The organism is Streptomyces laurentii (assembly GCF_040635425.1).
In the GTDB taxonomy this organism is placed as follows: domain Bacteria; phylum Actinomycetota; class Actinomycetes; order Streptomycetales; family Streptomycetaceae; genus Streptomyces; species Streptomyces laurentii.
This window is the reverse complement of sequence record NZ_JBEYHT010000005.1, coordinates 111,952-205,118: the sequence shown is the minus strand read 5'-3', so window position 1 is coordinate 205,118 and position 93,167 is coordinate 111,952. Positions and strand designations below refer to the sequence as shown.

Below are 93,167 nucleotides of genomic sequence, written 5' to 3'. Positions count from 1 at the left end.
CCCTCGGTGCCGGGTGCGGCGTAACGGGTCATGAGCGTGGCCTCCCTCGGACCGCGCCGGCCGTCCCTGGCCGGCGGTCGGTATCGAGTCTGCGCGATGCCACGTTGCGAGACCGTTGCAACCCAGGTGGGTTCGCGGAGAGTTCGGCGTGGCGCCCGACCGACCAGGCGCGCACGGCCGGGGTTTCGGTAGCGGTGGTCTCGCCGCGGTGCGGATCGGCATGGACGGCGGTGAGGCGTGGCGGCGAAGAGCAAGACGCTGCTGGAGGTGCAACCGGGCGAGACGCTGAGCATCCCACCTCTTCGGGGATGCCGCGGGCGGCGCCGAACTCCCCGACCCAGGCGGTGAAGGCGGCGGCGCGGTCGGTGAGGGTGTCGTCCAGGTTCGGCCGGCGGTGGGCGACGGAGACGATCCGGCTGCCGGGCGGTGGAAACGGTCACGATTCCTTCAAGGGCCGTGTTCCGGAGGAGGAGAGACCGGGAGGGGCCGGTCAGACCACGTCCCGTTGCGCGGCGGGGTCGGGCAGCGCCTCCAGCGGGGCCAGGTCCTCGGTGATCGTCGTCAGCATCCTGGCCGCGGCCGAGTGCAGGAAGAAGTGCTCGCCGGGCAGGATCTCCAGGCGTCCGGCGGCGCTCGTCTGACGCAGCCATCGGTGCAACTGTCCGCTCTTCACCAGGGGGTCGCGGTCGCCTCCGAACACGGTCATGGGCACGGGCAGCGGAGACTGCGCGTGGTACCGGTACGTCTCCAGGAGTGAGAAATCGGCGCGCAGTGCGGGCAGCACCAGCTTCATCAGCGCGGGGTCCTCCAGAAGTTCGGCCGGCGTGCCGCCGAGGAAGCGCAACTCCTCCACCACCTCGGTGTCCGGCGCCGTGTGGATCGGCCGCCGGGTGCGGGGCAGGTCGGGCCCATTCGAGCCGGAGACGAACAGGTGCCTGGGCAGTGGCAGGCCCTTCGCCCGCAGGGTCCGGGTGAGTTCGAAGGCGATGAGCGCACCCATGCTGTGGCCGAACAACGCGTAGGGCCGGTCCAGACGCTTCGCGAGTGCTTCGGCCAGCGACTCGGTCATCAGCGGCATCCTGGCCACCGGGGTCTCGCCCCAGCGAGTGCCGCGGCCCGGCAGCTCCAGCGGATGCACCCGCACCCGGTCAGGGGCCAGGCCGGACCAGGCCCGGTAGGCCGAGGCACTGCCGCCCGCGTAAGGGAGGCAGAAGAGGCGTATCCCGCCCTCTTCCTCCCGCGGTTCCCGCTGGGCGAACCAGGGGTTCTGCATGAGGTGTTCCTCCTTCGTCAGGCCGGTGTGCGCGGCGGAGCTCCGCGCACCGGGAGACGTCAGGTCAGTCGGTCAGCGTGAGGGCGCCCGAGGGACAGCAGTGCACCGCGTGGCGTGCGGCTTCGGCCGCTTCCGGCCCGGTCACGTCCGGCCGTAGCAGGACGACGGTCCCGTCGTGTTCGGACTGGTCGAAGAGGTCGGGTGCGGTCAGCGCGCACATGCCCGCGCCGACGCACCGTCGGGTGTCAGCCTGGATCTGCAAGGTCGTGTCCCCGTCCCGGAGCCGTCATGGGTGCCGCTGTGGGGTGTGTGGGGCCGGATGTCAGACGGCCACCCCGCCGTCGATCTGGAAGGCCGAGCCGGTGATGTACGCGGCTTGGGGCGAGAGCAGGTACGCGACGAGGCCGGCGATCTCCTGGGGCGTGCCGAACCGCCCCAGCGGGATGCGCTCACGAAACCGTTCCCGCACCTCGTCCGGGAGCGCCGCGACGGGATCCGTCTCGACGAACCCGGGCACGACCACGTTGGCGCGTACCCCGTACCGGCCGACCTCGCGGGCCAGCGACTTGGTGAACCCGATGATCCCGGCCTTGGAGGCGGCGTAGTTGGTCTGGCCGGCGTTGCCGTGCAGTCCCGCGATGGACGACATCGTCACGATCGCGCCGCGCCGGCGCTCGATCATGCCGTTGATGACGGTCCGGCAGACGTAGTAGGTGCCGTCGAGGTTCACCCGCTGGACGGCGGCCCAGTCGTCGTCCTCCATCGCCGCCAACGGGCCGTCACGCAGCACGGCGGCCGAGGCCACGGCGATGTCCACCGCGCCGAGGGCCTCCTCGGCCCCGTCGACGAACTCCTCCACCGCCACGCTGTCGCCGACATCGGCCCGCCGCACGTACGACGCCCGGCCCAGCGCGTCGAGCTCCTTCTTCAGGCTCGTCGCGGCGGCGCTGTCGGAGGCGTAGCACACCGCCACGTCGTAGCCGTCCTCGGCGAGGCGCAGCGCGACCGCGCGGCCGATGCCGCGCGATCCACCCGCCACCAGGGCCACGCCGGCCCGGTCGGTCCCGCTCATTCCGTGTCCTCCTGGTCCTGGTGCGCGCCGTCGGACGCCAGCAGCCGGAGCAGTGCCGCTTCCACCTCGTCGTCGGACAGCTCCGAGAGTCGCTCCAGGTCCACGCCAGGCTCCGGCTCGTCACGGCTGAGCACCTCGATGACGCTCTCGGCCCGCGGCGGCGCGCCCGCGCCCGCCTCCAGCAGGCCGGCGGTGTACGCGACGGTGGGCTGCTCGAAGAAGGCCCTCAGGTCCAGCTCCACACCGAGGCGGGACGTGAGCCGGGTGCTGATCTGCACAGCGCCCAGGGAGTGGCCGCCGAGGGCGAAGAAGTCGTCGTCCACACCGACCCGGTCCAGACCGAGCACCTCCTGCCACACCTCGGCGATCTCTCGCTCCCGGGAGGTGCGGGGAGCGACGTACGGCGTGTCGAGATCCGGCCGCGGGTGGCTGCCGCCGGGCAGCGAGAGCTGTCCCATCTCCTGTTCGAGCAGCTCCGGCGTCAGGGACCGGGCCAGCTCGCGCAGTTCCGCGAGATCGCGCCGGGAGACGACGAGGTGGGCGGGCAGACCAGGCGTCGCGAGGAGCCGGGCGAAGACGTCCTGGCCCTGCTGCTCGCTGATGCCCTCGGCCAGGGTCCGCAGAACCCCGCCGTGCCCCTGGACACCGGCTTCGTCCGCCTCGGGCGCCACGACGGCGTCGAGGATCTGTCGCCCCAGGCCCTCCGGGTCGTTGATCCGCTTGATGGTGAAGTCGCCGATCCGGGCCAGCAGCAGACCGTCCGGCGCGAGGAGTTCGATGTCACAGGTGCTGGTCTCCCCTGCGGAGTCCGTCGCACCCTTCACCTCGACGTAGGCGTGCACGGTGCTGGTCAGGCCGTGGAAGGCCCGCAGACTGCGGTAGCTGAACGGCAGGTAGTACGTGTCCGGTGCGTGGACCCGTGCGGTGCCGCCGGCCGCGTCGAGCAGAGCCGGGTGCAGCAGGTAGTGGTCGAGGTCGCCGTGGAACTCCTCGTCGAGCCGCAGCGTGGCCATCACCCGGTCGGGGCCGACCAGGATCTCCTTCATACACCGCCAGCGCGGTCCGAAGGAGAACTCGATCGGGCCGCCCTTCTCGAACCGGTCGAGCCCGAGCCCGAGCTTGATCGACTCGTCCGTGTCGAGCACTTCGGTGGCCTGGCAGCGGTCGCGCAGCTCGGCCAGGTCGCGGACGACCCTCGGGGCGGGCTCGTGGAAGGTCACGCTGCCGCGCGCGTGATCGGTCCAGGTCACCGACTCGGGCGAGCCGGACTTGCTCCGCACGGCGAAGGACCAGTTCCCGTCACGCTCCTCCACGGTGGTGAACACCTCGCGGATCCGCCCGTCGGGGACGACCACCGGCACCATGTACTGCACGTCACCGATCTCGATGTCCCGCCCGCCGGCCTGCTCGGCGACCGCGGCCCGGACGAGTTCGAGATAGGCGGTGCCCGGTACGAGCCCGTGCCCCTGGATGCGGTGGTCGCCGACGATCCAGCTCTCCTCTGTGCTGAACACCGTCGCGTACGTGCGGGAGGTGGACGTGGACTGCACCAGACGCCTCAGAAGCGGGTGGCCCGTCAGCGGAGTGCCGGAGTCGAGGCCGAACCGGTTCTCCAGCCCGGCCGCCATGCCGACGTTCCGCCAGGTGTCCCAGCCGACCGAGGTGACGGGCAGCCCGGCACGGCGCTTGTGCTGCGCCCACGCGTCGAGGAACGCGTTGGCGGCGGCGTAGTCGCTCTGTCCGGGGCCGCCGAGGACAGCGCTCACGGACGAGCACAGCAGCAGGAAGTCCAGGTCCTCCGCGCCGCAGACCGTGTCGAGGACGATCAGCCCGTGGGTCTTGGCCGCCAGGACCTCGCCGGCGTCGGCCGGGGACTTGGTGACGATCAGGCCCTGGGAGGGCAGCCCGGCGGCGTGCACGACGCCGTTCAACGGACCCGCCGCGTCCCGCAGTTCCTCGACGGCGCGGCGCATCTGTTTCTCGTCGGTGACATCGGCCCGCAGCACCAGCACGCGGGCGCCGAGGGACTCCAGGTGCCGCAGCCGCCGGATCCGGATGCTGACGGCGTCGCCGTCGTCGTGTTCCCTCAGGTGGGCGTCCCAGTCGGCGGGCGCCGCGAAGTCGGAACGGCCCAGCAGGCCGAGGACCGGCCGGTCGGCGGTGGAGGCGATCTGCTCGGCGAGCGCCAGACCGAGGCCGCCGAGGCCGCCGGTGATGAGGTACACGCCGCCGTCGCGCAGTCCGGTGTGCTCGGTGCCGTCGGCGGGCGCCGGGGCGATCCAGCCGACCTGGTCGAAGCCGCGTGCCCACAGGTGCCGGCCGCGCAGGGCGAATTCGGTTCCGCCACCGTCTTGGGCCAGGGCGGCGAGCACGGCTCGGACGGCATCCTCACCCGGGGTGTCCAGGGCGGCACGGGTGAGGTCCAGGATCCGGCAGGCGGTGCCGGACGTCTCCTGAGGGATGACCGTGGCCGCGCCGAGCAGCAGGGCGTGCTCGGGCAGCAGCGGCTCGTCGCCGGTGACGTCGTACACGCCGTGGCACAGCACGTCGACCGTGACCGGGACGGCCGGCTTCTCGGCGCCGAGAGCCTGGGCCAGCGCGAGGAGGCTGTCGAACCCGGTGCGCCGCGCGGCGTCGAGCCGCTGCGCGTCGGGTGCCGACGGCTCCATGTCCCCGTCCGCCGTGCTCCACAGGTGGACGAAGCGAAGGCGCCGCCCGTCCCCGTCCGTGAGGGGAGGCAGGGCCAGGGAGCGGGTGAGCGCGGACAGGTGGTCGCGGTCGGCGGGGTCCAGGGTCCAGGAGTTCGTGCCGGTCTGTTCCCGCGCGGTGCCGGCGCCGACGCGGACGACGGGGTCGCCGTCGCGCTCCAGCCGGTCGGCGAGTGCGTCGCCGAGGGGGAGCCCGGCGCCGAGGACGACCCAGGTGTCCCCGGTGCCGGCGCTCGGGGCCGGCAGGGTGAGCCGCTGCCATCCGGGCGTCGAGAACCAGCCGTCCTGCGAGGTGACGGCGGGCCGGGAGCCGTGGGCGCGATCGGTGGCCTCGACCCAGTAGCGGCGCCGCTGGAACGGATATCCGGGCAGCCGTACTGGGCGGTGCCGAGCCGGGCCCTGGAGCGCCTCCCAGTCCACGGCGACGCCGACGGCCCAGGCGGCGCCGAGCTGCGCGAGCAGGTGGGCGTCGTCCGTGACGTCCTCGCCGGGGTGGCGAAGGGAGCCCACGACGGTCCGGCTCGTGGACCAGTCACCATGGGCCCGGGCGAAGTTGGCGAGGTTCTGGCCGGGACCGACTTCCAGGAGCACCAGCCCGGGGTCGGCCAGAAGCGCGCCGAGGGCGTCACGGAAGCGCACCGGCCGACGCAGATGCGTGCCCCAGTACTCGGGGTCCGTGGCCTGCTCGTCGGTGATCCAGGTGCCCGTGACGTTCGACAGGAACGGGACCTCGGGGACCGACAGAGTGACGGTACGGACCAGGTCGACGAACGGAACGACGGCCGCGTCCATGGCGGGCGAGTGGAAGGCATGCGAGGTGTGCAGCCGGCGGCAGCCCACGCCCTCGGCGCCGAGCCGCCGCTGCAGGGCGTCGATCGCTTCCACAGGCCCGGAGACCACGGTGAGCTCCGTGGAGTTCACGGCGGCGATCGTGAGGTCCTCGCCCTCGCCGAGCCGGGCGGAGGTCTCCTGCCCGGAGAGGAAGACGCTGAGCATGGCCCCGGGCGCCATCTCCTGGACAAGCCGGCCCCGCGCGGCGACCAGCCGGGCGGCGTCCCGCAGGGTGAACACGCCCGCCAGACAGGCGGCGACGTACTCGCCGATGCTGTGCCCGGCCATCGCGCGCGGCGTGGCGCCCCACGACTGCCACAGCCGGGCCAGGGCGAATTCCACCGAGAAGAGCGCGGGCTGGGCGAATCGGGTCCGGCGCAGCCGGTCGGCCGTGTTCGCGGAGTCATCCGCGAACACCAGGGCGCGCAGATCCTCGCCCAGATGTGGTGCGAACAGCTCCGCGCAGCGGTCGAACTCCTCGGCGAACACCCCGCCCCGCGCGTAGAGGTCCCGGGCCATGCCCGGGTACTGGGCGCCCTGGCCGGGGAAGAGGAACGCGACCGGAGCGTCGTCGGACGCGGTGGCGCGGGCGGCGGGAGCGGATCGGGCGAGTCGGCGCAGCGCGGTGACCGCCTCGCCGGTGGAACGGGCGACCACGGTGGCCCGGTGGGCGAACGGCGTCCGGCGCTGGGCCAGGGTGTGGGCGACGGCGTCCAGGTCCACCCCGGCGTCGCCCTCCAGACGGTCCGCCAGGAGCCCGGCCGCCTCGGCCAGCGCGGGGCCGGACTTCGCGGACAGCGGCAGCAGGCGCACTGGTGTGTCGCCGTCCTCCGGGGTCCGCGCGGGCCGGTCCGGCTGTTCGGGGGGTGCTTCCTCCAGGACGACGTGCACGTTGGTGCCGCCGATACCGAAGGAGCTGACTCCGGCCCGGCGCGGCCGGCCCGCGCGGGGCCAGGGGCGCAGCTCCGTGTTCACGAAGAACGGACTGCTGTCCAACTCCAGGGCAGGGTTGGGGCGTTCGCAGTGAAGCGTCGGAGGAATCGCCTCGTGCCGCAGCGCGAGGACCGCCTTGATCAGGCCGGTCACACCGGCCGCGGCGTCGAGATGGCCGATGTTGCTCTTCACCGAGCCGATCGCGCAGTAGCCCTGTGCGTCGGTGCCCGCGCGATGGGCACGGGTGAGGGCGGCGATTTCGATGGGGTCGCCCAGTGGCGTGCCGGTGCCGTGGGTCTCCACGTAGCCGACGGTCTCGGGGGAGACGGCGGCGAGGGCCAGGGCCTCGGCGATGACCTCGGCCTGTCCGTCGACGCTCGGCGCGGTGTAGCCGGCCTTGAGTGAGCCGTCGTTGTTGACCGCGCTGGCCAGGACGACCGCGTCGACGCGGTCCCCGTCGGCCCGCGCGTCATTCAGGCGGCGCAGCACCACGATGCCGACACCGTTGCCGGGCACCGTGCCCTGGGCGTCCGCGTCGAAGGCACGGCAGGTGCCGTCGGGGGAGAGGATGCCGCCGGGCTCGTACTGATAGCCGCCCCGCAGCGGCGAGCTGACCGAGACCCCGCCGGCCAGAGCGATGTCGCACTCTCCGTCGAGCAGGCTCTGCGAGGCGAGGTGGACCGCGGTCAGCGAGGTGGAGCAGGCCGTCTGCACGGTGATCGCGGGCCCCTTGAACCCGAGTTTGTAGGCGGCTCGCGTGGCCAGGAAGTCCTTGTCCGAGGCGAGCATCACCTGGTACATGCCGGACGCGTCCAGGACCTGCTGGTTGTTCATGAGGTTGGACAACAGGTACGTGTTCAGGCCCGCGCCCGCGAAGACGCCGATCCGGCCCTCGAACCGGCCCGGGTCGACCCCGGCCGACTCCAGGGCATGCCAGGCGCACTCGAGGAAGACGCGATGCTGGGGGTCCAGCAGCTCGGCCTCGCGCGGGCTGTACCCGAAGAACTTCTCGTCGAACAGGTCCGCGCCGGCCAGGGAACCCTTGGCACCGACATAGCCGTCGTGGCCCGCCGTCCCGGGGTCGACCCCGGACGCGACGAGCTCCTCCTCGGTCAGGACGGTGATGCCCTCACGCCCCTGCGTGAGCCCGTCCCAGAAGCCGTCCACGTCGTCGGCGCCCGGGAAGCGGCCCGCCATGCCGACGACGGCGATCCGGTCGAGGTCCTGGTCCTGCTCGCGCTGCTGGTCCGGTCCGTGATGCTGCTGTGACATGTGGATCACCTGTCTCCGCGAGAGGACGTCCGGCGTTCGGCCACCTGTTGCCGCCGCGTACGGGAATGACGTCGGTTCTGTGCGCGCTCCCGGGCGCCGCTCGCGGCGGCGCCGGGCTCGCTGCGGGCACCTTCGAGGAAGGCGGTGAGGGATTCGATCGTGGGGTGCTGGAAGAGCTCGACCATGGTCACGTCGCGACCGGTCGTGGTGGCCAGACGGGTCCGGAACTCGGCCATGAGCAGCGAGTGTCCGCCCAGGTCGAAGAAGTTGTCGCGGGATCCGACCCGCTCCACTTTGAGCAGGTCGCGCCACAGGCCCGCGAGCTCCTGCGCCAGGCCGGCCCCGGGGGCGACGTACCGGGCGCCCGGATCGCCGTGGCCGGGCCGCGGCGCGGGCAGGGCCTTGCGGTCGGTCTTCCCGCTCGGGGTCAGCGGAAGGGCGCCGAGGACGGTGAAGAAGGACGGGACCATGTACTCGGGGAGCTGCTCGCGCAGATGACCGGTGAGATCCCCGGCCGTGGGCGGCTTCGAGGCCGCCGCGGTCACGTATGCGGCCAGGCGGACATCGCCGGGGCCGGACTCGTGGGCGATCACGACCGCTTCGCGGACCGCCGGGTGCCGGGTCAGCACGGCCTCGATCTCGCCCGGCTCGAGGCGCTGGCCGCGGAGCTTGACCTGATGATCGAGGCGACCGAGGAACTCCAGAGCGCCGTCGCCGCGGTGCCGGGCGAGGTCGCCGGTGCGGTAGATCCGGGCCCCGGGCACGAACGGATCGTCCGTGAACCGCTCGGCGGTCAGCTCCGGGCGGTTGACGTACCCGCGGGCCAGCCCCCGTCCGCCGACGCACAGTTCACCGGGAACACCGGCCGGGACCGGGCGGTCGTGCCGGTCCAGGACGTACATGCGGGTGTTGGCGATGGGGCGGCCGATCGGCACCGGGCGCCGGTCGTCTTGCGGACGGCAGTGCCAGAAGGTGACGTCGATGGCGGCCTCGGTGGGCCCGTACAGGTTGTGCAGTTCGGCGCCGTGCGTGGCGAGGAACCGGTCGTGGAGATCACGCGAGAGCTCCTCGCCGCTGCAGAAGACACGGCGCAGGCCGGCCGAGTGCTCCGGTGGCTCGGTCAGGAAGAGCCGCAGCATCGAGGGTACGAAGTGGAGCGTGGTGATGCCCTCGGCGGCGATCGTGCGGGCGAGGTAGGAACTGTCCCGGTGCCCGTCGGGCCGCGCCATCACGAGCACGGCGCCGGTCATCAGCGGCCAGAAGAACTCCCACACCGACACGTCGAAGGAGAACGGAGTCTTCTGCAGCACGCGGTCGCCGGTGCCGAGGCCGTACTCGTCCCGCATCCACAGAAGCCGGTTGCGCAGGGCGGCGTGCACGTTCATCACACCCTTGGGCCGCCCTGTCGACCCGGAGGTGAAGATGACGTACGCCAGGTCCTCGCCGTCCACGGCCACGCCCGGGTCCCGCGCGGGCTGCGCGGCCAGTTCGTCGCTCAGATCCTCCAGCCGCACGACAGGACAGCCGAGTTCGGGCAGGGCGGCGGCGAGACGACGGTGCGTGAGGACGACGGACGGCCGGGCGTCCTCGGCGATGGCGGCCAGCCGGGCGGCCGGCAGACCGGTGTCGAGAGGAACGTACGCGCCGCCGGCCTTGAGTACGGCCAGGAGGGCGACCGGCAGGTCGAGGGAACGCTCCATGGCGACGCCGACCAGACGGTCACGCCCCACGTCGCGGGCGCGCAGGAGGTGCGCCAGACGGTTGGCCCGCTCGTTCAGCTCCGCGTACCCGAGTGAGACGCCCTCGAAGCGGACGGCTTCGCCGTCCGGGGTGCGGCGCGCCTGCTCCTCGATGATCTCGTGCACCAGACCGTCCGGCCACTGGCGCTCGGTGGCGTTCCACTCCTCGACGACGCGGTGGCGTTCCGCGGCATCCAGCGGGTTCAGCGCGGCGACGGGGGTCTCGGGGTGGGAGAGGATCTGCTCGACCAGGCGGCGGAAGCCGTCGGCGAGCCGGACGACGGTGTCCTCGTCGAACAGGTCGCGGTCGTACTCGAACCAGCCCGTGACGCCGCCGTCGGTGTCGAACGCCTGGAATTCCAGATCGAACCGGGCGCCCTCGCTGCGCACCGGGAGCCGGATGAGGCGGGACCCGCCGAGGGCGAGGTCCACCGCCGGCTCACGGCCGTAGCTGAAGCTGACCTGGTACACCGGAGGACGGCTCAGGTCACGGGCGGTGCCGAGGGCGGTGACGATCAGCTCGAAGGGGACCTCCTGGTGGGCGTACGCGCCCAGGCAGGCGTCCCGGACCCGGGTGAGGATCGTGGTGAAACCCGGATCGCCGGACAGGTCGGCCCTGATCGGGAGGGTGTTGACGAAGTAGCCGATGAGCGGCTCGACCTCGGACCTGCCGCGCAGCGCCGTGGGAACGCCGACGACGATGTCGTCCTGGCCCGTCCGGCGGTGCAGCAGGATGTCGAAGACCGCGAGCAGCGCCATGTACGTGGTGGCGCCGTGGCGGCCGGCCAGTGCCGCCAGTCGGCCGATCAGCTCCGGCGGCAGATCGATCGGGACGGAACCGCCGTTGAAGCCCTGGACGGCCGGTCGGGGCCGGTCGGTGGGCAGGTTCAGGCAGTCCGGCGCGCCGGCGAGATGCTCACGCCAGTACGCCAGGCCCTGCTTCCAGCCACCGTCGGTGTGCTGCTCGTGCTGCCAGGTGGCGAAGTCGCCGTACTGGATGGGGAGATCGGCCAGCGGGGACGGGCTGCCCGACCCGAACGCCTCGTACAGCTCGGACAGTTCGGACAGGAAGACACCGAGGGACCAGCGGTCGGACACGAGGTGGTGCATCGCGACCACGAGTACGGACCGCTCGGGGCCGGTGCGCAGCAGACGGATCCGCACCAGCGGTCCCGTGTCGATGTCGAACGGCTCGGCGAGTGCCGCGTCGATCCACTTCTGCCGGTCGGCGTCCGCGAATCCGGGGCCGCTGAGGTCGGTCTCCGGGATGTCGAGGTCCAGGCGCGGGTGGACGACCTGCACCGGGGCGCCGTCGCGGGTCTCGAAGGTCGTGCGCAGCGCCTCGTGCCGGCGGACGATCTCGTCGATGGCCGCGCGCAGCAGACCGGTGTCGACAGGGCCCTCGATACGGACCGCACCGGGCACGATGTAGCCGGGGTTGCGGGGTCTGAGCTGTTCGAGGAACCAGGTGCCTCGCTGCAGGACGGCCAGCGGGAAGGTGTCCCGCGCGTCCTGGGCGACGCGCTCGGCGAGCAGGGCGTCGAAGCGGGCGCGCTCCTCGGGTGAGAGGGCGGCCAGCCGGAGTTCGAGGTCGTCGGTCATGATTCGTCCCGCTGGGCCGGGGCACCGGCCAGCTCGTCGAGCAGTGCCCTCGCCGCATCGGCGGCACGGGGCACCCGCTGGATCGCAGCGGGTGCGCCGACACCGCCGAGCGTGGGGTCCGCGGGGGAGCCGCCGCCGGTCGCGGCGAGCTCCTCGACGATGGCCCTGGCGACGCCGGCGATGGTCGCGCCGCCCAGGAAGACGGTGATCTGCAGGGTCAGGCCGAGCCGGCTCTGGATCTCGTTGCGCAGTTCGGCCGCCATCAACGAGTCCAGGCCGAAGCTCGTCAGCGGGTCGTCCACGCCGACCGCGGTGGAGGCGGAGCCGAGCACGTCCTTGACGCTGAGTGCGAGCCGCTCGTACAGCGTCTCCAGGCGTGCCGACTCGTCCAGTTCGAGCAGCTCGGCCGCCGTCGGGATACGGCCGGTACGCCGCCGCCCGCGCGAGGAGCGGCGCGCCCCGCGGGAGCCGCGGGACGAACGGCCGCGCGCGGCGGCGGAACCGGTCTCCTCCTCCGTGTCGTCACAGGCGGGTGCGGCCGAGCCGTCCCACGGGCGGGCCGGCAGCCAGCAGTGGACCGGGTCGAAGGGATAGGTGGGCACGGGTACCCGGGCCCGGGTGTAGTCGCGGTCGAAGCCCGACCAGTCGACCGGGGCGCCGGCCGCGTACAGCTCGGCGACCGTCGGCAGGAGCACCGCCCAGTCGTCGTGCCCCGGGCGCAGGCTGGGCAGCAGCAGATCCTCGTGGCCGGGGGGCAGCGTGTCGCTGATGACGCCCAGGAGGGTGGGGGCGGGGCCGACCTCGACGAAGGTGCGGTGGCCCATGGACCGCAGGGTGGCGAGGCCGTCGGCGAACCGGACGGTGCCGCGCACGTGCCGGGACCAGTACTCGGGGTCCGGCGCCTGGTCCCACGGCCACAGTTCGCCCGTGACGTTGGAGACCAGGGGGATGCGCGGAGCGTGGAAGGTGATCTTCTGCGCGGCGCGGCGCAACGGCTCCATGACCGGGTCCATCAGCGGGGAGTGCCCGGCCGAGGCGATGTGGAGCTGCTTGGCCTTGACACCGCGGGCGCTGAACGCGGCACACACGGCCTCGACGAGCTCACGCCCACCGGAGATGGCGACGCTGGCGGGGCCATTGATCGCGGCGATGCCGATCCGTCCTTGGTGGGCGGCGAGTTCGGCGGCGACCTCCTCCTCGGAGGCGAAGATCGCGGCCATGGTTCCCGGCAGGCAGAACTCCTGGATGATCCGGGCCCGTTCCACCGCGAAGGCCAGCCCGTCGGCCAGGGACATCGCGCCCGCCACGGTCGCCGCGACGCATTCGCCGAAGCTGTGGCCGAGGACGGCCGCGGGCGTGATGCCCCACGACCGCCACAGCTCGGCCATGGCGTACTCGACGACGAACGTGGCCGGCTGGGCGTAGGCGGTGTCCTGGATCCGCCGGTCGTCGGGGTCGTCGGGGAACAGGACCTCGAGCAGCGGGCGGTCGAGCAGCGGGCGCAGGATCCCGGCGCACTCGTCCACCGCGCGGCGGAAGGTGGGCTGGGATTCGTACAGGCCGCGCGCCATGCCCGGACGCTGGGCGCCCTGGCCGGTGAAGAGGAACACGACTTCACCGTTGTCGGCCTCGCCCTGGACCAGGCCGGGAACGTCCTCGCCGCGTGCGAACGAGGCCAGCTGGCCGGCGATGTCCGCGCGGGTGGCTCCCACGGCGGCCAGCCGGTGACGGAAGTGCGAGCGGCCGGTACCCGCCGCGTGCGCCACGTCCGCCAGCGCGGTGTCGTCGGTGCGCAGACGCTCCGCGTAGCGCCCGGCGAGCGCGGCGAGCGCGCTCTCGCTGCGCGCCGACAGCGGCAGGACGGACACGGGCCTGCGGGTGTCCTCGGCGGGCGGTGTCGCCGGCGGGGCCTGTTCGAGGATCAGGTGGGCGTTGGTGCCGCTCAGACCGAAGCTGCTCACCGCGGCCGTCCGCCGGCCCTCGGTCCGCGGCCACGCGGTCGTGGCCGTGGGGATACCGAAGGTGGTGCCGGCGAAGGAGATGTTGGAGTTCAGCCGGGTGAAGTGCAGGTTCGGCGGGATCTCACCGTGCTCCAGGCACAGCGACGCCTTGATGAGACCGGCGATGCCCGCGGCGGCCTCCAGATGCCCCAGGTTGGTCTTCACGGCGCCCAGGTAGAGCGGCGAGCCGTGGTCGCGGCCGTACACGTCGGCAAGGGCCTCGGCCTCGATGGGGTCACCGAGCCTGGTCCCGGTGCCGTGGGTCTCTATGTAGCCGACCTGGTCGGCCGTCACCCCGGCGGAGGCCAGGGCACGCCGGAACACGTCGCGCTGCGCGGCACCGTTGGGGGCGGTGATTCCGGCGCTGCGGCCGTCCTGGTTCACGGCGCCGCCCCGGACGAGGGCGAGGATCCGGTCTCCGTCGCGCTGTGCGTCGGACAGCCGCTTGAGGACGACGACGCCGCCGCCCTCCCCGCGTACGTACCCGTCGGCGTCGTCGGAGAAGGTGCGGGCACGGCCCTGCCGGGAGACCGAGCCGAACTGCGACTGGGAGATCATCAGCAGGGGCGACAGCACCACGTTGACCCCGCCGGCCAGCGCCGTGTCGCACTCGCCGAGCCGCAGACTCTGGCAGGCCTGATGGACGGCCACCAGCGAGGAGGAGCAGGCGGTGTCGACGGCGACGTTCGGGCCACGCAGATCGAGGAGATAGGCGATACGGGCGGGGATGAAGGAGGCCGCCGAGCCGGAACTGGTGTACGCGCTGACCTCGTCGGGGTGGCGCAGCTGGGCGGTGATGTAGTCCCAGGAGGCCGCGCCCATGAACACGCCGGTACGGCTGCCCGCCAGGCTCGACGGGGCCAGCCCCGCGTCCTCCAGAGCCTCCCAGCACACCGTCAGACTGAGCCGCTGGGCCGGGTCCATCGCGATGGCCTCGCGCTGGGAGATCCCGAAGAAGTCGTGGTCGAAGTACTCCAGGTCGTCGAGGAACGCGCCGGCCCGGGTGTAGATCTTCCCCGGCGCACCGGCCTCCTCGTCGTAGAACGCGTCGTGGTCCCATCGGCCGGCGGGTATCTCACCCACCGCGTCGGTACCCTCGGCCAGCATCCGCCAGTACGAGTCCGTGTCCGTGACCCCGCCGGGGAAGCGGCAGCCGGTGCCCACGATGGCGATCGGCTCGGAGCGGGCCCGCTCGTACTCCTGGACCTGCCGCTGCAGGCGCTCCATCGTCAGATACGCGCGCTTGAGCGTCTCGGCCGAGGCCTGGGTCTGAGTCTGTCCTGGTGACGTCATCGCTGTGCCCCCTCGTCGATCTGGGTGGTCTTGGCCGTCAGAAGTGCTTCGAGCTCGGCGACGGACATCGCGTCGAGGTCCGGCGGGCTGTCACCGGCGTCGGTGCCCACACCGGTGGGCCGCACCGGCACCGGCGCGGCGGGTGCCTCCTTCGGACCCGGCGCGCTGCCGGCCTCCAGCGCGATTCCCATCCGGTCCGCCAGGTAGGGGACCAGGGCATCGAGCGTCGGGAAGCGCCAGGTCACCGTGGAGGGCAGCTGGATTCCCAGCGACGTCCCGAGCGCCTTGCGCAGCTCCAGGGAGAGCAGCGAGTCGAAACCCGTACTCGTGAGGGGAGCGCTGGTGTCGATCCGGGCGGAATCCGCGCCGAGCAGACGCGCGGCCACGGCCCGGCAGTGCTCGCTCAGTACCGCCGCGCGGCGGCGGCCGGGCTCGATCGCGAGCATCCGGCGGCGGATCTCGTCCTGCGGCCCTGCGGCTTGGCCGGCGTTCGTGTCCGTCCCGTCGACCAGGGTGCGCAGGAGGCCGCCACCGTGGTGGCCGGCGAGCCGCTCGCGGTTCAGCGGCAGTACGCACACCTGGGTGGCGGGGCCGCCGATGATCCGGTCGAGCGCGGCGATGCCGTCGTCGGGGGAGATGCTCTCGATGCCGCGGGCGGCCAGCGCGCCGCCGCGCTCCGGGCGGGCGGCGAGACCGATCCGCGCCCACGGACCCCAGTCGACGCTCAGCGCGGGCAGGCCGAGCGAGCGCCGGTGGTGCGCCAGGGTGTCGAGGAAGGCACTGGCGGCGGCGTAGTTGCCCTGGCTCGCCGAGCCCAGGATGCCAGCGGCTGACGAGTACATGACAAAGAAGTCCAGCTCGCGGTGCGTGGTGGCCTGGTGCAGGTACCAGGCCGCGGCCGACTTGGGACCGGCCACGGCCCGGAACCGCTCCGCGGTCAGGCCGGTCAGCAGGCCGTCGTCGAGCACACCCGCGGCATGCACGACGCCGGCCAGCGGCGGCAGGGTGGTGTCGATCCGGTCCAGCAGGCCGGTCACGGCGGCCTGGTCGGACAGGTCCGCGGCGACGACGGTCACGTCGGCCCGCTCCCGCAGGCCGGTCAGGGCCGCCCCGGCGTCCGGTCCCGGAGCGCCGCGGCCGACGAGGACCAGGTGGCGGGCGCCCCGCGCGACGAGGTAGCGGGCCGTCTCCAGGCCGAGCGCGCCGAGACCACCGGTGATCAGGTACGTGCCGAAGGGGCGCACCGGGGCGGCGTCCGGCGCGGTGGTGACGGTCTCATCGGCTGCCGGCACCAGTACGGTCTTGCCGGTGTGCCGGGCCTTGGCCATCGCGGTGAAGGCCGTGCGGGCGTCGGCGAACGGGTGTGTGGTGACGGGGAGCGCGGTGAACTCGCCGCGCTCGAAGCCCGTGAGGACCTCGCCGAGAAGCCGGGCGATCCGCTCCGGCTCCTCACGGATGGTCTGCTCCAGGTCCACGGCGAGGAAGGAGCGGTTGCCCTTGAAGAACTCCAGGCCGATGTGGCTGTTGTCGTGGATGTCGCGCTTGCCGATCTCCACGAACCGGCCACCGGGCGCCACGAGCCGGAGGGAGCGCACCAAGGCCTCACCCGAGGCGGAGTTCAGCACCACGTCGACCCCACGGCCCCCGGTCGCCTCACGGATGCCGTCGGCGAAGTCGAGTGTGCGGGAATCCCAGACCCGCTCGACGCCGAGCCGGAGCAGCAGATCACGCTTGGCCGGGGTGCCGGCGGTGGCGAAGACCCGGGCGCCGTGGCGTCGGGCGACCTGCAGGGCTGCGAGTCCGACGCCGCCGGTCGCGGAATGGACGAGCACGCTCTCGCCCGCGCCGAGCCGGGCCAGGTGCTCCAAGCCGTGCAGGGCGGTCAGGAACGCGATCGGCACGGCGGCGGCCTGCTCGTCGTCGAGGGACGCCGGGGCCGCGGCCACCAGACGGACGTCGAACGTGGCGAAGGCACTCATGCTGCCCGGCCCGGCGGCGACCACCCGGTCGCCGACCCGGTATGCGCCCACACCCTCGCCCACGGCACTGATCCGGCCGGCGCACTCGGCGCCGAGCGGAACGACGCCATCGGCCCCGGGGTAGGAGTCGAGAGCCTTGAGGACGTCACTGAAGTTCAGGCCCGCGGCCGTGACCTCGATCTCCACCTGGCCAGGGCCCGGCGGCGTGCGGTCCCGCCAGGTCGGGCGGAGGCTGGAGAGACTGCCGGGGCGGCTCGCGAGCAGCTGGTGGTTGCCGTCACGGGTGGCGTCGAAGGTCCAGGCGGGACGAGCGTCCGGACCCGGCCGGCCGACGGGGCGCCACGGCTGGAGCGAGGGCGTCAGGCGCACGCCGCCGCGCAGCGCGACCTGGTCGTCCTCGCCGGAGCGCAGCACCTCGGCGAGGAGCGGAGCGCTCTCGTCCGGGGCACCCGCCGGGTCCAGGTCGACGAGGGTGGTCCGCAGCTCGGCGTGCTCCAGTCCGATCACCCGGGCCAGACCCCACAGCGGTGCCTGCCCGACCGCGAGCGCGTCGCCTTCGGCGGCCCGCTGGGCACCGCGCGTGAGCAGCACCAGACGGGGCGCCGGATCCTGCCCCGCCCGGGCCAGTTCCTGCACCAGGTGGAGCACCGGCAGGCAGACCGCGTCGTACGCGGCGGCCGACCGCTCGGCACCGACGTCCTCGGGCAGGGTGACGTCCAGGGCCCCCGCGTGCACGATCCCGTCCGGGCGGATGTCCGAGGCCGCCAGGTCGGCCAGCAGCGCGGCCGCGTCCTCGCGACGCTCGGGGCCGACTTCATAGCGGTCCTTGTCCACCTTCCGGAAGGCCGTGCCCGCGGAGACGGTGAGGCACTCGGCGCCGCGCGCCCGCAGGCCTTCGGCGAGGCCGGCCGCGGTGCCACCGGCGTCGGTGAACAGCAGCCAGGTCCCCGGCGGCCGGGGCGCCGTCGCGGTGTCGGCCGGCGCGGGGCGCCAGGAGAGGTCCAGCAGGGACTCGCCGACCGGGTCCGTGTCCTCGGCCCGCTCCAGGCGCCGCAGCGTGATGTCGGTGACCTCGCCGACGGCCGTGCCCTTGGCGTCGTACAGGACGACGTGGGCGCCGGTGATCGCCACCGCCCCGGGCTCCGCCACGGTGACACGGGCGTGCGCCCAGAGCGGTTCGGCGTGTTCGGTGAAGAGACGGAAGCCGCCTGCCGCGACCGGCACGTACGTGGCGTCGAGCGGCGCTTCCTGGGCGGCGAGAGCGGCGCCGAGGACCTGCAGCGCGCTGTCGAGTACGGCCGGGTGGATGAGGTGGGCCCCCCGGTCGGACGTCAGGGCGGCGCGCTCGCGCAGCCGGGCGACGGCTTCGCGACGGCCCTGCCACAGCGCGTCGATCCCCTGGAACGCGGCTCCGTACTCGAGTCCGGCGCGGCGCAGGGCGGAGTAGTGCTCCCCGGCCGGGGCCGCGGCGGTGCAGCGCGCCCGGACGGCGTCCAGCGGTTCGGCCGCGCGGCCCGGGGCGGACCGGCGCAGGCCCGCCCGCGCCGCCTCGGTCCACTCCTCGTCCGCGCCGGCACGGGTGAACAGACGCACCGACGCGGTGTCGGCGGTGCCGGGGAGCAGGACGAGCTGCAGGGTGGCCTCGTCGGCCTGGTCGGGGACCACGGTGAGCCGCGTGAACGCGATGTCGTCGAGGGAGGCGTCGGCACCCAGGTGTGTCCGGGCCGCGGCGAGCGCGGCGTCGAGCACCAGCGCGGCCGGCAGCACCGGGCTGCCGCCTACCCGGTGATCCGTCAGGTACGGGAACTCGGTGAGGTCCACGGGCGCCGACCAGTGGACGGCGTGCGGCGGCAGTGCCGATACGGTCCGCTCCCGCAGGACCGGGTGCCCGCGGTGTGCGGTCCGGCGCCCCGGGCGTTCCTCGTACCAGGCACGTGTGCGCTGCCAGGGGTAGCCGGGCAGGTCGACCATGGGACCGGCCGGGCCGTGCACCCGGGTGAAGTCGATCTGGTGGCCCGCGGCGTAGAGGCGGCCGAGCTCGCCGAGGACCGTGGCGCGCCCCGACTGGTCCCGGCGCAGCGACGAGACGGCGACGAGGCCGGCGTCGTAGGTCGCGAGGCGCTCGGTGACGGCGTCGGTGAGCATCGGGTGCGGTGACACCTCGACGAACATCGTGTGCCCGGAGTCGACGAGGGCGGTGACGGCCGTGTCGAACAGTACGGGCCGGGTGAGGTTGGCCGCCCAGTAGGCGGCGTCCAGCCGGTGCCCCGGGACGATCTCGCCGGTGCCCGTGGAGATCATCGGGACGGTGGTCGCGACAGGGCGCAGGGCGGCGAGCGTCGTCCCCAGCGAGGCGGCGACGGGCTCCATCAGCGGGCAGTGCGAGGCGAACTCGACGGACTCCAGGACCTTGCAGTACAGGCCCCCGTTCGTGAGCGCCTTGGCGAAGGCCTCCACGGCGGCCTCGTCGCCGGAGAACACGGTGGTGTTCGGGCTGTTGGCGGCGGCGATCCATACCTGCCCCGGGTCGCGCTCGGCCAGCAGGGTGCGGGCCGTCTCCAGGGAGACGCCGGCGACCGCCATCCGGCCCTTGCCGGTCGCGGCGCGCAGGGCGGTGCCGCGGTACAGGGCGATCAGGAGGGCGTCCTCCAGCGAGATCGCGCCCGCGACCTGTGCGGCGGCGATCTCGCCGACGCTGTGACCGACGACGGCGGCGGGCTCGATGCCCCACGACCGCCACAGCGAGGCCAGCGCGATCTGGACGGCGGTGAGGGCCGGCTGGCCGACGGCGGTGTCGAACAGCCGGGACTCCGAGGGGTCGGCTGCCAGCTGGTCCAGCAGAGACCAGTCGGTGTGCCGGCGCAGCAGCGCGTCGGCCCGCTCCAGGATAGCGCGGAACGCCTGCTCACCGGCGAGGTCGCCGGACAGCAGATCGGCGGCCAGTGGCCACCAGCGAGGTCCCTGCCCGGCGAAGACGAACACCGGCTTGGAGCGCAGTCCGGCCTGACGCACCCCGGAGCTGAGGCCGGGAACGTCCTCGCCGCCCCGGAACGCGGCCAGTGCGGCGCGCAGTTCGGCTGCCGAGGCGCCGGTGCAGGCGAGCCGGTGCTCGTGATGGGTCCGGCGGACGGCGGCGGCCTGGGCGAGCGCGCGCACGGGGGCGTCGTCGGCGAGCCGGTCCTCGTAGCGTGCGGCCAGCTCGCGCAGGGCCTGTCCGTCCCGGGCCGAGACGGTCAGCAGGACGGTGCCTTCGGCGACGGCCTGGCCCGGTGCCGTGGCCGGCGGCGGCTCCTCCACCACGAGGTGGGCGTTGGTGCCGCCGAACCCGAAGGAACTGACGCCCGCGAGGGCCACGCCGGTGGTGGGCCAGGGCCCCAGCGCGTCGGCGACCCGCACGGGCAGCTCGGCGAAGGGGATGTGCGGGTTGGGCTCGCGGTAGTGCAGCGTCGGCACCACGGTGCGGTGCCGGACCATCAGGGCGGTCTTGATCAGGCCGCCGATGCCCGCCGCGGACTCCATGTGGCCGAGGTTGGACTTCACCGAGCCGATCAGGCACGGGGTGTTCGACGGGCGGTCGTCGCCGAGCACGGCACCCAGCGCCTTGGCCTCGATGGGGTCGCCGAGCATGGTGCCGGTGCCGTGGGCCTCGACGTAGCCGATGTCGCCGGCGCGCACCTTGGCCTTCGCGTAGGCGGACCGCAGCACGGCCTCTTGGGCCTTCGGGTTGGGCGCCAGCAGGCCGTTGCTCGCACCGTCCTGGTTCACGGCTCCACCCCGGATCACCGCGTGCACGGGATCGCCGTCGGCCAGCGCCCGGCTGAGCGGCTTGAGGATCACGACGCCGGCGCCTTCGGAGCGCACGTAGCCGTCGGCGCTTGCGTCGAAGGGCTTGCAGCGGCCGTCGGCGGACATCGCTCCGGCCTTGGTGAAGTTGATGGCGAAGGCGGGGGAGAGGACGAGGTTGACGCCGCCGGCCAGGGCGAGGTCACAGTCGCCGCGGGCCAGGCTCGCGCACGCCTGGAGCACCGCCACCAGCGAGGAGGAGCAGGCCGAGTCGACGGCCATGCTCGGACCGTGCAGGTCGAGGAGGTACGAGAGACGGTTCGCGGCGATGCTCAGCGCGCTGCCGCTTCCGGTGTACGCGTCGATGGTGTCGAGGTCGTTCAGCTGAGCGGTGCCGTAGTCGAAGCTGGAGATGCCGACGAACACGCCGGTCTGGGAGCCGGACAGTGAACCCGTGGGGACGCCGGCGTTCTCCAGAGCCTCGAAGGAGACCTCCGCCAGCAGACGCTGCTGCGGGTCCATGCGGGAGGCTTCCTGCGGGGAGATGCCGAAGAATCCGGCGTCGAAGCGGTCGGCGTTGTCCACGAACCCGCCCCAGCGGCTGACCGTGCGGCCCGGAACAGCCGCGTCCTCGTCGTAGAACTCCTCGGCGTTCCACCGGTCGGCAGGCACCTCGGTCACCGCGTCGCGGCCCTCGGTCAGCAACTGCCAGAAGCTGTCGGGCCCGTCGACGCCGCCGGGGAAGCGGCAGCCGATGCCGATGATGGCGATCGGCTCGTCGGCGTCGGAGGGCTGCGGCCGCGGCGGCGTGGAGGTCCCGGCCGCGGGCACCGGCCCGGTGAGCGTGGTGGCCGGCTCGTCGACCGCCGCGAGCGCGGCCGGCCTTGCGGGTCCTCCCGCCTCTCCCGCCAGATACAGGGCGAGCTTGGCGGCGGTGGGGTACTCCCAGACGATGCCGGGCTGCAGCTTTCTCCCCAGGCGAGCCTCCAACTCGCCGAGCATGGCGACGAGTTCGATCGACCGCAGTCCGTAGTCGGCGAACGGCATATCCGGGTCGACAGCCTCGACGGGCCGTTCGGCGGCGACGGCCAGCGCCTCGCGCAGCCACCGTTCGATGTCGCTGGAGCCAGGCGCCGGCTGCGCGGCCGTCTGCCGCTCGGTGGATGCCCGCTGCGTCTTGTGGGCCGTCGCGGACCCGTCCGCGCACCACAGCGCGATCGACTCGAAGGCGCCGCTCAGGAGGGCGTCCATGCAGGCCGCGCGCTGGAGCTTGCCGCTGGAGGTCTTCGGGACCGTCCCGGTACGGGCCAGGGCGACGATGTACGGCGGCAGTCCGTGCTCGCGGGTGACCTCGGCACGGATGGCCGCGATGACCTGGGCGCTGGTCTCGGGAGTGTGGCTGCCGCGGTATTCCTGGATGATGATCAGCCGTTCCTCGCCGTCGATCTCGCGGGCGCCGGCGATGCCGCATCCCTGGCGCAGGCCCGGGTCGACGCTCTCGACGGTGCGCTCGATGTCCTGCGGGTAGTGGTTGCGGCCGGCGACGATGACGAGGTCCTTGATGCGTCCGGTGACGTAAAGCTGCCCACCGTCGGCGAATCCGAGGTCACCGGTGCGCAGGAACGGTCCTTCGCCGGTGTCGAGGCGGGCCCCGAAGACCTCCTCGGTGACCTCGGGCCGGTGCCAGTAGCCGCGCGCGACGCTCGGCCCCGCCAACCAGATCTCCCCGACCCGGCCGTCGGGCCGCACGGAGTGCGTCTGCGGGTCCACGATCACGATCTTCTGGTCGTGCAGGGAGAAGCCGCAGCTGGGCAGGTTGCGCTTGGCATCGCCCGGCGCGGCGTCCTCGGCCACGCCTGTCAGGAGCGCCTCGGCATCCAGATCACGCAGGACGGGCGCGGCGGCCGGGATCCCGGTGGAGACCGCGAGGGTGGCCTCGGCCAGACCGTAGGACGGCGCATGCGTGGTGGGCCGGAAGCCGCAGCCGGCGAAGGCCGCGGAGAAGCGGTCCATGGTGACCTTGCGCACGGGCTCGGCGCCGTTGATGGCCATGCGCCAGCTGCTCAGGTCCAGGGACCGGCGGTCCTCCTCGGTCACCTTGGCGACGGCGAGGTCGAAGGCGAAGTTCGGGGCGGGACTCGCGGTGGCCCGGGTGTCGGAGATCGCGCGCAGCCAGCGCAGCGGCCGCTTCAGGAAGGAGTAGGGCGACATGAAGGTGACCGGGAACCCGCCGTAGGCAGGGGTGAGCAGGCCCATGATGAGGCCGAAGTCATGGAACGGCGGCAGCCAGCTGACCATGTGCTGACGGAGGTCGTCGCCGAAGAACTGCCGGTGGATCCCGGAGATGTTGTGCATCAGGTTGCCGTGGCTGACCATCACCCCCTTGGGGATGTTGGTCGACCCGGAGGTGTACTGGAGGAAGGCGAGGTCGTCACGGGTCGTGCCGGGGTGACGCCAGCTGTCGGCGGCTGTGGTGTCGATGTCGTCGACGGCCACCCAGGCGATCTCACGGAGCACCGGGGCGTGTTCGGCGAAGCGTTCGACGAGGGCCACCGTCTCGGCCGGCGCGAGCACCACCGAAGGCTTCGCGTCTTCCACGATGGCGACCAGACGCGGCAGCGTGCGCATCGGGAACGCCGGGTCCGGCGGGTAGACGGGCACGGCGATGATGTCGGCGTACAGACAGGCGAAGAACGAGGTGACGTAGTCGAGTCCGGCCGGGCACATGATCAGGGCGCGTTCCCCGACGGGGAAGCGTTCCTGCAGTGTCGCGGCTATCGAACGGGCCCGCAGATCGAGGTCGGCGTTGCCGAGGGTCTGGGGGTCTCCTGTGCCGTCCACCAGGAAGCGGAAGATCTGCTCCTGTGAATGCTCGCCCAAGACTGTGCGGAAATGATCGACAAGTGATCGTGCGTCCCGGCCCGGCATCCGACCGTCCTCTCAATCCGTGGACATGCGCGAGTGAATGCGTGAGGTGTTTCCACGAGCTCATCGTGGAGCTCGGAGTGGAGAGGCCGTTTTCCGGCCGGAAAGATCACCTGAAGCGATTTCGGAGAGGTTCTGGGGGATTTCTCACCGATACGCCGGTCAGGGTTTCCCGCCCTTTTCCGCTGCGCGCCCAGAAGCATCCAACGGGGTCTGTTGACCCGTCAAGAACCGTGATTCTCCGGATGCTGCGATTCCGCTTGTCAGGATTTCCGGAACCGGTTGATCGCCGACTCGTGGCGGGCCCGCGTCTCCGGGTCGTGCACGCCGAGCCCTTCCGCCGGGGCCAGACACAGCACCCCCACTTTGCCCTGGTGCCGGTTGTGGTGGACGTCGTGCACCGCCTGGGCAGTGTCCTTGAGCGGCACCACCTCGGACAGGGTGGGATGGATACGGCCCCTGGCGACCAGCCGGTTGGCCTCCCACGCCTCGCGGTAGTTCGCGAAGTGGGAGCCGACGATGCGCTTGAGGTGCATCCACAGATACCGGTTGTCGAAGGTGTGCTCGTACCCCGAAGTGGATGCGCAGGTCACGATGGTGCCGCCGCGGCGGGCCACGTACACGCTCGCGCCGAAGGTCTCCCGGCCCGGGTGCTCGAAGACGATGTCCGGGTCGTCTCCGCCGGTCAGCTCCCGGATCCGGGCGCCGAACCGCCGCCATTCCTTGGGGTCCTGCGTGTGCTCGTCCCGCCAGAACCGGTAGCCCTCGGCGCTCCGGTCGATCACCAGTTCGGCTCCCATCCGCCGGCATATCTCGGCCTTCCGCGGACTGGACACCACGCACACCGGGATCGCGCCGCCGTTCAGCGCCAGTTGGGTGGCGTACGAGCCGAGCCCGCCCGAGGCGCCCCAGATCAGCACGGTGTCACCCTGCTTCATCCGGGCCCCGGCCGGTGAGACCAGCTGCCGGTACGCGGTGGAGTGCACCAGGCCCGAGGCGGCCGACTCCTCCCAGCTGAGGTGGCGGGGCCGGGGCATCAGCTGGTTGGCCTTGACCAGGGCGAGCTCGGCCAGGCCGCCGAAGTTCGTCTCGAACCCCCAGATCCGCTGCTCCGGGTCCAGCATCGTGTCCGCATGGCCGTCGGGGTGGTCCAGCTCCACGGACAGGCAGTGCGCGACGACCTCGTCTCCGGGACGCCAGCCGGCCACGCCCGCGCCGCACCGCAGCACCACGCCGGCCAGGTCCGAACCCAGCACGTGGTAGGGGAGGTCGTGCCGGGACGCCTGCGGTGAGGTCCTTCCGTAGCGGGCGAGGAAGCCGAACGTCGGCATCGGCTCGAAGATCGACGACCACACCGTGTTGTGGTTGATGCCGCTCGCCATCACGGCGACGAGCACCTCCCCGGCGGCGGGCTCCGGTGTGGCCACCTCGTCCAGGTGCAGCGAGCGGCGGGGGTCCTTGTCGCGGCTTTCCATGCCCTCGAACATCGCCGTGTCGTCGGCGTGCAGGGTCACCCCTCGATAGGACTCGGGCACGGGAAGCCGGCCCACCTCTTCCCAAGCACCCGAAAGGATCGCGTCGAGGATCTTCTGCATGGCCTGAGGACCTCATTCCGGCTGGGCTGAGAACAATGAGAACAAGACAGGGCGCACCGGATTCGTGTGCCCGGCGGGGAGGAACGCGAAGGGGATTCACTGTCGCGTGCCGCGTCAGTGGGGGGCGCGGACTGCATGCTGACATCGGTTCTCTTGCCGGTCCAGTGGTGCACGGTTCGCACGGTGGGGTGGTCCGTTCAACTGACTATTTCAGCCAGTCGAACTGAGTGTCGAGGATGTGTGCGCCGGATGGCGCACAGGAGTTCGACTGGCTGATGTGACCAGTTGAACACCTCGCCGTTTCCCGAGTCCGTAGGGGACTTCCCTGAGTCACATGGGGGGCGCCCCTGATATCGGCGCGCTCTCTTCCTTCCTATGGTTGAGATGGGTTAACTGAACAGGACCCCTTCGAGTTGCCTCATAGCGAACGTCTCCGCGACACACAAGAAAGGGTGAACATGCATACGAAATCCGCGGGTTGGACCGGCGGGCGCGTCGCCTCGGTCATCGTCGGTGCGCTTCTGGCTCTCCTCGCGCTGACGCTCGTCGGTGCCGGCGGCACGGCCATGTACTACGCGTCGCAGGACGACGGCTACATCGACCTGGGTACCAGCAGGTACGAGCATCGCACCGACACCTATGCGATGGCCACCGAAGCCTGGCGCGCGGACAAGCAGATGGGCGGTCTGTACGACGACCTCCGGGTCACCTTCGAGCCGGACAAGGGTGCCGACCGGGTCTTCATCGGGCTGGCCGGGGCGGAGGAGCTGCGTCAGTATCTGGACGGCGTCGAGTACGTGACCATCCACGACTCCAGCGACAAGGGCGACACCCAGAGCACCCACAAGGGCGCCGCGCCCAGGACACTGCCGGGCACGGCCGAGAACCTGTGGAGCGCCCAGGCCGACGGGAAGGGCGTGCAGACCCTGAACTGGCCGGTGAAGCCGGGTGAGGTCGGCCTGGTCGCCATGAACGCCGACGGCAGCCGAGGCGTGGCCGGACATGTGACCGTGGCGGCGAAGATCGGCGTGCTGTCCGGGACGGGCATCGCGCTCCTCGTCGTGGGCGTGCTCGTCCTCGTGGGGTCGCTGCTCATGATCGTGCGACCGATCCGGCGGGCGCGGGGGCGCGCCTGACCTGAGCTCCCGTCACCATACGGCGCGGGCACGGAGTTTCGTGCCTGCGCCGCATACTGTCCGGACCCGGCTCGGGAGAGGCGACGTTCGCCGTGCACCGACCGGGGTTCCGGGTACCGGGTTGCCTATCGGGCGGCACAGGGCGATGCTTCCGGGCGGAAGGTTGTCCCAGGTCTCCGTTCCGGGTCAACTTCCTCTTCCTCACCTCAGACGCGCCGCCCGCGCGCCCCGACCACCTGCGCGCGGCCGGTACGGCTTTCGATCGGGCCACAGCACGGTGCAGGCACTCGCCGCCGTCCAGACCAACGATCAGGAGTGACTGGCGCATGACCGACATCGACCTGTCCAGTCTCACGCCGGAGCAGAAGCGCGCGCTGTTGGCAGAGCGGTTACGGCGGGGGAGCGGCGAGCGGCCGCCCGCGCGAGAGCGCCGGTTCGCCGCGTCGTTCCCCCAGCAGCGCATGTGGTTCCTGGACCAGCTCAACCCTGGTGGCGCCGCCTACAACATTCCCGCGGCCGTGCGGGTGCACGGCCCGCTCGACGTGGAGATCTGGCGCCGCTGCCTCGCCGAGATCGTCCGTCGGCACGAATCCCTGCGGACCACGCTCACGGAGGTGGACGGTGAGCCCGTGCAGGTCGTGCACGACAGCGGCGAGCTGGAGCTGACCGTCGAGGAGTGCCCGCACCTGCGCGGCCCCGCGGCGGAGGAGGGCATCAAGGAGCTGGCCCGCCAGGAGTTCGCCCGGCCTTTCGACCTGGGCACAGGACCGCTCATGCGCATGAGGTTCCTGCGCCTGGCACCGGACGAGCACATCCTGCTGCTGACCATGCACCACGTCGTCGCCGACCTGTGGTCGACGTCCGTGCTCTTCGGTGAGCTCGTCACCCTCTACCGGAGTCACCTGACCGGCACCGGGCCGGAACTGCCGAAACTCTCCGTCCAGTACGCCGACTACGCGGCCTGGCAGCGCAAGGAACTGGCCGGACCGGGCTTCGCGGCCGAACTCGACTACTGGAGGACCGCCCTCGAAGGCGCGGCGCCCATCCTCGAACTGCCCACCGACCGACCGCGGCCGGCGGTGCTCGGCTCGGCGGGCGCATCCCGGCCCTTTCGGCTGCCGGCCTCCGTGATGAGCGGCGTGCGCGAGCTGAGCCTGCGCACCGGGGCCACCCCGTTCATGACCCTGCTCGCCGCCTACGTCGCACTGCTGCACCGCTACAGCCGGCAGGAGGACATCGTCGTCGGAGTGCCCGTGGCCAACCGCGGACAGGCCCAGGTCGAGCGGCTGATCGGTTACTTCGTCAACACGCTGGCCCTGCGCCACGACGTGTCGGGCAACCCGACGTTCACCGAGCTGCTCGGCCGGGTGCGCGGCACCGCGCTCAGCGCCTTCGCGCACCAGGAGGTGCCGTTCGGCCGGCTCGTGGAGGAACTGCGCCCCGAGCGTAATCTGTCCCGTTCACCGATCTTCCAGGTGTCGTTCGTCTACCAGAACATCCCCGTGCCGGAGTTCGGCGTCGGCGGGCTGTCCCTGGAGCTGATGGACGTGGGCAGCTCCACCGCCCGGTTCGATCTCGAACTGCAGGTGTTCGAGCAGGGGGACGAGCTCAGCGGCTACTTCGAGTACAACACCGAGCTGTTCGACGACGGGACGATCGACCGTATGGGCAGCCACCTGAAGGTGCTGCTCGACAACGTGCTTGCCGACCCGGACCAGCCGATCCTGGAGATCGCGCTGCTGACCGAGACGGAGCGGCAGGCGCAGTCGCAGGAGCGCGCGGACACCCGTCACGACTGGCCCGACGAACTCCTCACCCACCAGCGCGTCGAGCGGCAGGCCGCACTGCGTCCCGGCAAGGAAGCGGTGCACTGCCAGGGCGAGACCCTCACCTACGCCGAACTCGACACCTCCGCCAACCAACTGGCCCGCCGCCTGCGGAGCCTTGGTGTGGGCCGCGACGTGATGGTCGGCGTCAGCCTGGAGCGGTCCCTCGACATGGTCGTCGCGGTGCTGGCCGTGCTGAAGGCCGGCGGCGCCTACGTGCCCATCGACCCCAAGCTGCCCGCGGACCGCCTGGCGTTCGTGATCGAGGACGCCGCCCTGCCGGTCCTGATCACCCAGAGCTCCGTGGCGCCCGGTCTGCCCCGGTGCTCCGCCACGACGCTGTGCGTGGACGAACTGCGCGCCGAACTGGCCACCGAGCCCGCCGGACCCCTCGCGGTGGACGTCGGCGGCGCGGACCTCGCGTACGCGGTATACACGTCGGGCTCGACCGGCCGCCCCAAGGGCGTCCAGGTGCCGCACCATGCGCTGCGCAACTTCCTCCACGCCATGAAGCAGTGGCCTGGCATCGACCCCGACGACAGCCTCGTCGCCGTCACCACACTCTCCTTCGACATCGCCGCTCTCGAACTGCTGCTGCCGCTCGTCGAGGGTGCCCGCGTCGTGCTCGCCACCCGTGACGTGGCCACCGACGGCAAACGTCTGGCGGACGAGATGGCCGCCACCGGCGCGACGATGATGCAGGCGACCCCGTCGACCTGGCGGATGCTGCTCGACGCCGGCTGGTCCGGCCGCCCCGGACTGCGCGGGCTGATCTGCGGCGAGGCCCTGCCGCCCGACCTGGCGCGGCGCCTGCTCGCCAAGGGTGTCGACCTGTGGAACCTGTACGGCCCCAGCGAGACCACCGTCCACTCGCTGGGCACCCGGATCACCGACGACACGATCACCATCGGCCGGCCGATCGCCAACACCGAGGTGTACATCCTCGACCCCGAGGGCCGCCCCGTCCCCTCCGGCGTTCCCGGCGAACTGTGCATCGGCGGCAGCGGCCTGGCCCGCGGCTACACCAACCGGCCGGACCTCACCGCGCAGCAGTTCGTCTCCAACCCCTTCCCGTCCGACTTCGCCGACCGCCTCTACCGCACGGGCGACCTGGTCCGGCGGCGCGTCGACGGCAGGATCGACTACCTCGGCCGCCTCGACCACCAGGTCAAACTGCGCGGCTACCGCATCGAACTCGGCGAGATCGAGTCCGTGCTCATGTGCCAGGAGCAGGTCAAGGGCGCAGTCGTCGTGGTCCGCGAGGACCAGCCCGGCGATCAGAGGCTCGTCGCCTACGTCGTACCGGGCAGCGACAGCCCCACCGCCGACGAACTGCGCCGCACCCTGCGCACCGCACTCGCCGAGAAGCTTCCCGACTACATGGTCCCGTCGGCGTTCGTCCTCCTCGACGCACTGCCGCTGACTCCCAGCGGCAAGATGGACCGCGGCGCGCTGCCCGCCCCCGAGGGGCAGGAGACCCGCACTGCCGCCGCGTACGTCGCGCCCCGCGACGCCGAGGAACAGGCCCTGTGCACCTTGTTCGCCGAGGTCCTGAACGTGCCCCGGGTGGGCGTCGACGACGGCTTCTTCGCCCTCGGCGGGCACTCGCTGCTCGCCACCCGTCTGGTGGCCCGGATCCGCGGCGTGCTCGGCGCCGAGCTGCCGGTGCGGGCCCTGTTCGAGAAGCAGACGGTGGCCGAGCTGGCCGCACTGCTGCGCCAGGGCGCTCAGGACACCCGGCCCGCGCTGACCCGCGCGCAGCGCCCTGACCCACTGCCGCTGTCGTTCGCCCAGCGGCGCCTGTGGTTCCTGCACCAGATGGAGGGCCCCTCGCCCACCTACAACCTCCCTGTGGTGCTGCGCCTGACCGGAGCCCTGAACGTGGCAGCCCTGCAGGCGGCGCTCGGCGACGTCGTCGCCCGGCACGAAGCACTGCGCACCGTCTTCCCGGACACCGGCGCGATGGCCTGCCAGCGGATCCTCGACGCGGAACAGGCGCGTCCGGACATGAACGTGACCGAAGTCGAGCCGAGCGGTCTGGACGAAGCGGTGGCGGGCGTCGTCCGTCATGCCTTCGACCTGACCCAGGAGATCCCGCTGCACGCGGAGCTGTTCTCCACCGGCGACGACACACACGTGCTCGCCGTCGTCGTGCACCACATCGCGGCGGACGGCTGGTCGCTCGAACCGCTGCGCCACGACCTGGCCGTCGCCTACCGGGCCCGGCAGGCCGGCCACGCACCCGACTGGGCGCCGCTGCCCGTCCAGTACGCGGACTACGCCTTGTGGCAGCGTGACCTCCTCGGCGAGCAGGACGATCCCGACAGCATCTGGTCACGTCAGCTCGACTACTGGCGCGGGGCGTTGGACGGGCTGCCCGAGCGGATCGCTCTGCCCGTCGACCGGCCGCACCCGGCCGAGGCATCCCATGAAGGGGACACTCTCACCTTCCAGTGGGACGCGGACCTGCACGAGGGGCTGGCCAAGCTCGCCCGCGGCTGTGGCGTCAGCATGTTCATGGTGCTCGACGCGGCCTTCGCGGTCCTGCTCAGCAGGCTCGGTGCCGGCCAGGACATCCCCATCGGTGTGGCCACGGCGGGCCGTGACGACCAGGCCACCGAGAACCTGATCGGCTTCTTCGCCAACACGCTCGTCCTGCGCACGGAGATCTCCCCGCGCCGGACCTTCCGCGAGCTTCTCGCCGCGGTCCGCGACCGCACCTTTGACGCGCTCGCCCACGGGGACATCCCCTTCGAGTCCCTGCTGGACCGCCTGCACCCGACCCGGTCGATGTCCCACCACCCGCTCGTCCAGGTCATGCTGTCCTGGCAGACCGTCACCGGCGCGGGCCCGGAACTTCCCGGCGTCACGGCACAGCCTCTGGTGCACAGCACCAAGACGGCGCGCATGGACCTGGTCCTGCTGCTGCACGAGCGGCTCGCGGCCGATGGCACCCCGGCCGGAATCGACGGCGGCTTCGAGTACAACGCCGATGTCTTCGACCCCGGCACCGTGCGCACGATGCTGCTCCGGCTGCGCCAGGTGGTTCTCGCGATGATCGCCGATCCGGACCAGCCGGTGGGCGACATCGACCTGCTCACGCCGGCCGAGCGGCACCGCGTGCTGGAGGAGTGGAACGGTACCGGCGCCCGGGAACCCCGCGCGGGTCTGCCGGAGTTGTTCGAGGCTCAGGTGGCCCGTACTCCCGATGCTCTCGCGGTGTCCTGTGGCGACGATCATCTGACCTACCGTGAGTTGTCCGAGGTCACCGACCGACTTGCCGTACGGCTGCGTGCTCTCGGCATCGGTGCCGACGGCTCCGAGGACGCGGTCTGTCTGCTCATGGAACGCTCGGTGCGGGTACCTGTCGTTCTCCTCGCGATCCTCAAGGCCGGCGGCGTGTACGTGCCACTCGACCCCCGCTACCCGGACACCCGGATGCGCCTGATCATCGAGGACACCGGCGCGGACCTGCTCCTCGTGGACGGCGCGGACCTGATCCACCCCACCGCCGACGGCCTGCGCGTGCTCGACGTGAGCGCCGAACTCGCCGCCCTGGACGGTGCCGCCGGCTCGGCCGAGCCCCTGACGCCCGCTCACCCGGGCGGCCCGGACCGCATGGCGTATGTCATGTTCACCTCCGGTTCCACCGGCCGTCCCAAGGGTGTCGCGGTCACCCACGGCAATGTGGCGAGTCTGGCCGCCGACCCGGGATGGCAGGGCGGGAACCACGCCCGCGTGCTGATGCACGCACCGACGGCCTTCGACGCTTCCACCTACGAGGTGTGGGTGCCGCTTCTTTCCGGGGCGCGGATCGTCGTGGCCCCGGCCGGAGATCTCGACCCGGACGTGCTGGCCGACACCATTCGTAGGCAGGACGTCACCTCGGCGTTCTTCACGGCCGCGCTGTTCAACCTGCTCGTCGAACGCGATCCCGCGGCCCTGGCCGGGATGCGCGAGGTGATAGCCGGAGGCGAGGCCCTGTCGCCCCCCGTCGTCGCCAAGGCCCTGTCCGCGTGGCCCGAGACCGTGGTGACCAACGGGTACGGGCCCACCGAGACCACCACGTTCGCCGTGCTGCACCGCACGCGCGAGACGCCTCAGGGCACCGTGCCGATCGGCACCCCCATGCACGACACCCGCGCCTACGTCCTCGACGAGCGCCTGCGGCCGGTGCCTGTGGGGGTCGCCGGTGAGCTGTATCTCGCGGGTGCGGGCCTGGCTCGTGGATATCTCGGCCGGCCGGGTTTGACGGCCGAGCGTTTCGTCGCTTGCCCTTACGGGGATCCCGGGTCGCGTATGTACCGCACCGGTGACCTTGCCCGCTGGCGCGCGGACGGACGGATCGAGTATCTCGGCCGGACCGATGACCAGGTCAAGATCCGTGGTTTCCGTATCGAGCCGGGGGAGATCGAGAACGTCCTCGCGACGCACCCGGCTGTGGCCGACGCCACTGTCCTCGTGTGCGACAGGCCGGCTGGTGGCAAGGATCTCGTGGGCTACGCCGTCTTGACCGAGGGTGTCGAGGTCGAGCCCGCGGAGCTGCGCGGGTTCGTGGCCGAACGCCTGCCGCAGTATTCGGTTCCCACGGTCGTGATGGTGCTCGATGCCTTCCCGATGACCGGTAACGGCAAGCTCGACCGTGGTGCCCTGCCCGCTCCCGCGCGGGGCGACGGCAGCGGCTCGCGGGCGGCCGAGACCCCGGCCGAGCGTACGGTGGCCGCCGTGTTCGCCCAGGTACTCGGGATGGCCGAGGTCGGTGCCGAGGCCGGCTTCTTCGACCTGGGCGGCGACAGTATCCAGGCGACCCAGCTCGTGGCTCAGGCCCGTACGGCCGGCCTTGTCTTCACCGTGCGTGACGTGTTCACTCACCAGACGGTGGCGGAAATCGCCCGGGTGGCCCGTCGCGGCGACGAGGACACCGCGGTGAGTGTCGCCGATGTCGGTACCGGTGTCATCCCGGCGCTTCCGGTGCTGGAACGCCAGCGCCGGCTGGGTGGCTCCGCGGTCGGTTTCGATCTTTCCGCCATGGTCGGCCTGCCCGTCGACGTGGACGAGGCCCGGCTCACCCGGACGCTCCAGGCGGTCGTCGATCACCACGATGCCTTGCGTACCCGTCTGGTGAACGGGCCGGATGACCGTTGGTCGCTGCACGCGGCCGAGCCGGGCGCGCTTCAGGTGGGTGGTGTGTTGCGGCGTGTGGACATCGCCGGCCTTGATGACACCGCGCTGCGGAGGGTGGTCGCGGAGGAGACGGCCCGGGCGAGGCGGGCGCTTGATCCCGCTACGGGTGTGATGGTGCGGCCGGTGTGGTTCGATGCCGGGCCCGGCCGGCCCGGCCGGTTGTTGCTCGCTGTGCATCACTTCGCTGTGGACGGCGTGTCCTGGCGGATCCTGCTCTCGGATATGTCCGTCGCCTGGGACGCGGTGGCGGCCGGCCGCGAGCCGCATCTGACGCCGGTGGCGACCTCGTTGCGCAGCTGGGCCGAGCGGGTGGCCACCGGTGACGCCCTTACTCGGCACCGCCGGGAACTGCCCGTGTGGCGCGAGGTACTCAAGGACGCCGAACCGCTGGTGGCGGGAACGCTCGACGCGCGGCGCGACGTCACCGGGAGCGAGGGACGGCTGACGATGGTGTTGTCCACCCAGGACACCGCCGCGCTGGTCGGGCGGGTGCCGGCGGTGTTCCGTCGCGGTATTCAGGACGTCCTTTTGACTGCTTTCGGTCAGGCTGCCGGCCGGCATCGCCGTGGCCCGATCACTGTGGACGTGGAGAGCCACGGCCGGCACGAGCACCTCGTGGACGGCGTCGACCTGTCCCGCACGGTCGGCTGGTTCACCAGTGTCCACCCGGTCCGTCTGGACGCGGCCCTGCCCTGGGACCTGGTGGCCGCGGCCGGCGCCAGGCTCGCTGACGCCGTCGTGCGTACGGGACAGCATGTGCGGGGTTTGCCGGAGCAGGGTCTCGGCTACGGTGTTCTGCGATATCTGGACGGGCGGCCGGGGGAGTCGTTCGCCGGACTTCCCGTCCCGCAGGTGTTGTTCAACTACCTCGGCCGGGTGCCTGTCGCGGAGGAGGGGCGCCCTTGGCTGCCTCTGCGTGACGCGATGGCGCCGGGCAGTGTGGGCGGGGTCCGTCCGTTGTCTCATCCACTGGAGGTCAACGCCGTCACCCAGGACGGTCCGGACGGTCCTCGGCTGGTGGCGAACTGGAGCTGGGCGTCCGCGCTGCTGAGCGAGGACGAGGTCCGTCGGCTGGCCGAGGACTGGTTCGAGGCGTTACGCGCGCTCACCCGGTGTGCGACCGCCGTCGAGGACGGCGTCATCACTCTGGACCGGGACCTTCCCCGTGCCGAGGCCCTGGGTGACGCCGATCTGCTGAACACCCCGATCCCCAGGGCGGATCATGCCGCCGGCACCGGGCTTTCCTTCGGCCAGCTGGAGTTCTTGCTGCAGCCGGTCGGCCCGGATCACGCGCACCACGCGGTCATCACCGCTTACCGGGTCCGTGGCCCGCTCGACACGGTCGCACTGCGGCGCAGCCTGGACGATCTCGTACAGCGCCACGACATCCTGCGTACCCGCTATGTCAAGCGGGGCTCGGCGACCCTGCAGTTCGCCGACGGCCGGCCGAAGTGGCCCGTCGAGACCGTCGACCTGAGCGCTCACCAGGCAGAGCAGCAGCACGAGCTCCTGCGTGACCTGCTCACCCAGGAGACCCGGAAGCCTTACCGCATCGAGGGCGGCAACCTGCTCCGCGGCCTGCTGGTCCGCCTCGCCGACGAGGACTACGCACTGGTCCTGGTCGCTCACCACATCCTGGTGGACCACTGGGGCTTCCTGGTGGTCTTCGACGAGCTGGCCGAGCTCTACGCGGCCCATTCCGCGGGCCGCCGCCCCCGGCTGCCCGCGGTGATGGCCCAGCACCTGGACTACGCCGCGTGGGAGCAGGGCCTGCTGGCCTCGGGCGCGCTCGACGAGCACATCGCGTACTGGCGCGAGGAACTCGACGGCGCCGCCCGCCGGCTGGACTTCGAGGCACCCGCGCACCAGCTCGACGACTGTGTCCAGGGGTTCAGCCACAGCGTCGTCGTCGATTCCGCGATCATGGACGAGGTCAAGGATGCGGCCCGCCGCGAGGGCGTGACTCTCTTCATGATGCTGATGGCGGCCTTCCACGTGCTGCTGCACAGCTACTCGGGTGAGACGGACATCGCCGTCAGCCACCCGCTGGCCGGCCGTGAACGGCCCGAGACGCAGTCGATGGTCGGCCCGTTCATCAACATCATCCTCAACCGTTCCCGTATGGCGGACGACCCGACCGTCCACGAACTGCTCCAGCGTGTTCTGCGGAGCGAGCTGAACGCCTACTCCCACCAGAACGTCCCGGTGCGCGCCCTCGTGCACGACGGCGTCGTCGGTGACGGCAACGCGCTGCCGATGCGCGTGATGCTCAACCTCCTGGGCGTGCCGAGCAAGACCCTGGCCCTGGACGGCCTTCAGGTGGGACCGCTCGATGTCCGGGTCGGTGACGAGACACCACTGCCCGAGCTGGTCGCCGCGATCGAGCCGCACAACCTCGATCTCTACCTCGTCGCCCGCGAGGTCGAGGGGGAACTGCGCGGCCTGTGGGTCTACAACCCGGACTACCTCACGCCGCAGGTCATGGGCGCGCTGGTCAACCAGTGGCCGCGAGTTCTCGAACTCGTCGCCGGCAACCCGCACATGACCGTCTCGCAGCTGCGCGACCGAGTCCGCGCCCACTGACCCCGGACCCCCGGGCCGGCGGCATCAGCCGCCGCCCGGACCACCGGCACCAGCCGCCGCCCGGACCACCGGCACCAGCTCCCGCCCCGGCCATCGGCCACGACTCAAGGAAGCCCGACCAGACGATGAACGCCATCACCAACGGACTGCCGACCCAACGCGAACACCCCTTCGACCCACCTGCGGCGCTACGCGAACAAGGCCCCATCGGCCGCATGACCTTCCCCGACGGACACGACGGCTGGATCGTCACCGGCTACCGCCAGGCCCGCTGGATCCTGTCCGACAAACGCTTCAGCTCGGCCCCCGGCCACAAGCACCTGGCCTTCCCCTCGGACCGCCCCTCCGACCTGGAATCCGAGATCCCGGGCCTGTTCGAACACATGGACCCGCCGGACCACACCCGCTTCCGCCGCTGCCTGGCCGGCCAGTTCACCGTGCGCCGCATGCGCCTGCTCGCCGAGCGGATCGAGGAGATCACCGCCCACTACGCCGACGAGATGCTGCGCAAAGGACCGACCGCCGACCTCGTCAGCGACTACGCCGTACCGGTGTCCTCACAGGTCATCTGCGAACTGCTCGGCGTCCCCGTAGCCGACCGGGAACGTTTTATCGGCGACTCGGAGGACCTGCTGCGCCTCGACGTCGACCCGCGGCAGGCCCAGGCATCACTCGACGACCTCATCGGCCTCACCAGCGAACTCCTCCTGCACAAGCAGGCCGCACCACAAGACGACGTACTCAGCGTCCTGGTCACCGCGGACGACATCTCCTTCGAGGAGGCCGTCGGAGCCTCCCTTCTCCTCCTGGTCGCCGGCCACGAGACCACGGCCAACATGCTCTCCCTGGGCACGTACGCCCTGCTGAACAACCCCGAGCAGCTGGCCCTCCTGCGCGCGGACCAGACACTGATGGAGAAAACGGTCGAAGAACTGCTGCGCTTCCTCACCATCGTCCACGTCGGTGTGCAGCGCAGCCCCACCGAAGACATCGAGATCGACGGCATCACCCTGCACAAGGGCGACACCGTTCTCATCCACCTGCCCAGAGCCAACCGCGACCCCGAGCAGTACCCCGACCCCGACCACCTCGACATCACCCGGGGCACCCACAACCACCTCACCTTCAGCCACGGCATCCACCAGTGCCTCGGCCAGCAACTCGCCCGCCTGGAACTGAAGATCGGCTACACCGCCCTGCTGCACCGCTTCCCCCACCTGCGACTCGCCGCGAGCGAGCATCAGATCCCGATGCGCTCCGACATGACCGTCTACGGCGTGCACGCACTCCCGGTGACCTGGTGACCCGGTGATCGCCACGCGGACACGGCGAGATCCCCCACCGCGCCGCGACGGTCAACGGAGCCCCACGGCTTCACACACCCGCGCAAGCCAAGCGGCACCAAGGCAGGGAGAGGAACGATGACGCACCCGTTCGACGACCCCAGCGGCTACCGGGTCCTCATCAACAGCCTGGAACAGCACAGCGTGTGGCCGAGCGGCATCCGTGTGCCCGCCGGATGGTCCCCGGTGTTCGGCCCGGACAGCCGACAGGCATGCCACCACTACGTCGAATCCCGCTGGAGCGACATGCGCCCCGCCACCGTGCGGACCGCCCGGTGACCACCACCGCACAACAGGGCCCCTCCCCCCTGCGGAGCCTGCCGTTCCACAGGGTGCTCGGCGCGGAGTTCATCTCCTCCATCGGCTCCCAGATGACCACCCTCGCCCTCCCCTGGTTCGTATTGATGACCAGTGGCTCACCGGCACGCATGGGACTGGTATTCCTCGTCCAGATCCTGCCGGTGCCACTGCTGAGCATGCCCGCCGGACTGGTCGTCGCCCGCTTCGGCGCCCGCCGCGTCACGATCATCGGCGACCTGTGCAGCGCGGCCCTGATCGCGACGGTACCGGCGCTGTACTCCATGGACATGCTGCCGTTGTGGGCACTGCTGATCATCGTGGCCCTGCTCGGCTGCGTCGCATCCAGCTACCTGCCCGCACAACGCATGCTCCTCACCGACACCATCGGCTCCGACGAAAGCCTCGTCACCGCGGGCAACGCCCTGTTCGAGACGGCGACCTCCACCGCCCGCCTCATCGGACCGGCGGTCGCCGGCCTCCTGATCGCCCGATTCGGCGCGCTCAACGTCCTGTGGGCGGACGCCGTGTCCTTCGTCGTCTCCGCCGCCCTGCTGACCGGCCTGCCCCGCACCGCTCCGGCCCCACACCCACCGGCCGCCCACAACATGACGGAGGGAGCCCGCTACCTGGTCCGCGACCCGGTGCTGCGCGTCATGGCCCTGGCCACCCTCGGCTACGGCGCCCTGATGCCGGTCGTCATGCTCGCACTGCCCGTCCTGGCCAAGAACCGCTACGACTCCGATCCCCACGTCGCCGGCTGGCTCCTGGCGGCCTGGGGCGGCGGCACCGCCCTGGGCACCATCCTGGTCGCCTGGCTGGCCCGCCGGATCTCCCCCCGGCGACTGGCCGCGGCGGGCGGAGCGGGCGCCGCGGTCGTGCTGTGGCTGCTGCCCTGGGACCAACCGGTCACCACGCTCGCCCTGACCGTCGCCACAAGCTGCATGTTCCTGCCCGCGGTCACCGCACCCGCCGTCACGATGATGATGCTGCGGCCACCAGAACACCTGCGACCCCACGTCGTTCCCGTGTTCGGCGGCGTCGTCTTCCTCGCGAGCCCCCTCGCCTACGGCACGGCCGGCCTGCTGTTCGAGCACCTGGCAGTCGGCACGGTACTCACCGCCGTGGCCGTGGGAGCGAGCCTGTGCGCGCTCCCGCTACTCAAACTCGGCCTGTCACCCGACCGCTCCTGACAGCGACGACCACCCACCACGACACCGGGCCCGCACGAGTCCGTCCGCCGCCGTCCGCGGACTGCTGTGTGGCCCGGGGGCTGGTTCCGGCCGGGCTCGGGTTCTCGAAGTACCGTCCACCCGCCGGAGCGACGTACTCGCCGCCGATCCAGTGGTCGTACCGGGTCGCGAACGACATCAGCGAACCCTCGGTACCGGGCGCGGCGTAACGGGTCATGACCGTGGCCCCCCTCGGACCGCGCCGTCCGCCCCTGGCCGGCGGTCGGTGCCGAGTGCGCGCGAGACCACGTTGCGGACCCGTCGCAGCCCGAGTGTGTCGGCGGTGAGTTCGGCGTCGAGCGCCGCCAGCCGGGCGCGTGCGGCCGGGGCCTCGGTGGCCGGTACGGTCGAGGCCAGCGCCCGCCACACCGTGATGTCGTCCTCGCCCCACGCGCTGTACGCCCAGTCCGCGAGCAGCGCCGGATCGGCCCGGTCCACCACGGCCGCGCGCAGCCGGCCGGTGAGCCGTTCCCGCAGGCGCACGACCCCCGGCGCGCGGGAGGACGGCAGCAGCGGACCCGGGTATCCGCCGAGCGCCGCCGAGACGGCTCCGGCGGCCAGCCGCCGGTCCACCGCGTCGAAGTCCGCGTCGACCGGCTGTGCCAGCCGGTACGGCCGGGAGGCCAGCAACTCCGGTCCGAGCAGGGCCCGGAGCCGGGACAACTCAGCCCGCAGCGTGACCGGGGTGACCGACTCGTCCTCGTACAGCAGCGTGAGGAGTTCTTCGCCCGCCACACCCTCCGGGCGCCGCGCGAGCACCACCAGGATCTCGCTGTGCCGACGGCTCAACCGCAGCCGCCGCCCCGGCACTTCGAGCAGGGCCTCGTCACGGCCGAGCGCGGTGAGCCGGAGCCGGTCGGCGGCCGGCGCGGGGGAGACCAGGGCGAGCTGTGATTCGGCGGCGCGCGCCACCGCCTGCACGAACGCCAGGCTGTGCGGATGCGCGAGACCGTCCCCGCCGGTGATGTCCACCGCCCCCAACACCCGTCCGCTGTACGGATCGTGGACCGGTGCCGCCGCGCACGTCCACGCCTGCACCGGCCGTCGGAAGTGCTCCGCGGCGCACACCTGTACGGGCCGGTCGACGGCGAGCGCCGTCCCCGGGGCGTTCGTCCCGGCCACCGCCTCCGACCAGCGCGCCCCGGCCACGAAGTTCATGCCGCGCGCCTTGCGCAGCGTCCCCGGATGACCCTCGACCCACAGCATCCGGCCCGTCGCGTCGCACACCGCGATCAGATGCTCGCCGTCCCGGGCGTACGCGCCCATCAGCTCGCGGATCACCGGCATCGCCGCCGCCAGCGGGTGCCCTGCCCGGAGCCCGGCCAGTTCCTCCTCGTCCAGCTCGATCCGGGCGGCGCCGTCCGGGCTGACCCGGGCCCGCGCCGAACGCCGCCAGGAGTCGGCGACCAGCGGCCGTACGGGGGGCGAGCCCGGCGGCGCTCCCAGGGCGCCGCCCGCCGAAGAGCCCCCACCGCCACGGGGGCCGGCGCCGGAACCGTCACCGGCGCCGCCCGTGCTCGTGAACGTCTCGTGCGCCCGCCGCACCCCTGTCCACGCGTCGCTCAACTCGTCCTCCCCGGTGGGGTCGTCCGTCGCGTCGAGGTCATCGTGCGGGCGCCCACGGCCCGTCGACAAGCGCCCGGACGGGTCGTCCTGCGCGCCCCGCGCCGGCTCCGGGGCCGCCCGGGCGGGCGAGGGCCGCGAGCCCGTCACGTAGAGTGGGGTCCGGGCCGTGACTGGCGCTTGAGGTGGATCACCACCGGGGAGCGGCCCGGCGAACGCGCGCACGCACCCCGTGCCGCCACCGCCCCGTTGCCGTGCGCCTGGGCCGACCACCGTTTCGCGACGACGCCCAGGAGTGGCCCATGTCCACCAGCACCGCACGCCTCATGGACGGCACCGCGCTCGCCCGCCGCACGGTCGAGGAGACCGCAGCGCGTGCCGCAGAGATCACCCGCCGTACCGGCGTCACGCCCTGCCTGGCCACCGTCCTCGTCGGTGCCGACCCGGCCTCCGTCACGTACGTGAAGATGAAGCAGAACCGCTGTGCGAAGGCCGGCATCCGGTCGAAGCACGTCGAACTGCCGGCCGAGACCACCACCGAGGAACTCGTCGCCGCGATCACCGCGCTCTCCGCGGACCCCGACGTGCACGGCATCCTGCTCCAGCACCCGGTCGGCCCGCACATCGACGAGCGCGCCGCCTTCGAGGCCATCGCCCCGGAGAAGGACGTCGACGGCGTCACCATGGCCTCCTTCGCCGCCATGGGCTTCGGCCTGCCCGGCTTCGTGTCCTGCACTCCCGGCGGCATCATGCGCCTGCTCGACGCCTACGACGTCGAGCTCAGCGGCAAGCGGGCCGTGGTCGTCGGCCGCAGCGCCATCCTCGGCAAGCCGGCCGGCCTGCTGCTCCTCGGCCGCGACGCCACCGTCACCTACTGCCACTCGCGCACCGTCGACCTGTCCGCCGCCGTCCGCGAGGCGGACATCCTGGTGGCCGCGGTGGGCAAGCCGCAGTTCATCAAGGGCGAGGACATCAAGCCGGGCGCCGTCGTCATCGACGCCGGCTACAACCCCGGCAACGTCGGCGACGTCGACTTCGACAGCGCCGCCGAACGTGCCTCCCTCATCACCCCCGTGCCCGGCGGCGTCGGCCCGATGACCATCGCCGTCCTGCTCGCGCAGACCGTCGACGCGGCCGAGCGTCAGCTCGCGGCGCGGTAGACGGCCGGCCGTGCGGCGCCCGCAGGGTACGCGGTCGGTCTTGGGACGGCCGACCCAAGCCCAGGGCCGGTCGCACCACGTTCGGGGCCGGCCGGTCCAAGCCCAGGGCCGGCCCGATCCAGGACCGCCGTGCGGGGCGCGTGAGTTCCCTGCGGGCCACGGGCCCCGGACGGATCGCGGATCCCCTGTGGATCTTGGGTCTCGTACGGGCCGCGACTTGGTCACGGTTGCGTACAGGCGGGCCCCAGGAGGCCGGGATCGCTCGCCATGCGGGCGTCGGCGGGCGAACCTGAATCCCATGCTCCACCCGCCGACGGACACCCCGTCCCGACATGCCCGGCCCTCAGGACGCCCGGGTGTCGTCGCTTTGCCGGTCGCCACCGCGCTGGCCGCCGTCCTGGTGCTGTTCGTGACCCTCACCGCGCGCGGGGGCACGGCCGACGACACGCGCCGCACCGCGCCGCCCGTACCGTCCGCGACACGCGATCCGTACGGCACCCCGAGCCCGGACGACGGGCGCGACACGCCCGGCGGGCACGGCACGGACGGAGGGCGCGGCGCGCTCGACCAGACTGCCGCGCCTCGCCCGGGAAGCACCTCGGCCGGCCCGTCCGCTCGGCGTTCCGCGGCGCGGGGGGAGAGCCCGTCGCCCCGCACGCCGCGCACCGGGCCGGGCCCCGGAGGCACGCCCCAAGCGCCCGCGAGCAAGGCCGCCCCCACCGCGCCGGCGAAGCCCCCCGGCGCCCGGTGGACGGCCGCCTCCGCGACCCGGCCGGCGCGCCCGAAGGGTCAGGCCCGCCCCGCGCCGTACGACGTGCTGCGGGTCGGCGACTGCTTCGACATCGACCGCGCCGCGCCCGGCACCGTCGTGCGCCGTGCCTGCGACACGCCGCACGACGCCCAGGCCGTGGCCCGGATGCCCCTCCGGGGCCGGTACGCCGACGACGCGGCGGTACGGGAGGCGGCGGCCGGCCTGTGCCGGGCACCGTTGCGTGCCGAGGCCGCCGAACAGCCCGTCGGCACTCGCTGGGCCACCTTCGTCCAGTACCCGTACCGCACCAGCTACTTGCTCGGCGCCGACCGGATCGTCTGCAGCCTCGCCGTCCCGTCCGGCTCGGGGCGCAAGATCACCGCGCCGCTGCGCTGACGGGGCGTCCGGTCAGGCAGGCGACGCGGCCGGGGCGTCCGGCTCGGCCACCCCGCCCCGCGTGACACCGGCCGCGTGCTCCGCCGTGGGCTCCGGCACGGATTCCGGCGGAGACCCCGGCATGGCCCCCGGCGGGGGTCCGACCAGCGCGGCCACCAGACGGCGCAGGGCGGGCCGGGGATCCGGCGCGTCCGGCCACGCCGTCATGAGGAGATGGTGGGCGGTGCCGACGACGGCGAGGGCGACGGTGGCCGGATCGACGCCGGCCGCGATCCGGCCGCGCTCCCGCTCGGCCTCCAGATAGCGGACGATCGCGTCCTGAACCGCGTCGAAGGCGGGTGCCCCGTCCGCCAGCGCCGCGCGGATCAGGGGCGTGACGGCGGGGCGGGTCAGCGCGAGCCCCGTCACGGCCGCGCCGCCGGACTCGAACAGCGCGAGGGCGACCGTGTCCAGGTTCCCCGCCACCGTGCCCTCCCCGACGCGCCCGGTCAGCGCCCGCGCCCGTGCCGCCGTCCGCGCGAACCGGTCCAGGCAGAGTTCGGCGATGAACGCGTCGAGGCCCGCGAAGTGCGCGTGCAGGAGCCCCTTGGCGCAGCCCGCCTCGGTGGTGACGGAGCGGCTGGTGAGCGCACCAGGGCCGTTCCGTTCCACGATGCGTTCGGCCGCCGCGAACAGTCGCTCGCGTACGTCCGGGGTCGCCACTCCGCGCGGTGCCATGGCCGCCTCTCCTTCTGCCGTTCCGGGCGGTCGCGTGCTCCGGGCGCGCGCGACCGGCCTCTCAGCTCTGCCGGGCGCCTCACCTGGGACGCGACTCCCCCCGATCGTAAGGGGATTGCAGGTATGGGCGCATGCCCATACTGTTTGGGCGTTCGCCCATTCTCTGTTGTCGTCCGTCAGGAGACACTCATGTCCGAGATCGTCAACAGCGCCCAGGCGCAGGCATGGAACGGCCCCGAGGGTGCTCACTGGGCCCGCCACCAGGACCGGTGGAACGCCGTGAACGGCGGATTCGACGAGCCGCTGCTCGACGCCGCCGGCGTCACCGCCGCGCACCGCACCCTCGACATCGGCTGCGGTTCCGGCCAGACCACCCTCCTCGCCGCCCGTCGCGCTCCACAGGGGCTCGCCCAGGGCCTCGACCTATCCGGCCCCATGCTGGCCGAGGCCCGCGCCCGTGCCGTACGCGAAGGCATCGCCAACGTCTCCTTCACCCAAGGCGACGCGCAGGCACATCCGTTCGAGCCCGGCGGATTCGACGCGGCCATCAGCCGCTACGGGGTGATGTTCTTCGCCGACCCCGCGGCGGCCTTCGGCAACATCGGCCGCGCCCTGCGCCCCGGCGGCCGGCTCGCCTTCGTCTGTCCGACCGAACCGGCGCTCAACGGCTGGGTGGTGGCCCTGGCTGCACTGCGCGGCATCCTCCCGCTCGGCGACTTCGACCGCCCGGGACGGCCCGGGATGTTCTCCCTGGCGGCACCCGACCACGTCCGTGCCGTCCTCGGCGCGGCCGGATACACCGATGTCGCCGTCGAGCGGGTGACGGCGGACGGGAACTGGGGCCAAGGCACCGAGGACGCTGCGGACTTCCTGCTGTCGTCCGGACCCGGCCGGCACCTCATGGGCCAGGTCGCGCCGGCCGAGCAGGCCCGGGCCCGGCGCGTGCTCGTCGACCACCTGCGGGACCACGAGGCGGCGGACGACGGCACGGTGCGGCTGCGCAGCACGTCCTGGCTGGTCACGGCGACCGCCGCCTGAACACGGCGTGGCCGCCGCCGGGGCGGTCGCCCCGGCGGCGGGACGGCTACCGCAGCGCCGTCGCCAGGGCCGCCGCCGGATCGTGCGCGGCCGGCCCGGCCGGAATCCAGCGGCCGTCCTCCTCGCGGTACGGCCACCAGCGGCCGTCCTCGCCGAGGCGGAGCTGTCCGTCCCCGCCCACGACCGTCCACCGGGCCGGGTCCGACCCGCGCAGGACGGGACGGTCGTCCGCGTCCCAGGCCGCCGCCAGCCGGACCTCGGCGCGGCGCAGCGCCTCGGTGTCCGGCGCCCACCGCCCCTCCAGGACCGCGAGAGCGGCCGCACCGCCGAACCCCCAGGCGTGTACGGCCAGTTCGAGCTCCTCGCGGGTGCGGCCCGAGCCGTCGGCGAGCCGCGCCGTGATCCAGGTGGCCGGGGCGCCGGCGGCCAGCCGTACCGCGTCCTGACCAACCGTCAGTTCCGGCTCGGTGAACGCCGACGAGGCCCCGGACAGCAACCGGTGCGCCCGCGCCGCCGCGTCCGTCACCAGGAACTCCAGAGCCGCCGGGTCGACGTCCGGACCCGGATCGGACTCCGTGTCGAGAGACGGCGGCTCGCCGGGCGCGGCGGCCGGAACCGGGGGAGCGGGCAGCGGTGGCAGGATGTCCCGCGCCGCGAACGCCTCCGCGGCCGAGACCCCGGCCGTACCCCGAGCCGCCCCGGATTCCGGCGCCTCGGCCGCACCGGCCCCGTCCGGCCGTACCCCCGCGGTCTCCCCGCCGGCCGCCTCCGCCGCCCGCGCCGTGCTCCGCTCCTGCAGCGCAGCGATCAGCGCCCGCTCCCCGCGCCCGCGCAACAGCAGCAGGACGAACGGGTCCTCGTCGAGCAGCCGCGCCACCTGGTAGCAGAGCGCCGCTGTGTGCGGGCAGTGATCCCAGGCTTCACAGGTGCACTGGGGCTCCAAGTCGCCGATGCCCGGCAGTAGTTCGAGCCCGGCCGCCGCCGCGTCCTCGACCAGGTGCGGTGGCAGTTCGCGATCGAGCAGCGCCGCGATGTGCCCGGCGCTGTCCACCGCGAGGTCGACCAGCCGGTCCCACGCCTCTCCGGAGAGTTCCTGGACCAGCACGTCACCGCGGTGCGCCGTGCCGTCCCGGTCCCGCACCACCGCCGTGATCCGTCCTGGTCGCACCGACACCGCGCCCACCACCCCGGCCCGGGCGTACCGCCGGCCGGCCTTCAGCTGCTGTCCGTCGAGCGCCGTGTCCTCCAGGGCCCGCAGCCAGGCCCGGCCCCACCAGGTGCGGGCGAAACCCGCGCCGTGTACGGGCGGCAGGGCGGCGAAGATCCGCTCGCTGTCGGCCTTGTCGGCCCTGTCACCCCTGTCGTTGCGGCCGCCGATCCCGCGGCCCCGCCCCTCGCCGTTCTCGTACGCGTCCTCGTCGGCCTCGCCGCCGGGACCTTCGTACGTGTCCCCGTACGCGTTCATCGTCCGTCCTCCCCGCGCAGCCGCACCAGCTCGGCCAGCTCCGCGTCCGTCAGCTCCGTCAGCGCCGCCTCCCCGCCGCCGAGCACCGAGTCGGCCAACGCGCGTTTGCGCTCCAGGAGTTCCGCGATCCGGTCCTCGACCGTGCCCTCGGCGATCAGCCGGTGCACCTGCACCGGACGGGTCTGCCCGATCCGGTACGCGCGGTCGGTGGCCTGCTCCTCGACGGCAGGGTTCCACCAGCGGTCGTAGTGCACGACATGGCCCGCCCGGGTGAGGTTCAGTCCGGTGCCCGCCGCCTTCAACGACAGGAGGAAGACCGGTACTTCGCCGCTCTGGAACCGGGCGACCATGGCCTCCCGCCGCGGGATCGGCGTCCCCCCGTGCAGGAACTCGGTGGCCACGCCGCGTGCCGCCAGATGCGTCTCCAGCAGACGTCCCATCGCCACGTATTGGGTGAAGACCAGCACGCTCCCGTCCTCGGTGAGGATGGTGTCCAGCAGCTCGTCGAACAGCTCCAGCTTGCCCGAGCGGCCGACGATCTCCGGCCGTTCCTCCTTCAGGTACTGCGCGGGGTGGTTGCAGATCTGCTTGAGGCCCGTCAGCAGCTTGACCACCAGGCCGCGCCGCTCCATCCCGTCGGCCTCGGCGATCGCCGCGAGCGTCTCGCGCACCACCGCCTCGTACAGCCCCGCCTGCTCCTTCGTGAGGGGCACGGTGCGGTCGGTCTCCGTCTTCGGCGGCAGTTCGGGCGCGATGCCCGGGTCCGACTTGCGCCGCCGCAGCAGGAACGGCCGTACCAGCGCGGCGAGTCGGGCCGCCGCGGCCGGATCGTTGCCGCTCTCGACGGGATCGGCGTACCGCGTACGGAACGCGCCGAGGCCGCCGAGCAGGCCCGGGGTCGTCCAGTCGAGGATCGCCCACAGCTCGGAGAGGTCGTTCTCGACCGGCGTGCCCGACAGCGCCACCCGAGCCGCGCCGCCGAGCGTGCGCAGCGCGCGAGCCGTCGCCGCGTACGGGTTCTTGACGTGCTGGGCCTCGTCCGCGACGACCAGACCCCAGCGGCACTTGGCGAGCCGGGCCGCGTCGAGCCGCATCGTGCCGTACGTCGTCAGGACGAACTCGCCGTCGGCGAGCCCCTCCAGGGAGCGCGACGTGCCGTGGAAGCGCCGCACCGGCGTGCCCGGCGCGAACTTCTCGATCTCGCGCTGCCAGTTGCCCATCAGCGAGGCCGGGCAGACCACCAGCGTCGGCCCGGCCGACTCGGGGTCGGTCTGCCGGTGCAGATGCAGCGCGATCAGGGTGATCGTCTTGCCGAGGCCCATGTCGTCGGCGAGACAGCAGCCGAGCCCGAGCGACGTCATCCGGTGCAACCAGGCGAGCCCGCGCAGCTGGTAGTCGCGCAGCGTCGCGGTGAGCGCGGCCGGCTGGGTGATCTCCCGCTCGTCGCGTTCGGGGTCGGCGAGGCGGGCCCGGAGCCGTTCCATCCAGCCGGAGGCCTGGACCTCGATCCGCCGGCCGTCGACCTCGACGCTGCCGGTGAGGACGGCGCCCAGCGCGTCGACCGGGGTGAGCTTGTCGTCGTGCCGGGCGCGGGCGCGCCGCAGCTCGTCGGGGTCGACGAGCACCCACTGGTCGCGCAGCCGGACGAGCGGGCGGCCGGTCTCGGCGAGCCGGTCCAGTTCGGCGCGGGAGAGTTCCGTGCCGCCGAGCGAGAACCGCCAGTCGAAGGCGAGCAGGGTGTCGGCGGAGAGCAGCGACGGCATGCCGTCGCCCCGGCCCTGGAAACCCGTGCCCGCCCCCGTCTTCCCGCTGGTGTCCTCGTCCGGCGGGCCGATCACGGCGCGGGTCGTGAGCCGCTGCGCGAGGTCGCGCGGCCAGTGGACGCGGACCCCGGCGGCCGCGAGCGCTCGGGCGGCCGGGCCGAGGAGTTCGGCGATCTCCTCGTCGGCCGGCTCCATCGCGTCCGGTACGGCCGCGGTCAGCAGCGGTGCGAGCGGCGGCCAGGCGCGCGCCGCCCGGCGCAGCGCGAGCAGCGCGTCCAGCCGGGCACGCGCCCCGAAGGCGGCGGCCGCGGGTGTAGTGCCCGACCACACGTCCCCGGCGTCGGCCACGAGCGTCGGGTCGGCGACGGAGTGCATCTGCAGCACGATACGGAAGGACGGAGTCCCGTCCCCGTCTCCGGAGCCTGCGGCCGGCTCGTCCCCGAGCACCTTGTCGGTGGTGAACTCGGGCCCCGTGCCCACCAGTTCGACGCGCAGCGACAGCCGAACGCCCGCGTCGTGTCCGGCGGCCACATCGGCGGCCCAGGCGCGCAGCCCGGGGCGGCGCTGATACCGCCCGCCGTCGTCGGAGGCGGCGAAGGCGGAACTTCCGGCGGCGAGTGCGGCGGCGGGAGTACGGGGGAGGGTGTCGGCGACCGCGTCGGTGAACGCCCGCAGCAGCCCTTCCGGTTCGGGCAGCAGCAGGTCGCCGTCCTCGCCCGGTTCGGGCAGCGGTACGGCGTGCGCCGACGGGGGCATGGCCGCGGCCAGATCGCGCAGCGCCGCCACGTCCTCCGCGGCGAGCGGGCCGGCCCGCCAGGCGTCGTGGTCGCCGGCGGTGAGCCCCGGCAGGACGAGGCCCCGGGCGACCAGATCCAGCGCGAACAGGGTGGCCGCTCCCCAGAACGCGGCCGACGGCGAGGCGTCCGGTGCGAAGCGCGCCCGGGCGAGGACGGGCAGCGCGGCCCGTACGGGGAGATGGACGGCGTCGACGGGGCGCGGCCGGACGTTGTCGCCGACGACGGTCAGCGTGGCCCGGGTCCCGTCGCCGTCCGGGACCGCCGTGTCGGCGGACCAGAAGGCGAACCGGCCCGCCCGGTACGGGTCGGCGGGCAGGAAGAGAGCGTGACAGCGGGCGAGCCCGGAGGCGGGCGCGGGAGTGGGTGAGGGCGCGGGCGGCGGGGTGGGCGCGGGGCGGGGCGAGGACGGGGGCGGCTGCGAAGGCGACTGCGACAACACATTCCTCAAGTTTGACTAGCGGGTCGGGCGGCCGAGGGTACCTCAACTTCTGCTCCTCGCGCCGACCTTGACCCGTGACGTGCGTCACGGGCGCCCCGTAAGGGTGCCCCTCCGGGTGGTTCTCGGGGTGGGGCAGACCCCACCCCGCGTCCCCGGGACGGCCCCCGACCCGGTCCGGGTGGTGCCGTCATGGCCCGGGACACCCCCCGATCCGTACGTTTTCGGACAGCCGACGCGAACCCTGTGACGGCCCGTCCCGAAGCCGCAGCGCGCACCTTCACCGTCCCCGGAGATCCCTATGCCCCAGGCCACCGCCGCGCCCCTCGCGCCGCCCGCCGCGTCACCCGCCCCGGACCGCGCCCGCCGCCCCCGCGCCGGCAGCGAGTTCGCGCCCCTCCTGCGTACCGTCAAGGAACAGGGACTCCTCGTCCACCGCCCCGGCTGGTACGCCCGGGACATCGCGGTCACCCTCCTCGGCATCGCCGCCGTGATCACCGCATTCACCCTCATCGGCCCCTCCTGGTGGACGCTGCCGCTCGCCCTCCCCCTCGCGCTGCTCTCCGCCCGCGCCGCCTTCGTCGGCCACGACGCGGGCCACGCCCAGATCACCGGAAACCGCCGCGTCAGCCGGTTCGTCCAGCTCGTCCACGCCAACCTGCTCCTCGGCATGAGCCGCGAATGGTGGAACGACAAGCACAACCGCCACCACGCCCACCCCAACCACCTCGACAAGGACCCCGACGTCGCCGCCGACATCCTGGTCTTCGCCGACCACCAGGCCGCCGGCCGCACCGGACTGCGCGGCTTCCTCACCCGCCACCAGGCCTGGCTCTTCTTCCCGCTGACCACCTTGGAGGGCATCGCCCTCAAGGTGTACGGGATCCAGTCCCTGCTCTCCCGCACCGGACCCTGCCGCACCCGCCGCGACCGCCTCGTCGAGGGAGCCCTGCTCCTCGCCCACGTCGCCGGCTACGCGGCCCTGCTCCTGACCCTGCTGACCCCGCTCCAGGCCCTCGTCTTCGCGCTCCTGCACCAGATGCTGTTCGGCCTCCACCTGGGCCTCGCCTTCGCCCCCAACCACAAGGGCATGGAGCGTCCCGACAACCACCCGGACGGCGATTCCTGGGGCCACCTGCGCCGCCAGGTCCTCACCTCCCGTAACATCCGCGGCGGCGCCGTCACCGACTGGTTCCTCGGCGGGCTCAACTACCAGATCGAGCACCACCTCTTCCCGAGCATGCCGCGGCCCCATCTGCGCCTCGCCCGGCCCGCCGTGCTCGCCCACTGCCGGGCGCTCGGGCTCCCGTACACCGAGACCGGCTTCGCCGACTCGTACCGGCAGGTCCTCGGGCATCTGCACGAGGTGGGCGCACCGCTGCGCGCCGAGGGGGTCGCATAGGGTCGGGACGTCCAATCGGGAGAATCGGGAGAAGGGCCCCCACACGATGAGCACGGACACGGACACAGGTGCGGACACGGAAGCGATGACGGGCGTCGTCGTCGCGGTCAGCAGCAACGGCGTCTACTCGTTCACCAAGCCCAACCAGGAGAGCATCACGCTCCTCGCCGGGCTCGGCGTCGAGGGCGACGTCCACGCCGGCGTCACCGTCAAGCACCGTTCCCGGGTCGCCAAGGACCCCACCGTGCCCAACCTGCGCCAGGTCCACCTCATCCACACCGAACTCTTCGAGGAGGTGGCGGGCGCCGGCTTCGAGGTCCGTCCCGGCGACCTCGGCGAGAACGTCACCACCCGGGGCATCGACCTGCTCGGCCTGCCGGTCGGCACCCGGCTGCACCTCGGCCCCGAGGCCGTCGTGGAGGTCACCGGACTGCGCAACCCCTGCGCCCAGATCGACGTCTTCCGGCACGGACTGCTCAAGCAGGTCCTGGGCCGCGACGAGGACGGTCGGATCGTCCGCAAGGCGGGCATCATGTCGGTCGTGCTGACCGGCGGGGAGATACGGCCGGGCGACACGATCCGCGTCGAGCTCCCGGCCGGCCCGCACCGCCGTCTGGGACGGGTCTGACCACCCGGCAGGACCGCTCCCGCCGGACCGTGAGCCGCGACGTCGGCCGCACCCGGGTCACGCTCCGCCACCACCCCCGCGGCACGGCGCTCCGCCCTACGATCGGGCGATGACCACGACATCCGGCACCACCGACTCACTCGCTGTCGCCCAGCGCTCGCTGGGCGACAGCGCCGTCCGCTACCCCTTATGGCCTCCGCTGACCAGCGGCTGCCCGAAGACCAGCACCGAGGACGTCGCGTACCCGGCCGAGGTCGACTACGCGTACGATCGCGTCCCCGCCGGCTTCTTCGACCAGCGGCTCCCGCACACCGGTCACGAGCGATGGGCCCCGCTTCTCCCGCCGCTCCTGGCACCCGGCCTCGGCGAGGGCGGCACCCCGCTGGTGGAACTCGAACCCGGCGTCTACGTCAAGGACGAGTCCCGCAACCCCACCTGGAGCCACAAGGACCGGCTGAACCGCTGCACGGTCAGCGCCGCCCTGGGCGCGGGGGCACCCGGCGTCGTCGTCGCCTCCTCCGGCAACCACGGTGCCTCCGCCGCCGCGTTCGCGGCCCGCGCCGGACTGCGCTGCGTCGTCCTCGCCGACCCCGGGGTGCCGCCGGCGATGGACGCCTTCCTGCGCGCGTACGCCGCCGTCGTCCTGCCCGTGCCGAAGGCGGCCCGCTGGCCGCTCACCCGGCGGATCGCGGAGCGATTCGGGCTCCACCCGGTCAGCAACATGACGCGCACCCACACCGGCCATGCCTTTGGGGCCGAGGGCTACAAGACCGTCGCGTACGAGATCCACGCCGAACTGGGCGTCCCCGCGGCCGTCTTCGTCCCCACCGGCTACGGGGAGCTGCTGTTCGGCATCGGGAAGGGGTTCGCCGAGCTGCGCCGCCTCGGGGTGACGGACCGGGTGCCCCCGCTGATCGCCTGCGAACCGGCGGCCGGCGGACCGCTCGCCGCAGCTTTGGACCGGGGTCTGCCCGCGACGCGGGTGGAGGTCGGCGCCACCGGCGCGGACGGCATCGCCTGCGCGGTGAGCGGGTATCGCGGGGTCCTCGCGGTACGGGACAGTGGCGGCCGCTCGATGCTGCTCACGGACGAGTGCCTGCGCGCCGCGCAGGCCGAGTTGGCCCGCGCCGGGATGTGGGCCGAGCTGTCGGCGGCGGCCGGCCTGGCCGGACTGCGGTCCTGCGCCGTCGGGGAGTTCGACGGGCCGGTGGTCTGCGTCTCCACGTCCAGCGGGTTCAAGGGCCGGGGCGTGGGCGAGGACCGCAGCGAGCCGGTGCCGCCCGAATGGGAGGCCGTACGGGCCCGGCTGCGGGCGGCCGGGCTCGACGACTGACGGGACGGGGCGAGCCGCCGGGCGGTCATATCCCGGCAGCTCCCCATTCACGACCTGTTCCACGACCTGCCCAGGCAGAAGTGGAAGCGCCGGTCCTGCGGCAACGGCTCGCACGGGCCCCGCGTGTTCGACCGGGCCAGGGTCGAGGTCCGGCCCTGGCACCAGGAGGACCGCCGGCACTGGGTGATCGCACGCCGCAGTGTCCGCAGGCCCGAGGAGATCTCCTACTACATTGCCTACTGCCCCGCAGACACCACACTCGACCGGCTCATTCATGTCGCCGGCAGCCGGTGGGCGGTCGAGGAGTGCTTCCAGACCGCGAAACAGGAATGCGGTCTGGACGACTACCAGGTCCGGCGTTGGCCCGGCTGGCACCGCCACATGACCCTGGCCATGGCCGCCCACGCCTGCCTGACCGTCGTGCGGGCCCGGGAGCTCGACACCGGGAAAGCAGAAACGGATCCTCCGGCCTGGACCTCCCCCACAGAAGTTGAGCCAGAACCGGAAGTCGTGAACAAAGCCATCAGCGCACCGCACAGGAGTTGACCACGTCACCGCTCGCGGGCCGCTCGATCACCCGGTCCGCGGGCGGGGCGACATCCGCCTCCACCCACTGCCGCAGCACCGTGAACGCCGAGCGGTAGCAGGGCAGGATCGGCCGCAGCCGGTCCGGGTACGTGTCGTAGAGGCCGTCGGCATGCGTCCCGTCCTGCACGGTGTAGTAGCGGTGCAGGGCGCCCCGGCCGCGGTCATCGATCATCCGCGCGTACACGTCCGAGTCGGTGGCGATCGGCAGCAGGGTGTCCAGATCGCCGTGCAATGTGATCAGCGGCTTGCCGATCCGCCCGGTCAGCGCCACCTTTGCCACCGCCTTCCCTACCGACGCGGGCCGCGCCGTGTAGTCGTACGCGGCGTCCGAGGCGCACGGAGCGAAGATCTGCTCCACCGTCGAACCGGCCGTCGTCCCCGGGCAGGCGGGGTCGTACGCGGGGTCGAACTCGGCGCGGAAGATCTTCTGAGTCAGCCCCCAGTAAGCCTGCTCGTGGTATGGCCACAGGAAGCGCGAGCCGGGCGCGAAGCCGGCCCGGATCAGGTCGTCGTCGGTGGCCTCGCCGAACTGACGGGCCACCGTGACCGGCAGGCTGGTGAGCAGGTTGGGGCCGCGGGTGGTCCACAGAACGCCCTCCCAGTCGACCCCGCCGTCGTACAGCTCTGGCCGGTTCTCCAGCTGCCAGCGGGTCAGATACCCGGCGTTGGAGATGCCCGTCATGTACGTGCGCCGCGGGCCGCTGCCGTACCGCTGCCGTACGGCCTGCTTGGCGGCCTTCGTCAGCTCGGTCACCCGGCGGTTCCATTCGGCGACCGCGTCGCCCGGCTCGCGCCCGTCGGTGAAGAAGTCGGGGCCGCTGTTGCCCTTGTCGGTGGCGGCGTAGGCGAAGCCCTGCGCGAGGACCTCGTCGGAGATGATCGTGTCGGTGGAGTACTGGCGCCGGGTGCCGGGGGCGCCGGTGACGACGAGCCCGCCGTTCCAGTGGTCGGGCAGCCGGATCACGAACTGGGCGTCGTGGGCCCAGCCGTGGGTGGCGTTCAGCCGGGAGTCGTCGGGGAAGTAGCCGTCGATCTGGACCCCGGGGACCCCCGACGGGTTGACGGTGCCCTTCGCCGAGAGCCCGGCCTGGTCGGTCATGTCCGTGTACGGGGTGCCGGTGAGCCCCGTCGTCGTCAGATCCGGCAGACAGGCCGCCTCCTGGCGCTGGGCCCCGGGTACGTGGAGGCGGTTCTGCCGGGCGCAGTGACCGGCTTCCTGCGCCCCGGCGGGGGAGACGGGGCCGAGGACGGTGAGCCCTGTCAGCAGAGCGGCGAGCAGGGGGACGCCTCGGGACGGGCGCAGGCGCATGGTGGGCCTCCGGGGGGACGACGGGTACGGGACGACGCGCGGGGCGCACGCCGGGCGTGCCGGAGTGCGCCGAGGGGCGCCGCCACATCCTGCGGGGCGCCCCGGTCACCGGCCATGGGGCCGCACCACACGTCGAGAGCCCGCATCGTGTGGGACACGCTCAGCCGGGTCGTACCGCCAGCGCGTCCAGCGCCGTGAGCAAGGCGGGGAGCCGTGGGCCGCGGGTCACCGGCAGGACTTCGTGCGGCGCGTCGTCGAGGAGGACGAAGGCCATGTCGTCCGTACGCGCCACCAGCGACCAGCCGGGGCCGTCGGCCCGCAGCACGTGTGCCTCGCCGCCGCCGAAGGCGGACCGGACCCGCCCGACGGGCGGCGGCTTCTCGACGTACCCGGCCAGTTCTTCGAGCACCTGGCGGACGGTACGGTACGGGCCGGGGGAGCCGTCGCCCGTCCCGGCACCCTCGGCCCCGGATGGGCCCTCGGGCCCCGCCTCGTTCTCGGCGCCTTCGCCGTCCCCGCCCATCCGGGCGCGCCACTCGGCCCACTGCAATGCCACCAGGTCGGCACCCAGGCGCCGTTGGGCCGGTCCCCACGCGGTGCCGTCCGGTGGGGTGAGTGGTGGCGGGGAGTCCTCTTCGGGAGCCGGATCGTGCGGTGCGGGAAGTCCGGGGGCGGAGGTGGCGACGGCGAGCGGCCAGCCCGGCAGCACGCGGATCACGGACCGTTCGTCGGGCGAGAGGTCGTACTCCATGCCGCAGTCCCAGGAGGCGATGGCGACGGCGACCAGGGACACGTCGTCGATCACCACGGTCCACCGGGCGCCCGTCCCGTCCTGACCGAAGACCAGCCCGTACCCGTCCGTCCGCGGCCCGATGCCGAGCGCCGCGCAGGACTCCGGATAGTCGTCGCCGAGCACGGTGGGGAACCGCGCCGGTGTGAGCAGGGCCGCCGTCAGGACGAACAGCGAGTCGGCGTCGTCGGCGTCGTCGGCGGCGTTGTCGGCGGCTGCGCCGGATCCGGCGGTGACGCCGTTCGTGACGGATTCCGGTTCACCCATGTCGGCCTCCCCCTCTGGTCGTCGGCGCACCTTAACCAGTGGGTAACCCGCCCGTCGAGAGGTGTCGCGGGATCTCCCCGGAACCTCCCGACGGGCCGCCCCGGACACCCACCCGGCCTCCGGAGGCGGGCTCCGGGGCGACGCGGCCGGTGCGGGCCGGGTCCGTACGCGGCCGCCGGTCGGCGGCCGTGCGGTCACTCCGTACCGCGTGCGGCGAGCACCAGGTAGCGCTCGTCCTCGTCCACGTACGAACGCATCCGCCAGCCCGAACGGGCCAGCATCGGGCGGAGGTTCGGTTCGGCCCTCAGGTCGTCGTCGGTGATCCGCCGCCCGTGGCGGGCGGCGAGGGCGGCCCGGCCGATCGGGTGGAAGAGGGCGAGGAGTCCGCCGGGCCGTACCACCCGGGCGAGTTCGCCGAGTTCCCGGGCCGGGTCGGCGAGGTGCGAGATCAGCCCGGCGCCGAACACGGCGTCCAGCGCGCCGTCGCGCAGCGGAAGCCGTGCCACGTCGGCGAGCAGCAGAGTCCCGTCCCGGTCCCGGTTCCGCCGGGCGGCCTCGGCGAGCATCTCGGGTGTCAGGTCCGCCCCGATCACCGTGCCCGCGGTCCCGACCGCGGCCCGCAGCGGGGGCAGCGCCCGTCCGGTGCCGCAGCCCGCGTCGAGGACCGCGTCCCCGGGGCGCAGCCCGAGGCCGGCGACGGCGGCGGCATAGGCGGGTCCGTCGTCGGGAAACCGGTCTTCCCAGTGGGCGGCGCGGGCGCCGAAGAACTCCCGTATATGTGTGGGGTCATCGCTCATGCGCCCCATGATCCGGCATTTGCGCCTCCCTCACCCGAGTGATTCCGGAGGGCGCCGTGGGCTCGCTTCCCCTGCACGGGTGAACGATCTGCGCGCATGTTCGACACCGTCTTGATCGTTCGCGAACATCTCTCTGTCATATTCCAACCGGTTTCGAAATGCGCCCCTGATGCGCCCCCGACCGCGCACTAGCGTCCCCGAGTCATGGGACACCTGGACCACGCCACCTACGGCTGGCTGACACCCGTGCTGTCGTACGCGATGGCCTGTATCGGCGCCGCCCTCGCGCTGCGCTGCACCGTGCGGGCACTGGAAGCGACCGGCCGCTCGCGCCGCAACTGGCTGCTCACCGCCGCCTCCGCCAACGGCACCGGCATCTGGACGATGCACTTCGTCGGCATGCTCGGCTTCGGCGTCACCGGCACCGACATCCGCTACGACGTACCCCTCACCCTCCTCAGCCTCGTCGTCGCCATGGCGGTCGTGGGCATCGGCGTCTTCGCCGTCGGGTACGGAAGGGACCGGAGCCGATCGCTACTGATCGGCGGCCTGACCACCGGCATCGGCGTGGCGAGCATGCACTACATGGGCATGGCCGCGCTCCGGCTGCACGGGCAGGTGTCCTACGATCCCGCCCTCGTCGCCCTCTCCGTCGTCTGCGCGGTCGCGGCGGCCACCGCCGCCCTGTGGGCGGCCCTCAACATCCACCGGCCCGCCGCCGTGGCCGTCGCCTCCGCCGTCATGGGCGCGGCCGTCAGCAGCATGCACTACACCGGCATGTTCGCCGTCGGCATCGAGGTCACTCCGTCCACCACCCCGCTGACCGGGGCCAGCGCCATGCAGTTCATCTTCCCGCTCGCGGTCGGCCTTGGCTCCTATCTCTTCATCACCTCCGCCTTCGTCGCCCTGTCCCCCACGGCGGGGGAACGCGCCGCCTACGCCTCCGCCGGGCGGTTGACCGAACCCGACGAGCGCGCCGTCGACGTCGCACCCCCCGGTTTCCGCCCCGGGCCCGCCCCCGCATCGGCCCAGTCCTACGCCGCCCCCGGCCGGCCGGCCGGTCCGGTGCACGATCCGGCCGGCACCCACGACGCACCGGTCTGAGCCCGCCCCGGGAACAGCATCCGAACCCGCAGCCCGCATTCGCCCCCACACGCTCCCCGCCCCCGGCACCCCGCCGACGCCCCGCACCGGCGGACCCGCCGCCCCCACCGGGTCCGTGACCGAAGGAACCAACATCCATGCGAACTTCCCGCAGAACCCCGGACGGCGAGGCCCCCACGCCTCCGCCGCAACCCGTCCGAGGGCGCCGCGCACACGCGGGACCACCCGCCGACGAACCGGCCCCGCACGAACGGACCCCCGACTCCGCCCCCACCCGCGCCCCCGGACCGGCCTCCGCCCCCGACTCCACTCCCGATTCCGCTCCCGTCCCCGCCCCCGAGCCGGCGGCCCGGCCCGAGCCCCGTCACCTCCACCGCCTGTGGGGCGCGGGACCGCGTACCGTCCGCGCCAAGATCGTCTCGATCCTCATGGTCCCGGTCGTCTCGCTCCTCGCCCTGTGGGGTTTCGCCACCGTCACCACCGCCCAGGACATCGCCCGTCTCCGGCTGCTTCAGTCCGTCGACGCCGACATCCGGCAGCCCGTGGTCCACGCCGTCACCGCCCTCCAGGACGAACGCCGCGCCGCCGTACGCCAGGTCGCCGCCCCCAGCGGCGGACGCGCCGCCGACCTGAAGGACCGCGCCCGGGCGACCGACGCCGCCGTCGCCCGCCTCCGCCTCGACAACCGGCACACCGTCGGCGACGAGGGCGGGCTGCCCGCCGACGTCTCCGCCCGCGTCGCCGACTTCGTCGACCAGGCCGAGAGCCTCGCCCGGACCCGTACCGCCGCCGCCGGCGGCCGCGCCGACGGGGCCCGGGTCTACGACACGTACACCGGCGCCATCACGGCCGGCTTCGCCGTCGGCGGCGCCCTCGCCGGTATCGAGGACATTCAGGCCGGCCCCGACGCGCGCGTGCTGCTCGAACTCGGCCGCGCGGGCGAGATGCTGGCCCGCGAGGACGCCCTGCTCGGCTCCGCCCGGCTCACCGGCCGTCTCGACGGCCGTCTCGACGGCCGACGCGGGCGGGAGCTGGAAGGCGCCGTCCAGACCCGTCGTACCCTCACCGAATCCGCCACCGCCGACCTGCCCGCCCCGCAACGTGCCGCGTGGCACCGGCTCACCACCCAGCCTCTCTACCGCGGGCTCGTCGAAGCCGAGGACCGCACCCTCGGCGCCGCCCCCGGCAGGCCCGCCGCCCGGGCCGTCACCGCCGCCGACTGGGACACCGCCCACGCCTTCGTGCGCGACGGCCTCAGGAGCGTCGAGCGGGACGCCCACACGGCCGCCGCGGACCGTCACGATCCCCTCGGCGGCGTGTTCACCCCCGGCGGCGCGGCCGTCCTGCTCGGCCTGCTCGCCGTCGTCGCCTCCCTCGCCATCTCCGTACGCATCGGCCGCGGCCTCGTCGTCGAACTCGTCAGCCTCCGCAACACCGCCCTCGCGATCGCCCGCCGCAAGCTTCCTGCCGCCATGCGCCGCCTGCGCGCCGGCGAGGATCTCGACGTACAGGCCGAGGCACCGCCCGGACCCGCCCCACAGGACGAGATCGGCCAGGTCGGCGAAGCCCTCACCACCGTCCACCGGGCGGCGCTGTCCGCCGCCGTCGAACGCGCCGAACTCGCCAGTGGCATCTCCGGCGTCTTCGTCAACCTCGCCCGCCGCAGCCAGGTCCTGGTGCACCGCCAGCTCACCTTGCTCGACAGCATGGAACGCCGCGCCGACGACCCCGGCGAACTCGGCGACCTGTTCCGGCTCGACCACCTCACCACCCGCATGCGCCGCCATGCCGAGAGCCTGATCATCCTCTCGGGCGCCGCGCCCGGCCGCGCCTGGCGGATGCCCGTCCCTCTCACCAACGTCGTCCGCGCCGCCGTTTCCGAGATCGAGGACTACGCGCGCGTGGAGGTACGCCGGCTCCCCGAGACCGCCGTCTCCGGCACCGCGGTCGCCGACCTCACCCACCTCCTCGCCGAACTCGTCGAGAACGCCGCCCAGTTCTCCCCGCCCCACACCAAGGTCCGGATCAGCGGCGAACCCGTCGGCAACGGCTACGCCCTGGAGATCGAGGACCGCGGACTCGGCATGGGCAAGGGGAACCTGGACGAGGCCAACGCGCGCATCGCCCGGTCCGAGGCGCTGGACCTCTTCGACAGCGACCGGCTCGGCCTGTTCGTCGTCAGCCGGCTCTCCTCGCGGCACGCCATCAAGGTGCATCTGCGCCCCTCGCCGTACGGTGGCACCACCGCTGTCGTCCTGCTCCCGACCGAACTGCTGCAGGACACCCTCCCGGCGGGGTATGCCCCCGTATCCGAACCGGAAGTGGCGTCCGGTGTCCCGGCATATGCCCCGGTGCCGTCCGCCGTCGCCTCAGCCGGAGCCGACGGCCGTACGGCCCCGCAGCCGCCCCGGTTCGGGGTGCCGACGGCACCCGCCGCCCCCGAACCGCTGCCGGCCGCCGTGACCACCCTGCACCGGCGCCCCCGAGGCCTGTCGCCCGCCCCGCCCGCCCTGGCCGCCGCGGACACCGGCATCGACGCCGGCAGCGGCGGACCCACGGGCGGACACGCGGACGCGCGCGAGGGCGACGACGGGGACCTGCCGCGCCGGGTCCGCCAGGCCAGCCTCGTGCCCCAGTTGCGTACGGCCCCTCCCGCGCCCGCCCCGGCCGCGGACCCGGCCACCGCACCCTCCGGCGGCACGTCCACCGGTCCCGCGGACCGCACCCCCGAACAGCTCCGGGCCCGGATGTCCGCATACCACGACGGCTGGCGGCGCGGCGGCGGACCGGCGCCCGGAAGCCCGGCAGCGGACTTCGGCCCGCACCCGCCCCGTACACCCGGCGAACCCCGAAGGGAAGGAGAGGACGCATGATCGACCACGAGAGGACGTCCCGCCACCGCTCCGGAGAGCTCGACTGGCTCCTGGACGACCTCGTCACCCGCGTCCGCGAGGTCCGCCACACCGTCGTGCTCTCCAACGACGGACTCGCCGTCGGCGCGTCCAGCGCGCTCAGCCGCGAGGACGCCGAGCATCTCGCCGCCATCGCCTCCGGATTCCACAGCCTCGCCAAGGGCGCGGGACGGCAGTTCCACACCGGCGGAGTGCGCCAGACCATGGTCGAGATGGACGACGGCTTCCTCTTCGTCGCCGCCGCCGGCGACGGCTCCTGCCTGGCCGTGCTCAGCGGAGCCGACGCCGACATCGGCCTCATCGCCTACGAGATGGCCCGGCTGGTGAAACGGGTCGGCGAACACCTGCACACCCCGCCGCGGCTCACCGTGCCCCCACCGGCCGCCGGCTGACCGAAGAAAGACCCCCTATGAACGAGGACAGCACCGGTACGGCCCAGGCCGCGCCGGGCAGTCAGTGGTACGACGCCGAGGCCGGGCCGCTCGTCCGGCCGTACGCCATGACCGGCGGCCGCACCAAGCCGGGCCCCAGCAACGTCAGGTTCGACCTGATCGCGCTCGTGGTCGTCGACGACCACCCGCCGGACCGGGCCGACGAGGCCCTGCTCGGCCCCGAACACCGGGCCCTGCTCCACCTCTGCCGGGCCGAGACCCAATCGGTCGCCGAACTGTCCGCCGACGCCGACCTGCCCGTCGGCGTCGTCCGGGTACTGCTCGGCGACCTCCTCGAAGCGGGCCTCGTGAAGGTCAGCAGACCCGTCCCGCCCGCGCAGCTCCCCGACGAACGGATCCTGAGAGAAGTCATCGATGGCCTACGAGCGCTCTGAGAACCATCCGGCGGGCGAGGTGGACGACACCACGGACCTCGCCTTGAAAATCCTCGTCGCCGGCGGCTTCGGGGTCGGCAAGACGACCCTGGTCGGCGCCGTCAGCGAGATCCGGCCGCTGCGGACCGAGGAACGGCTCAGCCGGGCCGGGGAGTCGGTCGACGACATCGGAGGCGTCGGCCAGAAGACCACCACGACCGTCGCCATGGACTTCGGCCGCATCACCATCCGCTCCGGACTCTCCCTCTACCTCTTCGGGACGCCCGGACAGGACCGGTTCTGGTTCCTGTGGGACGACCTGTCGCAGGGCGCGCTCGGGGCCGTCGTCCTCGCCGACACCCGGCGTCTGGAGGACAGCTTCCCGGCGGTCGACTACTTCGAGCACCGGGGCATCCCCTTCGTGGTGGCCGTCAACTGCTTCACCGGCGCCCGGCGTTACGGCGTGGGAGACGTCTCCCGGGCCCTGGACCTGGACCGGGGCACTCCGGTGGTGCTCTGCGACGCGCGGGTCCGGGACTCCGGGAAGGACGTCCTCGTCCAACTCGTCGAACACGCGGGGCGGATGCACGCCGCGCGACTGATGGACTCGGTGGGATGACGGCCGACACGTCGGGCCACGACAGAAGCTTGCCCTGCCCACGACAGTGGGTAAGGCTTGCGGTACACAAGCAACATGAGGTCACGCGGGGCCGCGGACGGGGCACGCGAGGCCACTGGGGGAGGACCACATATGGCTCTTGACCGAGGGCTCGACTGGCTGCTCGACGACCTGACCCGGCGCGTCGCGGCGATACGCCACGCTCTGGTGTTGTCGAACGACGGGCTGGTGACGGGCGCCAGCGAGGGACTGGAACGGGAGGACGCCGAGCATCTGGCCGCGGTGTCCTCCGGACTGCACAGCCTGGCCCGGGGCTCCGGCCGCCACTTCAGGGCGGGCCGGGCCCGGCAGACGATGGTCGAATTCGACGAGGCCCTGCTCTTCGTGACGGCGGCGGGGGAGGGCAGCTGTCTGTGCGTGCTGAGCGACGCGGAGGCCGATGTCGGCCTGGTCGCCTACGAGATGACGCTGCTGGTCAACCGGGTGGGCGAGCACCTCGGGGTGTCCGCCCGCCAGCTTGACGGAAAGGACGGGATCGGCGGCATCTGAGAGTTATCCACAGGGCCTGCGCGATGTCGTCACCGTGCGTTACGGTCATCACCGAGAGTGTTCGATCTGAACGCTGTACGGGGGAGGACTGTGCGCATGAACAGGAAAGAGACGACAGGGCGCGTGCTGCGGCCCGGCGCGCGAAGCGCCTGTGTCGGAGATGGGGCCGCGGACGACTGGGCGGCGGGGGCCGCGGCCGCAGGACGTGCGTCCGACGCCGCCCCGCCGGCCGCGGATCAGGCAGCCGAATCCCCGCCGGTCGGGGTTCGGCCCGCCAGTGGTGCGGCCGCGGGGCTCAGGGTGACGGTGACGCCGGGGCGTGCCGCGCTGCAACTTGAGCTGCGGCGCGACGAGTTCGAGTTCGCGGCCCTGACCGGGATCGTCCGTACGGTGCCGGTCACCGGGCCGGCGGCCGCGGAAGGGCCCGCCGATGTCGCCCGGCGCCGCGTTCCGCGCACCGAGATCGAACGGCTCCGTGCGGCTGGGGATTTCCCGGACGGGCTGCGCGAACGCGTCCGGTCCGTGGGCGTGACCGAGGGAGCCGAGCTCCTCTCGACCACCCCGAACCGCTTCGCCCGGCTGGCCCGCACCGGACACTTCAGCCCCGTACGGTTCTACGTCAACCGGTATCGCGCCGTCGTCTGGCTCTATCCGGCGGCCGAACTGCGGGAGTTCGCCCGTGACAACGCCGGACTCCTGATCGGCCGGCTGCCGGCGGTCGTCCGTGAACAGGAAGACCGGAACATCGACTGGCGCCCCCGCAACTGGCGGTCCCGCCGGCTCGACCTGCTCCTCAGGACGACCACCGACCCCTGGGCGCGCGTGGCCGCCATCGCCTCACTGCTCGACCCGACCCATCTGGCGGACATGGTCGACGACCCCTTCGAGCGGGCCTACCTGGACCGCTTCCGCCCCAGGCCGCCCGGCTGGCGGCCGACATCGCCCACGGCCAGGGAGATCGCCGACCGGCTGCTGCTCGCGGACGACCCGGAGGAGATTCTCTGGCACCGGCTGAGCCTCGTCCTCGCCTTGGACCAGGCCCGCGCCGACCGCCAGGCCCCGTGCCCGGGCGACCCGCCGCCCGCCGCCACGACCGCGCCACCACTCCCGCCTCTCCCCGCCTGGCCCGTCGCGGCCTGGCCCGATCCGGACAAGCCCGTCCTCGCGGCACGCACGAGCGCTGGTCCGGGTGTGGCGGCGACGCCGACCGTACGGCAGGCGGTGAGGTCCGGGCGTGTACCGGCCGCGCCCGGACGTCCACCAGGTGGGCGTGCTCCGGCCGGCCGAGGTGTCGGGCGAAGCCTGCTCGAGCGGCTGCGCGGCCGGAAGAAGACGAGAGCGTCCGAAGCCTGAGGTGCACCGGCCGGGGTGCGGGGGCGGCGAGGCGCGGGCACCATGGGCACATGCTGCTCGCCCGGGTCGCGGAGGTGTCGGGCCAGGTCGCCGCCACGTCCGCGCGATCGCGGAAAACCGCGTTGCTCGCCGAGCTGTTCGCGGAAGCCGAGCCCGCGGAGAGCGCGCTGGCCATCGCCTACCTCTCCGGGCGGCTCCCGCAGGGGCGGATCGGCATCGGCTGGAGTGTCCTGCAAGAGGTCCTGCCCCCTACCGTTCCGCCCGCCGAGGCCCCGCGGCTCACTCTGGCGCGCGTGGACGAGGCCATGACCGAGCTGGCCGGGATCTCCGGGCAGGGTGTGCGGGCTCGCCGACGCGGACTGGTGGGCGACCTGTTCGCCGCCTCGACCCTGCCGGAACAGGAGTTCCTGCTGCGTTTGCTCTCCGGCGAGCTCCGCCAAGGGGCCCTCGACGCCGTCGCTCTCGAAGGTGTCGCCCGGGCCGCCGCGGTGGGCCCCGAGGAACTGCGCCGCGCGGTGATGCTCGAAGGCTCGCTGCCCCGCGTCGCCCACGCCGTACTCATGGAAGGAGCGGATGCCCTCGAACGGTTCACTCTTCGGGTCGGCAGCCCCATACAGCCGATGCTCGCCCACACGGCGACCAGCGTCCTCGACGCGGTCGCGGCCCTCGGGCCGTGTGCCGTCGAGGAGAAACTGGACGGGATCCGGATCCAGGTCCACCGGAGGGGCGACGAGGTCCGGGTCTACACCCGGTCCCTCGACGACATCACCGACCGGCTGCCCGAGATCGTCGCCCTGGCCCGGGAGACCACCGGCGACACCTTCGTCCTCGACGGCGAGGCCATCGCCGTCGACCCGGCGATGGGCCGCCCCATGCCCTTCCAGGACATCGCCTCCCGGGTCGGTTCGCGCGTCGACGTGGCCACGGCACGGGCCGCCCGCCCCCTGTCGCCCGTTTTCTTCGACGTGCTCGCCTCGGATGGGCGGTCGTTGGTGGACTGGCCCGGTCACGAGAGGCATGCCGTACTCGCGCGGCTGCTGCCTGAGCCACTACGGGTACGCCGAACTGTCGTCGCCGATCCGGCGGATCCGACGATGGTCGAGACGGCCGAGGCCTTCTACCGCGACGCCCTCGCCCGCGGCCACGAGGGCGTTCTGGTCAAAGCGCTCGACGCGCCGTACGTCGCCGGCCGAAGAGGCCGCACCTGGCTCAAGGTGAAACCCGTCCACACGCTCGACCTCGTGATCCTCGCCGCCGAATGGGGCCATGGGCGGCGCACGGGACTGCTGTCCAACCTGCATCTGGGCGCCCGGATGGCCGACGGGACGTTCGTGATGGTGGGCAAGACCTTCAAGGGGCTGACCGACGCGATGCTGCGCTGGCAGACCGAACGCCTCGGCGAGCTGGCCGTGACGGACGACGGCTTCACCGTCCACGTCCGCCCGGAACTCGTCGTCGAGATCGCCTACGACGGTCTCCAGCGCTCCCCGCGCTACCCGGCCGGCGTGACCCTGCGCTTCGCCCGCGTCCTCCGCCACCGCCCGGACAAGCCAGCCGACGAGGCCGACACCCTGGACACCGTCCTGGCGACGACCTGAGCGACGGACCGTCGGTCGCCCCGCCACATTGCTTGGTCGGCAACAACCCGGCACGGCCTACCGAAACCGACTGTCTGCGGGGGCATGAACCCGTTCCGGCTCGTGCCCTACCGGGTCAGGCGTCCCAGGCGCGGGGACGGTTCAGCTTTTCCCATTCGGGGCGGAGCAGTGAGAACACGGCGAGGTCGAGACGGCGGCCGCGGTGGAGACAGGCGGCACGACTGATCCCTTCCTGGGTGAAGCCGGACGTGGCGAGGGCGGCGAGCGCCGGGAAGTTGTCCGTGTGGGTTTCTGCCGTGAGCCGATACATGGGGAGTTCGCCGAAGGCCAGGTCCACCACAGCGTCGAGGGCGGCGGTGCCGTGGCGGTGCCCGCGATGCGGAGCAGCGAGCATCAGCTCGACCTCGGCTGTGCCGTTCACGATGTTCTGGCAGGTCAGCGCAACATGACCGACGGGTGTGCCGTCGGGAAGGAGAATGAGGAAATCGTCGCGGTCATCGTCCTCGATGTCGCGCTCGATGCGCTCGCGCACAGCGGTGAGCGAGCGTGGCCAGAGGCCCATGTGGTGGGCAACCGTGGGATCGGACCGCCAGCTGTGCATGAGCTCGGCGTCATCTATGTCAAGCGCGGCGAGGCCGACGGACTTGGCCCGCCAAGAGACCTCCCTCTCGGCTTCTGCGTCGTGTTCGCTGTCCGTCATCCTGATGTCCTCGGTCATGGACGGATGTTATGAGCGCCTTCAGACCGGAACCATTGAGTTTCTCCGCTCAGCAGTGCGCCGCCGTGCCCGGCCACCGACGAGCCCGGACAGGACGTCATCTCCATTGGGTGGCTCGGTGGGCCGTTGGTTGTACCGGAGATGGTCAAGCGGCTGGTGCCGGAGCCGGCGCTGGCTGACCGGCAGTGGCGTCGAGCGTCAGGGCGGCGAAGAGGGGGACGACCACCAGGCTCACGTGCTCGCCCAGTTGGGAGGCCGCCTGGCCCACCCGGAGTCTGCGGAAGTCGCCGTCCCGCCACAGGCCCCACCATGCCGACCCTCACCACCCGGCCTGTCGGGCCCGCCCGCGCGCGGTCCGTCATCGTCTCCGCTGGGCCGTCCCGGTGCTGATCGTCGGGCAGTTCGCGATGGTCGCCATCGCGCCCGTCGTCGTGCTCACCGTCGCGGTGTTCCGCGACGCCCGCCTGCGCGCCCAACGCTGGTGGGCCGCAGCCGTCACGGGGCTCTACGCGAGCGGCCTCGCGGCCTGGGCGATCGGGCCCGACCGCGCGCCGAGCCTGTCGAAGGACCTGAACCCGGTGCTTGCCACTCTGATCAGCGTCGCGGCCGTTGCGCTCGCGGTGCGGTACCACTGCCTCCAGCGGCGCTGAAGCCCTGCCGAACGTACGAGTACCAACGCCATGTAGTTAAGCGTGGGGTGTCCGGTGTCAAGGGCGCGGGTGGTCAGGATGTCGATGCTGATCGTGGCTTTGTAGTTGGTCCTGTCGACGGCGCCTCTGGCGTTGTACTTCGAGATGGCGCGTTTGACGACGTGTGGCCGGGTGCGGATGTGGCGATCTGGCATGAGGCCGGCCAGGATCCGCTCCGCGCTCACCGAACTCCCCGAGTTGCGTGGGCTTGCTGCGAAGGCCAGGCGGTTCGGGCCTTGCGAGCTGGTGCCCTGGGACCAGACATGCTGGACCGCCTGCTCGCCAGCCAGAGACCGGCGCTCGCCCCCCGACCCCGCGGCTGTCGGTAAGACCCTGCTCCGTTTCGACGTGCCGCCAGGCCTCACCCTGGTCCTCTGGATTGCCCACCGCGCCCTGGCCAACCACTCCCACCAGTCCACCGCTCCTCAGCCCGGCCGCCGGGCCCCGGCCGCCGACCAGCGCTTCTGCACCACCGACTTTGTCGAGCCCGAGCCCTGGTGGCCAGACTCGACGTACGCAACGCGATCCGCGCCGCCCGCACCCCGTCCGCTGCCGGACAGGACGACGCCCCGGCCGCGACGGCCGCCGGGCACGCGGAAGACCATTACCACGATCAGGCGTCGGACCTGCCGCACGCCGTCGACCACCCGGGCCGGGACGCCGTCCCCGCCCTGGTGCAGCGGGCGGCCGCCGTCCAAGCGGGCGCCTCCGTAGCGTCGAACGATACCGACGTACCGGCATACCGGCACACGGAGGCGGTGCCCATGAGCGCCCCCACACCCGCCGGCCCCGCACCCCAAGGCCCCGGACTCCAGCCGCTCCTCCCCGGTACTGATCACCCGCGCCGACTGCGGGAAGGGGGATTGGGGATTGGGCGCAGGTCTCAGCCTGAACGCGGTCTCGGAACAGGTGGCGTGGTGTGACGTGAGTGGTGTGGCGAGGCGCGCGATGCCTATGCGTACACCGTATCCGGCGCGCTCCCGAAGCCCGATCGGGTCCGGTGTCTTGTCGTAGGCGTCGAGGGGCGTCGAGACTTGTTCCGGCGGTTCTTTGGACACGGGGGACAGGGTGAAACCATTAGCGGATGCCGATCCGGTGACGGTCGGAAGGTATCGGACGATCGCGGAGCTTGGCCAAGGTGGCATGGGCCGGGTTCTGTTGAGCAGCGCGCCCGATGGGCAGTTGGTCGCGCTGAAGCAGGTGCGGACGCAGTTCGTCGAGGACGACGGCTTCCGGGCGCGGTTCCGCAGGGAGGTGGAGGCATCCCGAAAGGTCTCCGGGCAGTACACGCCCACGATCATCGACGCGGACGCCGACGCCCCCGAGCCATGGCTGACTTCTGTGTTCGTTCCCGGGCTCTCGCTTCAGCAGGTCGTGGCGGCCGTCGGGGCACTGCCCGAGGAGCCGGTGCTGAGGATGGCCCGGGGACTGGCCTCGGCGCTGGCCACCATCCATCGGACCGGTCTGGTGCATCGGGATCTGAAGCCGTCCAACGTCCTGCTGGCCGTCGACGGGCCCCGGGTGATCGACTTCGGTATCGCCAGGGCGGCCGACAGCGAGGACGGCAACACGCTGACCACCACCAGCCTGCTGGTCGGCTCACCCGGGTTCATGTCCCCGGAACAGGCCCGGGGCGAGCCGGTGGAGGCGGCCAGCGACATCTTCTCGCTCGGGGCGGTGCTGTTCATGGCGTGCACCGGGGAGGGCCCGTTCGTCGGCCCCGCCCTCCCGCAGACCCTGTTCAACATCGTCCACACCGAGCCCGACCTCGGCAGGCTCCCGGCGAGGATCCGCCCGATCGCGGCCGGCTGCCTGGCCAAGGACCCCGCCGACCGGCCGAGCGCGGACCAGCTCCTGGAAGACATCGGCCGGCTGACGCCCGCGGCGCGCCCCTGGCCGCTGGAGGTGCATGAGCTGATCGCCGAGCAGCAGGCTGAAATCGACCGGCTGCGGGAGGAGTTGGGGCGGCGGGCGGTCGTTCCGGAGCCCGCCGCGGTGGTCGTCGACAAGCCGCCGTCGCCTCCGGGCCCTCCGGCGACGCCGATGCCGCCGATGAATCCGGCGCAGCCGGTGCCCCTGCCCGTACCGGACCGGCGCAGGCGTCTGGTCGGCGCGGGGATCGCCCTCGGTCTGGTGGCGGCCGTCGGCGTCGCCCTCTTCGTGTCCGGCCCCGACGGCGGGACCGGCACCATCGCCCACCCTGGAGTCACCGCCACGGTGGCCCCGCAGCCGACCGACGCCCCGCCCGCCGAACCCACGGTCGAACCGGCCACCGAGGCACCCCCGCGGACCACGCCCGCGCCGACCCCGCCGGTCGAGAGCTCCCCTGTGACGGAACCCTCCAGGCGGCCGCCCGCGAGCGAACCCCCGCGGCAGAGCACCCGGCCCGCCGCGATCGCGGACTGTGCCGGGACGTACCTGGCCAGACCCGAGTCGTTCATCCTCCACTGCGGAGACGGGAACGGCCGGCTCTCGGGACTCGTCTGGACGGACTGGGGGGAGCCCACCGCCCAGGCCAGGGGACAGGAGATGGTGGTCATCTGCGAGCCCAACTGCGGCAACGGGAGAATGGTCCGCCATCCGGCCACGGTGATCCTCTCGGGCCTGGTCGGCGGGCGGTACACGATCATGCGGGTGGACACCCCGCGGTCCCCCTATGGGCCGATCGCCCTGTACTCGCTCGAAGAGCAGGGGCCGACGCAGAGGAATTGACGGAGACGCCACCGGCGCGAAGCGCTCAGACACCCCACGCGGTGAACGCCGCCCAATGGAGCGGTGCGGCGAAAGGCCTTTCGCCGGGCGCGAGTCGGGTGGTGTACGGGTCGGCCAGGGCCGCCAGACGCGGCCGGGAGGCGGTGTACCGCGCGAGTTCCTCCCCGGTGAGTTCGCGCAGCCATCCGCGTGCCTGCCGCAGGGCCGACACCGGGGAGAACCCCTCTCGGTCGGGCGCGGGTACGACCAGCTCGTAGAAGTACGTCATGAGCAGCGCGGTCACCATGTCGTTCACCTGCCACAAGCCGGCCACCACGCACGCCGCCCCGGTCTGCAGGAAGCCGGCCGCGAGCCCGCGGAACTCGTCCGGCGCCTCCACCATCGCGTAGTGGCCCGACTGGCACGCGCCGGCCACGGCCAGCCGGCAGGCGGACAGCCGCCGGTGGAGCAGGGTGTCCATGTCCAGGCGCCCGTCGGCCAGGGCGAGGGTGCCGCCCGCCCCGTCGAACCCGCCGCTGCCGTGGCAGCCGAGGTGCAGGTACGAGGCCTCGGCGAGGTGGCCGAGCACCCAGTCCACGGTCGCCGCCGAGCCCACCGCGCACTTGCTGTCCCCGAACAGGCCGCGAATCTGGGCGAGTTCGGCCTGGCTGCCGGGGAGCGAGCCGTCGGGGTCGGCCACGGCCACCAGCCGGGGCACGGCCCGGGGCGGCCGGGCGGCCGCAGCGCGGCACGCCGCGTACACCGCGGCGGACGGGGAGACGGTCAGGGTGCCGAGGTCGTCGAGTAAGACGTCCTCCCCGAGCGGCACGGCGTGCAGCGGCACCACGCCCAGAAGCCCCGTCGGGACGACGACGGCCGCGTTCTCCGGGTCGTCTGCCAGCAGCCGCGCCACCGGCCGCAGCAGCGGCGCGAGGGCGGCGAGCCGGTCAAGGGCGCGCGGGAGCTGACGTCTGCGCCGGAGTACTCCGCCCTCCTGCGCCAGGAGCAGCCCCGGGGCGGGGTCGGGGTCGGCCGGATCCACGAGCAGGAGGTGGACGAGGGACTCGCTGCTCACGTCCGGCACCGGGACGGCCTGCGCGGCGATCCGTACGTCCGCCTGCGTGCCCGCCGCCGTGTCCGCCGGCGTGCCCGTTGTACGGGGCAGCGTGAGGACGTAGCTGCCCCAGGGCGCGCTCACCAGGTAGGCCAGTGGGCTGCCGCCCGCCGCCCGGACGATGTCCGTCAACTCGTCAGCACGCAGGAAGCGTTCGAAGCCGGGGATCGCTCGGATCTCCTCGATGGCCGCGCGCACGGCGCGTTCGGCGTCGGCCTCCTCGCGCGCCGCGAGGACGGGGACGCCGGTCGCCGCCCGGGGTGCCGCGCCGACCGTGGAGCGGTAGCGGGCCAGTGCCTGCCGGTAGCGGAGGGCGGTGGCGGGATCGGTCCGTTCCAGGGCGTCGAGGTCCTGCGTGCCCCGGCCGGCCGTGACCGAGAGTTCGCAGGCCAGTCCGCGTTCCATGGCTTCGACCGCGCGTTCCGGGTGGCCCGCCCTGGCCAGTAGATAGGCGGCCTGTCGGGCGATCCGGGTGACCTGGGCGAGGACGCTTCTGCGCCCGGCGCCGGTGACCTGGGCGTCGTACAGCGCGTTCACGGCGGTCAGCATGTCCGACGCGACATCGGCCGCCTCGTTCCACCGTCCCACCGAGGTGTGGGTGTGGAGCAGTTCCCGGGCGATGGCGAGGTGCCGGGAGGGGGACACCGCGGGTGGTGTCGCCGCCAAGGCGGTGCGGCGCAGCCGCTCGCTCCCGGCGCTGTCCGCGCCCTCCAGGTGGTCGTTGGCCCGGGCCAGCAGCCAGGTGATGTGGCCGGTGTCGAGGAAGCCGGGGTGCGCGGCGGCGAGGTCCAGGGCGGCGGTCGCCGCCTCGCGCGCGCCGTGCGCGTCGTGTGTGTCGACGGGATCGCGGGACAGCAGCATGTCGGCCAGATTGCACTGGATACGGGACCACAGCGCCGCGTCGTCACGTGGGCCGAGGTGTCGCAGGGCCTCCCGGTAGCACCGTTCCGCCTGTCGCAGGTCCTCCGCTTCGGCCCGGCGGTACAGCAGCAGGCCGAGGTTGAGCATCGAGTAGGCCCAATCGACCCGGTTCCACTCAGGGGAGCGTTTCTCCAGTCCGGCCCGGACGTGCTCGATCCCGAGGGTGAGGTCGTCGGGGCTCCGGCCCGGTCGTTCCGACAGATGCAGTCCGTAGTTGGTCTGGACCCGGGCCCAGACCTCGGGATGCTCACGGTGGTCCAGCGCGGTCGCGCGCGCCAGCAGGTCGCGTACGGTCTCCCAGGTCTCCAGCCGGTCGCCGTCATCGCGCAGGCCGTGTGCGACGGCGAGGTTGTTCGCGACCTCCACCCACTGCAGGGTGCCTTCGGGGAGCCGGCGCAGTGCCCGTTCGAGGACCTGGACGGCCTCGGCCGGATCGGGCTCCCGCCCGCTCTGGACGGCCAGCACCAGCTGTCTGCCGAGCCGTGCGGCAAGCTCGGTCTCCATGTCCTCCTCGCCCAGGTCGGCGGCGAGCGCCAGCGCCTCCCGGGCCACGGGGACGATCTCCGGCCCTTCGTGGTTCCGGACCTTGAGGCACATCACGCGCAGCCGTGACCGCAGGCCGCCGCCCAGGGCGGCCCACGCCTCGGCGCAGTGGCGGATCGCGACCGCCGTGGGCGTGTGGCCGTCGCACAGTTCGTCCAGGAGCCGCTGGCGGATACGCAGGGGCTCTTCGAGCGGTGTGCCCTCGGCCGCGCGGAGTTCCGCGCGCCCCGCTTCGCGTATGCGGGTCCCGTCCGTCAGTTCCGGGTGGGCGCGGACGAGCTCTGGGAGGTCGTCGGGCAGGCAGCCCAGCGTCGCGGCCAGGAGCTCCGCGATCCGGGTGTCCTCACGTTCCCCTTCGAGGACACGGAGGAAGACCCGGTAGTTCGCGACCGTCGGCTCTCCCTCGGGCCGCAACTCCCGGCATGCTGCCTCGGGGTCCGTCAGATCCCGTTCGAGGTCGCGGGCCAGGACGTACGGGAGCAGCCGGCGCGGCAGCGGGATCACCTGCCCGAGGAAGAGGCGGCCCACGAAGGCCCCGGCTCGGCCGGCCTGCTCCAGGAGGGGCGGCGCGGACGGCGGCGCGCCGTGCTGGAGCTCTGCGACGGACACCGCGAGCAGCAGAGGTGCCACCCGGCCGGGGCGCAGGACCAGCAGGGGCGCCTCGATGTGTGTTCTCGTGCCGCAGACGGGGCAGTCCAGCCAGGAGACGCCCGGAGCGGGGGCCGTCAAGACGTCGGCCCGCTCACGTGCGTCGATGATCCGCCAGGCGGGTGCCGCGCGCTCCCGTCCACAGGTTTCGCAGTGCCATGTGTACGGCACCCTCGCCGAGACCATCACCCCGTACCCCCTCCTCTCCGCTCCCCTCCCGATCGGGCGGCTACTTGCCGCCGGTGATCTGCGACAACAGGGCCGTCAGGACCCGCCCGAGGGAGGAGTCCCGCATGGCCCGTTTGCGGATGGCCAGGCTCCACTTGCCTTCCGTGTCCCGCTTCGCGGTCACCTCGGTCTGCAGGAAGGCGATGGCGAGCGCGGCGACCGAGAGCGTGACGGGGTCGAACCGGTCCATGGGCGACCGCGCGTACGCGACGGCCTCGCCGGCCGTCTCCGCCAGGTCCTCGCTCGTGGTCACCGCGTAGGCCAGGACGCGACGAGCCAACTCACCCTGAGACAGGGGCAGTTGATCGGAATCCGCGTACTGCTCCAGCTCCGCGGCGGCCACCTCGACCTTCAGCTCGCCGCCCTCCGAGGCCATGTCGCGCGCGGCGGGAAGCAGCCCACGATCCTCCGCCAGCGCGGTCAGCGCGCGGACGGCCTCGTCGTCGGAGAGCGTGCTGATGGACCGCTCCAGATCAGTTCGACTCGACATGTCCGCAATTCTGGCCCGGATGAGGGAAGTGCGGGGGAAATTACGCGAGTTAGATGGGGCGGAGCGGTGATCTGCCCTTCCGGGCACAGGTCGTCGCGCGGACGCTCGCGAGCACTTGACGAGGATCCCAGGCGCAGGGCTGCCGGCGGCCGGCTGTCCGTGTCGAGGGTGGGGAAGGTGCCGAGAGTGGCGTGAGGTGGCGGGCGGTACCCCGCCACCAAGGCGGATCCCGCCCTACCGCTGACGCTGATCATGTGTGCCTGTCATGGCGATACGCTCGCAGAAGGAGCTGACAGTCGTCGCGGCCACCGCCCCCGGGCTGCACGACGCGGCACCCGAACATGTCGCCCATACCGACTCCCTCACCGACGTGATCACCGCCGAGCTGCGGATGGCCGGCGCGGTGGTGACGTCGACCGAGCGCGTCGACCCGGCCCCGGAGGAAGGCTGGACGCTCCGCTGCGCCGGACCGGACGAGACCATAGGCGGAGATGAACCCCTGCGGCCCCCGTCCGAGTCGGACCACGAGTAGTTGTTCCCCTGTGCCTCGGGAGACCACCGGTGATGCGCGTACTGATCCGCATCAGCGTCTCATGGACCACAACGCGATCGCCCGTGGCCGGGATGTCGTCGACTTTCGGGCCCCCGCCCGGCAGTTGGGCGTAGGGGTTGCCGGCCGCCTGCCGGGCCTCTGCCTCCAGAGGGCCCGTTCTTCAGGACCTGCCCCGGGTCGGGAACGGGGCTTTTGACAGCCGGCACGGCGCGATAGGCCGCGTCGAGCTCGGAGGGACACGTCTCGCGGTCCTCACGCGTTCTCCCAGTCCCAGGCTCCGACATAGGCGGCCTCGCCGGTGCGGCGGGCCTGGGTCATCGCGTTCAGGCGTCTGAAGTCGCGGGGTGGCATCAGGGCCTTCCAGTCGTCCAAGGGCAGGACACGGGCTTCGTCGTGTTCCCGTGGGGCCAGGGTGATCGAGCGGATCTGGTCTGCGGTGAGCCGTCCGCCGTCGAAGATCAGGCCGATGGTGCTGTAGGGCCAGCCGCTGCCGGGCAGGCCGTGGACGGTGGCCAGGAGCTTTGGCGGGATCGGGAGGACGAGTCCGGTCTCCTCCCGGCATTCGCGTACAGCCGTCTCCCAGGGGCGCTCGCCAGGGTCCATCACCCCGCCCACGAGCTGCCAGGGGTGGGAAGGGGAGTAGACGGAACGGAGTTGGAGCGGCCGGTCGCCCTGGTCGGTGAAGTAGACGCAGGCGAACGCGGTGCACTTCGGCACCGTCGCGGCGTACTCCTCGGGCGGCAGCCAGGCCGCGTCGTCCACCGGAGCATGCGCTGCCGGCTGTTCCGGAAGGCGAGTCATCCGCATCAGCGCCGGACTGCCCGCGAACCCCAACTGCTCATACAGTGAGGCGGCTTCCTCGGTCGCGTGCAGCTCGAACAGGGTGACGCCTTCCTGCCTCAGGCGGTCCAATAGTGCGGACACGGCAGCCCGGGCGTATCCCTGGCGCCGGTGGGCGGGTTCGGTGGCCACCGCGTGGATACGGGCGGCCAGCCCCTTGGGGTACCGCGGGGCCGGCAGGACGGGGTGGATCAGGCCCAGGGCGCACGCGGCGAGTCCGCCCGCCGGGGAGTCGATGACGTAGGCGCGGGCGTCGCCGCCGGGCCCGAGCCGCTCGGCGAGCTGATCGCGGCAGACGCCGAGCCACTTCTCGTCCAGGGGCTCGGTCAGGACGAAGGCCGAGCGCAGTCGGCTGATCTCGGCGGCGTCGTCCGGCGTAGCCGGCCGTGGGGCCAGGACCGCGGCGGTCGCGGATTCGTGCCTCATCGCCGCGTCGTCCCTTCATCAGCCCCTCGAAGGGCGGCCGGATCAGGGGCGAGGGCGATGGTCATCCACAGTGGGGCCTCCTCGCGGTAGGAGTGCCCGACAGGATCGGTGTCGCTGAGGTCGTCGAGGCTGAAGCCGGTGACCATGACCATGCTTGAGTCTTCGGCGACGGAGACGAGATGCGTTCCACAGCGAGGGCAGAAGCCGCGGCGCAGGGTCGGCCAGGTCGAGTACCACGTCGGCTCGCCACCGGGACCGATCCATGCCAGTCCGTCCTTCCGGAAGCCGACCCACAAGACGGCCGGGCCACCGGAGATACGCGTCTCATGGCGGCAGGAACACAGGTGCGGATCGTCGGGGATGCCTTCGACCCGGTACACGATGTCCCCGCACTGGCAGCGTCCGGTCCGCGACTCGACGGCTGCTTCCGGCGTGGTGCCTGCGGCGGGTGCGGCGGCGGGGTCAGAGAGGCTTGGCATGGGTCTCCTTGTCCGTGTTCAGAGGAAGAGCGGGTGCCACTGCGGGCCGGGGCGAACGCGCGCGAGTTCGCGCCGGGGGAGGGCGCTGCGGATGCGCGCGTCCGTTCAGTCGGGGATCAAGCCCCTCCCAGGGCTCCGGCGGTTGCCTTGCCGCGCCGCGCGGGGGAGGGGAAGTCCCGGTCCCGGCCCGGCCACTGGAACACCAAGCGGCAGTGCACCAGGTCCACGGTGTCTCCGGCGGGCAGCAGCTCGTCGGGAGTGCCGGCCGGGTGGACCGTCAGGACGGGATCGGCATGCCGGATGTGGTCGTCGGCCCGTACGTGGCGGTCCCAGGAACGGACCGTGGCCGTCAGCTGCTCGGCGAGCCGTGGACCCCGCTCGCCGAAGGCGTGGACGATCCACTCCCACTCCTTGTCCTCGGGGCGCTCGTCGTTCCGGGGCCGGACCGGGAGCAGGCAGGCGAGCGAGGCGTCGTCGACGATGGCCGGGGCATCGCGGTCTTTCGCGATGCCGGTCACGCCTTCGTCCGGGTCCTGGTGGGCGGTCAGGCGGCAGAACGCGGGCAGCGTGGTGGCCGCGTACAGCTGCAGCGAACCGACGTGGGGGCCCACGCCGATGGTCACGCCGGTGGCGACCTCGTGCCGGGTGCCGCGCAGCGCCTTCTCCAGATCCGCGGTCCCGGCGGTGGTGCCGCGCTCGAATCGGAGCGTCAGCCCGCCGTCGAGAAGGGGGACGAACGGCACGGTGCGGGCCTGCTGTCCCTGATCGCGGACGAAGCCGCAGGAGGTGAACCGATGGGCGTGCAGCACCTGACCGCGGCGCTCGAAGGCGATCGCCCGGGTGTAGCCGTTGATCTCCAGCGGCAGGACCAGCTTCCCGCCCTCGGCCAGCTGATCCCGCCAAGCAGGCGCGATGTCCCGGCAGTTGTAGGTGATCACACTGCCGTCGAAGCCGCCGCGCGGTACGAGGTGGGCGGGCGCGCCGAGGGCCGCGTCGGACTCGACGGCGGCGACGCGCCCGCTGCCGGCCTCTCTGGTGAGGGCGCGGGTACGGCGTACGACCCACGGGTCGATGTCCACGGTCACCACACGCCCGTCGGGCCCGGTGACATGGGCGATCAGCTCGGCGTTGTAGCCGCCCGAGCCCGCCTCGAACACGATCGCGCCCGGCTTCAGGTGAAGGCTTTCGATCATGTCGGCCTGCAGCCAGGCCGCGGACACCGAGCTGATCGCCGCTCCGGTCACGTCGCGCCGGGTGATCACGGCGCGGTCGCCGCCGTCGTACGCGGCCGTCAGGCTCGCCTCCGGGGCGAAACGGTGGCGGGGCACGGTCCGCAGCGCGTCGCGGACCGGCTCGGACGGGGCCCAGCCGCCGTCGACGACCGTTCGGGCCATCGCCTGCCGCAGCCGGACGGCTTCGGCCGGTTCACCCGGCACGGTCGGCCGCTCGGCGGCGTGGGGGTAGGTGGTCACGGGCGGCAGGCCGGGAACGACCCCGGGCCATACGGCATCCAGCGCCTGGGCGGCCGGGACGAACACATCCCCCGCACAGGTGAGAGCGGACAGGTCGAAGAACTCCCAGCGGGAGAACAGCTCCGGTTCCGGGTTGGCCAGGGTCCCCGTCCAGGCGGTGATACGGACGACGGCCGTGAGCCGGGGTACGCCGTGGCTGTCGTCGACCAGCGTCGTCAGCACGTGCGCGTCCGCCGGCTCGGCGACCAGGCCCGTCTCCTCGGCGAGTTCGCGTACCGCCGCAACGGCGAAGTCCTCCGGGCCGGCGGTCTTGCCGCCGGGCAGCTCCAGCATGCCGCGCCGGGACCGGCCGAGCAGAACCCGGCCGGCGTCGTCGGTGACGACGGCGAGGACACCGATCAAGCCGTGGCCGGTGGTCGGCCGCTTCTCGACGGCCCGAGTCCCCGCAGGGCGGAAGCCACGCAGGACCAGGAAGGCCAGACCGTCCGCGTCCAGCCGCTCCACATGCCGCCAGCCGGCCGTGAGCAGGACGATCTCGTCCTCGTCCAGGGCGATTCCGCGCCGTTCCTCAGGCGTGCTCTCCGCCAACGGAGTGATGACGACGAGGGCGCCGCCGTCGCGCAGCCGTCCACCCAGCCCGTGAACGACGCGACCTCGGTCCTTCACGAACGGGTACATCAGCCGGAGCGTGATCAGGTCGTATCCGTCGTAGTGCAGCGGGGCCGGGTCGTCGTGCTCGATGTCCAGACGCAGCCAGCGAACCCGTTCGATGCCGGCGTACTCCTCCCGGGCCCGGGCGATCGCGCTGGCGGCGAAGTCGACGGCGTCCACGCGGTAGCCGAGACCGGTGAGGCAGACGGCCAGCTCCCCGGTACCGCAGCCCACGTCGAGCGCCCGGCCGCCGCCCTCGGGTGCGGAAGCGTGCTTCGCGAGCAGTTCCCGCTCGCGCTCACCGACCGGCCGGAAGTTCTTGCCGTCGCTGAAGTGCTTCTCCCACTGGTCACGGGCGATGTACGTCAACGTGCTGCTCCTGGTGTGGTGGCGGGCGGTGGGGGTGGTCAGAGGCATGGCGCGGAACGGAGCCGGGCCAGGGCGCGGCGGCCGCGCTCCACCAGCTCGGGGTCGCCGTGGGCGGCGCCGTAGGAGATGCCGGAGACGGCATCCAGGACGGACAGGACCGTCAGCGTGGCCTCTTCCGCGGTGGTCAGGGCACGGCCGTAACCCTCCATGAAGGCGGCGAGGAGGTCGGGGCGGCCGTGCCAGGCGTCGGAAAGCCGTACGAGGTCCCGTACCGCCGGGCCTTCCTCCGACCGTTCGAAATCGATCAGGAACAGGTCGCCGGCATCCGGGTCCCAGCGCAGATTGCGCAGTTGGAAGTCCCCGTGAGTGGGCACCTCTTCCACGGCGGGCAGGGTGGCGGCAGTCCCGGCGACGGCGCGGATGAACTCCTCGTCCCCGGGTACGAGATGGGCGCGTGCTCCGTCCAGGTGCCGCTCCAGCTTCCCCAGCGGCGGTGTTCCGGCGCCCGGGCGGGGTGGGGCGCTGCGGTGGATGCTCGCCGCGAACCGTCCGATGCGCCGGAAGATCCGCCGCTGCTGCCGGGGCGGGTGGACGGCGCCCTGCAGAGACCGGCCTCCCATCGCCGTGACCACCACCGCCCGCAGCCCCGTGTCGGCGGCCACCAGCCGCGGCACGGCCGCGCCCAGGGCGGGCACCCAGGTCCGGTAGGCCGTCACCTCCCGGCCGTGGGAGCGCTCGTTCCGGTGGACCTTCACGAACCATTCGCCGCCCTCGGCGCCACGGGCACGCCACACGCGGCTGCCCTTGCGGGCCCAGGAGACGTCCGTCCAGGCGCTGACGCGCCCGACCGCTGCCTCGGCGAACTCCCGTACCCGCCGGTCGGGCATGCCCTGAGCCGCGTCAGCGGAGAGCCGCACCACGTCAAGGTGGTTCGGTCCTGGCGCGAGTGCGGCCCGCAGCTGCCCGGCGATCCGTGCGGCCTCCTCGGCCGGTACCTCGAGCAGCCCGGCGCTCTCCCACAGCAGGGCGGCGGTCTGCTGCCGGTCGTACGGCACGCCGGGCGGCAACGCGGCCACGTGAATGTGGACGTGGGAATTGCCGCTGTTCGAACCGAGGCTCAGCACGTAGATCCGCTCGGTCGGCACCGTCTCCTTGAGCGCGGCCCCGGCACGGTGGACGACCTGCCAGAGCATGGCGGACGTCTCCTCGGTGAAGTCGCCGATCACGTCCTCGCGGTGCCGGACCGGAGCGACCAGCAGCTTGCCGAGCAGGGTCGGGTACCGGTCCAGAAACACGACATGGTGTTCGTCGCGGTAGACGATCTCGTGCCGGAACTCCGGATCCCCGGCCAGCATGCGACAGATGAAGCACGGGCCGGTCCGGGACCGTTCCGCGTACGCCTGTTCGTCGAACTCGACTCGTTTCACCGCGTCGTTCCCTTCCCCAGGCCGTCGGCGAGGGACTCCTCCAGCTGTCGCATGGTCGTGGTGAAGGCGGCTTCGAGGTCGATGCCGTAGAGCTCGGCGATCACGACGACGGACCACAGACAGTCCGCCAACTCGTGCCCGAGGCCGGGTCCCGGCGGTGCCGGCCGGACGCCGTCGGCGGCCTGGGTGAGCTGGGCGAGGTCGCCGACGTCACCGACGAAGCCGAGCACGAAGTCGTGCCGCTCCCACGTGCGGCCACGCCTGGCCTGATTGAGCTCGTCGTAAAGGCCATGGACGCGCATGGCCTGCCTCGTGATCTCGCTGAGGTCCACGGTCGGTCTCCGATCATCTGAGGGGGCGGCTGTCGTACGGCGGGGTGCGTGGGGCCGGTCAGCTTGCCGATCTCGCCGAGGGCCGAGACGCCCTCGCCGGTGCCGCGCAGGACCACGGTCCGCGTGGACACCGGCTCGTGCGGGGTCCGGCGCCGCTCCGGAGCGCGGTCAGGGAATTCCGGCCGTTGTCCGGAGCGCCTGCGCGATCCGGTCGGCCGTCGGTCCCGGTGTGTGGGCCGCAAGTCGTGTGCGTGGTCACCTGCCCGCCCGGATCAGCTCGAGAACCTCCGTGGTGGGCCGTACATCGCCGAAGGAGCGGTAGAGGGTCCGCAGGGCGGCGTTGTGGACCTCGTCGCTGCCGGCGGCCGTGCCATCGGCCACCACGATCACCCGCGAGCCCAGGGTGAAGGCGTCGCGCGCCGACCCGGCCACGCACACGTCGGTGACGACCCCGCACACCACGACCGTGTCGATGCGGCGCTCGGCCAGCAGGCCGGGCAGCGGGCAGCACCCGGGGAAGAACGTGCTGACCGCGGTCTTCTCCACGAGCAGGTCGCGGTCCTCGTCCACCGTGAACTGCGGCCACAGACGTCGGGCGAGCGGGCCGCTGCCTCCGGAGGTACGGAACAGCTCCGCGATCTCGGGGCCGTAGAACTCCTCGCGGACCGCACGCCGCCCGCCGGAACCCGGAAGTACCCAGGCGACCAGGCCGCCGGCCTGCCGCAGAGCGCCCGCCAGCGCCTCGATCCGCGGGATCACCCCGCGCTCGTACGGCCCGTCGGAGAACGGCACCATGTCGATCACCACCAGGGCGGTGCGGGCCGGGTCGAGCCGGGGGTAGGCGTGGCGGCGGCCGGCATGGGCGGGCCGAGCGGGCCGGGTGGTCGTCGGTGAGCGATGGTCGGACGTGGTGGATGAGTCGCAACTCAACGCGCCTCCAGAGATGCCCGAGCGGTGTCACAGAACTCAACGACGGCACCTATGCGTTCGAACACACGTATTTCAGTCGTGTTGAGGGCCCTGGGCCCAGCGGGTCGTCTCGTGTGCGCGATACACGGACCCGTGCGGCACAAAGGCCCCTGCCGAGGCGGATGTTGGCCGAAACGCCGGTGAACCACCCCGCCGCGTTCCAAGGGAGGCGGCGTCCGGCCCCGAACGCCGCTCCGGGGTTCCTTCGTGGGCTGCCGCGCCGGATGCTCGATGCCCGCGGTGTTTGCGCCTCGTGGGAGAACCGGTCCGCCCCGCCATTCACGGCGTACCGAGACGACGGGACGCTGGTGGTGGTGGTGGGGCGGGTAGGGGAGGCGGTGCCTCAGCGGCGTCCGGACAGTTCCACGTAGCAGGCGTAGGCGCCCTCGATGTCGACATCCGGGCCGGTGTAGGAAGAGCTGGAGGAGGCCCCGCCCCCGGTGTAGAAGGTTCCGGCCGGGCGGGCGCGGTTCACCCAGGCGGCGGGGGCGGTGTCGAACTTCGTACGGCAGCGGTCCCCGGCCTTGCGGTCGGCGACCCCGTCCGGGTTGTCCTGGATGGTCTCCTTCACCTCGACCTGGCCGAAGACCCGTACATCGGCGCCCTTGCCGCAGGGGACGACACGGACCAGGGAGAGGCTGCCGCCGAGGCCGGTGTCGGCGGAGCCGCAGGCCCCGGGCTTCACCTCGGTGAGCCGGGTGAGGGCCTGCTCCGCGTCCCTGAGTTTTCCGCCCGCGGCGCCGGCGGCCGGAGCGGGGACCTTGGTGGTGCCGTGGCCGGTGAGGACGTACTCCGCCTTGAGCGAGGTGACGCCCTTGAGCCGGCCTTCCTTGTGCAGCGCCGCCAGCGCGGGCGTGTAGTCGGCGCCGGCCCGCAGGAGCCGCCCCTGTTTGTCGAGGACGACGGTCAGAGTGATCTGTTCGCTGCCCTCGAAGTACAGCAGGGCGTGCTGGAAGGCGCGCGGGAGCGCGGGCGCGGCCGTCCGCGGTGGCACGGACAGCTCGTACGTACGGACTCCGTGGGCGCCCTTGGCCGGCTGCTTCGTCGCGTGGGCGGTGCGGACCACCTCGGCGAGGGTCCCGCCGTACGGGGCGCTGTCGCCGGCCCGGACGAGGGCTCCCTCGAAGTCGTCGACGATGTCCATGGACGCCCGCGAGGAGTAGCGCAGCCAATCGCCCTGCCGGGTCAGGTAGTCGACCCGATTGCCCTGGACCTCGTACGTCTCGCGCACGGCGGATCCGCCCGCCCGGCCGCCGAGGTCACTCGCGGCGTCGTCGGGGAAGCGGCGCGGGATCGTGAGCTCGCGCTCGGCACGGGCGGTGTCGGCGGCGTAGTCCTGTGTGCCGGTGGAGGTGTCCACGGCGGTGCCGTGGGCGGAGCCGTAGCTGACCGTCGCGGTGAACGCCGAGGACCCGGCCGCCGCGGTGGCCTTGGAGGCGGCGGAGAGCTGGCCGTCGAGCCGCGTCTCGAAGACGGGTGTCGCGATGGGTGCGGGGCTTCCGGTCCCCTTGGCGCCGCCGGCCTCCGCCTGGCCGCCGGACTGGCAGGCCGCGAGTGCCGTGAGCAGCAGCGGCAGCAGGGCCGTGGCGGCTCGGCGGCCACCTCCGCGTTCGTACCTGGCCCCCGGATTCGTGTTCTTCATTCCCCACCCCAAGATCGATTGAGGCGATCCTACGTGCCGGTGATCAGCGGTTTTCCGCTACCCGGAAGGTCAGATGGACGACGGGGGCGCGGTCGTCGACCGGGGGGGCGGGCCACTCCCGGTCCCGCCCGCCGACGGCATGTGGCCGCGGTACGACCGTACTTCGTGATCGTTCCTTCACGCCGTGGCCGCCCCCTCTACGCCGTACAGTCCGCTGTGATCAGTGGACTGCGAACGGCTTCGGGGGGATACGGTGGATCTCGGCTCTGTGATCATCGCGGTGGCAGGTGTGGCGGGAACGCTGGGCGGGTCGTTCCTCGCTCAGCGTGCGGCTGAGCGGGCGAAGCGCCGCGAGATCGAGCTGGTGCGGGGACATGAGGAAGTCCGCGAGGGCCTGCTCCTCCGACGCGACTGCTACGGAGAACTCAACCGGGACGCACGCCAGTTCACCACGGCACTCCACCGGTTTCTGCACGTACTACGGGAGCGTGGCGCCGAGGACGCCGACCGGGCGGAGCTCGAGGAAGCGAAGCGAGCCCATCGCGACGCGTACTCGCGCGCGCAGATGATCGTTCCGGACGAGGTGCTCGCCTCCGCGAGCGAGGTCAACAAGGCCCTCAGCGGACTGTACGGCCACGTCAGACGCCTGGAGCGGGACGAGCCGGAACCCGGGGAGACGAGGGAGGCGGCCCTCCGGGCCCAAGCGGAGATCTGGGACCTGCTGCGGGACATGAGAACCATGATGCGCCGCGACCTCGGCGTGACCTCGGCGCCCCTGCTCGCCCAGCCGTCGGGTCGGACGCGCGCCGTGCGGTGAGGAGAGTCTCTTACGGGGCGGTGCGGCGGGGGCCGTCGGTGTGGCGGCGGCGGACCCAGAGAGGGAGGACGAACCAGCAGAGCAGGTACCAGACCAGGAGCCCGGCGACCAGCCAGGGTACGAGCGGCGCGCCGGTCGCGACGCGCAGCACCAGCAGAAGCGCGGCGCACAGGGTGGCGAGGAGCAGGACGAGGCCGGCGAAGGTCAGCCGGGACGCCCAGGTCACCGCCCGGGGCTTGAGGCGGCGGCCGGCGACCATCCGGTGGAACGACACGGGGCCGATGAGCGCTCCGGTCGCGGCGGCGCCGAGGCACACCGTGACGACATAGATGGTCCGGTCGGTGTGCGACAGATACGGGAAACGGGGCGTGAAGACGACCGTCAGCAGGAATCCGAAGAGGATCTGTACGCCTGTCTGGGCGACCCTGATCTCCTGCATCAGTTCGGTCCAACGGCGGTCCGCCCGTTCCTCGGGTGTCTCGTGGCGTCCAAGGACCTGGCCGGCCTCCGGATCCCCGCGCTGGGCGGCGTCGGACGGTTGCCCGGGTTCCCGGGGCCGCCCGGGATCAGCGGCCCCCGCCGGTTCGTTCGCATCCGCCGCCATGCCGCCTCCCGTCCGTCTCCGCGTCGCTCTCGCCCGTCTCCACGCTGCCTTCGTCCGTCTCCTGTCCTTCCACCGTGGCACGAACCTCGCGGGACGCCGCGCCGGGAGGCATCCTGGAAGCGGCACCCGAGGAGATGATCGACGTGTACGACTTGCACATCGACACCGATGTCACCGTGCAGCTGAGCGAGTGCTGCCGGGAGGACGCCCGCGCCGTGTTCGACGTCCTCGATCACACCTACCAGCTCGAGGGCCTGGCGCCGCCGGGCACGCAGGCGGAGACCGTGCCCGCCACCACCGTCTGGACGGCCACCTTCGACACGGCCGGAGGCCGGCACGAACAGTCCTCGCCCGCACCGCTGACCGGCATGGTCGGAGCGGTGCTCAGCGGCGGCTACCACGCCGTCGACGAGGTCGAGAAGGTACTCGCCCGCAGTTTCGCCGTCCAGTCCGTCCAGTCCGTCTCGGGCGACCAGGAGACCGAGGCGCGTCTCCTCCTCGCGCCCCGCTGACGGCACCCGCCTGACGGCACCCGCACCCCGACCCCCGGACGGAGCGGACGGGCTCCACCCCGGGGGCCGGTTGTGTGCGCACCCTCCCCACCAGGACGAACCCGCCGCAGGCCCAGCTATACACCGTGTGTAGAGTTCAGGGCATGCCGCAGGGCCGCGCCGTGATCACGCGTGGGCCCCGGCCGTCGAATTCGTCCACGGGGAAAGCGGGTCGCACATGTTCGGAACCAAGACGGGCCGTCGCCGGGGGCCGGCTCTCGCCCTGCTCGCCGCGGCGTCGCTGGTGCTCACGCTCGGAGGCTGCTCCGTCGGCACGGTCACGCCCGCCGAGGCGCGCGACCAGGCGGGCTCGGGCGAGGGCGCGTCCGCGGATGCCAAAGGCGGAAAGGGCGGCAAGGGGGAAACCCCGGCCGGTGAAGCCGTCGACTGCACCAAGGCCAAATGCATAGCCCTGACCTTCGACGCCGGCCCGGGCAAGGACACCCCCCGGCTGCTCGACATCCTCAAGGAGAAACAGGTCCACGCCACCTTCTTCCTCCTCGGGAAGAAGCACGTCGTCCGCTACCCGGACGTCGTGCGGCGCATCGCCGACGAGGGCCACGAGGTCGCCAACCACACCTGGACCCACCGCATCCTCACCGACACCGACGCCAATGAGGTACGCGACGAGCTCTCCCGTACCCAGGACGCCATCGCGAAGATCACCGGCCGCAAGCCCACCCTCATGCGTCCGCCCCAGGGCCGTACCGACGACACCGTCTCCGATGTGTCCCGCGAGCTCGGCCTGTCCCAGGTGCTGTGGAGCATCACCGCCAAGGACTACTCCACCGAGGACTCCACGCTCATCCGCCAGCGCGTGCTCGACCAGGCCCACGGCGACGGGATCATCCTGCTCCACGACATCTACAAGGGCACGGTCCCGGCCGTTCCCGGCATCATCGACGAGCTCAAGCGGCAGGGCTACACCTTCGTCACCGTCCCCCAGCTGCTGGCCCCGGCCCGGCCCGAGCCCGGCACCGTCTACCGCCCGGAGCGGCCCGAGTAGCGAGCCTGAGTGGTGAGCCCGAGGCGCGGGAGTGAACGGGCAAAAGGGGTGAGGTGACTCACACGCGACGCAGGGGGCACTCCGGAACAAGCGGGAGATCCGAGCCGTTGGACTGTATGTGACGGCGAAGGGGCCCGGTCCCCAGGTTCCCCCCCAGAGGCGACCGCTCTTCGAGCCCCGTCACGGCAATCGGCCCCGGTAGGAACCCCCCGTCCCGCCGGGGCTTTGTCGTCCCCGGCCGAGGCGGTCCCCGGTTGAGGTGGTGCCCGGCCGAGGTGGTCGGCGCGGAGGCAGTCGGCGCGCGGGCATCCCTCGTACGGCGCACACTCCGGCGCGTTGGACACCTTCGAGTGAGTCGCCCCTCTCCTCCGTATGGCCCGCCGGGCGCCGGGCATGGATCGCGACGAACCGGCGGGACATGCGGAACACCGCCCCGCCAGGCATCGCCGAGCAGGCCCGCTCGTCATCAGGGGATCCCATGCGACACGCCACCCGCCGGGCGATCGTCACGGCCGCAGCCGCCCTCGTCCTCGTCGGTTGTGCCGGCACCCGGTCGGGGCCCCGGCCGGGAGCCTCGGCACCATCCGCCCCCGCCGCGCCCGCGGACACCACCCGGCAGCAGCAGGACCAGCTCCTGAAGGCCGCCGAACACCGACTCGTCGTCGAGTGCCTGGACGCGCAGGGCCTCTCCTTGCCCCCGGCCTCCCGGGCCCGCGCCCCGGCTCCCGCGCCCGCCGAGGACCCCCGGCTGCAGACCGCCCTGTTCGGAAAGGACCCCCGCGAACTTTCCTTGACCCTCGCCACCGGCCTCACCGTCACCGCCAACAGCGACGGCTGCACCGCCCGGGCCCGCGCCCGCCTCTACGGAGACCAGACCCGCTGGTTCCGCGCCCAGGTCACCGTCGACAACCTCCGGGCCGAGGCCCATGACCGGATGAAGGAGGATCCCGCCCACCGTGCCGCGCTCGACCGCTGGACCCGCTGCGCCGCGACCGCCGGCGGACCGCGCGAGGGCCGGCCCGATCCGGCCGTGGCCGACCGGTGCAGCCGCGAGAGCGGGCTGGCCGACGTACGGGCCCGGCTCGAACCCGCGGAGATGGCCACCGTCCGCACCCTCCACCGCGACCAGGTCGACACCTACGAGGAGATGCGCAGCCACGCACTGAGGCGAGCCGCGGAACTGTCCGCGCCGCCTACCGGGAAGAAAGGCAAGGATCCGTCATGAAGAAGTTCCTCGGCCTCACGATCGCCGCCGTTCTCGCCCTCGCCGGGGCACTCACCCTGGCCGCGCCGGCCGGCGCCGCCGACTGTCCGTCCGGTCACTTCTGAGTCTGGGAGAAGACCAAATTCGGCGGACAGCGTGCCAACTGGAGCGGCGACGACGGCTGGTGGGAGAGTTGGATCGCCGACGACGACTCGTCCTGGGCCAATCACGGCATCTCCGGGGCCGGCGTCAAGGACCACGTCAAGGTCTACTCGTCGGCCTGGCAGGGCGGTTCCGTGACCATCTGCCTCGCCCCCGGCCAGGAGGTCAGCTCGAACAGTGTCGCCAACGACCGGGGCGACTCCCACACCTGGACCATGAGCTGCTGATCCGCGGCCGTACCGGCCGCGCGTCCGCCCGCCACCCGGAGAGGGGTGGCGGGCGGACACGTTCCGGGCCGCCGGTCAGCGATCAGGGAAGGCGGCCAGAGCACGGTCCCAGCAGTCGGCCGCGGTATGCAGGGCGGCCGTGGCCATCCGTATCTCCACGGCGTACCGATGGATGTCCGTCCCGTCGTGGTCCGGCCGCCAAGGCGGTGCCGCCTCCAGGGACAGATGCACCCGCACCACGGCCTCCCCCTCGTCACGCCCGGCGATGCCGAGGGCCAGGACCGGCTCGGTGAACGAGAGGCCCGCACCGTCCCGCCGACGACCAGCCAGTTGTCGTCGTACACATCACCCCGGACCTGGGAAAACCGGTAGCGCGGAGGGCGGAGTTCGACGCCGGCCGTCGGATCGCTCGGAATCACCGGGGCAGAATGGCACGCCCGCGTGGTGCCGCACGTTCTGACCGGCGGGAGGGGGGAGGACGCATGGACCGGGACATCGTCGGGGATCACGTGCGGTTCGCCATGGCCTGTATGGGCTGTGGGGCCGAGGTGGAGGCCGCGGCAGGGCAGAGCCTGGTGTATGGGCACCTGGAGTGGAGCGTGGAGACGGACTGCCCGGCCTGTGGCCCGGTCTTGGCGTGCGGCCGCGGGGACACCCCGGACGACCTGCGCGCTCGCCTCCTCGACCATGGTGTGCACGGTCCGGCGGGTGTCGAGCTGACGGGGGAGGCCGAAGGGCGGGCGGTGACGGTCATGAAGGTGCTCCGGGCCGAGCTGAGCCTGGGCCTCGCCGAAGCCAGGACGGCCCTCGGGGACATCCGGGCGGGCCGGTACACGGGCGGCACGCTGCCCGAGGTGGCGCGGCTCGTGGACGCCCTGCGCGCGGCCGGGATCGAGGCGCGCACCGTCGCGCGCCGGTGACGGTGACCGGAGACGACGGTACGAGTCCGTCGAGGCGCTGTGGCCGGGGTCCGCTCCGTACACGGGGTGGTGTCGGAGTCGCCTCCGTACGCGAACCGGAGTCGGGATCCGCTCAGTACGCGACGCGGTGCCGGGGCGCGGTCGGGTGGCGCAGGGTCGAGGAGAGCAGCAGGCCCGCGCCGCGAACGGTGCTGGTCGCCGGGTCGTTGGCGAGACGCAGCCGGACCCCGAGTCGCAGGGCGAGGCGGCCGGTCAGGTCCATGCGCAGCGCGCCGCCGCCGGTGATCAGCACACCCCGGCGCAGCGCCCCGAGCACGGCACCGGTGCCGTCCCGGCGCCACAGGTCCATCACCATGTCCGTGGCCGTGTCGACCACGGCGGCGGTCGGTCCGCCGTCCCTCTCGGGCAGGTCGTCGAGGCCGACCTCGGCGAGCCGGGCGTCCTGGACGAGGCCGTCGACCAGGAGTGTCACCTCGGTCAGCGCCGCGCCCAGGTCGACGACCAGCAGCGGGCCGCCGTTCGTGGGAGCCGCGTAGGCCGCGGCGGCCCGGGCGCTGTCCACCGACACGACCCGGGTCGGGCCCAGTCCGGCCACCATCCGGCGGGCCGCCTCCCGCTGCTCGGGATCGGCGAGCACGGGATGGCACAGCATGACGACGGTGTCCTCCGCCGCCCCGCCGAAAGCCGAGTCGGCGATTTTCCGCAGCAGTCGCTGGTGCGGGCTGGCGTCCGTCAGCCGGCCGCGCAGGACCGGGCCGCTCGGCACGTCCGCGAGCACACCCGCGCCGGGTGCCCACACCCGGGTGCGGGAGCTGCCGATGTCGAGGGCGAGTCCGCGGACCGTGCCCGCCGTCCCCCGCACCGCCTCGTGCGCCGTGCCCATTGCCCACTCCCGCTGCTGATAATGAGGTGAATCCGCAGCATCACTATGCAATATCCGGACGGATAACGCCATGATGCTGCGGATCACAGGCAGAGCCGACCGTCAGGCCGCGGCACCCAGCCACAGGTCGGGGCCGAACACCTCGTAGTGGACGTCGGCGGCGGCGACGCCGCGGCCGATCAGGTCGCCGCGCACGACGCGCATGAAGGGCAGTGGGCCGCACAGGTAGGCGTGGACGCCCTCGGGCAGGTCGAGCGTGCTGACGTCGGCCCGGCCCTCGTGGGCGCCGGACTCGCCCGGAGCCTCGTACCAGAGCTGCAGCGCGCCCTGGGGGAGAGCGTCGACGAGCCGGCGCAGCTCCTCGGCGTGCGCGTGCGACAGCGGCGAGCGGTCGGCGTGGACGACGGTCACCGGGCGGGTCGAACCCGTCTCGACGAGGTGGTCGAGCATGGCGATCATCGGGGTGGAGCCGATGCCGGCCGAGGCGAGCAGCAGCGGGCCTTCGCCCTCCGGCAGGACCAGGTCGCCGAACGGGATCGAGACGTTGACCGGGGTGCCGACCTTGCCGTTCTCGTGCAGCCAGGACGAGACCTCGCCGGCCGGGTCGCCCTCGACGCGCTTGACGGTGATCCGCCACTCGGGGCGGCCGGGGGCGTTGGACAGGCTGTACTGGCGGATCTGATGGGCGCCGTCCGGCAGCTCGACCTGGACGCTGACGTACTGGCCGGGACGGAACGCGGACACCGGGTGGCCGTCGGGGTGGCGCAGGGTGAAGGAGACGATGTCGGCGGTCTCCTCGTGGCGGCCGGCGATCTCCATCTGGTGCCACACCTGGCCGGCCTCGACGCCCTGCTCCTGGTAGAGCCGGGCCTCGATGGCGATGAGGGCGTTGGCCATCAGCCAGTAGACCTCGTCCCAGGCCTGGGCGACCTCGGGCGTCACGGCCTCGCCGAGGACCTCCACGATGGCGGCGAACAGGTGCTCGTGGACGATCTTGTACTGGTCGGCGGTGACGCCGAGGGAGGCGTGCTTGTGCGCGATGCGCGACAGCATGACGTCCGGCCGGGTGTCCGGGTTCTCCAGGAGCGCCACGGCGAAGGCGGCTATGGAGCCCGCCAGGGCCTTGGCCTGGTCGCCCGCAGCCTGGTTGCCCCGGTTGAAGAGGTCCCGCAGCAGCTCGGGGTGGGCCTCGAACATCCCCGCGTAGAAGCGCGTGGTGATCTCGTCGAGCGCCCCGCCGACGGCGGGGAGGGTGGCGCGGATGACCGGGGCTGCCTGCTCGGAAAGCATGGCGACTCCAATTCTGGTAGATGATCTACGTATTTAGACCTGCGGGAACCCGCGCGCGGGGCGCGCGAGCTTAAGGGGGTGGCGGATCAGGGGTCGCGGGGTCCGGTGGACAAGGTGAGGAGCACCGGGCCGGTCGGCGATCCGACCAGGTCCGCGACGGTCAGCGGATCGAGCGTGCGGTAGAACGCCTCCTGTGCCTGGCGCAGTACGCCGCGCAGCCGGCAGGCCGTCCGCAGCGGGCACGGCGGGTCACCCTCGCAGGCGACGACTTCCTCGTCGCCCTCCAGGGTCCGGGCCAGCCAGCCCATCGACGACTGCCGCCCCAGCTCGGTGAGGGCCAGGCCACCGCCCCGCCCCCGCCGCGCCTCGATGACGCCCAGGTGCTGGAGTCGCGTGACGACCTTCGCCATGTGGGCGTAGGGCACGGCCATGGACTCCGCCACCTCTCGGGTGGTGGGGTAGCTGTCCTGCTCGGAGACCGCCAGACGCATCACGGCACGCAGCGCCAGGTCGGTGAACTTCGTCAACCGCACGCTCAGACGCTATCAAAGTCGTATTTCGCATTCGTATTTAGGGGGGTGTCCTGCGGCGGGGCCCCGGAGCGCCGCCCGGGAGAGCTCTTCGTGCCTGGTCAGAGGCCACGGGCCGCCCGCAGTACGGCCAGCGCCCGGTCCGCGTGGGCGCTCATCCGCAGCTCGCTGCGTACGACGCCGAGCACCCGGCGGTCCGTGCCGATGACGAAGGTCACACGCTTCGTCGGCGCGAGCGCGAAGCCGCGCCGCACCCCGAACCGCTCGCGGATCTCCCCGGACGGATCGGACAGGAGCGGGAAGCCGAAGTCGTACCGGCCGGCGAACTCCTGCTGCCGCGCCACCTCGTCCGCGCTGATGCCCACCGGCCGGGCGCCGACCGCCCGGAACTCCGCGTCGAGATCGCGGAAATGACACGCCTCGGCGGTACAGCCGGGGGTGAGGGCCGCCGGATAGAAGAAGAGGACCACCGGCCCCTCGGCCAGCAGTTCCCGGAGAGAGCGGGGGCGACCGGTCTCGTCCGGAAGCGTGAAGTCCTCGACGAGGTCACCGATGTCCATGCGCCGGGACGTTACCGGAGGCCCGTGGCGGCGCGGCAGAGCCGGACGGCCCTACCCGGCAGACGGCACTCGGCAGCGTCCCCCTTCTCGGTACACGGGATTTCCTCGCCTGTCCGGACAGTTCCGGGCTCCGCGGCGGTGGCTTCCTTCGATCGGGTGTCACCTTGCCGAGTGCGGCGTCACCGCTTCCGTGCCGCGTAGTGTCCGGCACTCTCATCAGCGAAAACACGGAGCTGGTCGATGAACTCGCGGAAGAAGACGAGGGCGACGCAGTAGGCCTGCCCTGCGTAGGGTCCTTCGCCGGCGAGCAGGAGTTCGCCAGGGCGTCTCCTCGGGCGTGAACCGTTGGAGGGCGGTAAGAAACCCGGCCAGTTGGCCGGCGCCTCGGACGAATGGGCCAGTGCCTCGACGGTCGCCACCTCGCCGTCCAGCCAGCGGGACACCGCCCACGGCTTGTCCTCCTGGGCCCGGTCTCCGGCCCGAGGTACGAGCCCCTACCTGGCGGCCTGGTCCGCCTCGACCGGTCGCCGGTCCGCGCGCTCCGCGAGGACCGCCAGGGTCCGCTCGCCCCAGCGCACGTTCTCCTCCTCGAAGGCCATGCCGCGCAACAGTGTCAGGTACGGCCCGACCCGCTCGGTCTCCCGCAGGTACGCGGCCTCGTCCCGGCCCTCCAGCATTCGCTCCCGCATCGCCTGGTACCGGGCGAGTTTGGCCCGGGCCGTCTCCATCCGCTCCCGCACATGCGCGCGTACGGCCGCCGCGTCGCCCTCGTCGCACGCCTGCACCTGCACCATCAGTTCGTCGCGGACCGCCGACGGCTTCGGCGGGCCGGCCGTGTACGCGACGAGGTCCCGGTGACCGGCCTCGGTGAGGGTGAACACCCGCTTGTTGGGGCGCCGTTCCTGCCGCACCACCCGGGCGGCGATGAGGCCGGCCTCGGACAGCCGGTCCAGCTCGCGGTAGAGCTGCTGCGGCGTGGCCGCCCAGAAGTTGGCCACGGACACGTCGAAGAGCTTGGCCAGGTCGTAGCCGGACGCCTCGCCCTCCAAGAGGGCCGCCAGGACCGCGTGCTTGAGAGACATCCGGACAACGTAGCAGTCGGACAGGGGGCTTCGGTCACGCCTGTTCGGCCGCGAAAGACCTGGTGAGGGGCGGGGTCCAGGAGGTGTGACGCAGGATCATGCGGACCGCCGTGCCGGACGGGGCGAGTCGGAGGAGCGTGTTGCGCAGGGGTACGGCGAGGGGGTGCGCGAGCCGTTGACCCATTCGGCCCGCCTGCCGGGCCGCCGCGGCGACGGCGGTGGCACGCGGGCGGCGTACGGCGTCGTAGCGGGCGAGTGCCGCGTCCACGTCCGCCGTACCGTCCAGTTCGGCCGCGAGGACGACCGCGTCCTCCAGTGCCTGACAGGCGCCCTGGCCGAGGTTAGCGGGGGAGTTGAGGACGGCGTGCCACTCGGCGCGCCCGTCGGTGAACGCGATGTGCCCGAACTCCGCCCCGTGTCCCCAGGTGATCTCGAAGTCGGTACGGAGGTCCAGCGGGCGGTCGGTGACGGCCCGCAGCACGGTCGAGCCGCTGTACGCCGGGCCGGGATGCCCGGGGAACAGGGCGGTCCGCAGCCGGCTCCCGATCCCGTCGGCGGCGACCACCAGATCCGCCTCCAGTGGATCTGCCCGCACCGGACCGGCCTCGACCGGAGCCGCTTCCGCCCGCGCGGCTCCCGTGGTCCCCGGATCCCCCGCATCCCCCGCGGTCAGTGTCACCCGGACCCGCCCGTCCGGCAGTGGTTCGGTCGCGGTGGCCGTCACTCCCGTCCGTACCGTCCCCGGAGCGAGCGCCGAACGCAGCAGCCGGTGCAACTCGGCGCGCGGGATGCCCACGATGGGGGAGCCGAGGGCGCGTTCCAGGGCGGCCCCGTCCATCCGTGCCAGCCAGGAGCCGTTCGGCGTGCGGGTGCCTCCCGTGTACTGGCCGCGCCCGGCGGCCCGTACGGCCGCGCCGACCCCCAACGCGTCGAGGGCGCGGATGCCGTTGGCGGCGAGCGAGATACCGGCCCCGGCGTCATCGAGGGTCGGGGAGCGGTCCACGACCGTCACTTCCCAGCCGGTCCGCCGGAGTCCGATGGCGGCGGCGAGTCCGCCGATTCCGGCGCCGACGACGACGGCGTTCCGTCCCATTCCGTGCCCCTTCCCTCGTCCCGCGGGCCTCGGACCCCGCGGCTTCTACATCTGTAGAAGCGTAGACCTTCCTTCTACAGGTGTAGAAAGAGGGGGTGACTCCACCCTCCACCGGCTCCCGCCGCACCCTCCTCGCCGACGCCGCCCTCGACGTCCTCGCCGACGCCGGCATGCGCGGTCTGACCCACCGGGCCGTCGACGCCGCCGCCGGCCTGCCCGCCGGGACCACCTCCGCCTACTTCCGCACCCGTTCCGCCCTGCTCACCGCGCTCGTCCGCCGGCTCGTCGAA

At 72.7% G+C, this 93,167-nt stretch carries 61 protein-coding genes, 5 pseudogenes and 1 riboswitch (1 of these 67 running past the window's edge); of the genes and pseudogenes, 30 read left to right on the top strand and 36 right to left on the bottom strand.

The features are described 5' to 3' along the window. Window positions 1-490: 490 nt before the first annotated feature. The 8 genes from ABZ693_RS05390 to ccrA form a co-directional block, all read right to left on the bottom strand. Window positions 491-1,273: a thioesterase II family protein gene (locus ABZ693_RS05390; protein WP_359873587.1), complete on the bottom strand. Its 783-nt coding sequence runs from the start codon at window positions 1,271-1,273 to the stop codon at window positions 491-493. A 64-nt stretch (window positions 1,274-1,337) separates the two neighbouring features. Continuing rightward, the gene (locus ABZ693_RS05385; protein WP_359873585.1) at window positions 1,338-1,535 is read right to left on the bottom strand and encodes a ferredoxin; all 198 of its coding nucleotides are present in this window, start codon (window positions 1,533-1,535) and stop codon (window positions 1,338-1,340) included. Window positions 1,536-1,595: 60 nt separating this feature from the next. After that, window positions 1,596-2,345, bottom strand: coding sequence for a 3-oxoacyl-ACP reductase FabG (gene fabG / locus ABZ693_RS05380; protein ID WP_359873583.1), 750 nt, complete (start codon window positions 2,343-2,345; stop codon window positions 1,596-1,598). After that, window positions 2,342-8,089 carry a type I polyketide synthase gene (locus ABZ693_RS05375; RefSeq protein WP_359873581.1) on the bottom strand — a complete coding sequence of 1,916 codons (5,748 nt, stop codon included), beginning with the start codon at window positions 8,087-8,089 and terminating at the stop codon, window positions 2,342-2,344. Before ABZ693_RS05375 ends, fabG begins: the two co-directional genes overlap by 4 nt. 5 nt (window positions 8,090-8,094) lie before the next feature. Next, a complete protein-coding gene (locus ABZ693_RS05370) occupies window positions 8,095-11,430 on the bottom strand; it encodes a non-ribosomal peptide synthetase (RefSeq protein ID WP_359873580.1) in 3,336 nt (1,111 codons plus the stop codon). Then, window positions 11,427-14,723, bottom strand: a complete 3,297-nt coding sequence (locus ABZ693_RS05365; RefSeq protein WP_359873578.1) for a type I polyketide synthase — start codon at window positions 14,721-14,723, stop codon at window positions 11,427-11,429. Before ABZ693_RS05365 ends, ABZ693_RS05370 begins: the two co-directional genes overlap by 4 nt. Beyond that, the gene (locus tag ABZ693_RS05360) at window positions 14,720-23,365 is read right to left on the bottom strand and encodes an SDR family NAD(P)-dependent oxidoreductase (protein ID WP_359873576.1); all 8,646 of its coding nucleotides are present in this window, start codon (window positions 23,363-23,365) and stop codon (window positions 14,720-14,722) included. The genes ABZ693_RS05365 and ABZ693_RS05360 overlap by 4 nt, the downstream gene beginning before the upstream one ends. 308 nt (window positions 23,366-23,673) lie before the next feature. Beyond that, window positions 23,674-25,005 carry a crotonyl-CoA carboxylase/reductase gene (gene ccrA / locus ABZ693_RS05355; RefSeq protein ID WP_359873574.1) on the bottom strand — a complete coding sequence of 444 codons (1,332 nt, stop codon included), beginning with the start codon at window positions 25,003-25,005 and terminating at the stop codon, window positions 23,674-23,676. Window positions 25,006-25,463: 458 nt separating this feature from the next. On the opposite strand from ccrA, the gene ABZ693_RS05350 reads away from it, so the two are divergent. The 5 genes from ABZ693_RS05350 to ABZ693_RS05330 all read left to right on the top strand — a co-directional run bounded on the left by ABZ693_RS05350 (window position 25,464) and on the right by ABZ693_RS05330 (window position 38,567). After that, on the top strand, window positions 25,464-26,141 hold the full coding sequence (locus ABZ693_RS05350; RefSeq protein ID WP_359873572.1) for a hypothetical protein: 678 nt from the start codon (window positions 25,464-25,466) through the stop codon (window positions 26,139-26,141). A 326-nt stretch (window positions 26,142-26,467) separates the two neighbouring features. Then, a complete protein-coding gene (locus ABZ693_RS05345) occupies window positions 26,468-35,734 on the top strand; it encodes a non-ribosomal peptide synthetase (protein ID WP_359873570.1) in 9,267 nt (3,088 codons plus the stop codon). A gap of 125 nt (window positions 35,735-35,859) precedes the next feature. Beyond that, entirely contained in the window at window positions 35,860-37,038 is a 1,179-nt protein-coding gene (locus ABZ693_RS05340) for a cytochrome P450 (RefSeq protein WP_359873568.1), read from the top strand. A gap of 117 nt (window positions 37,039-37,155) precedes the next feature. Further along, entirely contained in the window at window positions 37,156-37,356 is a 201-nt protein-coding gene (locus tag ABZ693_RS05335; RefSeq protein WP_359873566.1) for an MbtH family protein, read from the top strand. Then, window positions 37,353-38,567 carry an MFS transporter gene (locus tag ABZ693_RS05330; RefSeq protein ID WP_359873564.1) on the top strand — a complete coding sequence of 405 codons (1,215 nt, stop codon included), beginning with the start codon at window positions 37,353-37,355 and terminating at the stop codon, window positions 38,565-38,567. Before ABZ693_RS05335 ends, ABZ693_RS05330 begins: the two co-directional genes overlap by 4 nt. Before the next feature lie 213 nt (window positions 38,568-38,780). Here the strand turns inward: ABZ693_RS05330 and ABZ693_RS05325 are convergent, their stop codons facing one another. Beyond that, window positions 38,781-40,172: a GAF domain-containing protein gene (locus ABZ693_RS05325; protein ID WP_435842346.1), complete on the bottom strand. Its 1,392-nt coding sequence runs from the start codon at window positions 40,170-40,172 to the stop codon at window positions 38,781-38,783. 156 nt (window positions 40,173-40,328) lie between these two features. Continuing rightward, window positions 40,329-40,442, top strand: a riboswitch (ZMP/ZTP riboswitch). Window positions 40,443-40,471: 29 nt separating this feature from the next. Here ABZ693_RS05325 and ABZ693_RS05320 point away from each other — a divergent pair. Together ABZ693_RS05320 and ABZ693_RS05315 are read left to right on the top strand one after the other, a co-directional pair. After that, on the top strand, window positions 40,472-41,329 hold the full coding sequence (locus tag ABZ693_RS05320) for a bifunctional 5,10-methylenetetrahydrofolate dehydrogenase/5,10-methenyltetrahydrofolate cyclohydrolase (protein WP_359873562.1): 858 nt from the start codon (window positions 40,472-40,474) through the stop codon (window positions 41,327-41,329). A 367-nt stretch (window positions 41,330-41,696) separates the two neighbouring features. After that, the gene (locus ABZ693_RS05315) at window positions 41,697-42,476 is read left to right on the top strand and encodes a hypothetical protein (RefSeq protein ID WP_359873560.1); all 780 of its coding nucleotides are present in this window, start codon (window positions 41,697-41,699) and stop codon (window positions 42,474-42,476) included. Window positions 42,477-42,614: 138 nt separating this feature from the next. Here the strand turns inward: ABZ693_RS05315 and ABZ693_RS05310 are convergent. Continuing rightward, window positions 42,615-43,193 (bottom strand): annotated as a pseudogene (locus ABZ693_RS05310) (TetR/AcrR family transcriptional regulator); the annotation flags it as partial. A 189-nt stretch (window positions 43,194-43,382) separates the two neighbouring features. On the opposite strand from ABZ693_RS05310, the gene ABZ693_RS05305 reads away from it, so the two are divergent. Further along, entirely contained in the window at window positions 43,383-44,231 is an 849-nt protein-coding gene (locus tag ABZ693_RS05305) for a class I SAM-dependent methyltransferase (RefSeq protein ID WP_359873559.1), read from the top strand. Between the two features lie 46 nt (window positions 44,232-44,277). Here the strand turns inward: ABZ693_RS05305 and ABZ693_RS05300 are convergent, their stop codons facing one another. Together ABZ693_RS05300 and ABZ693_RS05295 are read right to left on the bottom strand one after the other, a co-directional pair. Next, on the bottom strand, window positions 44,278-45,696 hold the full coding sequence (locus ABZ693_RS05300) for an SWF or SNF family helicase (protein WP_359873557.1): 1,419 nt from the start codon (window positions 45,694-45,696) through the stop codon (window positions 44,278-44,280). Beyond that, window positions 45,693-48,692, bottom strand: a complete 3,000-nt coding sequence (locus ABZ693_RS05295; RefSeq protein ID WP_359873555.1) for an SCO1167/SCO6262 family helicase — start codon at window positions 48,690-48,692, stop codon at window positions 45,693-45,695. The genes ABZ693_RS05300 and ABZ693_RS05295 overlap by 4 nt, the downstream gene beginning before the upstream one ends. Window positions 48,693-48,993: 301 nt before the next feature. On the opposite strand from ABZ693_RS05295, the gene ABZ693_RS05290 reads away from it, so the two are divergent. The 4 genes and pseudogenes from ABZ693_RS05290 to ABZ693_RS05275 all read left to right on the top strand — a co-directional run. After that, window positions 48,994-50,094 carry an acyl-CoA desaturase gene (locus tag ABZ693_RS05290; protein WP_359873553.1) on the top strand — a complete coding sequence of 367 codons (1,101 nt, stop codon included), beginning with the start codon at window positions 48,994-48,996 and terminating at the stop codon, window positions 50,092-50,094. An 85-nt stretch (window positions 50,095-50,179) separates the two neighbouring features. Continuing rightward, a complete protein-coding gene (locus tag ABZ693_RS05285) occupies window positions 50,180-50,722 on the top strand; it encodes an MOSC domain-containing protein (protein WP_359873609.1) in 543 nt (180 codons plus the stop codon). Between the two features lie 109 nt (window positions 50,723-50,831). Further along, window positions 50,832-52,055: a threonine synthase gene (locus ABZ693_RS05280; protein WP_359873551.1), complete on the top strand. Its 1,224-nt coding sequence runs from the start codon at window positions 50,832-50,834 to the stop codon at window positions 52,053-52,055. Window positions 52,056-52,097: 42 nt separating this feature from the next. Next, window positions 52,098-52,601, top strand: a pseudogene (locus ABZ693_RS05275) (IS701 family transposase); the annotation flags it as partial. Here the strand turns inward: ABZ693_RS05275 and ABZ693_RS05270 are convergent. The 3 genes from ABZ693_RS05270 to ABZ693_RS05260 form a co-directional block, all read right to left on the bottom strand. Further along, window positions 52,579-53,946 carry a tannase/feruloyl esterase family alpha/beta hydrolase gene (locus ABZ693_RS05270; protein WP_359873607.1) on the bottom strand — a complete coding sequence of 456 codons (1,368 nt, stop codon included), beginning with the start codon at window positions 53,944-53,946 and terminating at the stop codon, window positions 52,579-52,581. The pseudogene ABZ693_RS05275 and the gene ABZ693_RS05270 sit on opposite strands and share 23 nt — an antisense overlap. 166 nt (window positions 53,947-54,112) lie before the next feature. Next, on the bottom strand, window positions 54,113-55,009 hold the full coding sequence (locus tag ABZ693_RS05265) for a hypothetical protein (RefSeq protein ID WP_359873549.1): 897 nt from the start codon (window positions 55,007-55,009) through the stop codon (window positions 54,113-54,115). Between the two features lie 194 nt (window positions 55,010-55,203). Further along, window positions 55,204-55,806: a class I SAM-dependent methyltransferase gene (locus ABZ693_RS05260; RefSeq protein ID WP_359873547.1), complete on the bottom strand. Its 603-nt coding sequence runs from the start codon at window positions 55,804-55,806 to the stop codon at window positions 55,204-55,206. Window positions 55,807-56,010: 204 nt separating this feature from the next. Here ABZ693_RS05260 and ABZ693_RS05255 point away from each other — a divergent pair, with 204 nt between their 5' ends. The 8 genes from ABZ693_RS05255 to ABZ693_RS05220 all read left to right on the top strand — a co-directional run bounded on the left by ABZ693_RS05255 (window position 56,011) and on the right by ABZ693_RS05220 (window position 64,746). After that, window positions 56,011-56,910 carry an MHYT domain-containing protein gene (locus ABZ693_RS05255; protein ID WP_359873545.1) on the top strand — a complete coding sequence of 300 codons (900 nt, stop codon included), beginning with the start codon at window positions 56,011-56,013 and terminating at the stop codon, window positions 56,908-56,910. 137 nt (window positions 56,911-57,047) lie between these two features. After that, window positions 57,048-59,783, top strand: coding sequence for a sensor histidine kinase (locus ABZ693_RS05250; protein ID WP_359873543.1), 2,736 nt, complete (start codon window positions 57,048-57,050; stop codon window positions 59,781-59,783). Then, window positions 59,780-60,214 (top strand): roadblock/LC7 domain-containing protein, encoded by a 435-nt coding sequence (locus ABZ693_RS05245; RefSeq protein ID WP_359873541.1) that lies wholly within the window; start codon window positions 59,780-59,782, stop codon window positions 60,212-60,214. Before ABZ693_RS05250 ends, ABZ693_RS05245 begins: the two co-directional genes overlap by 4 nt. 17 nt (window positions 60,215-60,231) lie before the next feature. After that, window positions 60,232-60,648 carry a DUF742 domain-containing protein gene (locus ABZ693_RS05240; RefSeq protein WP_359873539.1) on the top strand — a complete coding sequence of 139 codons (417 nt, stop codon included), beginning with the start codon at window positions 60,232-60,234 and terminating at the stop codon, window positions 60,646-60,648. Continuing rightward, window positions 60,629-61,246, top strand: a complete 618-nt coding sequence (locus tag ABZ693_RS05235; protein WP_359873537.1) for a GTP-binding protein — start codon at window positions 60,629-60,631, stop codon at window positions 61,244-61,246. The genes ABZ693_RS05240 and ABZ693_RS05235 overlap by 20 nt, the downstream gene beginning before the upstream one ends. Before the next feature lie 132 nt (window positions 61,247-61,378). Next, a complete protein-coding gene (locus ABZ693_RS05230; RefSeq protein WP_359873535.1) occupies window positions 61,379-61,795 on the top strand; it encodes a roadblock/LC7 domain-containing protein in 417 nt (138 codons plus the stop codon). Between the two features lie 306 nt (window positions 61,796-62,101). Then, window positions 62,102-63,148 (top strand): DUF6397 family protein, encoded by a 1,047-nt coding sequence (locus ABZ693_RS05225; RefSeq protein ID WP_359873533.1) that lies wholly within the window; start codon window positions 62,102-62,104, stop codon window positions 63,146-63,148. 50 nt (window positions 63,149-63,198) lie between these two features. Beyond that, window positions 63,199-64,746: an ATP-dependent DNA ligase gene (locus tag ABZ693_RS05220; protein WP_359873531.1), complete on the top strand. Its 1,548-nt coding sequence runs from the start codon at window positions 63,199-63,201 to the stop codon at window positions 64,744-64,746. 115 nt (window positions 64,747-64,861) lie between these two features. On the opposite strand, the gene ABZ693_RS05215 is transcribed toward ABZ693_RS05220, so the two are convergent. Further along, the gene (locus tag ABZ693_RS05215; protein ID WP_359873529.1) at window positions 64,862-65,464 is read right to left on the bottom strand and encodes a GNAT family N-acetyltransferase; all 603 of its coding nucleotides are present in this window, start codon (window positions 65,462-65,464) and stop codon (window positions 64,862-64,864) included. A gap of 175 nt (window positions 65,465-65,639) precedes the next feature. Beyond that, a pseudogene (locus ABZ693_RS05210) lies at window positions 65,640-65,765 on the bottom strand (MFS transporter); the annotation flags it as partial. Between the two features lie 82 nt (window positions 65,766-65,847). On the opposite strand from ABZ693_RS05210, the gene ABZ693_RS05205 reads away from it, so the two are divergent. Beyond that, window positions 65,848-66,114 (top strand): hypothetical protein, encoded by a 267-nt coding sequence (locus tag ABZ693_RS05205; protein ID WP_359873527.1) that lies wholly within the window; start codon window positions 65,848-65,850, stop codon window positions 66,112-66,114. 464 nt (window positions 66,115-66,578) lie between these two features. Here the strand turns inward: ABZ693_RS05205 and ABZ693_RS05200 are convergent, their stop codons facing one another. Further along, a complete protein-coding gene (locus tag ABZ693_RS05200) occupies window positions 66,579-66,851 on the bottom strand; it encodes a hypothetical protein (RefSeq protein ID WP_359873525.1) in 273 nt (90 codons plus the stop codon). 370 nt (window positions 66,852-67,221) lie between these two features. On the opposite strand from ABZ693_RS05200, the gene ABZ693_RS05195 reads away from it, so the two are divergent. Then, window positions 67,222-68,865: a serine/threonine protein kinase gene (locus tag ABZ693_RS05195; RefSeq protein ID WP_359873523.1), complete on the top strand. Its 1,644-nt coding sequence runs from the start codon at window positions 67,222-67,224 to the stop codon at window positions 68,863-68,865. 25 nt (window positions 68,866-68,890) lie between these two features. Here ABZ693_RS05195 and ABZ693_RS05190 read toward each other — a convergent pair whose 3' ends face one another. After that, window positions 68,891-72,151, bottom strand: a complete 3,261-nt coding sequence (locus ABZ693_RS05190; protein ID WP_359873521.1) for a CHAT domain-containing protein — start codon at window positions 72,149-72,151, stop codon at window positions 68,891-68,893. A 148-nt stretch (window positions 72,152-72,299) separates the two neighbouring features. Beyond that, a complete protein-coding gene (locus ABZ693_RS05185; protein ID WP_359873519.1) occupies window positions 72,300-72,788 on the bottom strand; it encodes a hypothetical protein in 489 nt (162 codons plus the stop codon). Between the two features lie 265 nt (window positions 72,789-73,053). Between ABZ693_RS05185 and ABZ693_RS05180 the strand changes: the two genes are divergently transcribed. Continuing rightward, window positions 73,054-73,320 carry a hypothetical protein gene (locus ABZ693_RS05180; protein WP_359873517.1) on the top strand — a complete coding sequence of 89 codons (267 nt, stop codon included), beginning with the start codon at window positions 73,054-73,056 and terminating at the stop codon, window positions 73,318-73,320. A 273-nt stretch (window positions 73,321-73,593) separates the two neighbouring features. Here the strand turns inward: ABZ693_RS05180 and ABZ693_RS05175 are convergent, their stop codons facing one another. The 7 genes from ABZ693_RS05175 to ABZ693_RS05145 form a co-directional block, all read right to left on the bottom strand. Then, window positions 73,594-74,607 (bottom strand): bifunctional GNAT family N-acetyltransferase/NUDIX hydrolase, encoded by a 1,014-nt coding sequence (locus ABZ693_RS05175; protein ID WP_359873515.1) that lies wholly within the window; start codon window positions 74,605-74,607, stop codon window positions 73,594-73,596. After that, window positions 74,604-75,086: a GFA family protein gene (locus ABZ693_RS05170; protein ID WP_359873513.1), complete on the bottom strand. Its 483-nt coding sequence runs from the start codon at window positions 75,084-75,086 to the stop codon at window positions 74,604-74,606. The genes ABZ693_RS05175 and ABZ693_RS05170 overlap by 4 nt, the downstream gene beginning before the upstream one ends. A gap of 116 nt (window positions 75,087-75,202) precedes the next feature. Then, entirely contained in the window at window positions 75,203-77,626 is a 2,424-nt protein-coding gene (gene fxlM / locus ABZ693_RS05165) for a methyltransferase, FxLD system (protein WP_359873511.1), read from the bottom strand. Further along, window positions 77,617-79,005 (bottom strand): phosphotransferase, encoded by a 1,389-nt coding sequence (locus ABZ693_RS05160; protein WP_359873509.1) that lies wholly within the window; start codon window positions 79,003-79,005, stop codon window positions 77,617-77,619. The genes fxlM and ABZ693_RS05160 overlap by 10 nt, the downstream gene beginning before the upstream one ends. Continuing rightward, a complete protein-coding gene (locus ABZ693_RS05155) occupies window positions 79,002-79,337 on the bottom strand; it encodes a MazG nucleotide pyrophosphohydrolase domain-containing protein (RefSeq protein WP_359873507.1) in 336 nt (111 codons plus the stop codon). Before ABZ693_RS05155 ends, ABZ693_RS05160 begins: the two co-directional genes overlap by 4 nt. 255 nt (window positions 79,338-79,592) lie before the next feature. Continuing rightward, window positions 79,593-80,267, bottom strand: coding sequence for an isochorismatase family protein (locus ABZ693_RS05150; RefSeq protein WP_359873505.1), 675 nt, complete (start codon window positions 80,265-80,267; stop codon window positions 79,593-79,595). Between the two features lie 382 nt (window positions 80,268-80,649). Next, a complete protein-coding gene (locus tag ABZ693_RS05145; protein ID WP_359873503.1) occupies window positions 80,650-81,948 on the bottom strand; it encodes a hypothetical protein in 1,299 nt (432 codons plus the stop codon). A 253-nt stretch (window positions 81,949-82,201) separates the two neighbouring features. Here ABZ693_RS05145 and ABZ693_RS05140 point away from each other — a divergent pair, with 253 nt between their 5' ends. Beyond that, a complete protein-coding gene (locus tag ABZ693_RS05140; RefSeq protein ID WP_359873501.1) occupies window positions 82,202-82,765 on the top strand; it encodes a hypothetical protein in 564 nt (187 codons plus the stop codon). A 10-nt stretch (window positions 82,766-82,775) separates the two neighbouring features. On the opposite strand, the gene ABZ693_RS05135 is transcribed toward ABZ693_RS05140, so the two are convergent. Next, window positions 82,776-83,369 (bottom strand): DUF6328 family protein, encoded by a 594-nt coding sequence (locus ABZ693_RS05135; RefSeq protein WP_359873498.1) that lies wholly within the window; start codon window positions 83,367-83,369, stop codon window positions 82,776-82,778. Window positions 83,370-83,443: 74 nt separating this feature from the next. Between ABZ693_RS05135 and ABZ693_RS05130 the strand changes: the two genes are divergently transcribed. The 4 genes and pseudogenes from ABZ693_RS05130 to ABZ693_RS05115 all read left to right on the top strand — a co-directional run bounded on the left by ABZ693_RS05130 (window position 83,444) and on the right by ABZ693_RS05115 (window position 86,519). Continuing rightward, entirely contained in the window at window positions 83,444-83,881 is a 438-nt protein-coding gene (locus ABZ693_RS05130) for a hypothetical protein (protein ID WP_359873495.1), read from the top strand. Between the two features lie 217 nt (window positions 83,882-84,098). Next, on the top strand, window positions 84,099-84,926 hold the full coding sequence (locus ABZ693_RS05125; RefSeq protein ID WP_359873493.1) for a polysaccharide deacetylase family protein: 828 nt from the start codon (window positions 84,099-84,101) through the stop codon (window positions 84,924-84,926). A 478-nt stretch (window positions 84,927-85,404) separates the two neighbouring features. Beyond that, window positions 85,405-86,151: a hypothetical protein gene (locus ABZ693_RS05120; RefSeq protein ID WP_359873491.1), complete on the top strand. Its 747-nt coding sequence runs from the start codon at window positions 85,405-85,407 to the stop codon at window positions 86,149-86,151. Further along, window positions 86,148-86,519, top strand: a pseudogene (locus tag ABZ693_RS05115) (peptidase inhibitor family I36 protein). Before ABZ693_RS05120 ends, ABZ693_RS05115 begins: the two are co-directional and overlap by 4 nt. Window positions 86,520-86,594: 75 nt before the next feature. Here ABZ693_RS05115 and ABZ693_RS36145 read toward each other — a convergent pair. Continuing rightward, window positions 86,595-86,798, bottom strand: coding sequence for a WapI family immunity protein (locus ABZ693_RS36145; protein WP_435842348.1), 204 nt, complete (start codon window positions 86,796-86,798; stop codon window positions 86,595-86,597). 203 nt (window positions 86,799-87,001) lie between these two features. Between ABZ693_RS36145 and ABZ693_RS05110 the strand changes: the two genes are divergently transcribed. Further along, complete coding sequence (locus ABZ693_RS05110; RefSeq protein WP_359873489.1) at window positions 87,002-87,439, top strand: hypothetical protein; 438 nt, start codon at window positions 87,002-87,004, stop codon at window positions 87,437-87,439. A 112-nt stretch (window positions 87,440-87,551) separates the two neighbouring features. On the opposite strand, the gene ABZ693_RS05105 is transcribed toward ABZ693_RS05110, so the two are convergent. The 7 genes and pseudogenes from ABZ693_RS05105 to ABZ693_RS05075 all read right to left on the bottom strand — a co-directional run bounded on the left by ABZ693_RS05105 (window position 87,552) and on the right by ABZ693_RS05075 (window position 92,877). Then, the gene (locus ABZ693_RS05105) at window positions 87,552-88,322 is read right to left on the bottom strand and encodes a rod shape-determining protein MreC (protein ID WP_359873487.1); all 771 of its coding nucleotides are present in this window, start codon (window positions 88,320-88,322) and stop codon (window positions 87,552-87,554) included. A gap of 102 nt (window positions 88,323-88,424) precedes the next feature. After that, window positions 88,425-89,612 (bottom strand): globin domain-containing protein, encoded by a 1,188-nt coding sequence (locus tag ABZ693_RS05100; protein ID WP_359873485.1) that lies wholly within the window; start codon window positions 89,610-89,612, stop codon window positions 88,425-88,427. Between the two features lie 86 nt (window positions 89,613-89,698). Further along, window positions 89,699-90,145 (bottom strand): RrF2 family transcriptional regulator, encoded by a 447-nt coding sequence (locus ABZ693_RS05095; RefSeq protein WP_359873483.1) that lies wholly within the window; start codon window positions 90,143-90,145, stop codon window positions 89,699-89,701. Window positions 90,146-90,243: 98 nt separating this feature from the next. Next, a complete protein-coding gene (locus ABZ693_RS05090; protein WP_359873481.1) occupies window positions 90,244-90,702 on the bottom strand; it encodes a peroxiredoxin in 459 nt (152 codons plus the stop codon). Between the two features lie 330 nt (window positions 90,703-91,032). Then, window positions 91,033-91,154: pseudogene (locus ABZ693_RS05085) on the bottom strand (phosphotransferase); the annotation flags it as partial. Between the two features lie 42 nt (window positions 91,155-91,196). Continuing rightward, window positions 91,197-91,784, bottom strand: coding sequence for a PadR family transcriptional regulator (locus tag ABZ693_RS05080; protein ID WP_359873479.1), 588 nt, complete (start codon window positions 91,782-91,784; stop codon window positions 91,197-91,199). Between the two features lie 34 nt (window positions 91,785-91,818). After that, on the bottom strand, window positions 91,819-92,877 hold the full coding sequence (locus ABZ693_RS05075) for an FAD-dependent monooxygenase (protein ID WP_359873477.1): 1,059 nt from the start codon (window positions 92,875-92,877) through the stop codon (window positions 91,819-91,821). Window positions 92,878-92,972: 95 nt separating this feature from the next. Here ABZ693_RS05075 and ABZ693_RS05070 point away from each other — a divergent pair, with 95 nt between their 5' ends. Next, window positions 92,973-93,167, top strand: partial view of a TetR/AcrR family transcriptional regulator gene (locus ABZ693_RS05070; protein ID WP_359873475.1) — the beginning only. 396 nt of this gene lie beyond the right edge of the window; only the first 195 of its 591 coding nucleotides appear in the window; the start codon lies at window positions 92,973-92,975; its stop codon lies beyond the right edge, outside the window.

Bases quoted from the DNA above. Each gene is read 5' to 3' on its own strand.
- ABZ693_RS05390 (WP_359873587.1), bottom strand. From the start codon at position 1,273: ATGCAGAACCCCTGGTTCGCCCAGCGGGAACCGCGGGAGGAAGAGGGC.
- fabG (WP_359873583.1), bottom strand. From the start codon at position 2,345: ATGAGCGGGACCGACCGGGCCGGCGTGGCCCTGGTGGCGGGTGGATCG.
- ABZ693_RS05375 (WP_359873581.1), bottom strand. From the start codon at position 8,089: ATGTCACAGCAGCATCACGGACCGGACCAGCAGCGCGAGCAGGACCAG.
- ABZ693_RS05370 (WP_359873580.1), bottom strand. From the start codon at position 11,430: ATGACCGACGACCTCGAACTCCGGCTGGCCGCCCTCTCACCCGAGGAG.
- ABZ693_RS05365 (WP_359873578.1), bottom strand. From the start codon at position 14,723: ATGACGTCACCAGGACAGACTCAGACCCAGGCCTCGGCCGAGACGCTC.
- ccrA (WP_359873574.1), bottom strand. From the start codon at position 25,005: ATGCAGAAGATCCTCGACGCGATCCTTTCGGGTGCTTGGGAAGAGGTG.
- ABZ693_RS05350 (WP_359873572.1), top strand. From the start codon at position 25,464: ATGCATACGAAATCCGCGGGTTGGACCGGCGGGCGCGTCGCCTCGGTC.
- ABZ693_RS05345 (WP_359873570.1), top strand. From the start codon at position 26,468: ATGACCGACATCGACCTGTCCAGTCTCACGCCGGAGCAGAAGCGCGCG.
- ABZ693_RS05340 (WP_359873568.1), top strand. From the start codon at position 35,860: ATGAACGCCATCACCAACGGACTGCCGACCCAACGCGAACACCCCTTC.
- ABZ693_RS05335 (WP_359873566.1), top strand. From the start codon at position 37,156: ATGACGCACCCGTTCGACGACCCCAGCGGCTACCGGGTCCTCATCAAC.
- ABZ693_RS05320 (WP_359873562.1), top strand. From the start codon at position 40,472: ATGTCCACCAGCACCGCACGCCTCATGGACGGCACCGCGCTCGCCCGC.
- ABZ693_RS05305 (WP_359873559.1), top strand. From the start codon at position 43,383: ATGTCCGAGATCGTCAACAGCGCCCAGGCGCAGGCATGGAACGGCCCC.
- ABZ693_RS05300 (WP_359873557.1), bottom strand. From the start codon at position 45,696: ATGAACGCGTACGGGGACACGTACGAAGGTCCCGGCGGCGAGGCCGAC.
- ABZ693_RS05290 (WP_359873553.1), top strand. From the start codon at position 48,994: ATGCCCCAGGCCACCGCCGCGCCCCTCGCGCCGCCCGCCGCGTCACCC.
- ABZ693_RS05285 (WP_359873609.1), top strand. From the start codon at position 50,180: ATGACGGGCGTCGTCGTCGCGGTCAGCAGCAACGGCGTCTACTCGTTC.
- ABZ693_RS05280 (WP_359873551.1), top strand. From the start codon at position 50,832: ATGACCACGACATCCGGCACCACCGACTCACTCGCTGTCGCCCAGCGC.
- ABZ693_RS05265 (WP_359873549.1), bottom strand. From the start codon at position 55,009: ATGGGTGAACCGGAATCCGTCACGAACGGCGTCACCGCCGGATCCGGC.
- ABZ693_RS05260 (WP_359873547.1), bottom strand. From the start codon at position 55,806: ATGAGCGATGACCCCACACATATACGGGAGTTCTTCGGCGCCCGCGCC.
- ABZ693_RS05255 (WP_359873545.1), top strand. From the start codon at position 56,011: ATGGGACACCTGGACCACGCCACCTACGGCTGGCTGACACCCGTGCTG.
- ABZ693_RS05250 (WP_359873543.1), top strand. From the start codon at position 57,048: ATGCGAACTTCCCGCAGAACCCCGGACGGCGAGGCCCCCACGCCTCCG.
- ABZ693_RS05245 (WP_359873541.1), top strand. From the start codon at position 59,780: ATGATCGACCACGAGAGGACGTCCCGCCACCGCTCCGGAGAGCTCGAC.
- ABZ693_RS05240 (WP_359873539.1), top strand. From the start codon at position 60,232: ATGAACGAGGACAGCACCGGTACGGCCCAGGCCGCGCCGGGCAGTCAG.
- ABZ693_RS05235 (WP_359873537.1), top strand. From the start codon at position 60,629: ATGGCCTACGAGCGCTCTGAGAACCATCCGGCGGGCGAGGTGGACGAC.
- ABZ693_RS05230 (WP_359873535.1), top strand. From the start codon at position 61,379: ATGGCTCTTGACCGAGGGCTCGACTGGCTGCTCGACGACCTGACCCGG.
- ABZ693_RS05220 (WP_359873531.1), top strand. From the start codon at position 63,199: ATGCTGCTCGCCCGGGTCGCGGAGGTGTCGGGCCAGGTCGCCGCCACG.
- ABZ693_RS05215 (WP_359873529.1), bottom strand. From the start codon at position 65,464: ATGACCGAGGACATCAGGATGACGGACAGCGAACACGACGCAGAAGCC.
- ABZ693_RS05185 (WP_359873519.1), bottom strand. From the start codon at position 72,788: ATGTCGAGTCGAACTGATCTGGAGCGGTCCATCAGCACGCTCTCCGAC.
- ABZ693_RS05180 (WP_359873517.1), top strand. From the start codon at position 73,054: ATGGCGATACGCTCGCAGAAGGAGCTGACAGTCGTCGCGGCCACCGCC.
- ABZ693_RS05175 (WP_359873515.1), bottom strand. From the start codon at position 74,607: ATGAGGCACGAATCCGCGACCGCCGCGGTCCTGGCCCCACGGCCGGCT.
- ABZ693_RS05170 (WP_359873513.1), bottom strand. From the start codon at position 75,086: ATGCCAAGCCTCTCTGACCCCGCCGCCGCACCCGCCGCAGGCACCACG.
- fxlM (WP_359873511.1), bottom strand. From the start codon at position 77,626: ATGCCTCTGACCACCCCCACCGCCCGCCACCACACCAGGAGCAGCACG.
- ABZ693_RS05145 (WP_359873503.1), bottom strand. From the start codon at position 81,948: ATGAAGAACACGAATCCGGGGGCCAGGTACGAACGCGGAGGTGGCCGC.
- ABZ693_RS05135 (WP_359873498.1), bottom strand. From the start codon at position 83,369: ATGGCGGCGGATGCGAACGAACCGGCGGGGGCCGCTGATCCCGGGCGG.
- ABZ693_RS05125 (WP_359873493.1), top strand. From the start codon at position 84,099: ATGTTCGGAACCAAGACGGGCCGTCGCCGGGGGCCGGCTCTCGCCCTG.
- ABZ693_RS05120 (WP_359873491.1), top strand. From the start codon at position 85,405: ATGCGACACGCCACCCGCCGGGCGATCGTCACGGCCGCAGCCGCCCTC.
- ABZ693_RS05110 (WP_359873489.1), top strand. From the start codon at position 87,002: ATGGACCGGGACATCGTCGGGGATCACGTGCGGTTCGCCATGGCCTGT.
- ABZ693_RS05105 (WP_359873487.1), bottom strand. From the start codon at position 88,322: ATGGGCACGGCGCACGAGGCGGTGCGGGGGACGGCGGGCACGGTCCGC.
- ABZ693_RS05100 (WP_359873485.1), bottom strand. From the start codon at position 89,612: ATGCTTTCCGAGCAGGCAGCCCCGGTCATCCGCGCCACCCTCCCCGCC.
- ABZ693_RS05090 (WP_359873481.1), bottom strand. From the start codon at position 90,702: ATGGACATCGGTGACCTCGTCGAGGACTTCACGCTTCCGGACGAGACC.
- ABZ693_RS05080 (WP_359873479.1), bottom strand. From the start codon at position 91,784: ATGTCTCTCAAGCACGCGGTCCTGGCGGCCCTCTTGGAGGGCGAGGCG.
- ABZ693_RS05075 (WP_359873477.1), bottom strand. From the start codon at position 92,877: ATGGGACGGAACGCCGTCGTCGTCGGCGCCGGAATCGGCGGACTCGCC.